Below are 115343 nucleotides of genomic sequence, written 5' to 3' on the forward strand. Positions count from 1 at the left end.
AAAAATATCCTTATATGGACCTGGATAAAGTGGGGATTTATGGCAGCTCTGCCGGGGGACAAAGTTCTATGGCGGCGCTCCTGTATCATCCTGAATTCTATAAAGTTGCGGTTTCCTCTTCCGGCTGCCACGACAACAGGATGGATAAAATGTGGTGGAATGAGCAATGGATGGGGTATCCGATTGGTCCTCAGTATGCGGAATCCTCCAATGTAGAAAATGCGGCAAAGCTTCAGGGGAAACTACTCCTGATCCTCGGTGAGCTGGACGACAACGTAGATCCTTCTTCTACCCTACAGGTGATGAACAAGCTTGTTAAAGCGAATAAAAACTTTGATTTCCTATTGGTTCCGGGAATGGGGCACTCCCTTGGCGGAGATTATGGAGAACATAGGCGCAGGGATTTCTTTGTGAAACATTTGTTGGGTGTTGAACCTCCCGAATGGAACTGGACACCTTCGATTACGGTACCCAAACCGTAATTGTCACTGTTTCCGGGCTATTGGGATTTCATGGCATTGCTGATGGCCTTTATTTTTTTCAGCTCGTCTTTATAATTGGTATGCCGCTGATAATAGATAGAATGGTAAGCTAAATCCTCTTTATTATTCTTAAAGTTCTCCGGATTTTGATCGATGTTCACTTTAATAATGCTGCTGTTGATGGCCTGAATAGGCGCAGCAATAAGGTTGACCGCTACATTCACCGCAGCCGCTCCCACATGCCCGGCAACCTGTTCACCGAAATCCGGATCCTTTTGCCCATCTTTCCTGACCCGTACCTGAGAATTGGGCAAAGTCTCATAATTGCGCTCCGCCAATGGATCGTATTTAACGACACTTTTAAGTTCGTAAGGAGCCTTTGAAGCCCGGATACGGATATTTTTAATATCCGCTGCTTTAATCAAAATTAAAGAATCTCCCTGTTGCAGGGTCAATGCATCTTCGCTTACCTGATACAAGATTCCTTTCTTTTTACCATCCTTCGTTTTTACGATCGCGATGTAAGAGCGGATAATTTGCGCCTGCAAACTAAATCCAAAACACATAACAAAAAGGAAAACAAGATGAACTTTCTTCATAAATCAGGAGGGTAATGAGCTGGAATAGTATCCACCTTATTACAAATATAACATTTCAACGTATAGAAAAAAGAATAAAAACACCTAAAGGAAATCAAATTTCCAAAACAAGCGGGTTTCTTCCGGAAGAAACCCGCTTGTTTTGGCATCGGTTTCTCCATACCGTACCCTCAAAGTGGTTTCATGTGCGTACATATTCCGGCATTGAAGGATGCTCCAAACGTACAAGCCGGTAAGCACAGGACTTTTTCAGTCCAGCTTCTTTTTCTATCAGGCCCATGTTTAGCAATAACCTTAAATTTGTATATACGGTAGCCCAGCTGATTACATGTTGCGCCCTGAGGAGCAGCCAGAAATCTTCTGCACTCTCTATCCTGTCCAGGCGACAAAGTTCCTGGATAATGATTATCCTCCTGAAACCCATATGGTATCCCTGTTGCCGTAGCTGACGTAGCATTTCATCTTCCATAAATTAATCCTTTAACAGTTCTCTGCTGATGACCAATTGCTGAATTTCCGAAGTGCCCTCCCCGATCGTACAAAGCTTGGCATCCCGGTAAAATTTCTCCGCCGGATAATCCCTGGTATAACCATAACCACCAAAGATCTGCACCGCCTCTGTTGCATTCTTTACCGCCACTTCCGAGGCATAGTATTTGGCCATAGCCGCTGCCACCGTTACTTTTTCGCCAGTGTCTTTTAAGCGGGCTGCCTCCCGCGTCAGCAATGTAGCGGCCTGCAGCTCTGTTGCCATATTGGCCAGCTTAAAAGCAATGGCCTGGAACTTCGCGATCGGCTGACCGAACTGTTCTCTCACTTTCGCATAATCTCTCGCCACTTCATAGGCACCCTGAGCAATCCCGACCGACAAGGCCGCGATAGAAATCCGGCCGCCATCCAATATTTTCATCGCCTGACGGAAGCCATCCCCTGGATTTCCCAGCAGGTTTTCCCGGGGAACCCGACAATTGTCAAAATGTAAAGCCGCTGTTTCCGAGGCACGCATACCCATTTTATCCTCCTTCTTACCCGAAGAAAAACCAGGCGTCCCCTTTTCCACCACGATGGCCGAAATATTGTCCGACTGCCCAATCGCTCCGGTTCGCACCATCACGACTGCAATCTGCCCACATGAGGCATGGGTAATCCAGTTTTTTGCACCATTCAACACATAATGATCACCTTCCAAAACTGCCGTTGTTTCCATCCTCAGCGCATCCGATCCGGTATTCGCTTCCGTCAATGCCCAGGCACCAAGCCAGGCGCCTGAAGCCAGAAAAGGCAACCAGCGCTGTTTCTGATATTCGTTCCCGAACATCAGTATATGATTGGTGCTTAAAGAATTATGGGCAGCAAAAGAGAGACCTATCGCCCCGCAAACTTTGCTGATCTCTATGATAATTTCTATATAATCGGCGTATTGTAAACCTGCCCCACCGTATTCCTGTGGGACCAATACACCCAACAGGCCCAGTTCTCCCAGTTTCTGAAAAACTTCCAGAGGAAACTGCTGGTCCTTATCCCAGTCCATCATTTCCGGCCGGATATGGCGATCGGTAAAATCCTTCACCATTTCTAATATTGATTCTCTATATTCTGTTGCAACGATCGCATCCAAAATGGGCATACTACTCATAACTATTGATTTTAAGATATTCCTTAACTGCTTTCCACTTATTAAAGCCTTCCAGACTTTTAAGTTCGCCTTCCGCAAGCCATGTCAGGGCTTCATCGGTATGGATAAAGACCTTGCAGGCACCGGCAGAAATGGCTTCAAAATTGGTTTTACATACTTTCTCGTACCTGGCTTCGGGAACAACCAGCGCGATGCCCTGTTCATACTGCTGCAGTAAAGGCAGGTATTTTTGCATCCATCCTTTCGCCATTTTGCCCAGGCCGGGTGTATTTTCAAAACTGGCATCATCCCTGATATTGAGCAAGGCATAGGGTTGTTCCCGGTCCAGCCATTTGCCATAATGGCCCAGAACCCTCAGGTAATCTTCCGGGGAAACTGTTCCATAGCTTAGTGAAATATTTAAAGGGTAAAAGAGGTCTGTACAAGTGTGACTGATCATTTTCATCATTAATTGGGTTTAACAAGAGGTTCCTTTTTTGCCGGGGCTGCCTTTTTCCTTTGCCCTGTACTGAGGTATTCCCAGCCTGCGGTGAGCAACATGGTCAGCACAATGAACAAAATCAGGTAAGGCACCACCAGTCTGCCCGGCAGGGAATGATAAGGGGTAAACGCCCATCCCCAATAGATCAGAATCCATTGAAGAATATAAATCTTAGTGACATTCCTGCTGCAGAAGCGAATTCCTTTGGTCATGCCCGTACTCAGGTAAGGGCTGATGAAGTAAAGCAAAGAAAGGAAGCTCAGCAGTTGTCCGCAATACATCACCAGTGCCCCATGTTTCCGGTGGTAATAATCCGTTCCGAACTGCCCGGCAGGATCCACCTTTATCAATAGAAAACCGATCGTCAACAGGACAAATCCAATTCCCAGAAAGATCAACATGGTACGTTTTAAGGTGCTGTAATTGCGGATAAAATATCCGGCAGTCATCCCCAGTAACGGGAAAGCCATCCATGGGCAAATGGGGAAATAGACCTGAGAATTCTGTCCGTAAAACAGTTGCAGGAAATAATTCCCTGTGGCATACTGTTCCTGATACAGATAAGGGGCCAATCCCAGCAGAGGAATGGCGAGCAACAATGCCCAGATCTGATAATTGCGCACATACTGGAACAGAAAAGCACAAAAAATATAGGCAATCCCTGCAAATTGCAGAATGTCGGCGATAAAGATGAAGCTCAGTAATCCTTCGGTATTGTTCAGTCTTCCCGTTTCTGCAAACAAAGCATCAGGAAAGACGCCAAACAAGGTAATCGTAGGAAAAAACTTCAGGAAATTGAGTACATATCCCGTTACGATTAAGATCAGCCCTCTGGACCAGATCTGACGGGGAGTTTTAGGGGAGGACAACACAATGGCCAGTCCCATAGAGAAAATAAATGCAGGTGCACCGATGCCTTCTGCACAGAAAGCAATCCAGGTGATGGCCGTAGAGCCGATTACCTTCGGTGTACCGTACATGATCACAATGTGTCCCAGGAACATAAAAAAGACCGCAAAGGCTTTCATGATGTCAAGGGCAATGAGTTGATGTTGTGGTGTAAGCGTTTTCATATCAAGTTTAAATGTTCGGATTTAGATGTTCAGGGGAATCCCAAAATCCTGGAAAGCAATTCGGTCTTCCAGTTCAAAGGCTTCTTTTTCCGGTCCGAGAATGTGGTTGAGGATGCGCGCATTGCGGTATGGGCCCATCCCCAGATCTGAAGTCAGGATGCCATGGGAAGAAAGTTCTGCATTGAGCACATAGATTTCTCCTTCATTTTTGTCGACACTAAAGTTGGCCGCTACTTTAAATCCACCGCTTTCATCCCGGTTGATCCGGTCGTTCACAAATTTTAAGAAAGCAGGCTCCTGATGCCGGTATCCTGTTGCCAGAATCACATAGTCAGACTGGATTTTGAAGTCTTTTTCCAGCTGCATATGCTGCAGCCCAAGTTCAAATCCCGTGTATTTATTCCCCGTTAAAGACTGCAGCATTACATTCGGCAGGATTTTGATCGGCAGGGGCTCCTTTTTATAGAGGTCTTTATGGTACAGTTCGTTATAGATCTCATCGATCAGCTCCTGATTGATACCCTTATAGAGGATTTCCTGCCGGGAGATGATTTGTGCCCTTTTCTGCTCCGGCAGGCCATGGAAATAACTCAGGTAATCCGGTGAGGTATGCTCAAAGGTCAGCTTGGAATTTTCCATCGGGAAGAAACGTTCCGCAGCTGTGATCCAGTTCAATTGAAACTGTTTGTCGTCCATCTCCTGGAGCAGGTCCTGGAACATTTCCGCAGCGCTTTGTCCGGAGCCAATGATGCTGATGCTGCTTCCCGGTTTGAGGTAACTCTTGCGGTACAGGTATTGCGAGGAATGGAATACCCGCTCTCTGCTGCATTCCTCCGCACATTGCGGCATTAAGGCCGTCGTCCCGGTGCCTACCACTAATCTTTTAGAGCGATAGGTTTTAGTGCTCCTGTTGATCAGGTCATGAACGCTGACCTCATAATGCCCCTCCGGATGGTATTCAATTCCGGTAACCACATGACTAAAACGAAGTTCCGGCAACTGGTCTGCTACCCAACGGCAATAGTCATTGTATTCTTTTCTCGTTACATAAAATGTTTCCTTAATGCAGAACCGGAACAGCATTTTCTTTTTCTTCAGGTAATTGGTAAAGCTGAATGGGTTTGTAGGATCTACGGAAGAAACCAGGTCAGCCAGAAAAGGAACCTGTAAAGTACTCCGTTCAATCAGCAAACCGGGATGCCAGTTAAAAGAAGGCGCCTGTTCAAAAAACAGGGTTTTCAAAGGCAGCTCATGTGATAAGGCTGCGAAGCCCAGGTTAAAAGGTCCGATGCCAATACCGATGACATCGAGTATGTTGTTATTCTTGTGATTCATGATAGAGATAGGGTTTAGATATTCACGTAGATATTGGTGCAGGAACGCTCCAAAACGTCTTTTACTGCTTCCTGGAACTGTTCCCTCACACAGAAAGTCAGGTTGGAAGTCTTATAAGGCAGGACTAAAGCCTTGTTGAATTCGCAGCCAACTTTGGTGATCAGGTTATGCGTTCCCATATGCGCTGCTGAGGCCTCCCCGATCATGCGGTGCAGCTTATCAAAGGAGAAAAAATGTTCCATACACATCGTCAGTGCATAGTAGGAGAAATTAGGAATCCGGCGTTCTGCAGGGGCAATCAGCATGTGGAAACCATAATCTCCCGGATGAAAAGGATAATACTTCCCTACTTCATCTTTAATCGCCCAATACAGCTCCAGCGTAAAGATCGGCTCTCCGTTCAGCGTCCCGATATAAGGATGCGAATAATCTACGCCCAGGTGCTTGATGTAAGCCTCTTCCAGGTCTTTGATTGGCCCGTCCATCTCCCAGAATTTCTTGGTATAGTCCATATTCACCCATTCATGGAGAATCTCTATATCCGTTTCCGGATTAAAAGCGCGGATGGCAATTTCCAGTTCTCCATTATTGAAATAGCGTTTATGAACCACTTCTCCCGGACTGGGTTTAATCAGTTCCGGAACATAATACCGCGTATTGATCACATGGTTGTGCAAATGCAGGTATCTTTCGGCATATTCCTCTTCCTCCTTCTTTTCCAGGAGCTGAGGAAGGTTGGCCCTGACTTTCAGTCTTACTGCATCCAGAAAATCTGCTTTACCAGCATGTTCTTTTTTCACATGACTCAGCTCTTCGTTCAGGTATTCCAGCAGTTTTTCTTCAGAAAGGAAGCCAATCATACCAATGGCGCGGATCAATGGATAAAGGTGATGTGCCAACAGCTGTGCCGCTAAAAAAGCACTTAACTTCTCCTTGTTAAAGTTTTCCGGCAATTGTGCCAGGTCTAAGGTCTCTTGCGCTCCCGGGAAGACCATCTGTTCCGGCAAACCATCATCATCCAGACATAAACCTGCATGGAGATAAGTTGGCGAAAGCAGGACCCCTTCTTTCAGGTAAAGGTCTAAACTGCTTTTCAGCAAATGATACATATAGCGTTGTGCCCATTGTGCAGCCGCTTTTTCCGGGCCGATTTCCTTGCCTCTGGAAAAGGAAAGAATAGCCCCCTGAAGCAGGGAACAGGCATCCTGGTCGCCAAACTCATTAAAGAACAGATCACTCGCATGAAAATCATCATTTGGTGCCTTTTCCTGCCAGCGTTTCAAGGCCTCATTTGATTCCGCAGAGATCAGGTATTCCTGAGGCACATACTGTTCCAGTTCTCTTGATAAAGCATGTTCGTAAGCTGCCCCCAGGTCTTCCAGCTTGCGCTGCAGCGCCGGTTTGGACAGGTCCGGATAAATCTCCCGGATCAGGTGGTTTAAGGCAACATCCGGAGTGATCACCGTGAGCACATCGGTTCCTTCCTTACGCCATGCCGGCGCATTGCCAAACAGGTGAAATCCGGTCAAAGAATGATAAATAAGTGGATAATAAAGTACGGAACCTGCTTGCTGAAGACTAATCTTAACGAAAGCATTTTCAGCACCGTTTTCCATATACGCCGCCAGATCCTCATCATATTTCGGTACCAGATCAAAGTAATACCAATGGTTATATTCCCGGAGAATTAAGTTCAACAACAGATTAATCTGATTGTTTTTGTCGTGTGGAGCCATAATACTATTGAATTTTATAGGGTGAGATCGATTTGATAACGGGATTGATACGGCCGTAAAATTAGGTGGGATCCTCTGGGGAGAGTTTACGAATTCGGAACTGTTATTTACTAATTTGGTTTTTTCTGTCGCCGGAGCATAAAAAAAAGCGCTTACAGAGAGATCTGCAAGCGCAACGTTAACGAGAGGGAATTACTATTTTGAAGAGTCCAGATTTCTTGAACCATCTTTTTGAAGGAAGAAACGGAAGCTGAGGTAAAATTTCTCTGAGCTTTCCGTTGGGTTTTCCGGGCTGTCTTTATAGACACTTTGGATCTGCAGTTTTGCATATTTCCCTTTATTCGTTTTAAAGATAATCGTTCTGTTTTTCAGCGGCTTGACCACTTTCAACAAAACGCCATTCTCAAAGGCAGACATCCAGCCCAATATACCTGGGTTTGTATCTCCATTCAAGGTAAAACTTGTGTTGCCATATTTGCCTTCATAATCTACCCGTTTGTTGTACATCTCATCATTGGACGGAGCCTCCATTACCTGCTCAAAGGGTTTGGCTACAATTGTGATGAGTGCCTTCCCTTCATTTCCGGGGATCACACTACCTGAAGTATAATTGCCATTGTTGACAATGATCCTGTTCAAGTCAAAGTCGAACGCAAAATCCCATTGATCAGTTCTGTGTGCTGATGCCGGCAGCACCTTCTGTTCATCAAGGCTATAATACCACAAGCCTTCCGCATCATCCTGAGCATCAGCAGATTTTCCCACAATCTGATCGGCAATTTTCAAATTGGAAACCTGTATAAAATGTTGTTCAGGTATCACTTCCGCAACAGGCTGATCCTTTTTGCAGGAAATCAGAATCAGTGTGCATAGCACCGTGCACAGTGTAAATTTTGTAGTTTTCATCTAAATTATTCTTAAAGTCTATCCAGACCCATTATTCTTATGTAACCGGCACCGCTGGCAAAACCAGAAACTGCGGTTGTGGCGATAGGTGATGTTGCTGAACCCAGCGTTCCTGTAGTCAAAGCGGAGATTTTCCTGATTCCTGCGTTATTGGCCGGAGTAGTGTTGTTGTAGATGAAGTAAACCTCATTGTTAATTAGCCTTGCATTTTGATAAGCATAATAGTTATCCAACGGAACATTGAGTCTTTTGCCCGCTTTAGTCAGGGCATTTACAGCAGTCCATTGCCAGATGTCTGAGCGGTAAGAAACACCATGTCCTGATCCAAGATAGGTTACGTCTGTTTTTGGAATTTTTGTGTAGATGATGTTATCATGAACCAGCAAGGTGTTAAATTCACCTTTTCTTCCTGAAAAATTAGCAGCCATATCAATATTCCAGGTGGTATTGATTGCATTTGCAGCGGCATCTATTTTCAGAATTTTAGAGAGAGAGGTCGAGGTCGCCATATTTCCTACTGCTGAGAAATAAATATCTCCCGTCACTTCATCTCTGGAAACCAGAGGCGCATCATTAAACAGCCCGATGTTTGTTGCTCCGGTAAAAGAACTTACCGTAATGTGGCCTGTAGATTTATTAAATGCAGCTACATACACATTGTTGTCGGCCTGCACCACTTGTTTCAACGAATTGTAACTATTGCCAAACAAGACATCAACAAAGATATAATCACCACGATCCAGGATCATTTTTGAGCCGATCAGTTTAGTCGACGCACTGGTTGTAATTGGGTTCGTTACATTGGTTGCTGAAGGATTAAACACTGCGGAGAAATCAATCGCCGTATAACCAGCTGCAGTCATTGGCGTTGCCGTAGGGTTAAACCTGAAAACCTTTAACCGTTCTGCTGCCGGTATGGCATCTGCATTGGTATAATAGGCAGTATCTGGTTTATATAAGGAAAAATTGATCTCGTTAGTTTGCATTAAGGGTGATCCCCCAAGATTAAAGAAGGTCCCACTTTCAGCAACAGTTCCCGTTGAGGAAACGCTATACCGCTGAATCCCCCGGCTTCCTACGTTACTGCTGCTCAGCTTATAAAGGTAACTGAATGCTGCCCGGCCTCCGACTGCGTAATTTACACCGAAACTCCCTGTTGCAGGGAAGGACAAGGTAGCAGGAAGCGTACCATAGCCATTGATCGCGCCAGACCAGTAAAGATCTCCTTTGCCTCCCCATACCACCCATGGGCCTGTAGGACTCGTAAAACTCGGCGCAGCAGCCATGCCGTTCAGCTTCAGCGAACCAGTCTCATTAAAGGCTTTATCTTTTTTACAAGAGGCTAAAAACAAGGTTGCCGCGGTGGCAAACAGCGCAAATTGTGATTTTAAATTCATAGTACTTGATTTTGGTTTTAATTGAACATTTATTTATTTGTCGAAAGTTCCCATCGAAGTTTTACTGATACTGCCCTTCCGGGACGTTCCATATAAAAATTGTCAAACAACTTCTGTTGGGTCAGGTTATTCACTTGCAGGGAAATGCTGCATTTCGGATTTTCCATATAATGAATGAATCCAACGGTATAGTTTTGTTGTCCCAGGCGCCGATCGCCGGGGATCCAGAAATTACGGGGTTGATAGTCTTTAGGATAAGGCTCAAATAAGCCCAGGTCTTCTGCCCCAGCGATCCAGTTGAACCGGTGCATATAGTTCCAGTAGCCGTAAAATTCTGTCCTGCTCTTCTTTTGGAGGAGCTCATCAAACATCAGACGGAGCTGAAGATTTCCCAGGATTGGAGGCTGATCTGCCAGCCTGGACGGTTTATCTCCTTTAATCTCCAGTCCGAGGTCCTGCTTCACATCCATATAAGTTCCGTTTCCGGAGAGCATCAAAAATTTAAAGGGTTTGTACATTACTTCCATTTCGATTCCTTCGCTCGTCACGACCGTCCTGTTGGTGTAATAACTATAAGGAATATCCCTCACCAGCATGATTCTTCCATTGGTCCGCCGCGTAAAATAGTTTGCCGAAATATGGAAAGCACCCGCCTGTTGCGCTGCAGCGCTGTACTGAAACTGGAAATTATAATTATGGCTTTTTTCAGGCCTGATTCCGAAATTAGATTTCACATTATAAGAGTCCCCAAAAACTTCAAAATCATCCGGCATACGCACCGCATATTCGTAAGAAGCTTTAATCACCCATCGGGATGTTGGCCGGAAGCTGATTCCCTCCATCCAGCCCCAGGCGCCGGTAGAATCGCGAACGATTTTTTCAGATCCGGATCTTCCAATCGTAGAATAACCGGATGTTTTCATTTGATATCTTTTTAGCGCGATCAGGTTTTCCAGTTTTTCATCCAGGAAACGGGAACGGAGGCCCAAAGCAGAGATGTGTTTCACATACTTTGAGGGAACGGTATACAAATCCAGTTCCCCATTCCGGGTTAATCCACCAAGGGTATCTGTCCCTAAACGGTCATTATGCGTATAAATATGGTTGAACTGAACCTGATGGTTCGGCAGTACATCATACACCACATTAAACCTCAGGGTGTAAAAATTGTATTTAAGGTGCAGTGCATTACCTCCATAGAAAAACTCGCCAGGATGCCCTTTATCGCCCTGCAACTCCCCAAACCGGTTATAAACCAGGGACGAAGTATCTAAAAAAGTGGTTTTAATGCGGCTATACCCCAGAACTGTTCCGATCTTTAACTTCCCGGAAAGCAGGGATTTATCATGTTTCAACAGCTGACTAAAAGTTCTGTCATTATTGAAAGGGTGCATCGTCATTACGTCGTTTCTCCCATTGGATGGTATTCCAGGCAATTGCGGCAATTGCTTATAAAACTGAGATCCCAGAATGGTTAAACGAAGGTCATCCGCCCAGGATTTGTGCTTAAAGCCCAGATATATTTCCGCAACCGGGGCTTTCAGGATGTTGTTTCGAAAAGCACTGCGGATTGTATTGTCAAAAACCAGGTTATTATCCCCTGGAGAGATCCAGCCTACATCCCTTTTGTAATTGTTATCAGAATAGGTGTATGCCGCATTTATCCCCGCATAACCTCCATATTTTTTGAATGGCAGATAGCCGCTGATGGTTGCCCGGTGGGTGTTAAAGGAACCCAGTTCATAAGATGCTTCCAGCGTAGTAACAGCCGGTGTTCTGCTGACAAAATTAATCGCTCCACCCAGTGCATCTGCCCCAAGAGAAACCGGTAATGCGCCTTTATAGACCTCTATCCGGTCCAGCATATTGGAGGGAATGAGGGAAGGGTCGAAACTATGCCCATAAAAACTCAGCGGAATTCCATCTTTGAAAACTGCGATTGCTTTTCCATTCAGCCCGTTCAGGTTGATATTCACCGGGTCACCAAGGGCACCATCCCCTCTCAGCTTCACGCCCGGCACCCTGTTGAGCAATTCTACCAGATTCCCGCTTTGTCCATGAACCGCTTTCAGGTCGATGATCTCAATCGGCAATGGGGAATCTTTAAATTCCCGGATCACAGATTTCCCCTTGATGTTCACTTCTTTTAATCTATTGTGCCTTTTGGAAGTTGTGCTATCCTTTATTTTTTTTACTGGTTCCTGTGCCTTTAATGCCTGATTCGAAAAAATCACCGCTCCTGTAACCATAAATAATAAGCCCATGATGCTGAGTAGCCGTTTTCCCATTTTTATCCAATGACTTTAATAAATTATCCGGGGCGAATCTAGCTGGATATTTAACCTGGCCGTTTACCAATTCCGATCTATTATTTACCAATTCGGAACTTTTTATGACTTTTAGTTTGTCATAAAAATGTCTTATTTAGGATTCTCTCACCGGAGTCGGCTGGTAATACATAATTTAGAATAAGTATAAATAACACCCAAGAATCATCCCAACGAAACTCCTTATGAAATTCAATCTCAATGCCGCTTCCTTTATGGAAGAATTGCATTACAACCAGTCAGATGCCCTCGTCATTACCTCAGGTACCGTTTTAGAAACCAAAGCCAGCTTCGAACATACTTTTGGGGACGTACGTTACAAAGAAATAAAACTCGGGATTGGAAACATCCTTGTTGGCGACTACCACATCAAAGAAGCCCTCCTTCTTTCAAGTGAGATGACAGAACCTACCATCGAAATGCATTTTAACCTTGGCAATGCCATCCGTATGGGCGAAGACGGCTTTGCCAGCACCGACATTTACGGAATGCGGCAAAACATCCTCGGCGTGCAAAAGGTCAAAGGTTTTGTAGAATTTGAAGCCGACACTTCCTATAAAACTTTCGACATTCACCTCTCTGTCGACTTTGTTAAAAAATGGTACGGACAGAATAAAGTACTTGATCGTTTTATAGATGATTTTGAAAGAAACAGAACCAGTACCCTCTATCCTGATGCCATGCACATTACCCCGGATATGCAAAGGGTCATTAGCGAAATCAGCAACTGCCCTTATTCCGGATTCATGCAAAAAATATACCTGGAGGCAAAAATCCAGGAGCTCTTTATCCTCCAGCTGGACCTTTGTGAGTGCATGATGAACATTGGAAACCAATACAAGCAGGCCCTCAGCCCGGGAGATATTGAACGGATTCATGAAGCAAAACGCTATATTGAAGAACACCTGAACCAACCAAAAACGATTATTGAACTTGCCCACCTCGTCGGCACCAATGAATCAAAATTAAAGCGGGGCTTTAAGCAGTTGTTTGGTACCACCGTGTTTGGGTACATGCAGCAAAGGCGGATGGAACAGGCCAGGAGAATGTTCATCGAGGAGAATAAGTCGGTGAGCGAGGTTGCCCTGTTTGTCGGCTATGCGAACCTTTCCAATTTCACCAATGCTTTTAAGGTCTATTTTGGCTTTCCTCCAACGATGTTGAAGAGCGGAATTCCTTATTAGTATTGGTTTGTTGTAAACTGCTGTCTGTCGACCTTTCTACCCATTCTGTCGTCGTTTTCATTTTTGATTATTTAGCGCTGCTATCTTTAGGGAAAAAGCAAAAAACAACACATGAAAACACTTCTTTTTACGGCCTTTATTGCCGTTTTATTGGGCACAAAAGTTTCGGCACAACAGATCGATCCTCAAAGCAGAAAGGAACTGGAGAAGGTGGTGGAAGATTTCAGCAGCAGCATTATAGAAAAGGATAGCGTCAAATTTTACCGGTTATTCCATGAAGCTCCTGTGGTTTGGATAGGTGTCGATAAAGAGAAAAGCCATTTGCATTTCCTTAGTAAGGATAAAAACCTGAAGAACAATTTCTTCAAAGACAGTCCTGCAGGTTTTATCCGGGGAATCCTGTCAGAACAGGGAGAGGAAGAAGAAAAGTTTTACAATGTAAAAATCGAGGGTGATGAACGCATTGCTGCCATCACCTTTGATTATAGCTATTGGAGCAATAAAAAGAAACAAAACTGGGGCAAGGAAAGCTGGGCCTTGATCAGGGCAAATGGACAATGGAAAATTACAAGCGTTCTGTTTTCCGTAGAGATGGAAAACATTGCTCCGGAACCGCAGGGGCTACAGCGATGATTTATTTTTTGTTTTTTCCAGGTTCTTTTGAACAAGGTGACGCACAATCTTTTGGATCAGCGCTAAGGGTATCGGGCGGTCCAAAGGGAACTGAACGGTTCCTTTACTTGTCTTATAGGGCTCAAAGTCGGCTTTAAATTCTTCAAGTGCTGTTGGGGCGGGATACAATCCGATGTGCTTTTTAAAAGCCGCAAAATACACCAGGTTCTTTTTATTCAGGCGGAATGCCGGAATTGCATAACTGATCGTTTCTTCTGCATCCGGGACCACTTCCTTTATCGTTTCCCTGATCTGTTCTAACAATGCCTGAACTTCCGCTGAAAAACCGGCAATATATTCCGTTATACTTGCCGCATGTTTATTGCTTTTTGTATTTTCCATAGCTTAAAGCTAAAATAAAAGTACGGGATAAAAAAGCGATCTGATCTTTACCAGTCTCTGGTACTTTCGATAATTTCCAAAGCCCGTTCTTCCTCCAATCCAGCATTTACAGCAATAGCTAACAGGCATTCATATAAGTCTTCCGCTTCCATTGTGCCTATAAAACCCAGCTTTTCATCCAGCTTATTCAGTGCAACAACAGCTTTTTTCAGCGCTTTATCAAGACCTTTCGGATTGGCATTTAGCTGAAGTGCAGTGATTACTTTTTCTGCTTTCAGGATATGATCAGGCTCTACTTCCTCTTTCCAGCTGTTAAAATATAGAGGCGTTATATTTTTACGTTTCGCATTTCTCTTCTTTTCCTCTTCCAGCAACGCCCAAAGCAGCATTTGAAGAGACAAAGGCTGATGGGAAACCGTAATCTCGTCTTCGTTTTCGGTGCTTACTGCCGGAAGTACGAAGTCATAGATCAATGGCGGATTAAATGGCTCCGAAACCTTTGTATTGGCAAAAAACTGCAGTTTATACCGATCCTTATAATCATAATGCATCAGCTCGTCTGTAAAGCCGATATTGGGTTCGCTATTCCACATGCTGACATACAGCGCTGTTTTCTTCCAAAGGTAACGGGTTACATAGACTTTGCTCAGTTCCAATGCTTCAATTTCCACCGGCAGCGTTTTATACGTTTTTTCAAAAACGACCACAAAGTAGCCGAATTTATGTGCTTGATTATAGGGAGCCGGAAGATCTGTTGTAATGTGAATGACCTGCATAAAGAAAAACCTTTCGTTCAGTTCCACATAGAACAGGTCTCCTTTTTTAATGTCGCTTGCAGCGATGTCGTTTTGCATGGGCTTAACTCCTCTATTTTTTTAGGCCGGAACCTGTTAAACAAATATGGAATTTTTTCGTAAAAAAAACAGTTGGCAAAACAATCTTCATTCTTCTATCGTTATAAACCTGATTATAAAGGGAATTGGAGGATTATGAAGAACACGATTTATATTGTTGAAGACGATATTGACATTAGCTATATACTTGATTATTATTTAAGAGAAGAAGGATTCAATGTAGCTGTATTTGGAACGGTAAGAGAATTCAGAAAAGCAATAAAATCATCCGTTCCCGATTTATTTCTTTTAGATGTCATGTTACCTGACGGAGATGGGATCACCGTTTGTAATCAGGTTAAATCCGACCCTAAGACTTCCTGGCTTCCTGTCATTATGATGTCCGCTCACCTTACCGATAAGTATAATATCGGTTGTTCGGCTGAAGAGTTTATTCCCAAACCGTTCGACCTGGAAAGGCTCCTGAAGCGCATCAATTATCACCTGCACATTTCCGGGCCACATTAATGCCCGGGTAAAAAATATGAAAAAAGGCTTGTCAGAAATGACAAGCCTTTTTGTTATGATAATTAAACAGAATTATCTTTTGCAATCGGCGGTCCAGGTGGCACCGTCTTTAATCACCAGCATTTTTAAGGTGCTGGCATCAATGGTGATTCCGGTAAGACCTGAGCCAATACTCACATAAGTGTTATCGCCTTTTTTCTCGAATTTCACACCTGTGATGTCCGGAATGTTGCTTCCGAAATAAAAATTGTAGGTCTCTCCTACTTTACTCACCGTAATTTTTCCATCTGAACTGACAATGTTTGTCTCGCCTTTCTTATAAGAGACATCACCTTTGTAGGTACCTACAAAAAAGTCTTTCGTCGCCGGATCTGTGTCTTTCTTACAGGATACCATGATCGTCATCGCGATCATCAGCATACTGAACATTTGAATTGTCTTTTTCATAGTGTAATTTTTAAATGTAACATACCTATTACAAAGACAATGCCAACGAAGCCAAATCCGGTTAAATATCTGCCTTGAATAACAGCAATGGAAACCGGCTATGATAGGCCAGTTTCTTAGTCAGGCTACGATGAAACATGCTTTCGAAAAAGCCATAAACCTTTGGAACTGTAATCACCAGATCAGCCCCCTGCTGTTCAGCAAACTCCATAATTCCGGTCGCAATGTCCTCATGGTTTATGTAATGATATTCCGGTTCTTCCTTATCCCACAACTCGTGCAAATCGATCAGTTCCCCAATCGACTCCGGACTAAAACTTTCCTCATGATGGTCTACATTTAACACCAATAACTTCGCCCCTATTGTATTTACAAAGGTTTTAATCGCCAGGGCCGGGGTAGTATTGGAGACTTGCCGGAGGTCGCAGGCAAAAACCACCTTTTTAATGGTTTCAAAATTGGCTCCTGGAGGTACGATCAGAACCGGAGCGATACTTTCTTCAACCAAACGAATGGTATTACTCCCGATCAGCACTTTTTCAAGTTGATTCTTTCCCGTCGTCCCCGTAATCACCAGACCAATATCCTCCTGCGCTACCAGTGTATTTACAGCGCTAATTAATGATCTCTCATCGCTCCTTACCTCTACCTCCGTTCGTCCGGCAACGAGCCCCGACAATTCCTTCTTTAACGCGGTCATTTCAATTGTGTTGGATGGCATCACTAAAGATTCATAAGAATGGTACAAGATCATTTTGGTGGTCTGCAGCTGATGGGTCAGTTTCGCGGCATAGTCAGCAGCATTCAAAGAAGATTCAGAAAAATCCAGAAGTACCAACATCGTTTTCACCCCATAAATCTCCACTAACCGGGCATCTATGGACTGTTCCAGCGATTCAAAATCAATGTCAGAAAGGTTTCTTGAACCCCGCTGGATAATTGTCCAGTTCCCCTCAATACTACGTTTTAACCTGATCGGTTCAGGCTCCCTCGTGATCATTTCAACTTTAAACTGTTGGTGATGGTCAAAAGCGGTAACAATTGCAGCCAGATCCAGACTACCTGCTTTAAATTTCACAGAAAATGTTTCCATAATAACTCCCCTCATCTCTATTTGTTATCATATAAACAAACCGCCCGGATAAGAGTTTCCAACCTATTGCATTTTGGTAAACCTATTCTTCTGCGAAGTGTTTTACAGGTATATGTTTTATCAATTATTCATAGCATTAACCATCATCAGCGCAGGAAGTACCTATTCAGGACTAGTGCTTGAAAAAACAAAAACCTTAACCTCCTCGCTGGGCGTAAAATCTGTCCTGTTCAACCCCCAGGGAACAAAATTATATGCACTTAACCTGGAAGGTGGCAGCATTTATGAATTCAGCCAGTCAGAGAAGAAGCTGAGCAGGGAGATCGTTTTTGAACGGACCAGTGCCCGGGGACTGGATTACGGGTCCAACCGCTCCATCGCTTCTTTCGCAGAAAAACCGGTCGAAGCCTGCTTCATCAATCAAATTTTATGGGTTTCCTTACACAATGCAGGAGGCATCATTCCCATCCTTCCGGATACACCATCCCTAAACAAGACCAGGCCAAACATTGCTGATGCAAAAGCAATCGTCATTGATCTGGAAAAACAACGCAGGGACACCATAGGTTTTCCGCTGATAAAAACCGGAAAAACCCCAAAAGTGATCGCAACCACTGCAGACTACAGCCATCTGCTGGTGAGCAACTGGAGTGATAAAACCATAGCCGTATTAAAGCTGAACGATACCCTCCCTCCTTATGGAAGAATCATAGCCAGTTTAAAAATGCCCGCCACTCCCCGCGGCATTGCTATCGACAACAGCAATGATAAATCTTACGTAGCGATCATGGGAGGCAACAAAATCATGGTCATCAATAACCACACCTGGAAAGTGGAAAAAACCTTCATCGTCCCTTCAAATCCAAGACATGTTGTCACAGCTGCTCCCAACCGTTTATTTGTTTCCTTTAATTCAGGTTCTCAAATCGCCTGCATAAATGCCAGAACCGGTAAAATTCTGTTTAAGGCCAAAACCTGTTTACAACCCAGAACAATCGCGCTTTCCGAAAATCAGCAGTTTATCTTTGTCACCTGCTATAAAGGAAATACCCTGGATATATTTAAAATCAATTCCAATAGTTTCCGCAAAATCTACAGCCTCTCCTGTACAGGAAAACCCGTAGGAATAGCGATTCATGAAGATGAAGAACGGCTGGAAGCCTGGGTAGGAAACTATATGGCCGGCAACCTAAAGGTCTTTACTTTCAAAAAAAGCTACTAATTGTTCTGATCAGAAGCCCTTAATTTCAGTGCTTTTGACTGATGTTTTTCAAGCAGAGGTAAGTACCTTTTCGCAAAATTGCTGATCATGGTATCCGGACTATTGCCCGCCCCCCTGAACAGCTCAATATTTTTCCGATCGTCTTCGACGGCCATTTTAAGGTAAAGCTTTTCAAAATAACGGGTATCCATTTTTCTCATTTCGCTGAGCCGCTCTTCCTCTTTCGCTGGTAAGGCTGTGGGCAGTTTCAGGCCTTTTGCTGCTGCAATGGCATTCAGAGGACCGCGGATTTCAGCCTGATCCTTTGCCACTTCTTGTCCGAAATTACGCAAGCTGATGTTCCTTGCCTTTTCAGCGGCCAGCTTTCCCCATTCGATTTCCAAAGTAGTCATCAGTGTAGCTTTCTCTAAAAACATGGCGGTCTGAATCCCATCACCCATTGGCTCAATGCCCAAAGCATGAGCAGAATCTGCGACTACATGATCCACTCCGGTCGTGGTGTCCCCCATGGATTCCACTTTATTTGTAGGGCGACAACATTGAACAACGATAATGGCCAAAAATACGATAGCCAATAAATTATTATTTTTCATAACCATACATTTTATGTTCAGAGTGCCATGGCGAGTTCTCAAAATAAAAACAAAGTTTTCTACGGGAACGGATGTAGGCACTTCGAAAAATAAAATGTAATAACACCTGAGTTTAAAAAATGGTTTTCCTTATTGAGATAGAATTCTGTTATCGCAATCCTGTAGAAATCACGACAAATACTGCTTCAATTGTTTCATTTACTATTTTACCATTCCTAAAGCAGATCTTTAACCGCAGGTTTGAGGAAAATTAAACATATGAAAAAACTATTGGCACTCTTATTTCTTGTAACCTCCTTCCCTGTTTTTGCACAGAAACCGGTTAATCTATCGACCAGCAAAAATGGAACACCCATTTACCATTCCGCAGGCAGTGGCGCTAACGTGGGCTTGGGGCTTTCTTTCACCGTTGACAGTGCAACGACCCGGATTGACACCCATAATTCAGTACCAAATCAACCCTTTAATACCATGGTTTATCTGGAGGGCAGCAAAAAAATAAGTCTTTTCGGTTGGGTCAATAAGGACAGTGTGGATTTTTACAGATATAACGTTACTGAGAATGACAACCATCAAATTGTGGAAGACGCAAAGCCTCTAAGCACTAACGTGCACACTTACATTAATAACAAAGCACAAATAGCACTCGGAACTTGTCTTGTCGCCAATAAAAAGCTGACTATTAATCTGTATAAGATCACTGCCCGGAGTAAAATCTCTACAACGATTATTTACAATAAGGATATTGCTCCCGCGAAGATTTTTATCATCGCTTTAAATAAACAACAAAAAGGCCGTTCTTATGTGGAAATGATTACAAAGCTGGATTCCACAAAATTCAGGGCCGACAAGATCACAAAAAGCATGGCCATCGTTCTAAACCGTACGGATCTGGATTTCGTTTATACCGCTTATTTAAAAAATAAAGAAACCGGCAAGGTCTTATACCGGTCAAACAACTGGCTTTACGAATACTTCAACCCTGGATTTCCATACCTGTTTATTGATGCAGCGTATTTTAAAAAGCCAGGCGACTATGAAATTGAAATCATTCCAACACTCTCCAATGGATTTCGCTCAAAAACCTTTCCAGACAAAACAACCAGATATTCCTTTACCATTGAAGAAGAAAAAGTCGATTTCTTTTCTCTCGAAGGCCTGAGCATTTACATGGTGCTATTTGGTGTGCTTTCCGGCGCATTATCAGTCTACCTCTTAAGGGTCTATAAAAAGAAAACTGCGGAAAAGCTGGCCATACAGAAAATTAAACTGGATTCTATCCGTTCCCAGTTAAATCCACATTTTTTATTCAACGCACTTGCCGGAATCCAAAACCTGATGAACAAACAGGAGGTGGAGAATGCCAACCGCTACCTGACCAAATTTGCCCGGCTCACCAGAAATGTTTTGGAAAGCAAGGAACTCATCAGCATTGCTGAAGAAAAAATGTTACTCAATGATTACCTGCAGATGGAGCAACTCCGCTTCCATTTCAACTATCAGCTCGAAGTTTCAGAAGCTATTGATTCCGACAATATAGAAATCCCATCCATGCTTTTACAGCCCTTCGTAGAGAATGCAGTGAAACACGGAATAGCAGGAAAAGGAAATGAAGGCCATATTGAGGTCTACATCACCTTGGCAGAAAAAGACCTTATTTTAAAAGTTAAGGACAATGGAATGGGATACGATAGCAGCAGGAATTATGCCGGATTGGGATTGCAACTCAGTAAAAACCGAATATCTTTACTGAATACAATTTATAAAGAGAACCCTTTTATCCTGGATGTTCAAAGCCGGGATAATGGAACAGAAGTAACCATCACCTTAACACAGTGGCTATAAGATGCAGGCAATTATAATTGATGATGAACAAGCTAACGTAGAGAATCTTCAGTATCTGCTTAAACAATATTGCCCGGATGTTAACGTGGTTGCCAGTTCCAATGAGCTCAAAGATGCCGTTTACCGCATCAACTTACACCGTCCGAACTTGCTTTTTCTGGACATTCAGATGGGAAAAAGCACAGGCTTTGATTTGCTGAACCTCCTTTCAGAGCGTACATTTGAGATCATTTTCGTAACGGCCTTTGATAATTATGGGATCCAGGCTGTAAAATTTGCTGCCTTAGATTATTTATTGAAACCCGTTGATCCGGATGAACTGAAAATTGCTGTAGCTAAAGCAGAAATCAGGATCAAAAATAAAATTAACGCAGAACAACTGAACTTTTTACTAGGCCAGATCAAGAGCAAGGAATTAAGTCCATCCAAAATTGCCCTGCCGCAATTACACGAAATCAGGTATGTTGCTGTAAATGATATTGTCCGCTGTGAGGCGGACAATACCTATACTTTTTTCTTCCTGAATAATGGAGATCAGGTTTTAATCTCCAAACCACTTAAGGAATATTCTGATTTACTGAAGCCACATGGTTTTATCAGGACACATCAAAGCCACCTGGTAAATCCTAAATTTATAAAAAGCTGGCTTAAGGAAGATGGAGGAATGCTTTTAATGGAGGCGGGACATAAGATTCCAGTCTCGAAACCCAACCGTGAACAGGTAAAGGCTGTTTTGGGGAAATAACCTATTTTTTTGGTGTAGGGTGATCGACTGCTCTTTCCGGATGTAAAATCTTCTCACACTCCTGTATGGTAGTCCTCAGTTTTTCATTGATTTCCGCAGATTTCTTTTTGAGTTCTGCGGCATGCTCAAACAAACTTCTGTTGATTTCTGCATTTTCGTTTTCCAGTACTTTTTTTATTGCACACATGGATCCTGAATTTAAGCGTAAAACACTGAATTTCTTACAACTAAGCTAAAAAATTCCAACCACTCTACATAGAAAAACAAAACAAATCAGGTATTTATCGGCTACAATCAGGTATATATTCCCTTTCCATCAGGCCTTTCTTCGTCCACACAATTATGGCCAGCATCTTATCTTTAAGATCTGTCTGATTCATGACTACAAGATCTTCGTGGCCACGCCGACAATTGCAATCAGTACCAATACCGAAATCAATATCCAGAAAAACACCCCCATTATTGCGCTGATCACGATATCCTCTTCCCTTTCGTCGCCCGGAGTCTGAAGATCTCCGGAGCTTGCCGGCTTTTTCGGTTTACGACTTGCCGAGTGTGGAGCGCGGGGAGTTACTGCAGCCAAAATCAGCGCAAATATAAGCGCGGCAATCAAGCCCGGCGCCCAATAATATCCCCATGCAGAAGGGCCTCTTGGTGCTGCCCATTCTCCCGCAGCAAGGGCAATGAAAAACAGCAGGATAAAGAAAACCCAAAATCCGCTCCAGGGCCCCGTATTTTTAAAGGCCAGATTGAAAAAAGCCGTTAAGATCGTGGCAAAAAGCAATGCAAATAAAATTCCTATAAATTCCATATTCCGATAGGTTAATTCCGTTTTTATGTTTTGATCAGCAAAAGAGGAATGTGCGTATGGTAAACCATTTTTTTTGTCAGACTCCGGTGAAACAGCTTTTCAAAGAATCCATATTCCTTTGGAACGGCAATGATCAGATCCACCATTTGTTCTTCCGCAAATTTGGTGATACCGGTTTCCACATCTCCCTGGTGACTATAATGATAGCTTGCCTCTTCCCCAAACTGGCTTCTCAGACTGGCTTCCTCGGCCTTCGTTTCCGGGTTAAACCGATGCTCCTCATATTTGTCTACATTTAGTATCAATAATTTTGCTTTAATGGCCTCAACAAAGTTGCAGATCGTCTGATAAGGGATCGTATCGGCTACCTCTTTCAGCTCAGCGGCAAAAACAGCTTTTGAAATCCCCGCGAAGATGGCCTCTTCAGGAACGACCAGTAAAGGAAACGAACAGACCCTGGCCACTATTATGGTATTGCTGCCTATTAAAGTTTGCTCCAGCCTGCCTTTTCCTTTGATACCCATCACCACCAGGCCAATGGATTCTGTCTCTCCAAGCTCATTTACTGCAAAGTCCAGTGGCCGTTCATCAATACGGATGCTAACTGGTGTCTGTCCATTCGTTAGCAGTTCTAATTTACTTTTTAGCTCCTTTAACCTTTCTTCATTTTTTTTCCATTCATGCTCTTGTCTGATGGCATCTTGTAATGGAATATCAATCCTTGAAGGAATATAATCAGAGTAGTATAGCAGGATTTTTGAGACACTCAACTGCCGGCTGAGTGCTGCAGCATACATTGCAGCATTTAAAGCCACATCAGAAAAATCTGTGAGTATCAGCATATTTTTATTTGAGAAGTTCATCGTACTTATTCTTATTTATTGGTTTGACAATTAAACTATTCTTTGGAGGGTGAAGTATTTGGGAGGCGCATAGGCATGAATGGCAAAGTGCAGGGAAACATAAACCAGGTAGCCTGAAATAAAACCGGAGAAAAAGATCATGCCATAGCCCGGTTCTCCGGATATTACCCATGGTCGGGTCTTGGTTAGCCGCTCCAAAAAAAGATTTTTGAAAATCTTTGCCTGGCCTTTGTTATTAATCGTCTTATAATTCATATCTCTATTTTTTAGATAAAAACCATGATTTCAAAGAGAACGGGCAGCTATGCCTCGAAAAATAAAATGTAATAACACGCGAATTTTACAAATGTTTTTTTTTCTGATGTTTTTTTAAACCTATGTTTTTCAGGATTGTTTTTTTATATAGTTAGAATGGACTAACGTCTTAACAATTAAATGGAGGATTGAAAAATGACCTTAGTAAAATTTAATGAAAGAAGAAACGGAGATGTATTGAACCCAGGGTTCAATGAGGTTTTTGAATCATTTTTTAATGATTCTTTTATTTCTGACCGCATGACTTCCAGAATTCCTGCTGTCAACATCAGCGAAACCGAGGGGTATTATCATATTGAACTTGGTGCTCCCGGATTAAAAAAAGAGGATTTTAAGATTAACCTCGACCGCAATCTGCTGACGATCTCTGTGGAGCAGAAATCAGAACAAACAGAGACGAATAAAAAGTATAACCGAAGAGAATATAGTTACAGCTCTTTTGTCAGGTCTTTTTCTCTTCCTGACTCTGCAGATGATGGTAACATCGAAGCAGAATACATAGATGGCATTCTTAAAATCAATGTCGCCAAGAAGGAAGAAGCCAGAATGGCCAGCCGTCAGATTGAAATAAAATAAGGGTGATGCTTCCCTGTTTCCACCTGCTCAGGCGGAAACAGGATTTTACCCATACCTCAGGATCTGTGTCTTATGTCTCAAAACAGGGAATATCCGGCTTAGTGAATTAAATCAAATATTTTTCTAAGATTAATTCTTAATAAATATGATTTTTTTAATTAAATTAGAATAATCAATTTAATCATCCTTAACTAAATCATCCCATGAACACAAAACACTACCTCAGCAAGGTAGGCCTGTTAGGTTGCATCTTGCTACTCTCTTCAATTATCTCTTCTTGTAAAAAAGAAATGCCCGCTGCACAGCCAAAGGCAGAAGATGAAAACGCATCGTCTATTGCCTATTTTGTTAAAAAAGGCTACAAAGCGGAAGACATCGTTTTTAAAGACGGGAATTTTATCATTCAAACAGATATCGTCATCAGCCGCGAAGACGTGGAAGCCAGAATCAAAAACGAAGGCGCTTCAGGCAGCCCTCAGACGGAACATTGGAGGGGCAATTACATCATTGCGGCTCCTTACCACAAGAATGTCAGGCTTTATATTGAGCCCACAGTGACACCGGAATGGAAAACTGCCGTTCAGGGTGCCATTGCAAACTGGAACAATATGCCTGGCCAGGGTACAACCATCGAGCTCGGCATGTCGATAACTACTTCGACTACGGCCTACGATACCCGGGTATTTATGGGCTACGAGAATGCCAACTGGATTGCACGTGCTTATTTGCCAGCATCGAGTGGCAAACCAGGCGTAAGTGTCGAGATCAACAGCAAGTATAATACCATGAGTGCCAGTCAGAAACTCTTTGCCATCACACATGAACTTGGTCATACCATTGGTTTTATGCACACCAATCAGACCTCGGGTGTATTCATTCCAGGCACTGCTACTGTAGATGCCAATTCTGTGATGAATTCTTTTGTATTGCCATGGGCCGGGTTTACTGCCGGTGATGCATTGGCGACAAAAAAATTGTATCCAAAATAAGACTGACATCAACTGCGTTCTTATTTTGAAAACAACGGGCCCATCGATAAAATATCGATGGGCCCGTTGTTGATACATGACATGGTAATTTAAAATTTTTGGCGGTTACGGGTACCCGTAACTTATGGCGCTGTCGAATTGACAATTTGCAGGCCATATATTCATCTATTTAAATAAGTTATTATGGCAAGTTATCAAGTCTTCTGCATCACTAAACCTAACGCAAACAGTTCTCATGAACACATTACTCATATTGGGTATCATGATGACAGGACAAAAGTAATTATCCCTGTTAAAGCAGCAATCAGGCGCATTGATGCAAATCCATCAGAATTTTATGTTCAGGTTGAAAAAGAAAAGGTTTTTGTGACTGTTGTAAGGATAGATGATCGTGATCCTTATATAAAGACGATTCCCGACAGCACAAAAAGGGACAATCTGTTGAGTTTAGAGCAGTGCTAAAACAAGCTAAACACTAAAGTCCGGATAACCGGACTTTAGTGTTTAGCTGCAGAGTTAGTTAATTAACAGATTTAGGAGTAGAAAGTCCTTTAAAATCTAGTCTCAACACATTTTTACCGGCCTGCTCATTCAATAAATCCGGCTTGGGAGCATTAAATTGTAATGCAGAAATCTTTCCTATTTTAGAAGATCTTTCCAGTGTATCAATCAGCTTTACCAGCTGTACAAAATTTCCATAAAATTTCAAAGACTGCGCCTTGCCTAACGTAGTACTATCCGTTTCCGTGGAGATTTTAGTTGCGGAATACTCGATGCCCACATTCTGTCTCGCAGCTATTTCTGATCCACGCATCCATAGCAAATCATTCCAATCTTCTCCAACCAGATATCCTTTTAAAATCCGATCGAGTGCTTCCAGTTTTCGCTGAACATAAACCGGATTAAACGAGATGTCGTTTTTTTGAGCAGACTCCGCATTCAGTTTCCGATGAAGCATGATGGCATCAAAAGTCTTACTGAAAGCCAGAAACCAGCTTAGCAAAAGGCCAATTCCCAACAAAGGTAACAACAGCTTATTTTTCTGGATATAATTTAGTTTAGGCAACATATTAATAGCTTAAGAATAATGTAAAAACCTGGGCTCCTTTTTGATCGTCAGCCATATATTTTTCCAGCTTCACTTCCTTCACCCATTGCTTTTCCTTTAAGGTATAAATCCAGTCATTTACGGCATAAACGCTGCTGGTCTGACCTTTGATTCTCATGCTTCCATTATCAAGCTGAGGTGCTTTCAAAAGCCCGCTGCCAGTTCCGTACAGGGAATTGATCTGCATCTCCTCCAGCTTAATTTCTTTTGGTAAGGTCTGACCCAGCTGATCACAGAGATAGGCATAGGAATATCCCTTATTCCAACCTAATTTCTGTACCATGCCTTCTTTTACCTTCACATCTTCTTCCATTTTTTGGCGATTCTCAAAAACGTAAGATTTCTGACCAGCCTTGCTCATCAGCTCCTGGTTGTCCGAATTATAATAATTAAACACCAAAAAATTAAGCATCAATAAGACAAAAAAGAACAGGAGTATCAGCATTCCATGTTTCTTAAACTTTAGCTTCGCGGCGTAATCAACCAAATTTTGTTTGATTTCAGCGGACAGGACTTCAATCAGGTTTAGCTGCTCATGGAGTGTAAACTGAAAGGCGGAGGCATAAGCTAAAAGATATTTTTCCGGTATACTTTCTATGTCAATCTTTAGTGGGAATGCAGCGTGCTCACCTGCACTAAATGAATACTCCTGCCAGTTCTTATCTCCATCAAAAGTAATATGGTGTCCATCGAATTTTAATTGCGCTCCATAGGAGTTAATTTGGGGGACTACCTGATCGACTACAAAAGGGCCGAGACTCAGCAGGACTATATCTACAGACTTTAATTTAAAGGCAGAGATCATCGCATTTACAATCTCTTTTCTTATAACAGCGATGAATGAACAAGTACCTGTAGGAAAATGCTGAACATAAAACTCCGATAGCTTCATTTGAGGAAAAAGATGCTGAAGCCCCTGTTCTGTCACTTGTTCTAACCTTGCTGTTTTTTTGACCAACAATCCTTTTCCAGTAATCGTAAGCGCTAACGGGCCCGAAAAGTCATTTTTTAAAACTTCTTCCAGGCTTCCTGAATATTCCTTCTTTGATTCAATCTGGATGAGTTTTTTTGACAAAGAAAGCTCAACCAGCCGCATGGAACAGGTCCCATCAGACTTGAAATGTATCTCCGCAGCATTACTCAAAAAGGACCCCATATTAATAAATGATCGTTGGCTTAATAAAGACAATGGTCACTACTTTGCTATCAGACTTACTTCTGCTACTAAATAACCATTTCAAAACTGGTATTCTTGATAAAAATGGAACTCCCTCTCCTCCCTCACTTTTTTCTGTCCGTTCAAGGCCTCCCAATACGATCATTTCTTCATTTTTCATCCTGATAATGGATTCAAATTTACTTGTAGAGGTCGGTGGTGGCGCATCATCAGGAGGATTACCAATAAAATCAGAGATATCGACATTAATTTTTAAAGTCACCTGATCATCACCTGAAACAGTGGGCTGGATTTTGATTTCCAGATTCGCATCCACCGCTGTAAACTGTTGTGTGATTAAAGTCTGACTGGTTAAAGATGGGATTACATTTTGTGTTTTTGTGCTGTAATACCTTTTACTTCCAATACTCAGATTTGCACTATGTCCATTTAAAGTAGATAACTTAGGAACAGAGCGGATTTCTACATTATTATTATTCTCCAGTGCACTTAGTTTGACGTAAAAATTAGGTGTAACCCTTCCCAGATTAATAGAGTTATTCCTCCCGAGCATGGATAAAAAACTATTGATGGATTTAGAACCAAAAGTATAATTCAGCCCGGGAAACACGGTTCCACCGGTTTTTACAGAATCGGAAACTCCGGCAGAAATCCCCGTTTTAATACTTTTTCCTTTCCGGACATCTATCAGCGTAACTTCAATTAATATCATTGGAACCAGCTTATCCAACTTTTTAATATAGGATTCTATTTCTGCAATCTGTGGAGAAGACCCGGATAAAAGAATCGTATTCTGTTCCCTGAATTCCTTGATTTCCACACCTCTCCTCCATTCCGTTGGAATCATATTCTGAATTGTATCGATCGAGCGGTTTTGTAGCTGAACCAGCTTATGGGACCGCAATCCTTCAATTTTCCGGTCGCCAACCAGGTAAATCCCATTTTCTACTCTGTAGGTATACTCTGTTCCCTGGAAAATGGAAGTCAGCAAGTTATCAAAGCTAATGTCGTTCACTCTCGAAGTAATATTTCCTTTGAGGTCTGAATATAGAAAATAATTAGAATTGTTCTCCTGAGCAGCATTCTTTACCAGATCCAATATCGGAACATTTACGGCGTCGATGCTGATCAGTTTCCTCCCCCCTTCAGCAGTTCTGCTTTGGATTCTGAAATTCCCGGGTGCAGAATTTCCACCAACATTAAGCGGTTTGAGATTTCTTCTGACCGAAGTATTCTTCTCACTATTGATAAATAATTCTTCGCCCTCAGCCAGGGATTCAAAAACGTAGACATTGTCATTGGTCTTCACAACCTTGAGATCATTTGCAAACGCCATTTTCTCCAATGCGGTTTCAAAAGGAGCATCAGAGAGGAAAGCGGTAACTTTTTTCGACAACAATGTACTTGGAACCACTACATTTTTCTGAGATAACATCGTGATTTTACGTGCTACGAGTGCGAGTGTATCATTATTCAATTCCAGCGTCAATGTATTGTTCTGACCATTATAACTGGCTTTAATCTCTTTTACAGGAATTACAGGTCTTGGCTGCGGAATCTTGGTCACCGACATGATTGATCCGACAAGATTGATGTCCAAAGCATGCTCTTTACTTAGAAAGATCAGCACATTCAATGCGGTTTCGTTGGTAAAATTATTATAAATCTTGAAATCCAGGTTTGGATCAATATTAATATTCAGATTGTTCGCCTGCGCCAATGCACGCAAAAACTCCTGAACAGAAACATTAGACACATTCATTTGTACCTTTTGGTTGAGGCCGGGAACAGTGATGGCCAGACTCCTCAATCGATTTTCTATCAGTCGCTCCCTTTCCGAGGCAGCGGTACCTTGCGCATTTACAATATTAACTTGTAACGACAAGGATAAGATACAAACAATTGTAAATATAAACCGGGGGATATTAATTTTGAGCGTCTTCATTAGCTTGTAAAAAGTAGCGGATAGATTTCTTCAATAGTAGTGTCACCGGAGGCAAAAAGGGCGAAAGCATTTTCACCCAACGTTTTAATTCCCCTGGCCTCCAGCAAAGGGTTAATATACATATTCCCTTGTTTAATCTCAACAGTTAACTCCTGGTCAAGCGGGATTACTTCGTAAACAGCTTTCCTTCCACTATATCCGGTGTAGTAACAATGCTCACAGCCTTTGGCAATATAATGCGTACTCACCAAAGCATAAGGTTTAAATTGTTTGGGATAGGAAGAAGAGTCAAAAGGAACCTTTTCCTTACATTTTTTACACAACAGACGCAATAGCCTTTGTGCCACAGAAGTATTCAGCGTGTTGGCGACCAAAAAAGAAGGGATTCCCATATCCATCAATCGGGATACTGTTCCCCAGGCGGAGTTCGTGTGCACAGTTGAAAGCACCAAGTGGCCTGTTAACGCAGCCCTGATGGCCATATTAGCCGTTTCAGGATCCCGAATCTCCCCTACCATGATCACATCAGGATCCTGACGAAGGAAAGTTCTTAAAGCGGAGGCAAAAGTAAGTCCGATGCTTTCCTTTAATTGTACCTGATTAATTCCCTGAAGCGTATACTCAATAGGATCTTCAATCGTTAATATATTTCTGGTTTCTTTATTCAGGTATTTCAGTGTAGCATATAAGGTCGTGGTCTTTCCTGATCCGGTAGGTCCGCTAATCAGGATAATTCCATTTGGTCTTTTTACGCCTTGCAGGTAATTTGCGAGATCAAAATCAGAAAAGCCAACATGATTCAGATCAATATTTGCGGCATTATTATTCAATAAACGCAGTACGACCTTCTCCCCATGTAATGTAGGTAAAACAGAAACCCTGATGTCGAATTGTTCTTCGCCATTTCTAAAATTTATCCTGCCATCCTGGGGGAGCCTCTTTTCTGCAATGTCCAGGTTAGACATGATTTTTATTTTGTTGATTAAGGCAGGATACTCCGTCTTTTTAAGTACGTAACGCTCCACCATCATTCCATCTATACGGATCCGGACCCTGCAACGCTCTTCATAAATTTCTATGTGAATATCACTGCTTTTCAGGTTCCGGGCCTCCCGGATTAAATCATTCAAAAAGCCATCACCTTCAATCGCGGTTACGGTCTTTTGAAATTGGTGTTGTCCGTTCTCCTTAAGGTAATGTTTATGAAGCAAAACGCTAATGATTTCGGCAGGCTGCTGTTCCAGAACAATGTTTTTACCAAGCAAAATTTCCAGTTCATCTGAAAGTGAGGTCATTTCTGCCCCCTCATCACAAAGCAGTACCATTCCATCGGGATTATTCTCTTTTGGAAGAATGCGATAATGCCAGGCCTGTTCTTTACTTACCGAATGGATAAATACAGGATCGAATTCTTGATTTTGTAAATTCATTTCTTCCATCAACTCATTAAAATATAAATCCAGCGGTCGCTATACAGGGCAAATGTGCTCAGCAAATGATCCGTCATCATTAACAAGGCCAGCAAGGCTGCCTGTAAACCAGCCAAAGGAATATGTTTATTCTCTTTCTGAAAAGAACTGGTGCATAAAGCATAAATAAGAACCAGGATCAGACTACTAATATAAAACAGCACATAATTTCCGGGGGAAAGGTAAAACGTGATTGCGATTAAAAACAGGATATCTCCCCAACCCAGATAATCATTGGTAATGTTTACCATCCCCTTGTTCTTCACAGAAAAATAAATCCATAAAAAAAACAATTGAATCAGCAGAAATAGCAAGCCATAACCAGCTTCTGTAAGCCCATCTATAAATCCTGTCAGGCTAAATTTCAAACCGAACAACAAAATTGCAAGAATAGGGAAACAAATCCAGTAAACAGCCCTGTAACGCATATCCTGATAAAAAACAAAAGCAAGACACATCAGGATTATGATTTGTAAAAAGATCATTAATCGGCCACCACTTCTTTCAGATTCTTATCCTGATCAATTTCCCAAACGTTAAACGTACCATCGCCATCAAAATCTGTAACGGCTGTTGCACGTGCAAGAAAAGCATTGTTTGTTGCAGTTACTACTTCTATTTTATAGTTTGCTCTTCCATCTTTGCCATCGGTCGTCAGTTTTTCCTGTATGAAACCAATTTCGGTAAGGTCTGCACTATATTTAGATTTTTCATAGAAATAGCTCTTCTCCAGTGTTGCCACATGTTCCAGTTGAACCTTTGCTTCTGTACTTTTAGCTTTCGTGATTAATGGAAGTAAATTTGGTAAAGCCAACAATACCAGGATCCCTATGATCACCAGTACCACTAATATTTCTGTAAGTGTATAAGCTTTTACTTTTCTTTTAAGGAGTTGTCTATTCATAAGCAACGATAATTTCGACTAAAATAACGCATTTTTTGCATAATCATAGGATATTAAAAAAATCAAATGGAATTTGGTTTCTCCTCCAGTTTACTCATTCGCTTTTCCAGTTTTTGAATTTGCTTATCTTTCTCGATCAGGTGTAAGGTTAACTCCTCTATTTTCTGTAAAAGTTTCCTGTTCATCTCTCCTAAATCTACTCCATTCTTCTCTACTTCCTTTGCAGCGGGCATATTTGGCAAATGACTGTTCAGTTTAATAAATGAATCAAGTTCAGTCAATGTCATTAAGGGATAATCCTTTTTGAATACATAATCAGGCCAGTTCCCCATTTCTACTTTTATTTCCTGTGCCCGGATTTTACCTTTAACAGAAAGCATTTCTGTAGGACTCGCCGTACCTATACCATAAAACCCTTGCTCATTACTGACCAACAAGTTGCGCCAACCTTCCCAGCTTGGAGAATTTCCGGACCTGAAAAAGATCCGTCCATCATTAGAAAATGCGAGTTCGTGTGCCTTCCCTCCGGAATTGTCAGCCAACCAACCTCTGAGACCTAAAATTGTATAATATTGATTTGAGGCAGTAGGTTCAAGACCAATTTTCCCTCCTTCTTTGAAATGGGACTCAACAGAACTGGAATATGAACTCGGACTTGTATTTTCAGATCGGGTATCCTGAACAATTAACTTAGTGGTTTGCCCACTTACACAAAATACCGAGCTTAAGATTAAAGCCAATAGAATTACCGAACCTTTCATTTTATTTTATTTTTTGTTTTTTCAATTTTGCATTCTCTTTTTCCAAAAGACTAACCTTTTTATCGAGATTAATCAGATGTAACGTTACCTCTTCCAGCTTCTCCAGAAGTTTTCTATTGGTTTCGCCTAATGAAACACCATCAGATTCCATTTTCTTTGCTGGCGCCATTGACGGCAAATGTTTGTTCAGCTTAATGTACTTTTCAAGATCAGGTAGGGACAATAGCTTATAATCGTCTTCAAATACATAATCGGGCCAGATGCCCCCTTCTACTTTAATCTCCTGTGCATGAATTTTACCTTTCACAGCCAACTCATAGTCGCCTGGAACCGATGTTTTAATCCCCACCTTACCCGGAAAATAAGCCAGATCTCCTGAAGCTCCCTGCAGACCTAGTAAGGAAGCAATTGTTGGTTCGTTTCCATTGACAAGGTCAACCCTTGGCGCATAGAAAAACTGCCTGTCATTCACATTCGGATCGTAGAACAAATAAGTCCGATGATTGGTATTCACAGCCCCCGGTATGAATTTAAAATCTGTAGCAGTTCCCACTTTGGCTCCTGTAGTACCATCATAAACTCCACCATAGTTAACCAGAGACTCATCATTACTGGCATGAATGTACCCTATTAACAAGTACCATTTATTTATCTCGGGAAGTTTTCTGGCCAGGAAATATGGATTATCATTATTTGATCCATCTAAATTTCGCACATTCTGGCAACCAAAATAAGTGGTTCCATCCAGAGAATTTGTTTTTTTAATCCAAACTGTAAAACGATACATATTGGTATGACTTATTGGAAAAAATTCAACGTTCCAGCCCCCATCAGGGTCAACATTTCCGTCAGGAATGGCTTTCCATAACACTGCGCGCTGACCATCAGGTCCCTCCCCCCATTCTCTGATGTTCTCGGTTGACAGACCATTTCCGTTGAACACACCGGAACTTCCGGATCCGGTTACCCACCCCTGAAGATCAAGCATATTTTGGGCCTGTAAATCGGGTTGATAAATCACCGATATAAGAAAAGAGAGCGTGATAATTTTAAAATAACACTTCATTTTAAACTGATTTTGATTGAGTAATATAGTTTATGAATATTCGGGATTTGCACTGCTCATTTACGTTTCTTCAATTGGTCTATTTCCTTTTGCTGACGGATTAAATGCAAGGTCAGCTCCTCGATCTTTTGCAGTAGCTTCGTATTCATATCTCCAATGTTAATCCCATTTGCTTTTACTTCAGCAGCAGCAGGAACACCAGGTAAATGACCATTTTCTCTAATGAATTTTTCTGTTTCGGATAAAACCGGGAGCTCATAAGATTTAGCAAAAACATAATCCGGCCATATGCCTCCTTCTACTTTTATTTCCTGTGCCCGGATTTTCCCTTTAACAGCCAGCTCATAATCACCCGGAACCGAGGTTTTAATTCCCACTTTACCCGGAAAATAAGCCATATCTCCTGAAACGCCCTGCAGGCCTAGCAGGGAAGCAATTGTTGGTTCGTTTCCATTGACAAGGTCAACCCTTGGTGCATAGAAAAACTGCCTGTCATTCACATTCGGATCGTAAAACAAATAAGTCCGATGATTGGTGTTCACAGCCCCCGGTTTGAATTTAAAATCTGTAGCAGTTCCCACTTTGGCTCCTGTAGTACCATCGTAAACTCCGCCGTAGTTAACCAGAGATTCATCATTACTGGCATGAATGTACCCTATTAATAAATACCATTTATTTATTTCAGGAAGTTTTCTTTCCAGGAAATATGCGTTATCATTATTTGATCCATCTAAATATCGCACATTCTGGCAACCAAAATAAGTGGTTCCATCTAGAGAATTTGTTTTTTTAATCCAAACTGCGAACCGGTACATATTGGCATTGCTGATTGCAAAAAAAAGAGAATTCCAGCCCCCATCACCATCAACATTCCCATCAGGGCTTGCCTTCCATAATATCGTACGTTCCCCTCTTGGCCCCTCTCCCCATTCTCTTGAATTTTCTGAGTCCAGACCATTTGCAGTAAATATGCCGGAACTTCCAGTTCCTATTGTCCATCCCTGAAGGTCAAGCAGGTTCTGCGCATGGACCTCCGGAAAATAAACCAAACCGGTAATAAAAGTAATAATGAGGGCTTTGAAATATGGTTTCATTTTAAATAGTTACAATTTTTTAGATGAATTTATAATTCACATTTTATCCTTTTTTGTTCAACAACTCTGTCAGCACTTTAATCTTTTCATCCTGCTGTTTTAGTCGTTCCATGTTTTGTTTTTCCTGATTTTTTAACTTTTGCTCATTTTCATTGTTTCTCTTATTCAATTCAATTAGATGCAAAGTCAGTTCTTCTATCTTTTGCAATAGCTTAATTTGAAAATCGCCAACTTCCAGACCAGAAGTCTTCATTTCATTAGCTGATGGGATACCTGGGAGATGGTTCTTTATTTTCACAAAACACTCAACACTATCCAGTTGCAACAACTTATAATCCTCATTAAACACAAAATCAGCACCTGCAGCTACAGATATTTTTAATTCTTTTGCGTGTATATTTCCAGCAACCGTAAGTTTCGCGTCTGGCGTTGAAGTACCAATCCCAACATTTCCACCCATAGCTACAAACGTTCCGTCTGTCTTCATTCCAAAGTACTTCGAAGTCCAGGTTCCATCAACACCAAACATGTTATTGAAACCGCCTTGAGAATACAATACCGAAGAATTTGAAAATGGAGAATTCGAATTGGTGATAACTGTTGTTGCCACCCTAGCCTCACCACCTACATCTAATTTGTAAATAGGATTAAGTATACCAATACCAACATTGTTTGTAAACCTTACGTTTCCAACATCCGCATTGATGACCAGATTTTCTCCGTCATGTTGCATATATCCCACTCTTGATGAATTTCCAGCATTTTTGAAAGACAAATAGGAATTGCCCAGTAGTGCCAGGCCTTCGTTTCCCGTGTTGATAGATATTCTGTTAGAAGTTGTACTTCCATTGTCCGTTACACTCTGCAGTGTTTGTGCATCCGTCTTAAAAGCCAAAACCGTTAAGACAAAAATTAAAATTGTACTTCTCATTTACGTTTCTTCAATTGGTCTATTTCCTTTTGCTGACGGATCAGATGCAAGGTCAGTTCCTCTATCTTTTGCAGTAGCTTCGCATTCATTTCTCCAACGTCAATCCCATTGGCTTTTACCTCAGAAGCAGTAGGAACACCAGGTAAATGACCATTCTCATTAATAAATTTCTCTGTTTCGGATAAAGCTGGTAGTGTGTAAGATTTAGCAAACACATAATCCGGCCAGGCGGTACTCAACTGTACTTTGATCGATTCAGCGATCATATTGCCTGCAACAGCTAGTTTATATCCTTTGGTATCTTCGGTACCGATGCCCACCTTACCATCAATTTCTAACAACACTCTGCTCCATGGCGTACTTGGGCTATTATTAGTTTTTCTGAAAAATAGTTGCTGGTTAAAAAAACTACCAGCAAACTGCATCGCATAGTTATTGGTTGTATTACTATGCCTCACATCCAACAAATGCCACCAACTCGAGGCACCAGCAGGAAAGTTTACGGGAGCAATTGCTTCAAAAAAACCCGAAACCGCTCCGGCATTTCCCTGAAGTCCTGCATCGTCTCTATGTTGCGCAACAAGACTTAATGGCAATAGTGTTGCCATTAAAATAATTTTAAACGAATTTTTCATATTTAAGAGCATAAAATAATTGGACAAGAAAACGCTTACTCTGGTTTCGATTTCGAATAATGTTCTTCCAGTTTTTTAATACGGATCTCCTGATCCTGGTTTTGTTTTTCTTTCTGAATTAAATGTAAAGTGAGTTCTTCAATCTTCTGTAAAAGCTTAGCATTCATCTCTCCCAGATCAATTCCATTTGCTTTCACCTCTGAAGCTGAAGGAATTCCCGGCAGATGGCCGTTTTCCTTAATAAACCTTTCCGTATCCGAAAGATCCGAAAGCTGATAAGATTTCGCAAAAACATAATCTGGCCAGGCTGGAAGTATTTGCACTTTGACCGATTCTGCGATAATGCCACCTTTCACTGCCAGCTTATATCCGTTCGTATCTTGCGTTCCTATGCCAACGCTAGCCCCAAAAAAATTAAATGTCCCGCCGGAAAAATATGCAGCGTTACTATGAGATATTCCCTGTGAATTCACATAACTATCGATACTTGTTTTAAAAGTATGGTTAATAGAAGTTGAATTGCTTACATTCATTTCTACATAAGTGATCGGATTTGCCACACCATCATACACCAGGGGACTAACCTCATAATTACTATTATAATAATAAGTTGCATTTCCTTTAAGCCAGATGATAATTCTCTTGTAATTATTTACGGCAGTCACATCTTTCCAACCTGCGATAAACGAGGTATATCCTTGCCTGATGTCTGCATTGATAAAACTTGCCTGATGCCCGCCGCTGCTGGTATGAAACGTAAACTTTGACATTAAGGAACCCAGCCATGCCACATCCGTATGAACATTTGATCTTCCGAGAAACAACTCCGTTGGAACATTACTATCCCAACCACCATCAGTAAAAATTACCGGATAGAATTTCGTTCCCTCCCCATTGACCTTAAAACTTCCGGTAAGGGCCCTACCGTAGGATATCAGCGAAAAGAAGCTGATAAAAATGATTGCACTAAGAGTTTTCATATGCTTATTTGTTGTTTTTTAATTCCAATTCTACCACTCTTTTCCTGAGCTGCTCGTTGTCCTTTTTCATTTCGATCATATACAGGGTCAGCTCTTCTATCTTTTCCAATAATTTCGCGTTCATAGTCCCCAGTTCAACGCCATTCGTTTTCACCTCTGAAGCGGAAGGAATCCCTGGCAAATGCCCGTTTTTATGAATAAACTGTTCCGTATCTGAAAGATCCGGAAGCCGGTAAGATTTTGCAAAAACATAGTCAGGCCAGTTGGCCGTTTCTACCTTGATCTCATGCGCCCGAATTTTTCCATTAACCGATAGTTTTTCTTTTGGCGTACTCGTGCCTAGTCCTAAATCACCTGTACTCGTTAATACAGCCAATAAATTAAGGTTTGATCCACCGGTGCCGGCTAAGGTCACACCGTTCGCAGGATTTGAATCTGAGGTACCGAAGAAATTAAAGCCACCGAAAGTAAATTCCATGTAGGAAGTCCTGTCGCTTAATGGTCTGTTAAAAATCCCGGTCGTTCCCGTAAAATCTATATTGTATCCTACTCCACCATAATTTCCGCCACTATGTCCAATTTTTGCTCCCCTAAGGTTACCCGCATTATAGCCTGACCACTGTACGTCTCCATTCACATCAAGGTCTACAGTTGGATTTACTTTATTTACACCTATTTTGCCATCGTAATTTATGGTTAAACGCGCATCAGATAAACGTGCTGAATTTGCATTCGCCTCCCCGTTATTCAGAAGGTGGATCTTACCTCTCGCAGAGTGGTCCAGTCTTTCAAATACCAAAGCAGATTTTCGATATAAAATATTATTATTCTCCAGGTAACCAAAATGTACACCACTAAACTGCCCGAGATTTAACTGGTATCCGACTGACATAAAATCGTTTGCCGGTGTTCTTACCTCCAATGCCTTTAAAGGGTTTGTGGTCCCTATACCGACGTTTCCGGTAAGATCAAGCTTATTGTCCTGCGCCATAGCGCTATTCCAACCCGGAATTGCCGATAGAATGACAAAAGAGAGTGGAAGAAGGCGTTTTTTCATGAAAGCGTTTATTTTGATGATTTGAGTTAAATACAAAGAGCTACACTCCGCGTATAAAGATATAGATTATTGCTACAATGAATCAAAAATTACTTTAAATAAAAATAAGTTAAAAACTATTGCTCATCTGGAACATTGGAAGGTACATTGCAATCAGAATTACACCTACTACCAGACCTAAAAAGATAATGATCAATGGTTCCAGCAGACTACTAATGGTATTGGTCCGATATTCCACTTCTTCCGTATACTGTGAAGCAATCTTTTCGAAGAAATAGTCCATCCTGTTTACCTCTTCCCCCACCTTAATCAACTGGATCATTTTTGCGGGATAAAAGGGAAATGAAGCCAGGCTCTTGTGCAGAGACTCTCCCTGAAGAATATCCTGTTCTACCTTTAACAATGAGCTCTCAATCGGATAATAACTGATCATCTGCCTTACCAGCGCGATAGAACGCAACAAAGGCGTATCCGTACTCACCAATAAACGCATCGTATTGGCAAACCTGGCCAGGTATATTTTTCTGACGATATCTCCCACCACCGGAATCTTTAGCAGCAGACCGGAAGATATTTTTCTAAACCACTCACTCCTTCTCTTCAGGAAATAAACAACAGTAACCGCAATAATAAATAGCAGGAATAAACTAAAATACCGGTCAAACCAATTCGAGAAACTGATAATTGCCCCGGTAATCCAGGGCAGTTTACCCCCAAAGCGGAGAAAGACATCGGCAAACATAGGCACCACAAATTTGATCATAAAAAATACCGCACCGAGCGAAGAAAGCAATACGATAGCAGGATAGGTCACTGCACTGACAATCTTCCTTCTCTGCTGAATTTTACTCTTATAATACTTCGACAAATCGGTTAAAACCTCACCTAAACGCCCCGTCTCTTCCCCGATCCTGATGCTGTAAAATTCATAATCACTAAATTGCCCCGTTTCTTTTAAGGCCTCCGAGAGTGCCAGTCCCGACAATATTCTTGCTCTGATTCCTTCAAACAATACTTTGTCTTTTGCCTGCTCCTGATCTACAAGGATCAACTCCAGCGCTGTCCGGAGATCTATTCCGGAAAGCAACAAAGTACTGAGTTCTACATATAAACTTTCTTTCTTTTTATCAGGTACCTGTTTACTTCCAAAACTAATGTCCTTGTTAAGAAATGCAAACAAATCATTGCCCTCCGGTTTAGCATCCGGACGCTTCTTTTTCTGGTATTGTGAGATATCTATTGAAGGCATAATTATTGGAATAGGTCCTTTGCACTATATGTTTTCTGATAATAAAGTGAAATTGCCTGTTTGTCAATTTCTGTTTCAAAGCTACACTGATCTACCGGACTACCCTCCACAGCGGCCTCATTCTCAAATAAAAAGTTAAGTTTATCAATTTTTAGCTTAAAGGTATCTGTTCTCAGGGAAAACTGATCACGAAGGAGGTACGCATTGTTAAAATTGTAATTAACAACACCTCCTTCCATTTCTAAAGCCAACCCATCGGGAACTTTAACAATCTTTCTTGCTTTAAGGAAGTCCTGCTTCAATAGTTTGTCGGCGGTAATAAAAGTCGCTATCCGATCTTGCTTTCTGGTAAAGTTAAGGTATGATCCACTTATAATCCTATAAGCCGTAAAAGTAATCGCAATAGCTATTGCGGCGATCAACATCGCTATGGTTACTTCCATCAAAGTAAAAGCAGGCAATTTTTTATTTAGCATCGTCCCTCCCTTTCCTTACAATCCGCCTTGACTTTCCAATTTCTTTCCCATGTTCTATAGCAGAGACGCTAATCTGTAACAGATCCGGATCAGTCCCATAAGGCAGCACTGTTTTTTGAAAAACAATACTGTCAATTTTAACGGTTTCATCAGTCCAGTTGTGTTGAGTTAAAGACTCCTGGATGATCCCCGAACTGAGCGATCTGACCTGTTGCTGTTTCACTGATGCTGAGGAACCAATCACCTTGGTGAAAATTCCTGTTGCCAGTACAAAAACGATCATAATGATCACCATCGCTACGATCACCTCCAAAAGTGTGGAAGCTTTTAAGGTACCCGGTTTCAATTTAGCCACTTTAAAATCCTCCTTTCCGGGGTTCCCCTTTTGAACATCATTGAGCTCAGGTAATATTTACTTAGCAAGTTACGGTTCAGTGTAATGTCAATGAGGTAATTTTCATAGAGTGTAGACGGCGTCTGCATGATAAAGCGTTTTGCATACACTTTTCCATAAACAGTAATGCCTCTTTCCATTTTAATGTAACCGGTTGCAAAGACTTCCCCTCTTAAATGGCTCTTTTCTCCAATGGAAATCATCGTCTGCAAGTCAGTTCTCTTCTTCTCATAGCTCAACAGGACACCCGAAAATGTGACCCCTTTTCCAATACTAATCTTAGATTGTATTTTACTTTCCGCCGACTTAAAAACGCCGGCAAAAGAAGGATAACCGAAAGCACAATCTTTGCCAATCACAATAGAATCTCTTGCAAAAAGCTGACATGTCCCCTTAAATCCTGAGGCGACAATAATGGCTGGTGCATAAACCTGAACATCCTCAAAAACCGCTGTAGCAGAGATATTGACTATCGTATCCGAAACCAGTATAATTTTCCCTTTAAGTTTAACGTCGGTTATTTCCTGTTGATCCGGTGTCAACTTATACAGCAGCACAGGATTAAAAAAAGAATTCGACACGGAATCTCTGACATTAAAGACTGCCCCCTCCTCCACATTGAATTTTTTTTCAATATCTCCTAATAAGGTCTCATTCAAAGGAGGAACACCTCTGCTGCTTTCCGTAATTTTGCCTTTAATCAGCTCTTTACCTTCATAGGGTTTGCCGTCCACATAAGATTGTTTGAGTCCTGATTTAGGCAATTCTCCATCACCAATAAGCTGGGTTTTTCCGCTTAGCGAAAGCGGGCGATCTTCATCGGCCAGATAAATCACGTTAGGATCCAGGAAAGTTGTACCGGCAAAAAAACTGCGTTTCAGTGTATCTTTCAACTCAAATGCTTTCACAAGACCCAGCTCGTAAACACCCCAGATTTCTTTTCTTAAAACCAGGCTGTCTTTCTGCTCTTCAAACAAGTCCGAAACCTGATCCTTATCGTAAGCACTGAATCCTTCAGAAAGCAATATTTCTGTGCCCGAGCTCGTGTTAACAAGTAATTTATCAAACCTGACCTTTTTCTGAACCTCCAACCGGTAATAAAAAGCAATCGTTAATAAGGATGCAGAAATCATTGCAATCAGCAGAGAAACGATAACCACGATGTACAAGGTGGAGGCTTTAAGCATGACTCTTTTTTTGCAAATTACTTACTAAAGATTCGCCTGATGAATCCGGGGATAAAGCTTTTATGACTAGCTACTTTCACTTTACCATTTTTATAAACGATGGTCCTGGTGCTGTCTCCAGTCAAAATTTCCTGTTTCCCGTTTAGCAAGCCATTCTTATATTTTCCTTTTTCAACCGTTCTGCCCAGCGCATCATATTTATGATAACGTCCGTTTTTTTTACCGAAATTCCAGGTATAATCTTCACTTAGTTTTCCATCTTCAGTCCAGCTTTTCCAAATACCGGCTTTCAATCCTTTATGGAAAAAACCTACCTCCTTTAAATTCTTGTTGCTATACCATTCCCTGTAACTACCATGTAGTAATTTCCCACTATATCCACCCTGAGTGATTTGAATTTTATGTCCGTAGAATGAAAAATATTGGTTATCAGGCTCAACTGGCAGTCCCCTGGTTGGCTTTACATAAGCAACAATGGTCCGGCCTTCCTCGTTTACCATAATCTTATGGCTCAATATATCCCCTGGATAGCTCTGTCCGAAGACCTTTCCTGCTAAAAAGATAAAAAGAGCGATCTGAAAAAATACAGTTTGAATAGACCTTATCATTGTTTTATGTGTTTTTGCTTACCCTGCCAAAAGACCAGGATAGAATCTTTTTTATTTTTAATCAACTTTACTCCTTCTAAAAACTCTCCTTCAGAAAGCATACGCTCTTTCCCGTTAACGACAACAATTGAAACAATTTTCTTTGTTACCGGATTCACTACATATCCCGAATATTTTATACTGCTCCAGTTTATTTGAGGTTTGAAAGGTGCAGGTGCAAAGTTTACCGGTTGAGCTGGTACCGCGACAACCTTTGGCTCAGGTGCAACAACACCGAGAAAAGGGTCTTTATAATTTAGTGCAAGTTTAAAAGTATCCGCTTTTAAGGCGTACTGATCATAGGGTTCCTGCTTTCTTACAACTGGCTGGCTTTTCATCTCATAGTCATCATCCATTTGATTAAAAAACACCCTATACAAGATTACTCCCCAAACCACTGCAACCGCACATATCAGCAAATAGGTAAGCTTCTTGTTCTTTCCTACCTGCATATTTATTGAATAATGAAACTCCTTAATTCACTATATGGACCAGGATTACCGGCTTCATCAACAGCCCTAACCGCCCAAAACAACTTTTCTCCAACCAATCCGTCAACAAAAGAATAAGAAGTTGCCGTCAGTGTTACCGGGAAAGTCTTGTCGTAAGGATCCTTACCATTAGTTTGGTATACATAGAGCATGTATTTTTTGGCAGTTGCCAATGCTGCCCATTTCAGGTTAACGGGCTTACTAACGACCACATTATTGGCCGGTGAGATCAGCTCGACCTTTGCCGGCGGAGATTTGTCAAATTTCACATCACGCAACTCAGACCATTTAGATTCGGCAGTATCGTTTTTACCCTGTACCCTCCATTGATAGACCTTCTGCCTGTTAAATACCACAGTAAATTCCAGATTGGATATCGTTTTGTCTAAGAAAAGCTGACTCTCATCAGCAAAATTATTGGTATCAATCTGCAACCTGTATTTATTTGCACCGTATAGACTTGACCATTTAAAAATGGCTGAGGCCTCTGTAGTCACCGCATGATTTGCCGGTGCCAGCAGCTGTACCTGTTGTTGTTTTATCGAAGACAAATGAATGGTAAAAGAAGCACTGACATAAGCCGTTTTACTACTTCCATTTTCTGCCCTCACCCTCCATTCATACTGACCGGGGTCAAGGGGGAATTTAAACTTATTGGTCCGGATAACGGTATCCAGGAGTAATCTGGTCGTTTTATCAAAACTTGGGGTCACGAGTTGTAACCGATACTTTAAAGCATCTTCCACTTCTTCCCACCAAAATGTTTGGTTATAGATGCTGCTCTCGGCACCATTTGAAGGTGCAAGTAACACTACATTTTTTCGATCAATAGACGGCTCGATAAATTCTTTACAACCGATAAAGAGAATAGCGAACAACAGGGCTATTTTCGAGAGGTTATTTATTTTTAACATAAGGCTATAAATGTAGCTAATCTATCACGACATTACCAAGGTTTATTTATTGGCGGAGGATCTTTTTTCGAGGTTAAGTAAACGTTGTTCGAGTGCTTTTACCAGGTCTGTTGTGGCGATATTCTTATTTTCCTGTTCAATCAGATACAATGTTAGCTCTTCCACCTTCTTTAAGAGCTTTTTATTCATCTCTCCAAGATCTACCCCATTCAACTCTGCCTCAGCAGCTTTTGGGATTTCCGGAAGGTGCTTATTTAAGACAATGTACTTTTGCAATTCTTTTAAAGGAGTTAAAGAATAGCGCTCATCGAATACATAATCCGGCCAGTTGCCCACTTCCACTTTAATTTCGCGTGCGCGAATATTTCCATTCACAGAAAGTTTTTCTTTAGGTACGATTGTTCCGATTCCTATATTTCCGGACGGATCTATGGCCAACGCAGAAAGGTCCGTGCCGTCAGGACTGATCACATTGAGTCTGATTTCCTGATCAAGCAACCTCATATAGGAACCTCCTTTTACGTTATTAATCAGGCCGACCTTTGTGGAGATCCCGTTACCATTAATAACGTTGTTTCCAATTCCGGCTCCGGAATACGTCCATCCAGGTTCGCTGGCCCATAAACTCAGGTTCGCCTGACGGGCGGGATTCGGATCGTAATAAAAAAGGTTCATATTGGTACCGGCATGCCCGCCAACAATGTGGAATTTATATTGTGGGATAGTTGTCCCAACGCCAACATTTCCGTCTGCCGGAAAGTGGTTTGTCTGTCCAAAAGAACAAATAGAAGATAGCAATAACATGCCGAACAGGTAAATACATTTCATAGAGAGGCTTTTTATAAAAAACATTTCAGACACCAAAGTAAATATATAATATATATTAAATACAACAATCACATAAACACAATAAAACCAATATATGGTATAAATAAATTAACAATTCATTTATTATCCTCAACTTTATCTCGAAGTACTTAATCAAAGCGTATGAAAAAATTATTACTAAGCCTCCTGTTGGGTTTAACTTTGTCACAAAGCAAAGCACAGGTAACAACAATCACAGGGAATTATAAAATTATTGACATCGGTCTTAACACCAATGGAGATTATACCCGTTCAGTCGTTTTATTACATGAGATCTATAATGGCGCAATGCTATCTCTTAATTATGCAATAGGAACGATAACTGCATTACGGGGACACACCAGTGCTTTCAACAGGATAGATGTTGTCAACGTTAATACTTCATCCTCCTATTCCACTGCGTCTGGAACCATCAGTTCTGTTGACAGAGATCCTTACGAAAATAAAACCATATGGAAATTAAAAACCTGTCTCTATGCTGGAAAAAAGTACATGGCTGTTGACGTACCTTACGGTGATGCCCATCATGACTTTGGTTTTAAATTTAGTGGCTCCACGCTCTCTTCCGGAGAAAACATGAAAATTGTCTCTTATGAAGTTAAAGGCCAGCCTATAAATCAGCAGCTGATCAGTGAAATTCAGGACTTTAGTTCCGACATGATTGAAAATCATCAGGTAGCGAGCTTAAGCATCAGCGGAAATGTAGGAATCGGCACTACAAATCCTAAAGAAAAACTTTCCGTTAATGGCAACATCCGTGCCCGTGAAATCAAAGTGGAAGTAGGCAACTGGCCGGATTATGTGTTTTCTAAAGCGCATCAGATTTCGCCATTGAAAGAAATCGAGAAACACATTACAGAAAAGGGACATCTGCCTGGAATTCCTTCTGCTTCGGAAGTCAGCAAAGAAGGAATTAGCCTTGGTGAAATGAATGCAAAACTCCTGGAGAAGATAGAAGAGCTCACTTTACATCTGATTAAGGAAAATAAGATGAATATTGAGCGCCAGATCACGCTGAGCGAACAACGTGAAGCCCTAAAAATACAAGACAATAAAATTAAAAATCTGGTAAAAAGACTAGACAAACTGGAAAACAAAAACAACAAAACACCACGATGAAAAAAATCTATTTCACACTACTATTCCTTGCGGTTATCAAACTAAGCCAGGCACAGGATCAAATCATAAACGGAGATCTTACGATCGGTCATGACGGCGGAGCAGTAACAGGTCCGGGAAAAGTGCTCTACTTTGGCGGAGTTCAATCTAACACGGATGCACTCTCTATTTTTAGGTATAACAGGGAACATAATTCCAGCGATTTACGCATTAACTTCAGCGACGATGTGGAGACGGGGGCAGACAGATTTGTTGTAGGCACACAAAGCTGGGTTTCTCAGCGCTATACCCCTTATTTCATCGTCCTTGCGGATGGAAGAATCGCAATTGGAACTGAACAACCTGGAGATGAAAAGCTATCGGTTAAGGGGAAGATCAGAGCTCAGGAAATCAAAGTCGAAGCAGATAACTGGCCGGATTATGTGTTTGCAGCCGACTACAAATTGCCCAGCCTCCAACAAATCGAAAAGGACATTAAAAACACCGGACACTTACCAGGTATTCCTTCGGCAAAAGAAGTGAAATCTACAGGCATTGATCTGGGTGAAATGAATGCCCGTCTCCTGCAAAAGATAGAAGAATTAACCTTACATCTGATCGCGCAGGATAAACGATTGCAGGAACAAGAGCTGAAAATCCAGCAGTTAATTAAGAAATAAAAGACAGGTAGGTCTGATCCCTAAGTCCAGACCTACCTATTATTATTTTTGGCCTGAACCAAGGATCAGTTTCATCTTATTTTCAAGATCTTCCACCTTACTAGTCAATTTTTTAAGTTCTGTAATCTCTTTGTCTTTTGAGATGAGGTGCAAGGTCAGTTCTTCAATTTTCTTTAACAAAAGTTTATTCATACTTCCCAAATCTACTCCTTCCCTTTCGGCTTCGGTTGCAGATGGAATTTCGGGAAGGCGTTTATTTTGTGCAATGTATTTTTCCAGTTCCCCTAAAGAAGGTAAAGAATAATTCTTTTCAAACACATAATCCGGCCAGTTTGCAGTTTCTACCCGGATCTCATGCGTCCTCATTTTACCGTTAACAGCCAATCTATATTCTCCGGTACTCAACGTACCTATTCCTAAAGAACCATTCATATAGTTTAACCCACCATTTAGAGAATAAAGCGTGCCTTCTGTTGTTTTACCCCAGGAATTTATATTCACATCAACTTCTGTTTTAAAACTATGTACAGGACCGCCTACTTCCTGAAATGGTAGCGGATTTTTTACTCCATCATAAATTTCCGGATTTTGAGTCACATTTGAATCGTAATAATAAGTCGTATTTCCACGCAGCCAAATAATGAAATCATAACTACTGCTACTACCGGAGGCATCCCGATAACCGGCAATAAACGGCACCTCCTGCGTCGTCATCTTATTGTACCTCTGCCATATATCCACATCAGTAAATCGTGCTCCATTCCCCCAAAGGGTATTATGAAAAACAAATTTAGCCATTAAAGATCCTTTCCAATTATTATCCTGATGTACAGATGATCGACCAAGTCGAATTTCGGTAGGGATATGGTTTATCCAGTTTATATCCTTAAAGACTACAGGATAAAATTTATCGAGATCTCCCCCGACAATTAAAGGTGCCGTTTGAGCTTTGACAAAGACTGTCATTAGCAACATCAATAATAAAAGCGCATTTTTTTTCATAAAAAATATTTAAAAGTTATAGGGTATCTTGTTATCAGTTTTTATGATGTTGTTTTAACATCTTCTCCAGTTTATCCATCCTGATTTCCTGAAGTTGGATTTTTTCATTTTGAAGGCTTAGCGCTTTGTCCTTTTCGATCAGGTGAAGTGTCAGTTCTTCAATCTTCTGCAACAACAGCTTATTCATTACCCCCAAAGAAATCCCTTCCTTTTCCACCTCCTTTGCAGATGGAATTTCAGGCAAATGCTGATGTTTCAGGATATAGGCTTCCAGCTCTTTCAGAGATTCCATTTTATAATCTTTAGCAAATACATAATCCGGCCAGTTACCGGCTTCCACTTTAACTTCACGAGCGCGAATATTTCCATTTACGGATAACTTTTCTCTCGGACTTGGGGTTCCGATACCAATATTTCCATTGACGTCAATCCTCATTCGTTCGAGATTTTTATCGGTGTTAAAAGCCAGGAAACCACCTTCCGTCCCCAGTCCACGAAAGAAATTGATAGAACTGTTTACCGTACCATAGAAGCTATGCTCCAGGGAAAAACTCTTACCCTCATAATTAGCCAGCTGCGTCCCAAAGCCCCTGACTCCTAAAAACGTTCCTTCTCCCGTCCCATCTCCTTCAGGTAATCTTCCGAAGACGGCACCTAGTTTCTGACTGCTGATGTCTTCTCCTACATCCAGCAAAACCCTTGGATTGGTTGTTCCTATCCCAACATTGTTGTTGGTAATACTCATCACCATTTTAGCTCCGGTCGACAATTCCAAGGGTCCAAGTGGATATCCCTGATTATAAAATCTAATTCCACCGTACATAGAATGGGCTGAAAATGTTAGTCCGTCATGGTTATTCATCACAAAGGGAAATCTATTGCTTGGATTTGGCCTGACATCAACTGCAGGATTGCTATTTAACCCCCATCCGGAGAACTCAGCAGATCCGCCTCCTTTGGTGAGCCTTTCCACGTTTAAATTGTTATAAACTGCATCTTGTGACTGCGCCTGGATACAGAGGAAAAATCCACAGACTCCTGACAGCATTAATTTCTTAACCATATTTATTTTTTTGAATTTCTAGTTTTGTCAACACTCACAGTCCTGGCGATTACTTAAATGGCACAGATCAGGTTCAAAATCAATGAGACTATTAAATATATCTCCAAAAATAAAACTATATATTACCGATGAGCTATTTTTTCTTTAAGTTTAATGAATATAAAGACAAAAATCTGTTTCGTTTCATTTTAGAATTAACGAAGAGATCGGGACATTCGCTACCGGCCAGGCGGCAGATCGCGATTAGTTACTCCAAATAAAGTAGATTTAAGTTGTTTTTCCGAAATAGCAGACACCTCCACTGCCAGCACTTTCAGTAGGGCTCAACATATAATTTAGTTATGCTTAGAGGTTCAGCATCATTGCAACGACCTCCCCATGGCATCTTAGTAGCATATTTTCATCCTTTTAATATCAATAACTAAACGTTGGATTATAAGAAGGCTTTTTTCTGATACACTTACCCAGGCATTCATAGCACCTGGTGTAAATAATAACAACGATACCAGAGTACTACTTCTCCCAATGTACACCAAATATGATTACTAAAGCTATTGGAAAAAGAAAAGCAAGTAAAATATAACATCCCTTCAACATCCTCGTTCCCCTTGTCTCGTCTTTCCAGTAATAGCGGTATTGATTATACTTGCCATTATATTTTTTATAATTATAGATCATAAAAAAAAGACCTATTGCAGCACCTATATAACCGAATTGTTTAGCGTATAATGCTCTTGTATCTGCCATTATAATCCATTTACCAATTTCTAATAATATTACTTCAATAAAAAGTGCTTGCATTAACGAAATGATAGCAATTCCGGTAAAACCAGTTCGTCCATCTCTCTTAAAGAAAAGTTGAGTTATCCTGTAATAAATGTATTCAAAAAAGAAATTCATTTTATTATTTGAAGTATTCATGCTTCTAATGTACAACATTTATTCGTTACGAATGGTGGTATCAACTCCATCTCCAATCCGATCAGGTTATCGTTTTCCCCGTTACAAGCCCTGTCCCTAAATCAGCAACCACGTAGAGAAGGCAAAAAATCGGGAACATAATACACAGTTGGCACATTCGCTGTTGGTGCGTTCGCTCCATGACTAAAATGAGCGGAAAGTGTAGCCGAGGTAGTATTGTAATTTTGATACCTGTTATATTTTATTATGTTTTTATCTCCATCCTTTACTGGAACTTTTTGAGGAGAACAAAAAGCTTTACGAACGTTTGCTGCAAAGCGAACGGGAAAAGGTTGAGCTGCTGAAAAGCAAGTAAGACGGTTTAAGAAAGACCAAGTTGCGCAGGTCTTTCAATCCCTTACCGCCCACCGGCGGTAGGGCGAGTAGGTTTTTGGGTGCCACAAAAACACAACTTGCAGCATAAAAAACAAACGCATTAACAGATATACAGATAGTTGTATATACATCTATACCGACAGCAAAAAAAAGCCTGGCACAATGGCCAAGCTCTGATATTATAACATTCTAACCAACAAATCATTGTTTCCATCCACCTGGTGGCGGGTCTAAATACAGAGAGAATAACAGATTAGCAAAAAAGAACAATGTTATACCTGCTACTATCCAGCCACCTTTATTATTTTTTTCCTCTGGCCATTTATCGAACTCTTTTACATAATCTTTCCATCTATCATCCCGCCAAAAAGCAAACCACTTGATTATGAGAAGCAATATAAAAGGCACAAGAACCTTAATCGAAATAAAATTAAGTTGACCTCGTTTATGCGATAAGACATCGTAATAACAATTCAATGAGAAGAGAATCCAAATCTCTATACTCATAACAACAATTATTGCTTTAGTATCAGTTAGCCATCTTGTAGTTTTAAAAGCTTCAAAAAGCTTATAAAACTTATAGAATAAATAATAATACATTACTTTTAAACTCATCCTTTTAACATCAATAACTAAACGTTAGATTATAAGAAGGGTTTTTCTGATATATCTACCAGGCATTCATAGCGCCTGCTGTAAATAATAACAACGATACCAGAGTACTACTTCTCCCAATGTACACCAAATATGATTACTAAAGCTATTGGAAAAAGAAAAGCAAGTAAAATATAACATCCCTTCAACAGCCTCGTTTCCTTTGTCTCTTCTTTCCAGTAATAGCGGTATTTATTATACTTGCCATTATATTTTTTATAATTATAGATCATAAAGTAAAGAGCTATCGCGGCACCTATGTAGCCAAATTGCTTAGCGTGTAATGCTCTCGTACTTGCAGCAATAACCCTGTTACCAATTCCTATTAAAATCGCTTCAACAAAAAGCGTTTGCATTAACGAAATAATAGCAATTCCGGTAAAACCAGTTCGTCCATCTCTCTTGAAGAAAAGTTGGGTTATCCTGTAATAAATATATTCAAAAAAGAAATTCATTTTGCCAGCTGAAATCATTATCCTCCCCTCATTTAGGTAATCTTTATAAGAACAATAAAATGATATTCATTTATAAACATCACTCTCTCCACCATTTCTTTATCCTCCCTTCAAGAGATGGTTTTGGCTTCTGTTGTCTCGTTGTTGGATGTTGTCTTTTTTGATCAGCGATCTTCTTTCTATTTTTATCGGCAACGATGACAAGTAAAACAGCAGTAATAAATATGTAAAGAATGATTAGCATCCCTCCTCTTAAATCCTTTTTAAAATTATATTCCAAAAAACGTTTTCTTTTTACAAAAGCGAAGTAATTTAATATCCATATAATTCCAACGGGAACTAACACATAATATTTGCCAGGAATTATGTCTCTAAAAAAGCTTCTATAAACTAAAAATGAATAAATTGTAAAAAAATTAAAACCAATTAACACAGTGCTTATTGAAGTAACATAAATTAAAGGGATATCTTTTTCTTTCATTCTATCTGTATAGAATCTGTAAATTCTAAACAATAAATAACTATATAACTTCATTAATGTGTTGGTTTATCGGATAAGGCTCCTCCGATAATCGACTCATATACAACACTTACCGCAGCTCCACTTATAACAGCATGGAATAAAAGTCGCTTTTGTCTTTAGTGTACCAATTGCCATTGATGTAGTAGTACTTATTCTTTTCTATTTTAACGACAGGAATGTCACTTTTTATGTACTTCTTGCTGCTACTGTTATCGTTTAGATTATGAAACGTGTAATAACCCATCGTTGGCTCGTAGTTGCTGTAAAAAGCTTTGTTTTTTTTATCAAAAGCTAAAAACCCAGTTTTATTATATTTATAATTCGACTTAGGACTACGTTTAGAACTCTTTTCATTGTGAATATTTAAACTCAACTTATAGGTATTCGCATCATGCCCACCCAATGTTACCTTTAGTTTAAAAAGTGAATACTCACTTGGTCTCATATCGTAAGTTGTAAGTGAGTTAACATGTAGGGCTTGGCAAAGCTTGCCATTGGAAACATACAGTATTAACTGGTTTATTGCATCCTCGTTTGACCCAGCCCTTTTCACATAATTAATCTGTAAAAACACTTTATTTAATACATTGACAGTATCAACACTCATATAGTTATTTATCAATAAGGTATCTCGTAAATAACTAATGGTTAGCATTCCACTTGAAGGCTTATAATACAAATTAATGGTTGCTTTATTGCCCTCAAAAGATTCTATCTTATAAGATTGGGCTTTTGCAGAGCCGATCGTAACATAAAAACCTATTAATAATATAACAATTGTCTTTTTTATCATAGTTCAAAATTTATTAGTTGTTATCTAAATCCAAAAAATGTTGAATTGCCCGCCACTATAGTAATGGTGAATATCCCCGCACTGACTCGCTGAAAATTACTATCATTGGCCCTTCCTTGAGGGGTTAAAGGTGTTGCACTCCAACTAATAGCTCCGTTTGAATAATCCATTGTCTCACGGTTGTCATACGCCTGCAACGAACCTACTATGTAGGGCAGGGTACTCGCTCTTATTTGATTCATGGTCATACCCATAACCATTTTATATTCATATTGATTAGGATGTCGGAGAATTTGATAATTGCCCTTGACTGTTTCCCCGCGGCTTCTACTGTGTATTGAGGTAGCCATCCAATTTGGATCATTTAAATCTGAACCTGCCACATCTAATCTATTTAACAAAACACTTCCTTTGCTCTTGCTGCGACTCTATTTCCGGCCCAATTGCACGCTGCACTAGTAGTGTATCCAATACCAGCAAAATAATTGCCAATTTCCACATATAATATATTCAAACAATTTGAAAACTAATTTATGGTAATTTCAGCTAGAATCTATAGCCACTCTCAGTAGTAGAATATCTTATCGAACTTCATACAAACAATCCACCTTCAATATTAAAGCCAAGACACTGAGAACCATCATCCACAATAGAACCCGGTACCCTCCCCCCATAGCCCAATGATGCTACTTAATAAATAGGCAAACAGTTCGATTTTGAATCATATTAGATAAGTTGCTGATCTTTAAAATAATCTTCCAAGTCAGCCTTAAAACTACTAATATCAAAGTCTTTGATTTTCGACTTCATTTTTTCAAAAATTGTTAAAGATGCTAAAATTTCTCTTCCTAAAATCTTCTTTGACATCTCTTCATCAGCATTTTTGAATTCATCAAAATCTATTCTAATAAGATATTCAAAACTATCTTCTAACGTAATAGGAATACCATCAAAGTTAACCACCTTCACTCCCTTCGTATACCTAGGTTTTTTTGGTTTAAAAAACTGCTCAAACTGGGGTGAGACACAGACAATACCAATAGTATAAGCTTTTATATCGGCTCCATATTGCCTGTTATGAAAATGACGTTTTAAGTCCTCAGACAAAGACTGAATTATTTTTGATTTCCCTTCAACTTTATGTGTTATAGTAATTGCTAACCCAAATTTCATGTTATATATCTATTCAAAAATGTTTATTTTTTGTGCCCAAGTATATAAACAGGCTACTGCTCGTAAATCATATCAAGGCTTTATCAACAGGTCTGAATAAACATTGTAAGATCTAATCGTTTGTAATGAGTTATCTTTCTTTGCAAATCCGATAATTTCATCAATCGTCCCCTTGTCATATTGAACTTTTAGTTTATACTAATCTTTATAAGAACAGTAACAATAAAATGATATTCATTTATAAACATCACTCGCTCCACCATTTCTTTATCCTCCCTTCAAGAGATGGTCTTGGTTCTAGTTCTTTTGTTGCCGGGTATTGTCTTTTTTGATCAAAAACCTTCTTCCTATTGTGATTGGCAACTATGATATATGAACCGATTGTAATGAGTATATAAAAAGCAACTAACACTCCACCCCTGATATCCTTTCTAAAATTATATTCTAAGAATCGACCACCTTTTACGAAAACAAAATAATTCAACATCCATAAAACTACCGCTATAAGAACCACATGATACTTACTGTTAACAACATCAACAACAACGTTTTTATAAACAAGGAAGCAATATATTGTATATAAATTAACATAAATAAAGATAGTACTTATGATACAGGTTGTAATTATCGGATTGTCTTTATCCTTTAGTTTTTCTAAACTATATATATATATATTCTAAACAAAAAATAACTGTAGTAGTTTATCATTTTTTTACTGGCTTTTCAAATAGTGTATCATTGGAATATGTTTCACGCAAATATTTCTCCCCAAAATACGTAATACTTATGGCTGCACCAATAGGCCCCATAAATCCTATCGCACCAAAGGTAGCATCAACTATAGCTTCAGTTCCTGAAATTTGACCGCCTCCATATTGATATACTGTTATCAATAGTCCCAGACCGCCAGTAAGTTTACCTGTTAAAGCAAGAGACTTACCAGCAGTCCTTAGTGCGCTTGTTGGAACATGAATATTTGCGACTGCAGTTCTTAAAACTGTAATTTCGTTTGCCACTCCATATAATGACCTGCTTTTAATGACATTTCCTGCCCAATTTGAGACTGCCCCTACGACGTACCCTCCCCCCGCAAGATAATTGCCGATATCACCGTTGTGCGCATCGAAATATTTTTTAATTCCTCTCAGATTGGCACTTGAAGTACTTTTCTTCTGAGCTGTAATATTCACCTCTTTAAGCATAATTCCAGTTGGTGTATAACCACCAGAATTCTGTACTAATGAGTTACCCCAGTTACCTCCAATGCCTCCAACACTAGTATATGACCAGGAACTGAACATGTCATTATACCTCACACCAGCATCAAAAACATCATTCGAAGTAGCAAAATCACGAATTCCACCACCTGGCGTCCAGGTCCCCCAAGCTTCCCATGCCCCCCAGTTCCCCCGTCTTGGTACCTTTCTAACATCTCACTTATAAGTTTGTCAAATTTAGGATCTGCACCACTTGGATCGGAAAATGAAATAGGGTTATTGAATACGAATTGATAGGCCGAAAATTCACTGTATTTTACTGCTTCCGGATCGATGCCATTAAATCTTCCTAGTACCGGATCATATTGACGAAAGAAAGTATTGTAAAGGTCCGGATCATTATCAAAGTCAGCCAGCCACTCACTTCCCCCATTAAATAGCGCCGTATTAGGATTACCTGGCTTGGATAACGGAGCATGTTGCATTCCAAATGCATAATAACTACTCTCCTGCCGAACTTCCGCCTGCCCATTAGCCCCCTCCTCAAAACTTACCCTTACATTATTCAAATGGTCACGAATAAAATACTCATACTTTACGTTGTCCGCTGAAATTCTCACCCGCCCTTCGGCATTAGTGATAGCGCTGAGGACGCTGTTTTCATATAGGAGTCCATCCAGATAATCTTGCTGTTTCAGCAGATTTCCGCTTTGATAAACCGATTTCTTAATCCCTTCACCTGATGAAACATAGTTAAACTCTATTATATTTGGAAGGATCGGAAATATAAGACATCCGGCTCACCTTCCTAATTTCATTATAGATATAACTTATTCCCTTATTTTTATCCTTAATAAGATTACCATCATCATTAAATTCATATTCCTTACTCTCTTTCATAAGCTTGAGAGATTCCGTACAGTACTTAAACCCAAGCCCCCAAACGGAGTAGGCTTAAGTAAACTCAACTGAGCCAAAGAATCCAACTATTGCACCTTTCGAATCAGAGAAATTACCATCTGAATTTACTTGGAGACCTTAAATATCCTGAAAACACCAAGTTAGCAAATAGAAGAGCCACTATCAACAAGACAATCCAGGTCCCTCTTCTATTTTTTTCTTTTGACCATAGATCAAACTCTTTAAAGTAAGCTTTCCATGTGTCGTCACGTACAAAAGCAACCCACTTAATCGTTAAAATTACTAAACAGGGTAAAAGGATTTGAAATGAGAAAAACTCACGTCTACTATCTTGCCCTTTTAACAAATCGTAATAGTTAAATAATGAAAACAAAAACCATGTTTCTAAAGCCATAACTACAACACCGGCCTTCATTTCAGTTAGGGATGTTGATTTTAGGGTTTTAGCAATCTTGTAAAACTTATAAAACAAATAATAATACATAACTTTTAAACTCATCCTTTTAATATCAATATCATAGCTAACTTTGATTTTCAATGACAGATTTTAATAAATGCCTGATCTATTTGCATTCGCAGCACTACTTCTTCCAATGTACGCCAAATATTATTACTAAAGCTATTGGGAAAAGAAGCGTAAGTACAACATACCCTCCCTTCAAAATCCTCGTTCCCTTTGTCTCGTCCTTCCAGTAATACCGATATTGATTGTACTTACCATTATATTTCTTATTGTTATAGATCATAAGGAAAAGACCTATTGCAGCACCTATATAGCCAAATTGTTTTGCGTGTAGCGCTCTCGCGTCTACCTTCATCATCCATTTGCTGGTTTCCAATAGAATTACGGCAATTAAAAAAGTCTGCATTAATGAAATAAAAGCAATCCCCGCAAACCCAGTTCGGCCATACCTTTTAAAGAAGAATTGGGTTATTCTGTAATAAATATATTCAAAAAAGAAATTCATTTTATTATCTTCCGCATTTACGCACCCGACCTACAATTATTATTCGTTGCCAATGGAATCCACTCCGTAGCAATTCGGTCGGCAATTATTTTCCTCTTTTCAGATTCGGTCCTTAAATCGGCAACAACGCAAATAATACCGAAAACCGGGAGATTCCATATCTGTATGTTGTTACTAAAATTTACACTAATTCACACCGTAAAAGACTGTTACTACTGGATTAACAAGTCAGAATTCGCATGATATGAATTTAACTTGACCTCTCCTCCGTTTGGTTTTTTAAAACCTATTATCTCATCAACAATCCCTTTATCATAAGTTACTTTTAGCTTATAATTATAGGATATTTCATTTTTAGATCCTGTAATACATTGTGTATAATGATCATCTATAGCATAGCTTTTATAATTACCTACCTTGTTATTGATGAGTTTCAGCATTTTACTTACTCCATTAGCTCCTGCCAATTGCTTTAGGCTATCACCAACTAAGCCATCCACAGCTTCATAGTTTTTATCAGCAATATTGGCGTAGAATTTATTTAAAAAGATTTTACCATTATTATTGTCTTCCTCTCTATTCACGTAAACATTACTATAAGTGCATGAACTCCCTAGGAAAGTAATTAACAACATACTACATATCAATTTTTTCATTGAATTTTATCAAAAAATAAAATATTTCCACTTTTACACTTAACTCAATTATCAAGCCCTGCCACCAGCCGGGCTGATTCATTGATATACTTAATCAATCAACGATTTCTTCGCTATTTTCTGCTATCAATATTCGTGCAATAAATTCTTCTGCATTGCTCTTTTGACTAACAAGTTCAATACCAAATGTAATTATTAAAAATGCTCCAAGAACAAGCATAATTACGCTGTACAAGCAAGTGAGTATTAATATCGTAGCAAGCGCTAAAAGAATATATTTATACGAAACAAAATATGTCAGTTTTACATTATTTTCCTCTGCCTCGAATAATTCCAAAATGCCAGTTTGCAGCTTCGAAGCAGACGCACCCCGCATTTCAAATCTAGGTGGGCCCGAATTATCAAATGTAATACGTTTATCGGTTTGTTGGGTTATTCGATACTTGTCCTCTCGTAGTTCCGAAATAGCTCTTTGATGAACGATATATAAGTCCAAACGAGTATTTTGCGATATCTCGTACTTTAACCTTAAGTTATTAATATTCATATTATTTACCTCCAAGGAATGTTTGTGCATTTATATAAGAACGGGTAAAGTCAACTGGTGGCGTGGATAAGGATTACCAATTAAAAAGGTCCATGCGTATGAGAAGGTGTCATTCCAATTACCCTTAACACCATAGCCCAATCCAAAACTAACGCCAACTGCAGAGTAGGTGGTACTTTTAGCAGCTGCTGCGCCGAAAAATAAATAGCTAACAGATTTCCCATTGCTAGCCCCCGCCAATCTGAGAAGGTAGGTTTATTATTACCAATAGGTAGTATAGCTCCCCCTGTAGAACCACCCGAAAAGCCGACTCCTGCGACGCTGTAAACAGTTTGATATCTTTGTAACCACCCTTTATCGGTTTCGATAGTTCCATATTCGTAAGCAGCCTCGCCCCCATAGCCCAATGATCATACTTAATAAATAGGCAAACAGTAAGATTTTGAATCATATTAGATAAGTTGCTGATCTTTAAAATAATCTTCCAAGTCAGCCTTAAAACTACTTATATCAAAGTCTTTGATTTTCGACTTCATTTTTTCAAAAACCTCTAAAGATGCTAAAATTTCTCTTCCTAAGATCTTCTTTGACACTTCTCCATCAGCATTTTTGAATTCATCAAAATCAATTCTAATATCGTATTCAAAATTATTTAAAGCATAAAAGGAATACTTAAACAACAACAATCTAAACATAATTACCAGCCTATCAGTAATGGAATATCCCAAAACACCCTCTTTCTTACTGAAAAACCAACTCCTACACTATCTATACCCAAGCCACGATGGCGCGCCCTCTTTGTTCAAAGATCCACACAATCAAAACTAATACTTTAGTTTTGATATTACCACTTGCTGATGTCTTTGTTTAAATATTTTGTCACGGTTATAATTTGCAATCACAATAAATGAAGCTGCCGTAAACAAAATATAAAGAATAATTAACATCCCACCATTCGCATCTTTCTTGAAATTATTATCTAAAAACTCTTTCTTTCTCACAAAAACGAAATAATTCAATATCCATATAATTCCAATAGGAATTAATACATAATATTTGCCGGGAATTATGTCTTTAAAAAAGCCATTATAAACGAAAAATGAATAAATTGTAAAAAAATTAAAATAAACCAACAATGTACTTATTGAAGTAACATAAATTAGCGGGATATCTTTTTCTTTCATTCTATCTGTATAGAATCTGTAAATTCTAAATAATAAATAACTATATAACTTCATTACTGTGTTGGTTTATCAAATAAGGGTTTTCCACTAATTGACTCATATGCAAATTTACCACCAAAATACATAATACTTATTGTAGCACCAATTGGTCCCATAAAACCGATGGCGCCGAATGCTAGATCGACAGCCGCTTCCGTTCCTGTAATTTGTCCATTAAAATATTGATATCCCGTAATACCCACACCAACAATACCTGCAGCAGTGCCTAAAGTTTTAAAGGCTGTACCGGTTGCCCTTAACGCCCTTGTTGGAACATGAACATTTGCAACAGGAGTTCTTATAATGGTAGTCGCACCGGGTGCTCCATATAAAGATCTGCTTTTAATAATATTTCCAGCCCAATTGCCCGCTGCACCAGTAGTGTATCCAATTCCAGCAAGATAATTGCCGATATCACCGTTGTGCGCATCGAAATATTTTTTAATTCCTCTCGGATTGGCACTTGAAGTACTTTTCTTCTGAGCTGTAATATTCACCTCTTTAAGCATAATTCCAGTTGGTGTATAACCACCAGAATTCTGCACTTGTGAGTTGCCCCAGAGACTTCCAATGCCTCCAACACTAGTATATGACCAGGAACTAAACATATCATTATACCGCACACCAGCATCAAAAGCTTCATTTGAGTTGGAAAAATCATGAATTCTACCATCCGACGTCCAGGTCCCCCCAAGCTTCCCAGGCCCCCCAGTTCCCCCATCTTGGTACCTTTCTAACATCTCACTTATAAGTTTGTCAAATCTAGGATCTGCACCACTTGGATCGGAAAATGAAATAGGGTTATTGAACACGAATTGATAGGCCGAAAACTCACTGTATTTTATAGCTTCTGGATCGATTCCATTAAACCTTCCTAGTACCGGATCATATTGGCGAAAGAAAGTATTGTAAAGATCAGGATCATTATCAAAGTCAGCCAGCCACTCGCTTCCACCATTAAATAGCGCCGTATTAGGATTACCTGGCTTGGATAACGGAGCATGTTGCATTCCAAATGCATAATAACTACCCTCCTGGCGAACTTCTGCCTGCCCATTAGCCCCTTCCTCAAAACTTACCCTTACATTATTCAGATGGTCACGAATAAAATATTCATACTTTACGTTGCCAGCTGAAATCCTCACCCGCCCTTCGGCATTGGTGATAGCACTGAGGACACTGTTTTCATATAGAAATCCATCCAGATAATCTTGCTGTTTCAGCAGGTTTCCACTTTGATAAACTAATTTCTTAATCCGCTCTCCTGATGATACATAATTAAACTCTATATATTTGGAAGGATCGGAAATGTAAGACATCCGGCTCACCTTCCCAATTTCATTATAGGTATAACTTATTCCCTTATTTTTATCCTTAATAAGATTACCATCATCATTAAATTCGTATTCCTTGCTCTCAGATGCCAGGTCTTTAAATCCAACACCCCCAGCTGCCCCCTCGCTATCGCTAACCTGAGCCAACTGGTCCTTATTCAATACGTCATAAGTATAACTCAGATGATCTATTTCAAGGCTGCTTTGCGTACTTATACTCCAGCTGAACCTCCTTAGTGAAGTGATATTACCATTCAGGTCATATTTTATCTCTTTTTCACTAAAGGCATCTGTCATATAGTTCCACGCAGCTCCCTGCCTGGCCTTAAAAACGGCATCATTAAGTTGCCCCAGCTTATCATAAGTATAAGTATAAGCACGCTCCAGCTCATTAAAACTATGATTCGCCATTTTTGTCTTCCACTTCATTCCCGAGATTAACCCGTCATACCTTCCCGTATTACCAATTTCGCCCTGCCCTTCGTAAAGCAACTCCATACCAAATACATCATTGCTCTCTTCATTATAATCATCAGTACTCAGCGTCGGGTTATTGATCCTGCTCAGCCAGCCCCTTATATTGTAGCGATAATCTACAGATTGAAGGAAGGAGTTATTGGCGAGTTTATGAAGATTTCTATCTGTAAGCTGCCCGAGTTCATTATAACTATAAGAGGCCAATGTAACCACAGGACCAGAATTTACCTGGTGACTGGTTTCAGCCAGGCGTCCTGCCTTATCATAAATATTAGCCTCAATTACCCTTTGTTCAGTATCAGTGTTCTTTTTAGTAACACTTTTCTTCTTCGTACCATCAAAATTATACACATGCGTTATCGCATCATTCAATTGCAGGTTAATAGAGTTATTACTTTTTTGTTGGATTAAATCCCCCTCAATATTGTAAAACAACACTTTTTCCATCCAATTGGTCGTACCAACGATTCGATTTTTTATGACACTTATTTTCCCCTGTACACTTCCCTGTACGCCTTCTTCAGTCCCCAATCCCTGCGCGGTATAACTATAATTATCCGTCCCGTTATTGTCAATATCATAATTATCATAGTATGTGACAGATAACAGAGCGTTGCTGTTTATCGAAGTCGGAAAACTAAGATTTGTATATCCCTCAATACCACTTCCCCTTTCCTCGCAAAAAGGAACAGACGGATCTGAGTAGTTAAAGGTGTCCACAAACCCTTTCATATCCTCATAAGAAAGACGCTGATTATCCTGCATTATACCTTCCATTACAGGACGATTAAGGGCGTCGTACTTGGTAAAACACCATTTATTTGCCGCCCGAAGCAGACCATTCTGAATTAAAACCGGACGATCAAGCTGATCATAAATGATATATACCCAGGTTGACGAAGGCCTTTTCTGCTTAATTAATCTACCTTCATCATCGTATATAAATCTAAAAATATTGCTTTCGCGATCAGCAACAGTTAAATTCCAGCCATTAGATTTGAGCGTTGCTACGACATTAGGAGGTAATATTGAAGTTTGAAATCCTGAAGCACTATACAGGTAATAAGTCTCTTTATATTGATGATACACTCCATTGATAGTTTTTTCAAAAAGCTGTCTTTTAAGAATATTCTTCCCCTCCTTATCGGCAAACAGATACATTTTTTGTCCTTCCTCATCTGTAATTTCTGAAACGTTTAATGCTCCTGCGGCATAAAAACCAGTACTTGAGCCATCCTCTGCAAATAAGCGAACCTGTTCAGCATCTGTATTTACCCTGGTTGCAACCTGCTTAACTTTACCTGTTGAGATCTGCCAGTTGGCTCCAACTGCCCCTTGCTGCAAAATGGTTTGTGTTGGACTATTATCATAAATAGTTTGGGAATAGGGAGCGTTATCCTTGGCATATTTACCGGAAGTATTGGATGTAGAATAAAAGGCCAGCTGGTCATTTACCGCAGTATTTTGAAATTGGCCCTGCGAATTCGCAGCATATGGCAAATAATTCGTGGATCGCCTTCCCGCCATATCATATTCATTGAACGTGACAATATCTGGTTTAGCTGCTGATCCTGCTCCTACAAATATTTCCTGCAAATCCCTCCCAAGACCATCTAAATACTTCCGGCTAACCAGCTTTTGCTCTGGCGTCAGGGTCCAAAGATCTGCATCAGACTTAACGCCGCGGACTCTCACTATTTGTGTTTCTATAAAAGCAGGCATTGTGATCTCCCTTGTAGGCCCGGGAGTCGAAGGTGGATTGCCAATCGCTGCAAAAAAAACAGACTGAGCACTTGAAATAAAATGAAACCCTGACTTCAATGTAACTGAATTACTTGCCAAATAAGATTTCCCTTCATATTGGGAAACCTCCTTAGATACAACGTATTCGATTTGTGCATTTACCTCTCTACCGAAAAGCAAAAGTGACAGTAAAATAAATAACTTAGTTTTCATTCGGCGGAGGGCAATTAGACTGACTTTTATAATAATTTATAGAGATGGCATTAGAGAAACCTTCAATTCCGCAAGCAACGGATCTCACTAAACAACGAATTTCATAAGTTCCCTCACTCAAAGTTTGCTGGTACCGGTTACTCGTCTCACCCAATGGTACCCAATTGTCATTACGAAATATCTGCCACTCATAAGTATAATTGTTGGACGATGAACAACCGTCGGCATTTGTAACGTACAAAAACACACCGCTAAACGGTGGTGGATATAATGACGTGGAACAATTCCCATATTCCGTACCATACACCCCACAAAGATCTTTGGTGATTTCTCCGGAAGCACAGATTGTAATATTCAAAGGAAGTGTATAAACACGGCTGTAAGTCTGCGTTCCAAGTTCAGGGTGACTGGCAGTAAGGGTAACCGTATAGGGCCCTCCCACCGGAAAAGTATGGTTAACCTGGAGATCATAGGTTTCCAATTGTGTCCCATCTCCAAAGTTCCAATTGTATTTAACGCCGGAAAGACAATTGTTTTCTGTAGCAAAAACAGTTGGCACATTCGCTTTTGGTGCGTAGGCTCCATGACTAAAATGAGCGGAGAGTGTAGCCGAGGTAGTATTGTAATTTTGATACCTGTTATATTTTATGATGTTTTTATCTCCATCCTTTACATAGGTTGGTCTCCCTTTAGCATCATATTCGTAGAACATCGTTTTACCTGATGAATTTATTTCTGAAGCTTTTCCGTAGGGAAAATGGTAGGTACTCAATATATAGTTCACTTGTTGCGGACAAAAGACGATATCATCAATTTTGACTGCCTGTGAAGATTGTAATTTTATGACTGAATTTACCGGCAAAGCTGACACATCAATCTGTTTTTGATAAAAAACATATTTACCTGGCACGTTACAATTAATTGTTGTGACTATAGCATTGTTTAAGAGCACATTGATCGTAGATACATTATCGCATTTTGCCCATACAGATAAGGTATAAAATCTGGCACCTGCCGGCTTTACAAAACTCTTATAAAAAGCATTGCCATTTCTCAGTAAACCAGCACGGGTATCAGTATAACCATCCAAACTATAATCCCCATGCCCAATTGAATTTTCAACAAGAAAATCTTTATCATAGGCAATATTTACGGATTCAGCACCAATAAACTCTGCTATCGGGGTGTTTAACGGAGCAAGATATTTAAGCGTTTTTTTAACACGGTTCTCCGTAATTGTTTGGGGTTGATTGTAATAATTATGATCGTCGAACTCTTGTTTTGTACGAAAACTACTGTTGTAAACCAAAGACTTACCGGTTTGTCCTGCAACAGCCGTCAAACTACTAAAATTGTCAACACCAGCAATGGAATTAAATACTTTATACACTGCTGAAACTGGAAAATTAGTTACCGGGTTTTTCTTATATAAGGTTAATTCACCCTTATAGGTTTTAAATCCAGGTTCCTGATCCTGTTTGATTTTCAGGAGTTGTTCGACAACGGCGTTTTTGATATTGTTTTTATTTAACAGATATATGCCTTCTACGAAAGGATCAGCATCTGAAGACTGAAATGCAAAATCTCCACTATAGGTATAATACACCTGATTCACCGCATTATTACTGTTCAACACCGTTTTTGTTCTTACTCCCCGTCCAGGTGCAGAATTGTCGTAGGCCGTTTCCAATACCTGCGTACCTACCCCAGATCCTGAATCGTAATTTGTTTCTTTTTCCTTTTTAAGGATTTTTGAATTGACAGAAATCGCATACCTGCTAAACATGAAATTTCCATAAACATGCTCGAAGGCCAAACCATAAATCTGCTCATTTGAATTATAATCCTCGTATTCATAATCCAATATTTTTACAGGGACATTCGATTCAGAAAATAACTTTGCCTGTAGTAATAATCCTGAGGAATAACCAAACGTCTCTTTATAGGAAAAGGGATACTTACCAAAACCTTTTTTTACAGGAAGCCCGGCCTCTTTAGGAACATTGCATTTAGAAGCGGCGTATACTGCGCTATTATTATCCTGCGTCCATAGATTAGCCGGAATCGAATAATAATATTCTGTTCTGCCAGCCATACTTCCCTTGACGGTGACGTACGCATAATGTACATCATGATTCTCATCAGACAGATCTTCCTTACTTACCAACGTGTGGTATTTCCAATAGTCAGCTGACTGAGCTGAACACAATCCCAATATCTGTTGATTTGATAAAATAACTGAAGTTGACGGATTGTGGGAGTAATTGGTGGTTAAAGCAAATTGAGGTAATGAAAGAATTGTACCGGATGTCCTGCTTTGTCCGGGTATATTGTAAGAATACTCATCTGTGATGGATTTTTCAGGGGAGATCCCATCAAAGTGAATGATCTTCTTTATTCGAACTCCTGCTCCTTTTACTTCAGCATTCCCGTCCTCATCCCAAAAACTGTTAGTCTCATATTCAAATGTAGCGCTTCCTCCTGTTGGATAAGTCATCTTAGACATCACCCCGACCTTAAGGGCATCTTCGTCTATGGGTGTAGTAGCCCCTCCTATTGCATAATTTTCGCCCTGGTAATTAGGGATCGGATATGGACGATAGATATCCTTTGAACCTGCCATTCCGGGATAAACGAATAATGGTAATCCCAATGGATTATTATGGAGATTCCCCCAAGCATCACATCTGGTCACATCGGGCCGAGCCGGTAAAACATCCTGCCCGGCCCCTGGCGCAAGGCCATTATAATTAAAAGCGTATAATTTCGTACTACAACCACCTGCAACTTCAGTGATCGACTCGAGAATAAAACGAGCAGGACCAACCTCTCTTTTATTTAGAATGATGGTACTCAGTGTCGCGTCACCATCAACAATAGCAAAATCCGATATTCCGTTAAAGCCTCTGTTTATTTTAAAAGATTGCCTGTTATTACTATTATCAATAGAGACAAGTTTATAAGGATTCCTGATTTCCACTGTTTTATTAACAGATACCCCATTCACAATATTATCTGTCGTACTGGTTTCCGGGTTAGTATAATCATATGTAAAATGTATCGAACTCGTATTGCCAGGGGCATATATATTGTCCAGATACCAGGTATTCACATAAGAAACAGGCTCTTTAAACTGAAGATACTCCCTGTTAAAAAGGTCATAGCTCTCATATTCTCTGTAAATGGATTTGGTAACCTTAGATGCCGTCATGAAGACGTATTTAACTCCTGCAGCGGTTGTAAGCACAAAATGAGGATCAGCAGCAGCTGAAGGTTGATTAAATTCTACTTTAATGTCCTGAGCAGGAATCACTTTAAAATTATTGTTGTTATCAATAATGAGTGTACAATTTAAACCAGGCGCGTTGACTACAAACCTATCCGGCTCCGTATCCCTGATATACGGATACATACTTAGAATATTATTATAATTTACACCTTCATCAGCACAGGTTGATTCATTATTATCGTCTGATATCTGAAAATTCTGGGGTACCGTATGATTATTCTGCCCCATCCAACCAGTACCAATTGCATTTCCCGTTGGTTTGAATTCATCCGGCAAACCTTTCAATATCCGCTCGATGGTTCCACCAGCATCTAAAGACCAACCCATCCCAACCTCACCGTCTCCTTGCTTCACCTTTACAGATTGCGCCTCATACCTTAGTGCAACTGGATGAACCAGCCCACTTATTCCAAAATCAATCAGGGGAATTTTAACAATGGCCGTTCCTTTAAAATTATTCACCGACACCTCCTTTTGAGCCCTTAGACCAGTTCCTGCAAATAACAGGATCAGAAATGTTAAGAATAGCACCCTTCCTGAACTGTCGAGATCCCCATTGTAATTCCCTTTATACCTGGTATAGGAAGACGTTAATTTCATCCAAATTGAACGGGAAATAATTCGGAAGACAAGCGCAATAGATATTAAGGTTTCTTTCATAAATGTGGTGTATAACGCACCACCTAAGAGAATACAAGATTCCCTTTAATGTGAGGATGCGTTAAATTAAAACAAGTGTAATTAACTGAGGCGAAGTTAATTAAACAACAATACAAAGCAAATAAAAATTACATTCTTTTAATTAGAGAACTCCATTTTCACCAATTATAAAAAAAACTTGCCGTATATAGTAAAAAACAAAGTAAACACCTGATTTCTTCAAGAATTAAATCACATTAAGAAATTTAAATCTTAGAGCGGCCAAAATAAAGAATCAAGTCCTTCTGTAGAATCTCTTTCATCCATAGATTGAATCCAACACACCGGACATCTATAACGTTGTTTTTTATAGAACATTTTCCTAGTTGGTATTCCTTCGCCGGTTCCGGGAATCTTAATGTGAAATAATTTTTATATTGATCAATGACAGATGAAAATAAGCGTTTTTCTATATTTGATTCTGCTGAAGCTTTAGCATCAAAAAAGTAAATATTAGGTAGTTTATTTCTTAATGTTTTACAAAAAAACTCTTCATCTTCAATAGTCATAAAGAATTCTAATTGTCTTGTTTTTTCATATCCAATATAGATTAATACGAATGGATTTTCCCTACTTCCGGATCATTATATCTAAATCTATTATAACCAAGCCCAGTCTCTTCATCTATATACTGACCCTGATATAGCTGATTAAATGGTCTTTTTTATCAACTCCTCTTGAAGAAATAATTTTTAAAAGTTTTCGTTTCAAGCATATTAGACAAGGCTTCAAGTTGAGTGGGTAGTTAAGCCACTCATTTCCAGCTACGAAATTAAAAGGGGTTCATCTGATTCAGAAATGAACTCTTCCATATCAATTAGTGGAAGGAATAAATTATCTGTTGTTGTTTGACTAGGTAAATAAGCTGGATCCTTTGTATCGTTTTTCAGATTCGATTTTAATCTCAACAAACAAATCTCGCCATTGACAGATGAGCATGCATACAAATCTGTATTTCCTAATCTGGAAAGTGAGACGGAGGGAGATCCATTACATTTAAATGATTCAACAATCTTTCCTGTGTTGATTTCTAAGGTGACAACATCGCCGTTAAAATAAGGCACATAAATAAAGTTCTCGTCTTTAAATTCGATATCACTATTAAACGAAATACCATTTGTATCGCCCCAAGGTTCAGGAATGTCCAATCCGTTATCATCAATAAATTCATCAATGATATTAAGGGATGGAAATTCATTAATTTGGTAGCTAAATGGCGGGTATCCACCACCAATTATCAATCTATCTCCTCCTAAGTCAAAAGTAAACACTCCAGGAGCAAAGAGGGTATTGATATATTTTTTATATAACCTAATTTCACTACCTTTTAATTCAAAAAAACGTATTTTTCCTGTATCTTCTGAATCTGTTATCAGTACAGCAATAATATGTCCACCGGGGTGGACGCAGATTTGCTTTGTATATATTTCAGTAAGAGCTATTCCATGATTAACCGGTTTTAATGTATCGAGGTTAAAAAATTCAAGCCTAAACGAACCCAAATTAGCTGCAATTAACAGATTCCGTTGTGTGATAGTCGAGATACATGAATATCCACTTAAATCTGAGTCCAAGCTGTTTATTTTTACTTCGCCACAATTTCTCAAAACCTTTCTTCCTTTGAAATCCCATTCAATAATTTCAGATTTTAAACCCGCAAACCAAATTGAGTCAGCCTCGCCAAAACATCCATCAAGAATTATGAATTCCAAATCATGGTAATATAATACTTCTAACCCCTTTTCATTACTTTCTAACAGGACAAATTCAGAAGAGTTGTCAAATAAAACTAAAAGTATATTTTCATTCGATTTTGATTTAATAACTCTTTTTTCAAGTTTAATTTTAGCTAAAATTTCCATTATCAGAATTATTGGTATAAAAACACCTATCGATCTCTAAGTCCTATTTCAATTAACTTCGATGCTACATCCAATATGTTAGGTGGTAAGTTTAGTGCCCATTCATAATCAAAGCCCTCGGTAGAATCCGTCTCATCCCATAGATTAGATCCAACACATCGAATATAAATAATGTTATTTTTAATAAAACATTCGCCTAGTTGATACTCTCTTGCCGGTTCCGGGAATCTTAATGTCAAATAGCTTCTATACTGATTGTAACCAATAACAATCAACTTGCCCTTGACTTCATTCTGAATGGAAAGACGTAAATTATTTTCTTCAAATTCTATTTCCAGAAAATCCTGTGCCTTATCAATTTGAACATTACTTTGATTTATTTCTCTTAAAAGTTCAGCAACATAAATACCACCCGGATACTTTGAAAAATCAACTATAAAATGGGTGTCTTTTTTTTTGTAAAATGAATTAAAGATAAAGTATCTCTGATCTTTAATTTCAATACCTTCAATAGGCACTAAACTCTCGTCTTGATAAGGTGTCTCGTCTACCATCATCTTACCTTTCCATAGACGAAAAACCTCCCCGAGATTTATATCCAAATAGGCATTGGTCCAGTTTGGGTTATATTTTAAAACTAATATTTCGGCCTTCTTCTTAACATTTTTTTTATCCATATTTTAAGTGGACTGCAAAATTCCCATAGTTGTATAAACATATCTATAGACTAATCTCTTTTTTATTTTTTTCAAGAAATCACCCACATACCTGTTTTTTTTCAATTTTATCGAATCAATTCTTGAAAAACTTTCGTCAAATAAAATAACAACTTTTCAAAGGAACCTCTTGAGGTCGTAACAATGCTACAAGTCTCTGCTTCAGGATCAACCTCTAAATCACCAACTAAATCTTGATCTAGCTTTTCTATTTCGTTCATTAAGAATTCCGTCCAACCATACCCATTTTCATCAAACCCTTTTGAAGAAACAATGCTATTCAATCTTTCAAACTCCTGACTACTTGGACTAAATTGAAAAGAAAATAAAAGATCACCATCTTCTGACTCTCCCTCAACTAAATCCACATTTATAAAAAAAGGCAAAAATTCTTCTGATTCCCACTCTCCCTCTTCTTCCAAAATACGATGAAGATCAGAAGGTAAATTCAACGTACAAAAGTCTATTTTGTTTATTAGCATACCTATTGCATTTAGAACAGAAAGAACTTGCATTCTTCAATTGTCGCAGGATGATTAAAACTATTTATATATTCATAGTCCAATCCTTTTTTTAGTTCGTCTAATTCCGATTTTTCTATTTTTTTTGAAATAAGGATTAAAAATGAGCCAAACGCATCATATACAATATTTGCGTAATCTGCAGGCGAAATATCCTTATCCATCTCCTTAGATGCCACCCTTATATTGGCAAATTTCAGATTGCCTTGCTGATTTAATTTCGATTCAGGTCTAAACTTATTAGCATCCGTATTAAAGGGTGAATCGGTGAAAAATTTATGAATTTCCGGATTAAATTTATTTAAATCTAATGTCACACTATAGCTGTATTTTTCATCAGTCATTACCTTCTTTTGCACTAGCAAATTATCGAAAATATATTGCCATATATACTCCCTCACTTCAGAAGAGATTTTAGGACTATTCTCTAATTCAGCTCTTTCTACCATTGTACGAACTTCTACTTTTTGCATTTTTAATATTATAGCATTCATCATCTATTCTTCCTTATAACTCTTCAATACACTCAATGCATTTAACAAATAATCAGAGTCATATTCAGATGAAGAGCTCACAATCAGCGGAACAGAAGCTTCATTATTACCTTTGAGTATTTGACCTACAATAAAAAAAATAGAGTCTGAATCTCTGTAAAATTCAAATTCTGTTTTCAAAAACTGCATATAATTACTCTGATCAGAGAATTCGATGTGTACCTCTTCTTCATACAAAACCGATGATAAAGACAGGTATTCACCATTGTTGCCTACAAACGTAATTTGAATAAATTCATCCCAATTTTCAAATTCACTATAAACTATAGAATTAAAATTAAAGTCCATTACCATTATTTTAGTTACATTATTTAATGATGCACTTGTGCTTTTTTCCAAGATTTACCACCATTTTTTACCATATTTATATCATCTCCAACAAATCGATACACTTTCCCTGAGCTAAGCTCATGTACCTCTAATTCTGTAATCCCCATAGATTTAGCATATTCCAGTACGGCCGGTCTACAATTTGGACATACGTCTAATCCATCAACCATTAACACTCCTTTTCCACCACTAAGTCCGGCCTTTTTCGCCTGGGTCATTGCATCTATTTCTGCATGCATGCTAAATTCATTTGAATTTACAAATCCAGTGTGTTTTAATTCTGGAATTTGTGCATCAATTCGTGGGTTCCGATTAGTTGGGTTAGTTCCCTGAAAAACTTGTCCTTGCATTTCAAAAAGAGCACCGACAATCTCTTCTAAACCACTTGGATCGATAAATCCATTAATGTCATGAACATAACTGTAGAGTTTAATGCCCCCCAGCAATCTTGTTGGATCCTGACTAATATAACTTCCTGCTTCCGGATCATAATACCTAAACCGATTATATGCTAATCCCGTCTCCTCATCAATATACTGCCCCTGATAAAGCTGTGGCACCAATCCTCTAATCCCTGTCTCTTTCCTTAAAGCACCATAACAATCCAACTCCCTTTCCCAAACCAAAGAACCATGTTCATCATAAGCTCTCGTAGGAGTGCCCAGATGGTCAGCTAAAATACTATATTTCTGATCTCCTTCCAAGCGTGCTGAGGGCACAAAACTGCCTTCTTCGTAAACCCAGGTAATTGGATTTGCAACCACTTCCAGCTCTTCTCTTAACTCACCAGAGTCATCTACAGAACTTCCCGGAGGGAAATCTCCTTCATACTCCCATTCATGCAACGGCACATTGCCGTCCCAAATCCAACGTCGTGTCCGACCTTTACAAGTCTTCGCTATACGCCTTCCTAAAGCATCATAGATAAAAGAAACCACATTTCCGGCAGGACTGCTGACTTTCTCTAACATCCCATTCCCAGACCATTTGTATACCCAGCCAGTCTGACTCCCCTTTAAGGTCAATCCATAAACTTTTGCCTGCTCTATCCTATTAACCGCATGAATATTTACATTCTGTTTAAATTCCTTAAATATCAAATTCCCTTCTGCATCATAGTGAAAATGATATTTATCATCTTCCAGAAGTCTTCCCCCTTTTCCATAATGACGGTCTGATTTCCTTGGTGTTTTATACAGATTGCCAATCTTATCCGGAACCCTATATATCGTTTCCTCAACCGACTGCCCTTTAGTTTTATAAGAAGCGCTGATCAGGTTATCAAAAAGATCATATTTAAATAAAGACTGTGTCCCTGAAATTTCGTTTTCTATCAGCTTCAGCTTATTCAGGTTATCCCACTCGTATCTAGTGCGACTCTGTTCTGCATTCCCTACCCCAATTCGCTGACGAACTATTCTTCCCTGTATATCGCGCTCGGTGAATTGCGAGACCCCGCCACTCATTACCTGCTGAATCTCCAGACCTTCCTTATCACGTTTCCAGCTTGCACTCCAGGCATTCTTATCCTCTGCACTACCCAATGCCTCCAGACCAGTTAAATAGCCCATTTTATCATGCTGTAAAGCAATAGAAGCACCTAAACTACTTCCAATATGTGCACAGTTGCCCTGCTCATCGTAACTACGGGTGATCTGGTGTTGCCCCTGTTGTTCTTCAACAATTCTACCTGCTTTATCCCGCTTTAAAAAGATGTGCGACTGGTCATTCAATGCTTCCTTCAACTGCCCATCCTTAGTATATCCATAAGCTGTAGCAGTTCCATCACTATGATCTTCTTTAACCACACTCCCAACACTATCATATTGATAAGTAGTCCAGCGTTCCGCAGGGCGCAAAACTTTAAGTACCCGCCCTACTCCATCACGTTCATAACGTTTCTGTAACCCATCAAATCCCCACTCTCCCACAACATCGCCTAACGGATCTAAAGCAAAGCGATAAGCCTCATCTCCTTCATTTGTAATCCCTTTCAGCTGAAGCTCCGTATCGTAGTGAAAGCTCACGCTACGGTCTTCCTGTCTGCGGGAAAGCAAAGTTCCTAACGTACCATAGGTAAAATCCACCTCCCGTTTGCCATCAAAAGCCCGGATCATATTGCCCATCCGGTCGTAACTAAAGCTATGGACATTTCCATTGGCTTCAGCCATGCTGATCAATTGACCCGCTGCGTCGTAACTATACCTTCTCCAATATCCTTTTGAATCAATCTCTTCAACTAATCTTCCCAGATCATCATACTTCCACCGCTGCACTGCGTCATTTGGCAAGCGCAACTGCGTAAGGTTATGCGAGAGATCATAGAGAAAAGAATATTCATTGCCTTCCTGATCAACAATACTGGTCAGTTCCTGATCACCATAGTTATAAGTTAAAACACTTCCATCGATATTCGTTTTGGAAACTAAACGCTCCTTTTCATCATATTCCCAGACTACTTCGGCTCCTTCCGGACTTCGTACCTGTTCCAACAACCCATCTGAGTTGTAAGTATAATTGGTACTCTCCCCATTTCCATTTGTATATTTCACTAAAAGGCCATCGTCATTATAGCTCATTTTAGTGCTGTTTCCTTCCGGGTCTACCACCACTTCCAGTTCCTCAACATCATTATAATGCTGATGTGTAATCCCTCCTTTTCCATCCACGATCTGATAGATCAAATGATCTTCATCATAGAAATAAGTCGTACTGTGCCCAAGACTATCAGTCGCTGTGGTTTTTCCTGGTTCATAGCGCGTCCAGTATTCCAAAATCCCACCGTCTCCCCAGGTATGAATACAGCGGGCATCATCACCGCTTCCTTCATACTCCCAGTAGAAACTCATTCCTGTAGGTCCGGTCAACTGTACCAATAAATGTCCGTTATAAAGGAAATGCTTGGTATTCCCCAAAGCATCACTGGTCTCATTCATGTTTCCGAGTGCGTCATAACCATAGCTCACCAGATTCAGTTCATCACCATTATGCTGCGTATATACCCGGGTTATGTATCCTTTTTGATTGCTCTCAATATGAATCGTCCGCTCTCCGCTATCTATAATTCTGCTTAAATGTCCGCGTGCATCATAGTTAAACCTGATCTCATGATCGAGGTGATCCGCTATGCGCGATACCATCCTGAAACCTTCTCTGTTCTTTGGCGAACTAAAATAATAGTAAAGACCGCTACTATCCTGCAAACAATATCCATCCCTGGTATTAGACCAGCGAAATTGTTCAGAACCGTCATAAAAAATTTCGCCAACATTCAGTACAGGTAATGCCGTTTCTCTTCCATCACTCATCCGCAAAGTAAAGAAGCCATTCTCCATATCGTAAATACCGATATGATAACTATGGTGCCAGTTATAGCCCAGAGATCCTTCAATTTCCGCATTGCTATAATAGGTGCGTTCCCAAACCAAGGGTATTGGTCCCGCTAAATCAAAATCCATATTATTGGCATACACCCTACCCGTTGCAGCATCAACAGGTTCACCAAAAAGCCTGCACTTGGTCTTTTTTAAAATCTTAGCCAGCTTTGGATTTTTCTTTGCTACTTTTTTAAGTAACTTCTTGGCCGCCTTACCTCCTCTTTTAACAAGTTTCCCCAGCCCTTTCAATCCAAGCTTAAACATCAATTGAAAAAGGTCTATCGTTGGCGGGCCTCCTACCAATACCGGTTTCCCTCCCGAAGTAAGAATAGACAATAGCGAAGTAGGCAACATCAACGAAACCTTTGCCTTAGGTTTTGTCATCCTGAAAGGCGCCGGCATTCCTACCAGGTTACAAGATAAAGCCGGATGAAACTGACTTGAAAAAGGACTTGAATCTGCCAATACCGTAGAGCTTCCCATAAACATCTCCGAAGAAGCCATAGGCGATACCGCAGGTAACGCATGTAAAATAATTCCAGGCAAATGCTGAATACTCGTCCCTGCATTTGAAATCCACCTGCCATGAACCTGTACCGATGGTTTCATCGCATTTGCCACTGCCGTTGCCACACTGGCCAGGGTTACCGGCTGTGGCGGAGCTGGTTCATCACCTTCCGGTTCCGGCGGCGGAGGAGGTTCAGGAAGCGCCGTTGCAATCGCAGCCATGATGGCCCCCATAATATCGAATACCATACCAATATGTGGTACGGGTAATAACGGACTAGGCGGAAACATGGTCGGATGGGCATCAATCCCTATCCCCAGATCAAAAAACTTAGCCGAGGGCATCCCCGGAAATGCGGGAATGATACTAGCCAGGTCTTTCTGAAAATTGTCAAGCGCACTTTTTTTCTCTGCAAATAACTCCCCAAACCCCTTCGATGCTACTGCCATGGTACTTATTTAGTTTATGTAGTTTCAAATAATGTTTTTTTCCTTCTGACCGTGGCTTTTTCCAGGTCTGCTGACTGCAATAATTCCTGCCAGTCGTCCCCAATCCATAAAGCCAGTTGCTCCTCCAGTACCGCCATCTCTTTCGTATTCTTGATCTGTTTTCCGATATACACCGCCAATGCGGCAATCTGCATGAAAGTGGATTGACGAATCATCTCTCTGTCCAGATAACTTCCGCAGACCAGACCGAGCAATAAGGTTTCAAAGGCAAGCGGCAATTTGTCCAGTTCGTAATAAAGCTGGCCGCTAAAACGGTTGCCCTCCATTGCCGTATAGGGATCTTCATGAGCTGCAGCTGTTTTGGCCAGCCCGTCATAAAGTATAATTCCTTCTTTTCTTTTCTTACGGGCCACCAATATTGCCCCTTTTAGCATGACACAGGTTTTCCATAAATGATACCCTGTAGACTTATCTTTTTCCATCAGGACCTCAGCCCGGCTTACCGCCTCATCAGCATAAGCCTCACTTGTTTTAAAGTCCACAATCATATAATAAGCCTGAGCAGCAACCATATATCCGGAAAGCACATGGGATTCCCCTCCCATCTTTTTGGATAACATAAAAAGTGTTTCCACTTCCTTGCTCAAAAGATCACTGTCCTTTTTTAAGGTAACATCCAGCACCACACGAATCTGCTTGGTGAAACGTGCATCTGTACTCGTCGTATCAGAATTACCGCTTCCTTTATCCATCTCATTGCTGATGGCCGCAAGCATCTTCAGTTTAGGCTGCAACTCTTTTACTTTACCAGTGGTCGCTTTTGCGCCCAGATCAACCTTTCTGCTGTGCACATAATCGATGGTGGCAAGTCTGATTCCTTTTGGAACACGATCTAATACGTTATTGAACCATCCGCCCATTTTTGGCCCCGTTGGCAAACTTGGTGGAAAATAAATACAGAAATTGGTATCGCCGAGGTCTTTAATACATTTTTTGAAAGCCAGCATTTCCAGCCAAAGGCGATCAATACTCTCTTCTATTCCCTCTGGCGGCGTATAATCTTCCAACAGAAGACCATCATTTTTTAAAGCTTTAATGATGTCATGTTTTTCTTGCGGAGCAGGCATAAACCAGGCCCGAAACTCCTGCCAGAGTTCTTTTACAAACTCCTTATCGTCGCCGGAATAGATGCTGTCAAAACGAAAGAATATATCGTCAAAGACACCAACCGGCGAACGCTCTGTTTCCATGAATTTATCCAGGATATCTACGTCCTGGTATTCTGCAAGCCATATCATCAACTTCCATCCAGGCTGTTGATCTATGCTGCGCCAGTATTCACGTATTTTATAAAATTCCTGGGCTATTGATGCCGATTCTGTCATCGTTTAGGAGTTTAACTTAATAATTCCACCCGTTACCCCCACTTCTCCGCTACCGTCAATTTTCATCGTAGTTGCATTAAGTGTTGCCGTTTTAGCGTCAGATTTTAATTCCTTGGTTTTAAGGTTCAGTGCATTTGTGGCATCTATTCCAACTACTTTACCTACAACTTCCACTTTATTTGCACCCCTTACTGCAATCTCATCGCCTTCTGTTATGATTTTCTTTCCCTTAATCAGGATATCACCGTTCTTACTTAATTTTATACTGCTCTCTCCGCATTCAATCAGAATGGTTTCTTTAGTATTCATTTTTGCATTACCGGCACCATCGAGGAAGAGCACGTTTTCATCTTTATCTTTGACGGTAATCCCTCCGGCATCATCCAGCTGAACGGTATGTCCACTTTTTGAAGTCAGACTTTTGCTGTTGTTACTGGCGCTGCCACCACTTCCGCTTTTACCATGGAACACACTTCCCATCACCAACGGACGGGCAATATTTCCTTCCTCAAAAGCCACCACTACCTGGTCACCAACTTCGGGAATAAACACAAAACCTCTGTTTTTACTCACTTTATCACTCGTTCCTGCATCAGGTGTCACCACCCTCAGCCACTCGGTATCGTCATTCGTCTGACATTGCCATTTGAACTTCACCTTGATACGTCCCTGGCCTTGCGGATCATTGTTATCGACCACATCTGCCAGTTGCATATCCGGGTTTGGGCGATCATAATTTCTAAAAGCAACGCGTTCTGTTGTCGATACCACTCCTTCAAAAGAGTTGTTATAATGACCACGTTCATCTATAATATGGTGCACAGAAGTGATTAGAAATTTCCCCAGACTTTGCGCGGAAAAATCTACGCCCTGTTTCAAACTCATACTTACCTCGGCAATGCTGCCAATCCCTACTTCCGGGTTGTCGCCATTGGCATTTATTTTTAGCAGTCCGCTGATGTTTGCCTTTTCTTCGTTATCTACCAGGGATTTAATATCACTGCCATTGTCTACGCGAATTAATGAGGGTTGATTAAAGGTCTTGCTGTACATCGAATTGGAAGCATTGATCGCATGAACCAGATCAGGCCTTCCGTTAGCCTTCCCGGTGCTTTCGCTCTCCAGCATCTGATCTTGTTTTGGATTATAGGCAAAGCGCTTGTTTTTGATCGGTGCCACTTCCATCGCATATTGTAAGCTCTGGACATCTCTTCCGTAAAATAAAGCCACCTCCTTCTGATCGTCCGGTTTTCCGAAGTTGAGGTTCTCCCCATCATAGTAAAACCATTCGTGATATTCTCCGCTCAACCTGTTTAGAAAATCAAAATCACTCTCTCTATACTGAATTACATAATCAATAGCGCTACTTCTGGAAGCATTTGCCACAATCCTCAGGTCATTGGCAGGCGTATCTTTGGTGGCCAGTTTGACGATAGAATTCAGGTCTTTATCCAGGTAAGAACCCAAATCCGGACCTCTGTCTATTAAAATAGTCGGACTATATCCACTAACGATCAGAATCCCATGGTAACCATTACTCTGTGCCAGCTCTACTTTCGTCACCATCCCCGAAAACTTCTGCATTTTAGCAGGATCATATCCAAATGATGCAGTAAGGGTTTGCCCGACAAAGTCGCGGCTGGAGTCCAGACTGATCAATCCGGGAGCCCCCAGCTGGTCGTGTTTAAATCTAAGTTCAAAGTAATGATGCGCATTAAAGCGCTGCTGAAGGGTAAATGAGCTGAAATGCAGTATGGGCTTATCACCAATACTGATCTCTTTGGTTAAATCGTTTTCCATAATGATCGTTAATTACTGTACTACAGCATTTTGCTCCAATACAGTTGTAGTTCCCCAGCCCAACAATCATTCCAATCGCCAATAAAAAATATAAATTATTATAATTTTAATCAAAAATATACACGTAATATACGTGAAATGCCAGATTAAGCTTATTATAGAATAAATAATTTTCTGCTTTATACGCACACAGGAATCTTTTGAACAGGGAATTCATTTATTCTAAACACTAAGAAAGGACAATGAATTCTTTATCTCACTAACGAGGCCAGGAGAAAAAGCACCTCGATATTTTTAGGGGCCGATGACAATACCATCTTAATAACAAAAGCCAGGTACGATGACCAGGCTTTTGTTATTAAGATGAAAAACTTACTATTTTATTTTTTCTCCAAAGCCTGAAGCCTTCTTTCATACGCTTCATTCATAGCTTTCATTTCATTCAATTGTTTATCCTTGGCAATCAAATGAATGGTTAACTCTTCGATCTTCTGTAATAACTTTGCATTCATATCACCCAATTCTATTCCATTCTTTTTCACTTCAACAGCGGATGGAATCCCTGGCAAATGTCCGTTCTCTTTAATATACTTATCCGTTTCTTCGAGTGTAAGCAACTGATAAGATTTTTCGAATACATAATCCGGCCAAACTGTACTTTCTACCCTAATCTCTCTTGCCTTTATATTCCCCTCTACTGCAAGCTTAGCTGATGGATTAATAGTACCAATACCTATATTTCCGCCAGGCAAAAAGGTCATCATTGGGTTAGCGACATTGTTTCCTATAAACCCATACCCAAGTGTGCTAACGCCATTCACGACATCCCCAAAGGCCCATAAACCAATAAAGTCAGCAGTCCCATCCTGATTACTTAAGGTAAATCCCCGGCCAAATTTCCCCGTATAGTTTGGGAAATTATTTTTAATCTTTACCCCGTAAACTTCTGGACTGTTAAGGGAAATGGGAATGTTTACATCTTGTGCAAATAACTGACTGGATATACCAATCAAGAATAATGCTGCTGTGATTTTTTTAAGCATCTTAATTTTTAGCGTTTTATATTTTACCTATGTAAAAGTAAATAAAAAAACAGCAGGTGCTAACCCGTTCTATCGGGTCCATTCCATCAGGATCAATAATCCGATCAGCTTTTTTGAATAAACAGGGTCAATATCACTACCATAATCGTATCAGTTCTCTCTGCCTATTTAGTCCTTTCAAAATTAATATCCTAAGTACAGGATACTACAAAAATCAAAAAAAGCGGAAAAACAGTTAAAGTTTTTTAATCATATTCGTAATGTCTTTTCCATTATTGATTTATCGCTGGTCTTATTCCATTTCTCGGCTTCGACAGTCCTGAATATTATTGTTGAATATCCCCATTCATCCTTTTTAAAGTTGAATACTCAAAACCTAAACTAAAACAGTTTTTCTTCCTCCTATCATAAGACTTTAAGTTTGGAATACCATCTTCGACAGGAAAATCCTTTTTAAATAAAAATTTATTTGTGTCCAACTTATTTTCCAAAACAACGACATTATCCATCATTATTATCCAGTGCAAATTATCCCTTTTCCAACATCCGATTATTTCGTCACCTACATTTCTATCGATCTTACTAAGATCAATTTTTACAAAATTAGATTTTGGCACTTTATTATATTCACCGTCGATGATGTATCTTATATTGTTTTCTGTTATTACACTTATACATTGATCTTTCTCAGGAGAGTAAAAATGATAAGTACTACTTGTGCAACTAAATAAACACACACAGACGATTAACAACGATATTTTCAACATATAATTCTTTATTTTTTTAACTTGTACTTACCATATTGAAACCCAAGCCACTCAGCATCAACTGAAACTGGCGCTTCTCTTTCAGATACTATTCTTGGATTGCCAAATGGTCCAAATAACCCTTTACTCTTAATCCCTTGAAAAGTATCAAATCCGACTCTTGCAGCATCCCATGACAATCCCTTTCTTCCTGCCACCATTCCAGCGCCAAAATTCCCATAGTCCCTTGCAGAGCCCCATTCCCCATTTTTATCCTTACTCCCCCTATACCGATGTTGAAGCTCATTTTGATCAGATTTTCTTTCATCAATTCCTTTATCTTTCACGTCATATTTTTCACCGTTGGTGGCGTTCACCATATACGTCAGCAACCAAGGATCATCTTTTTGTAACTTATCAACGAATGCTTGTCCTTCGTTTGATTTTGGATCTAAAACAGCCCCTACTACAGCATTTCCTTTTTCATCAAGAAACGAGTTCGGGGTTTTCGACACACCCACAATTTCCGAGGTCCTTTTACCATCTTTATCGACGGCATAAATGGCTCTACTATTGTCGGCTTGACCACCAACGACAGTATAGGTTCCATCCTTATTTTTTTTAACATCAGTAGATGTCCCCTCCATACCATCTGGATCTATAAAACGAATTGGATTATTATAGACATAATTATATGGCGAATGCCTTCTCATCTTCTCTGCAAGCGGATCCACAACATTCCACCTTCCAATCACCGGATCATAGAATCCTGCCCCGTAATCGTACTGCCAAACAACTTCGTTTAATCAGAAAGGGGTACTTGGATAAAGTATTCTGTAGATAAAGCTTTACTATTATCCACATTTTTTACAGATTCAATAATGACTCTATCAATAAGACCATTCTTATATTTATATGCTCTGGTAAGGCAATAATTCTCAAACACAAACATATCTTTAATTATCCGCTCATCTTTAACACAAGTAGTTAATGACTTAAGAACTTCATTTATAGGAATTCCGTAGTTCATCAAAATAGACGGCACAGCATTAAATGTATATATGTTGACTTTTTCAGATCCAAAATCTTTCTTGTCAATATTTTTCGGGTCAGTCTTCAATATTACAAAGTCAATATCTGATAAGTATTCTTTTAATAGAGATAGCGAATCCTTTACATAAAAAGAATTGGAGCTATCTACCTTTCTAAGGATATTTGAACCATTACCTTTTAACAATTGCCGACTTAATATTTGATCTTTATCATCATATATATACTTTATGTGATCTTTAAGGTCGAAAATACTGAGACAAGTAGTACCATCTTTAAAACCTACTGAGGTATAATGTTTCTCTTCTACTATTTGTTGTTTTGAGTTATATGAATAACTTGTTGAATCAATTAAATTACAGCCCACCCGACTATATTCAGTTGTAATGATAAGATTCGATTTTCGATCATAGAAATTACTTTTAATAATTTTATTATGTTTTGTACTCGTATAGAACCCTTTTTTGTTCAAATACTTATCTATTCGTAAGACTCCTGCATCATTTTTACATGAAGCAAAAAAAACGAAAAACACAACTAGCACTTGAATTCTCATAATTGAAATATTATTTATTTACTTTCCAAAAAATTGTTTGCATATATACAGCAGAAGAAGTAAGTCGGATATTTCCTTTATTTAGCCCTTGGGTAGCCGTCTTTACCTGAGGCGCAACAAAATTCTTACCTATAGCTCCTTTCCATTTTGAATAATGATCATCTGAAATACTCCATCCCATTGTATTCATATGCAATTCAAAACGTCCCGTAGATTTCCGATTATCAGTACCAGGAAATAGCCCCTGCTCCGCACCATCCCATTGTGAGGCGCCATTACTATAATCTTTTCCTCCAAGTTGGGCATTTATTTCAGCAGCAACTGCGAATTGCTTTTTAGTCGCATTTCTTTCTGATGGAGACGCGTCTCTAAAAAGGTCTGCCTGCTCACTTTTACTTCCATAAGCCAAATCATTCTTTTCGTGAACACTTGCAATTGCATGCATTTCATTTTTTAGTTCGCCACTAATACCTGATTTATATGCAGAACTTTCACCATATATACTTTTTGTTTCAGAAAAATAAATTCAATATCACATTTACGCAGAAAAAATTCCGTTAAACACATTAATTAACTAATTATTTAATGTGAATTACATAAAGATATTTTTTATTTAATGAAATAAAAATAATTGAATAAAAAGCGTAAAAAATTCACGCATCAAAACATTTTATTTGCTTTTCAAACGTTTTAACCAGCATACCATACGAAACTCCCGAAGCTGAGCAGAAAGACTACCTTATTGACACTTCTTTTTTTGTAAGGTTAACCATTAGCGCTATCCTATTCTTCTCATAAAACTCTCCAAACCCAACAATGTAAGCTGTTTCCCAGCCATCAAAATTCTCTTTTGCCTGCCTTTTTTTTGCAAAATTCATTAGATTAATCAGGATAATACGATCTGAATCTGCATTTTGATAACCAACATACTGACGATTATATTTATACAGTGTCTTTTTTAGATGATCAGGTTTATATTTACCGGTCAAATCTATGTAGTTTACTCCGGCTATATTATTCGACAATAGTAATTCCGCCCTGGTTATCTCTTCAATCGAAGGCGTAAACCGCTTAGTGCCTTCTCCCAAAAGAATAGGAAGCTTGTGATCCAATGGAAATATAACCCCATCTCCACAATACATTTCTTTCAGGCTGACCGGAATTGGATTTTGACTATATCCTTGCAAAGTTGTAAACACAAAGAATACGATTAATACAAATTTTGATTTTTTCATTTCGTCGCTTTTTTGATCGCTCTATAATGATAAGGAAATATACCTATGCCCAATTTCTCAGAATAATTTGGACTATGTCTCGTATATGGCAAAAGGACACGGCCCACCCCCGCGCCATTATCTATACCGTAAAATTCTCTCAAAGGCAACCCATTTTCGGCCCTTATTCTATTTTCCCAATGGCTCGCATATTTTTCAGCATTTAAAACATCCCTATTGTCACTCATTTTAAACCATGTTTTATCGTCTATTGTGCCATCTTCAGCCCAATCCCAGGCATGACTAAGTTCATGCGCCAATCCAATAAAGCTTGATGTTGATCGGTTCCCATTAACATCCAATCCTCCCTCCGTACTTGATGGATTCCAAAATACCTGAGCGCCTCTATTTTTATTTGACTCTCCCTCTTGAACTAACACATGCGCTTTACTTTCCTGTACATTACCAACAAGCTCCTTCCCGGCATCGCCCCCTGTTCTTATACTATTTAATCCATCAACAGCCTTTTTTAAAAAACCTGTTAATCTGGTTGTTCCATCTTTATTGGTTTTAACCCCTGCACCTGTGTATTTGGATCCATCCTTATTATAAACGCCTCCGTTTTCATACAAGATGAGATTTCCCTTATGTACGATCCACAGTGAGTCTCCGTTAATGTCAATATTAAGTACCGGATTATTTGCTCCATATTGGTATGGAGACAAACCATCGTATTTTTCAGTGAATCTGTCAATCACATTAAATCGCCCAATCACCGGATCATAAAATCTTGCCCCGTAATCATATTGTTCTTCTAACTCTTCCTGAACCTCTTTTCCATTATAAAGATACTTATTTGGTCCTTCATGAACAATTTTACGCTTACCGAAAGCATAGTAATCATCTTTCTGTAATTCCTGGAGCTGTTTTGTATCCGGATGCTGATTGAAGCTAAACCTCACATTCCCCAAATGGTCAGTCAGGTTATATTCATAACTGTAGTTACCTGAATTGTTTCTGGCCAGTCCTTCTTCCGTGTGAATTACCTCAATCGCCCCATTTTGATATTCTATTCCTGAGACATAATCCCGGCTTATTCCGTTGCTTATTTTCTTTAGTTTATTTCCTGAGGCATCATAAGTATAAGCAAGATTTACGCCCATCTTTACCGCAGTAGCCGGAAGACTCAGTACATTATAGGTCAGTTTCACTCCCGTCCGCCCATCTGTTGTTACATTCCCGTTCTTATCATAAACGTAAGTTCCTGTATTCGATGGAGCTCCCGTATTCAATGGAGCTCCCGTAATATTCGTCAGCTGATTCCCGGCATAGTTGTAAGTCCCTGTTCCCAACCCATCCCTGTTCAGCGTTTTAATGTTCCCCATTACGTCATAACTGAGCATTTCACTCATCACCACTCCTGTACTGCTGCTACTGGTCAACTGGTTTAATTTATCGTAACCATAAGTGAATTTATTGGGAAAGATGCTACCGGCACCCCATTCCTGGTTTGCAATATTACCATTATACTGAGGGGTACTGCCATCATTATAACTCATACTCAGGCTAAACTGGTTGGACGTACTCGTTTTCATCCAACCGCGTTCATTATAAGCATATTGTGTATTCTGCAGATAACTTCCACCCTGATCGATACTATGCAACTCTTTTTTCAGCATCTGGCCGATTTCATTATAACTTAGTTTGCTCAGCACCACCTCTGCCCCACTATTAATCCGTTCCAGAGTAGCCAGTTTACGCCCCATATGGTCATACTCATAACGGTTAGCGATGGTGGTAACCGTACTTCCCCCTGTGTGCCTCCTGATACTTGTCTTTAACTCCCCCGCAAAGTTCCAGGTATTAAAGACTTCATCTGTTCCGTTCATATGATGCTGGCTTTTCGTTCTGATTACTCTGCCATCCACGTCATAATAAGTGGTACTCAACTGCATTGTGCTCAACAACGTTGCACCGGATCCTAACAAATTTGTTTTACTCCCGGTTGGTAAACTCTTCACCAACCCGCTTTCTCCTGTCGCAGGTCCCGAAAAACTATTGCCAAAAAACTGATAGTCATCGAAATAATTAATGGTATAATACGAACTGACCAAATTATGTTTAGGCAGTGTCTGATTGGTATACCCTGTCTCTGTTACACTCGCATTGGCATTATCACGACCCTCCCATAAAACCGGTTGTACATTGATATCGGTTTGCCAGGCTAAACGCGATAAGCTACTGTTGATGATCCCTGTCATGATCATTCTGCCAAATGCATCATATTTACTAAACAACCAGTTGTTGTCTTCTCTTTGCATTACGTCCTGAGTCAGCACAAGCTGATCCAGAATATTATACACCATGTACTCCCAGCCCTTACCTGGGATTTTCCTTTCGATCAGCCGCTTTCTTCCGTCATACCTGTATTGATAACAGAAGTCATCCAGAACAGTTTGTGAAGGCACAATGGCAGCATCTGCAGTAGCCCCTGGCGGCAGCACAAAACTGAGGTTCCCAAGGTCATCATACACATAATACGTAGAAAGGACAGTGATCGTTCCTACTTCATTTTTATTGAAAGTACGCTTTAACACCATTCTTCCTTCTTTATCTTTATACGCTTCCGTTGTTCCGGCTTTTCCATCAGCCGGCAGCCAGTTCTCATCCTTGCTAATGCTTAGATACAACTGACCAGCCCCATAATACCCTGTTCCTGAAAGTGTCCGCTCGTGGGTTTGACCAGGTCCCGCCACAGCATGATACAACCTGACTGCAAATCCTGTAGCCGAAGAATTCTGTTCTGAATTATTTGCACCATAAGTTAACTTTTGAGTATGACCAGAGCTCAGCTGCCATGTTGCTCCTGGTGCTCCCTGCTCCAACACTCTGCTTAAAGGAGATGCTTCAAACTGTGTTTCAGCGAAAGCGGCGCCGGGGATTCCGGTCACACCTGGTGCAGCCTGTGCGGTTGGGTTGTTATAAAAAATTCCCTGATCAGCAATGGCTGTCGCCTTATAACTACCGTTACTGATCGTCAAAGCCGAAGCATAAGGCAGGTATTTTTTGGGCTCCTGTCCAAATGCATCATAAACGGTCGGTTGAACGATATCTCTGAACCCAGGACTCCCCTTCACCAATATCGTTTGAATTGAACGACCAAGACCATCAAAATACTGTATGCTTTGACTTTCGTCGCAGACCGTCCGCTGAGCATTCACATTGCCCTCCTTAACACCCGAAACTTTAAAAGTCCGGGCTAAGATATAGTTCTGAGTCGTGCTTGGTGCAGAAACCAAGTCCAGGCATTCCTGAAAATTTGCACCAATAAAAATATGAACAGCGCTTCCCGAAGGAATGTGAAAACCAGGCTTAAGTGTGATGCTTTTGCTTGCCTTGATTTCGGACTCATTGGAATAGATACTTAAAACCCTATCTGCTTCCTGCGCGTTGACTACACTCATAGAGACTTGTAGAAAAACACCTAGTACAATTAAATTCTTTTTCATTACCGTCTTCATATAAGTCATCAGGATATCGGACAATCAGCTGTATTCGTTTCATAATAATTTTCACTTCTGGTACCATCAGACCATTCATAGTGATATGTACAACGGTAGCTCCCCGGTCTTATAAATTCAGAACTAACATTTACCCTTATTCCTGTTTCACAAACTCCATGTACCATTTTCTTATCGTCACCAGAGCAAACAATCGTACAGTTTCCATTTGCATTCGCATATGCCTGACCTTTTGAATTCACATCTGCCAGCGCCTTATTATCTGCATCGATCTGTGTATTGGAAGTGTAAGCTCCCTTCGCCAAACTATAATAAACCGAACTTCCGGTTTCCCCAGGCTGACAATTATTTTTAACAAATAACCTGCTAATAGCAGCGCTTTGAAAAACAGGATCAGGAACAGCTACACCTGCGTCTTTAAAAAAGTAGCTAAAACTCTTAACAATGTTTTTCTTGTTGTCCAGTATGTGCGCTAAACGTTGAAACTCATCATAAACATAATATACCGTTTGCCCTTTCGGATCAGTGCTACTTGTTACACCAACCAATGGCTGATAGGTATAGGTACTCAGCATTGCATCCTTCAAATTGACCGGATTACGCAATGGGGCAAGAAAAGCATTGACTTCAGCATCGGTAGGATTGCTCTTATTTGCAAAATTTTTGACTACTTCAGCGCCTCCTAACAATGATTCTATTTGCGAATATCCTGCATTTTCAACCATTGCGATGGGATATAGTCCGTTATAGGCACGAACATAACTGATCTTTTGGCCAGATTCTTTAGAAACAGAAAGTAAGTTCCCTTTAAGGTCATAATCATGATATCGAAGCCTAACCTCTTCTTTATTGTCCGCACTGCTAATCGTTCTGATCAGCTGAGGCAAGGCAATATTGGTTCTTGAATCATTGGCATAGTCATTTTTAATTTTCATAAAAGAGCCATTTTTTGTCTGACTTTCTTCTAAGACAATTCCAATCTGGTCTTTAGCAACCAGTAAACCTGCCATCGGACCAGAAAGATCCTGAGGGTACTTATACTCTACCGAGCTGACTGCCCCTGTGCTTGTTGCGACCGTCTTTTTTGTCAATTCCTTATGAAGGGCGTTGCCATAAAAATAATCTTTCACCGCCTTTATCGTCTCATTATTATTACCGTCATACTCAGATTCAGTTTCCTTTGTCAGCACATTCCAGGTAGATAAGTTGTCATAATATTGAATAATATACGTCGGATTAGTGGCTCCTGCGGTCATTGGAGATTGATATAACTTAACTCCTTTTAAGCTGGAAGAGACCTTCATCTCATATTCAGAACCCACCTTTTTGACTAGCTTTCCATTTACATCATAATTTAATACCAATGCGGCCCTCCCGTTTAAAGGTTCTGTTAGCGTCGGGATAAATGGAAATTCCGGAGTTACGCTTGGACTATTGTGGAAAAAGTATTCTGTTCTACCACCTTCTCCATTTTCTCCAATTAGCTCAGTAACCTTGCTATATCCTACAATCGTACCATTTGAATTCAATCCCGGAGCATAGATCGTATTAGACCCACGCCCAATGTAATACGCACCCATCGTGCAACCCGCTTGCCCTGGATTCGCTTCCACATAAGTATAGAAATCATATTTGGGCTGGATCATTAAAAAACCGGTGGTCTTCCCATCACTGGTATATTGAAACTTTCTTATATTTTTCTTTTGTCCATTCTCATAGTTGGCAATAGATTTGACCCTCAATCCACCGCCTTTTCTTTGGTTTAGTTTTACCTTTTTATCCCAGTTAACCGCAGCACTTGTGGAATATCCCTGTAAATACCGCACTTCTAATCTATAGGCACCAGGATACAGCTTCATATCCTTAAACTGCCTTGTACCACTTTCCATCCCACAGGTTGGATCCGGTTGAGAGGGACAAGGCCAGTTGCCCCAGGATTGAATGCTCCCATTTGGCAAATACAAATACACGAATTGAGTTTGAACCCCCTGCAATGAATTCGCATTTTCATCGAATTTCATATAGCCGTAATCCAGGCTAACAACAGCCGTGTCCGTCAAAGTAAAAGCAATAGAATTCTCATTCCATTCATTTCCAGGACGCGCAGCCGCAGTGACACCTACTCTTTTTTTCGCAAACCGGTCTTCCCCGCTTGGATTGGAATAGTCATGCAGTTCAAATTCAAATGCTGTAGTTCCACCTGTAGGATATTTAATAGAAGATATGACACCTGCCATTGGATAATTGTAAACGGAATCAGGTGTCCTGTTGGCACCTGGAAAAAACAGGTCTCCTCCTTCTACTGATTCGGCCTGCACTAAGATTTGATTATTTTGGCCATTATAATAGCCCCAATGATCAATAGCTTTCGTATATTTTTGAGGAACGCCATTTGGATTAGCATATGTAAATTCATACGGGGCGTTGGCCTTTCCCTTGTCCCCGTACTCGGTTATCCGATCTAATTTTAAGCGCCCGGAAGCATTCGCTGAACCGAAATAACTATAAGAAAGCACATACCGTTTCAACTGCTTTCCTGCTAAATCCCGAACGATAATCTCGCTGAGCTTTCCAGGCTTAACCGTTCCCGAATATTCGAGATCTTCCCGGTCAGTAGTAATGAAATCAACAGTACCTGAACTGGAAATGATTTGTTTTAAATTAACATCATGAATCAACTGCCTTGAAGCAGTATAGGCCTCCACAAAAGAAGGAAGCTGAACCGTATTTCCGGTACATCCTCCAACATATTTCAATACATTGTACAACATTTCAGTTCTATTAATCAGACTATAGCTTCTGGATTTCCGTTCATAGATAAATTTAACCACCTCCTTGTTTGGACTGACAATAGAATCCAGGTAACTGGCATTGTTTGCAAACCTTGAAAAATCCTGGCGGAAAGAGGCATTATCGCTAAGCTCAGAAGTACCTGAATAATTAAAGTCATCTGCAGCTTCTGTAGCACCGAGATAATACTTATACCCCTGAGGGTCGATCACCACCCAACGTTCTGAGATGCGTTCAATTTTTAGATTATTCTGTTGATCCATAAAAATCTTTTTGCCGTCACTATTTTTCCCAATTACAAATCTGCCTGAGTAATTACCGAAATTATAAGAGATGACATCGGGTTCTCCGTCATTTCTGTTCTTAGACATTTCGTCGAAATAATATTTATCAGGTCCTTCCGGTACCGTTACATAAAGTGGTATTGCTCCGGCAGTGGAATAACCATAATTTATAAAATCATCGCTCCCTCTTATCGTCTGAGTCACGACTCCCCCGGCCGATAGAGACCAGCCCAATCCAACCCAGCTTGCATTTTCAGCAACACGGGTCCCGCTACTGTTGTACCGGAGCGTTACGGGAATCGAATGGTTATTGGTCTTCAACTCGTACAGCGGGATAGAGATGTCGGGAGTTCCAGAATAATAACCAATCTGAGTAGCTCCATATACGCCAAGAGAGGCTGCAGTTGGAGAAGGAAGCGTTAGTTTGGCGGGAGAATAGGTATCACTCCATTGCGCCTGGCTACTAAAACGAATCGAACATACAAGCAAGAGAAATGTTACACTAAACCATGTTTTTCCGGGAGAACAACTGAGCGTCATAAATAATTAATAAAAGGTTTTACTAAATGAGGTTTTTAATCTAAATCAATTCTATTTTTTAACTATTGTATGAATTGACGATCATCCTCAATACCTGTATATTTTACATTTTACAGATCAGAATTTAACATCAACAACAATATAGATAGACTTGACAATCAACAGGCTACAAGTTATTAGATTAAATGCAATCTATAATAATTTATAAAGAAAAACAACATTAATATTTAACCATAAAGTTTATTTCCTGCTAAAAACTTACAATCATCAACAGCATTCACTTATACGACCAATAAATTAACTTATAAAACCCACCTAAATCATAAAAATAAAGAAAGCACACAATCGTAACTCAAATGATTCATGCGCATTCCGGACACTTATCCTGCATTTAGACAATTGCCTTGGACAACAATATTCTTTTTTCTATTTTGTGTTTATGAAGAAATCCAACCGAAGAAAATTTCTAGGAACAGCTGCAGCAATTGCAGTTGGAACTGCAGCAGCTGCGATGCCATTATCAGATAAAAACAAATTACAGCCGGTGGCACATCATGTATTCTTTTGGTTGAAAAATCCAGATTCGAAAGCTGACCGTGATCAATTGATTAAAGGAATAAAGACCTTGTCAAAAATAGAAACTGTTCAGAACATTCACGTCGGCATAGTAGCCAGCACAGAGAAACGTGAGGTCATAGACAGCAGTTGGAGTGTATCTGAGTTGTTATTTTTTAAGGATCTTGAAGGACAGGCGATCTATCAGACACATCCCTTACACCTTCAATTTATAAAAGACTGTAGCCATCTTTGGAGCAAAGTCCTTGTTTACGACATTATCGAGGCTTAATTCTCATTTTACCCGGTCCAATTTTATTGGATTGAATCTGATACTAAAGTGATTATTTATGTAGCTTTCAGCTTACCTTTTTACAGAATGAAAGATGTCTAATTCCAGATCACCAATAAAAAAATCAGCTGAACCATTAAGTAAACAGATATTAGGGCAGCGTTAAGAACATAGAGTCTATTACTTTTGGTTCAACCCCATCCTCTTTTAATCCGATTTTTAATACACCCTTGCCAACTGTCAGGAAAGCTATTGAATTATATCTATCGTAATGTTTTAATAAATGCTCTTCCCCTTCCTGGATCTTTCTAATTTGAATCCCGCTTTGAACCGTTGCATTTCCATTGACCCGATAGAAGGCTAAAGCATAGGGCTTTCCATAAATCCTAACAGTTCTTATCCGTTCATTTTCTACGGTCAGTAAATCAAAAGTTAAAAAGACATACCCAATATATCCTACTACAGAAAGTACGATTGTAAACAATATAATTTTTAAAGGTCCCATCGCTCTACTAAGCATTTTTAAGAATTTCAGTTCTTCCACTCTTCTATTTTAAAAGAAGTGATTACCGAATCCTTTGAATAAAAAAAAGTCAGATCTTTTGAATAAACAGGGTCAATATCATTGCCATAATCAACGGCAATTCTATAGCTTATTAAATTCGCTTCTTCATGATCAGGATTTCCTAAATATTTAACCAGCTGAGCACAATTTAAACCCAACAATTTATGATTCGTCGTCAAATCTTTAAGCATCAGAGGACGGTATATTGAAGGATATGCAGGATCAGATTGCCCGTTCCATTTGGTCTTTTCAAAATCAATATTCTGATTACAGGAGGAGATAAAAATCAAGATAATTATAACCTGGAGTACTTTAAACAAAGTTTTAGCAAAACTGATCATATTCTCTATTCGTTAGCATCTGGAATTATTATTTAGGTACTTCTTTCAAATAATAGGAAGATGCCGGAATCGGTTTATTTTTCCCGAAAACTTCATCAATCTCAAATTGTGCCTGAGTGTAACCCAATTCTTTAGATTTCAACAGGTAATACAATGCCATATTTTTGGTCGCCTCATCATTACTATAGAGACTAAGACCATCTATAGTAACCTGATCGTTCATTATCATAAATAAATGATAGTATGCTTGCGGGCATTTGTATTTATTGGCCATAATTAGCGCGTAGTAATAAAGTTCATACATCTGACTATGCAATAAATAAGCATTAGATATCTCGCCATAGGCTTTAAAGTCTCCTTCATGAATTGCCTTTTTCCAAAGCTTAAGCGTTTCTTCCTTGTTGGATATCAATTTAGTATGATGAGGAATCTCAGCGATAAATTGCTCTTTTTTTTCATTTTTACATGACAGCAATAGCATCGATACTAAGCATATAAGGAGAGAAACGTTCGTTTTCATCAGAAATTTTATTTAGAAAGAATCACTTCCCCAGTTTTATATTTGATCAGTTTATATATCAGCGATTCTTTTTCTTTTATCAAGGAATCACCTACATTCATTTTTTCATTAAACCTCCAACTCGTCGATAGACCATAAGATTTACCATTGACCACAACGGTAGGTGTGTTTTTTTCATTGTAATCGATCTTTTCTATCAATCCATTAAGTTGATATTTTTTCTCTTTTTTGTCAGATATTGCATCAAGGACCTTAAAACCTAAAAAAAATAAAGATCCAATAATTAAATACTTTTTCAGTTTGTTGTTTTCGCTCATTTAGCACTTAAATACTTTACGACTAAAATTAGGGAAAGCCCATTAGATTGGAAAGGAATAATTTTCATAAAATGTAAAGTAAACTTGTCTTTTTGAAAAGTTTACTTATCTTTGAACATACTTAAAACTTAACATCATGGATAGAAGATCTAAGCCCTTTGCTAAACTATTTAATTTTCAAAAGTATGTCGGTATTTTCTGTATCGTTATTGGGACCCCCATATTCCTGCTGGATACAAATAAGGGTGCTGAAATGTTGTTATTAGTAGGTCTTTTCACCTTGTTTACCGCTTCCCAGAAACTGGAAGACGAGAGATCGGTAAACTTAAAAACATCGTCACTTTATATTTCGTTTATTTTAGCTTATGTTTTTAAAATCCTGAGTTCAAATCTCTATTCACATCATCTGTTTCCGATAGAAATGACAGCGATTAATCATTTTATGATATTGGTATTCTCTCTTTCTCTTGTAATTTATTACTTCAGGTTTTATTCTTTCAGGTAGCTAAACCAAAATGACCAATTCGATAAAAGTAGAACGCGCAAAAAGAAACATCACCCAGGCACAGCTGGCAGAAAACCTAAGTGTTTCGCGCCAAACCATTAATTCGATTGAAATCGGGAAATTTATCCCCTCCACTTTACTTGCCTTGAAAATTGCAAAGTTTTTCAACAGCACTGTAGATGAAATTTTCAAGCTTGAAGACAATGAATTTTGAGTAAACTTAGAACCGTAGAAGTCTTTCTCTGAAAAACGGACATACCTCTCCCCTGGAAACGAATACCGAACCCGTTTCCTCTAGCATCTTTAATCACTTTTCTACTAAATCCATATCAATCAACTGGGTTTCCCGGGAAGATTATCCAACTTGCTCTTTAGCGCCAGGTATTCTGTTTCCAGATTCCGGAAAGCCTTGGTTACGACAATTGCATTGCCACTAAGCTCAATATACGCTAAATAACTGGCTGCAACCTGATCAAACCTCGTTTTCAAAGCCTCATACTTTTTCTTTTGATGTCGCTCTTCTGCAGTTTCTGCTTCACCATTCAGATTTCCAAAATATACACTATTGGAAATCTCTTTACCATCAGCAGATTTAAAGCACATGTACACCTCTATAGGCTGATCGGAAAGCGATTCATTAAGTTTCACAAAGTGTTTTCCATCTTCTCTTTTTGCTGCATTCAGGTAGCTCGAAGCATCCTCAAGACCCGGATAACAAAGCAAGATCATTGCGATATCGTCCTCGTGATTTCCAGTCTCCAGAGGGCTGGAATCCCAGCTAAGCTCCAATCCGGCCGCTGTTTTAACCAATTTGGTATCCCTGGGTGCAGCTAAGCTCCCCTGACTAACCATTGCCTTGCTGTAATCGATTTTAAGGTTCGGGTACTCCCCCTTCAACGCAAATTTCTTGTTGTAAGAGGTTGCCAGGTTATGAGGATTTTTGACCGTTCCCCTTGCCTCGAGTTCAAAGCCTATGTTAATGAATTTCAACACACTTTCTGGTCTTGAAAAGCCCATCGTCACTGCCATAGCCTGACAATTGACCAGTTGTTTCTGACTTGATTTTGTCCTTCTGCCCACCATACGTGTAACAGGCTGTCCTTTTAACATGTAATGGACTAGTTTTCCGATTTTTCCATTCGGATGGCCATAAGGGCCGTTTTTAGATATAGCCATAACCAAAATATTAATTAATTTAATTTTAAGATACGAATAAATTTTAGGAAGATCATATCTTAGCTATAAATCCGGTTGTTTTCCGCTGAAGATCTGTGTCCAATGTGTTAACGTAGTTGACGGCCTAATCAAAGAAGCAATAGCGCTTGAATTTGCCTTTAGAAAGGCTTCAGGCCTGATAAGGCCCTACAAACCCTTTACAGGTAGCCCAATAAAACTCAAGCGGGCGTAACCACATATCGACAACATATTCCAAAGAGCACTTTCACAAAAGCAACAACAAACAATCTCAATAAAACAATAGAATTGACAATAAGGAAACAAACAGCAACTTGATTTAATTCACCTCCTAAATCCGGGTCATGATTTCCCGGAAAAGATCCAGATCTGGAACAATAATTAAATAATTCATTGCGCTAATAATTTAATTCGGAGAGCCTAACCGTACATTTCTTCCCACAGTAACTGAATGATCACCTTCATCAGTTGTCACGGCTTTCATTGAAATCATTTCATGCAGTGTGTAAATATGATATACTTCAAACTCTAAAAGACTAGTGACCCAGCCTTTAAACCAATCTGGCTTTTCTTTAACAGTCTTCCTTTTCCAGCGGGCCTTAATGCGCCACATCTTCGCAACGTTGCCATTGGTTACTTTCAGATATACCTTATTCGCATTGAGCTCAGCTCTAAAAAAGTCATCAGCTTCAGGTACACTGAAACCGTCGTTAAAATTTTGTATAATAAAAATATCGTTATAATAATAGCACTCATTGTCAAGACGATCTCCGATATACAAAGCAATACGCCATTTGCCAGGATCAGGTACAACGGAATAACGAATTGGACCATCGTCGTAACGAACGTTAAAAGATTTCTGTCCTGGTTTTATACTATCCATAGGATCAGGTTTCACAAAGCCCTTCTTCCCATAACTACGGATCAGAAAAATATCCTTTTCAAAAATGCTGTCTGTTGACTGAGAGAAGGCTTGAGTCCCGATGAAGACCAGTAAAATGGCAAACGTGGAATGGTATACTTTCATTTGGTTAATTTAATATAAAAACCCCACTAATAATAAACAAAAGTTTAGCTAAATTAAACACGTAATTTTACTCATCGATAAAGATCATTTTCCTCTTGTTTCAGAGATGTATCCCAACCACTTAGCATCAATTCGATATCACTTTTGGTAACTTCGTCAAAACCGATTATCAGTTTTACCTTTCCAGTATAATAATAAATTAAATTTTTAACCCTCCAAAACAATCAACTAAAAAGCGGACAAGACCAACTGTCAACCTATAGGCGGATGAGACCGATATTTAATACCACTGTTGCCCATTGCTCGTATAGATAAATGGCCTGCTCAAATTGCGCTCATCTAGTCCCTTTTTGATTCTGTAAAGTGAATTTGATGGCAAATTTTTAAAATCTATTATAGAATCTCTCTCAGCAATTTGAGTACCATGGTCCTTCCATTGACTATTTTCATCTAAATAACTTAATGTATATTTTTCTCCTTTTTTTATCCAGGAGTCAGATCCGGTGTTTACTTTTGATACAGTCAAATTTGTCACAGCATGATATAAAGGCCTATATTTCTTAACAACTCCTGCAGTATCCAATAAAAATGCCTGTCCATAAAGAGAATAGCTTTTACCGTTGGGAATTGCCAAACAATAGAGAATATTCCGACCCATTTCCTTAAAAACAACTTTTTTGTTTTGGTCTATTTTTCCCCAAAAAACCGGCTGCCATCTTCCATAATTGTATGCGCATATATAAGCAAATTTTTTACTGATGGCTTTGGGTAATAAGAAACCAACATCACTGGTTTTAATATGAGAACTTGTTACGTCCAACCAATGGTCATGCTTTATAGAATTTATGAGAAAAGAATCCATTCCTAAATAAGGTTTGATCTCTTTAGTCCAAATTAGATGTCTCTTAAACGTAAATCTGAAAATTTTTGCTGCCCCCCATAATCTATATTGTGGATAAATATTACCATTTGAATCCAAACCAACTGCGGCTGCATGTCCAGAATTTCTGGAGCCCCACATAGGAACATAATCAACAGTCGCAGGTATCCCTACGCTACGTAACAGATAAGCATTGGCATTTGCCTCGCTACTACAATCGCCTTTTCTTACACTTTTTATCCATTTAAACGAAGGAGCAGCATTAGTATAGGCAATATGTTCCTCACTATAATTGAACCAGCCTTCATTACGGCCGTCAACTGCACCGATAAGAAATAAAACAGCCCTATCCAACGACATAGTATCGACTAAATTATCACTAATCGACTCAGCTATTAAACTCTTGTTTCTAAGAAAAAAATAATTCCTCCAGTCCCCAGGCTCTTCCCAATAAATCTTATAAGGCAACAAATAATTGAGAAGAACATCTTTCTTCACACGCTTTGTCCATGGAACATTTTTACAAAAAACATCGAAAGCATTGATTTGGTCTTCAATGAATTCATTACTCAATTCCTTGGCATCTTTAACCTGAATCACTTTAAAGATTAAATTACTGTCTCTTATTGTTTTTTTAAGATTTTCGGAATTAACTATTGTATCAAAATCGATTTTCACTTCTTTCCCTGTTTCTTCGTTGAATGCTATTAATTTTTCTGAGACCTGGTTTTCAAGATTTTCTTTCAAAAATTCTACTGCCTGAAGCTTTATAGAATCTTTAGAATCCTTTGAATATTTCGAAATTAGCATATCTATATCAACACCTTTTTCTCTATTGCAAGCACATATTGTTGCAATTAACAATAGACAGAATAACAATTGTTTAGCTCTTAAATTTGTCATTTTATTGCCCCCCTTTTTTTATGATAATATTAGAACTATAATGTTTGTACTGGTCATTTGGAAAAGGAAACAAAAAACGATCTGAAGTGAACTTTCTATTCTTCGTGTTATTAAACGACAAAATATTGTTAAATGAGAATCTCTTGCCGTCATATGAGATATTGACACCTCTAATAGGAACGACAAGTTCTGGTATTTTTGTTTTGCCATCAAATTTAGCCCAGCGTAATAGTGACCAGTAACGATCATTCTCAAAACTTAATTCCACCCTGCGCTCATTTTTATAAGCCTGCCATAATTCTGAAAGTAAAAGCTTACCTAAAGGAGGTAATCCTCCATGGAGAATTCTAGTTTTATTAATTATTTTAACTGCTTCATCTGCGTGGTTCAAAAGAAGTAAGGTTTCTGCATAATTTAAATACACTTCGGCCAAACGAATTATGGGCTGATGATGGTTTGTGGTATCACTAGACGAGTACCGTTTTTTTTCATAAAATGACTTTCTAAAATAATAATTAGAACTTGATACCCCCCACCTATCACTTCCAACTCCTCTCGAAAGATTGTTCATATTACCTTTCTCTCTGGTAAGTATTTTCTCTTTAATAAACTCACTGGAATCTTGCACTATGGTTGCATAGAACCTTTTGTCCCTATTCTTGTAAAGAAATGACGAAACGTACCCGCCTTTTTGTTTATAGTTTTTATAATAGATGGTTGATTCCCAATACTTAGCTTTTCCATCTTCATCAATTACCTCATAGGCATCTACAAGATTTTGCGACGGAAATCTTTGTGGCCAACCATCAAAACCAATTTTTAGTTGGGGCCCAAAACCTGGAAGCATTTTTCCATTTTCTTGACTTGGATTTATATACCCCATTGAGGTGGAAAAAATATTATACTCTGATGCTTTAGTGAAATACCCAAAAAGAATTTCCTTTGATTTTATTGCTTTATCATAGTCGTTAAATAGATCTTTGTAACTGGAATCTAATTGAAGTCTTTTATTTTTCATTATACGTTCTGTATTAGAAACAACCAAATTGAGATAGTGATTCCTTTTAGCTGGCAGATAGGAAGCAGCTTGCAAAGCCACTCTGGTGATCATCCCCATTGCAGCCCATTTTGTTGCCCGTTCTGGAGTAGCTGTGATCAAAGGCAAATTTTTTGATGCGTATTGAAGATCATTAATGATACTGTTATAAGTCTGATCAATAGTACTTCTTTTGATTTTTTTATATTCATCCTCATTATTAATTACATCTTCAACCAAATAGATGCCGCCAAATCTTTGAGCCATATAATAGTTAACCAAGGCTCTGGAAAACCGGGCTTCTGCTATCCACTTCAACTTATCTTTAATGGATATATTCGTTCTTTGATTAACCCTTTGAATAAACAAATTACAAGACCTTAATCTTAAATCCTGATTTAAATTGGCAAAAGCAGAACTAAAATCCTCACTTACAATTGGATTTTCATAATTTATGTCAGTGTTATCTGTCCAATCGTCAGTCCATACCCGCATATCTCTTTTGTGATTATAGTAAAGATTGTAAAGTATCTCCTGTTGAGTTTTGCTAATATATAGATCTAATAGTAGGCTGTCATTTTGGATTTCCCTTTCAAAGGACGTATAGATTTGATCTGTATTTTTATAATTGCATGAGATGATTCCGATAAAGCAAAATATAGGTAATAAGATTATATACTTTGTCTTAAATATTCTTGTAAAGTTCATAATCTATCAATATCTGAGTAAGAGATTAATCTCAGCGATTCCTGAGATGGTACCAATAATTTTTTCATAAGAGGCGAATTAACATATATAGGTAATAACGAAACATTTTAATACAGTAAAGTACTTACACCTATACTATCTAAGTATAGTTTTACCTCAGCTTTGATTTTATACCCATTTATCGAAAAAACTTTCATTGGCGATTTAAGGATATCAATAGCAATATTTTTTGCATTTAAACTATCATTTTGTTTACGATACAGATTAAACAAATAGGATTTAGCAGTTAGCCTGGATGGTATGGTAAATTGTACAATGTTATACATCTCCTCCGCTTTAGCAAATTGTTTTTGTTTTTCGTAACATTCTCCTTTAAGCAAATAAGCATCAATATTAGACTGAGCAAGAATGCATCTATCGATTAGATTTATACTTGCATTATAATTTCCACTTTCGTGCATTGCTCTGGCATAACAAAACAAAAAAGATCCATTTTCATTTAACTGATTGTAAATTTTCGATAATTGTAGAACCAGTTTTCGGGGCTCTTTTTTAAGCACATTTGACTTACTCCAGCTTTCCACAGCTTTATTTTTCTTATTTATTTCCCATAGAATAACAAGGCTCATAAAACATAAAAAAAATGTGAGTACGCTAAAAGCAACTGGTTTAACGATTATGTGAAAATCAGCTTTGCTAAAGTTTGATAAACAGGCAAGGATAATAATAACAAAGGCTAAAATCGGCATACTATGGAAAGGGTACGAGAATAAAGAAAATATTAATACAACACCTAGGCTAACCTTCATAGCTTGAATAATACTTGACTTAATACAGGGTTTAGATGAATAGATCAAATAAACTAAATACACGAAGGATAAAAAACCAGCCAACCCTGTTTCGACGAAAATTTGTAATGGTTCATTAAAAACATTGTTTGGTAAATCAACCAAGTGTGCAAACTTCAAATCAAGTTGCCCGGAACTGATATAATTGCGCTGCCAAGTTTGATAAGACACAGGAAATTCTCCATACCCGATACCCGACATAAAATATTCTCTAAAATTTGATAATGTGATTTTCCAAATTATCAATCGGCCGGAAATAGAGTCTTGCTTTATAAGGAGTAAATATAAAAAGAACAGTATAGCCAAAACGATAGCTACAATAACGAATATTTTTTTAATAATTTTCTTCTGATTCGAATTACTCAAAAATGAGACTGAAATAAAATAGCCAACTGCATAAATAAGAGATAAGAATGCAGCTCTAGATTGGATGACGGTTAAAATGACAAAATAAAAAATTGTCAGTACAATCTGGTAACTGGTCTTATTTTTAACGCCACACATAATTAAGGGATATGCAACCACTATTAAACAAGCTGTAAGGCCTGAATTTCCAGAAAACCCATAAAAAGTCAAAGGCCGGAAGCTTGGGTAGAAATTGATCAACGAAAAGATAAATTCGAGCACAACGGCAAAACATAAAACTTTTAGCAGACCAATCAGCCGATAAAAATCATGATGAAGGCGTATAATCAAATACAAACTAGCTACCAAGAGAAAATTGATCAAAATTTCATTAAAAAAAATGAAATTAGAGTTTAATCTAGAGCAAAATAGAACACAGACAAATAATCCAAATGCTATATCCATAAAGGTTATTTGTATCGAACTTCTCTTGAATAGTACTTCACTCAAAAAAAGCAAGAACAATGTTAGGCCAATAATTAAAGCAAAATTATAGTGTCCGGCGACGTAATTAGATGAATTATAGAGATATTTATTGTTAAAAAATATGGAGAAAAAGATCAGAATTATTAACAATTCATGTACAATCAATTTAATTCTTCGTACTGCTAAGGCTGAACGAGGTCTTATGTTTATCATCCTATTAACCAGATAACTTCAAGGGTAAATATTGAGCAAAGTCTAATTCCTTGTTTAAGAAATAGCAAGTCCACTCTAGAAGTGCAATACCCTTTTTTTATTAGAATAATTAAAACAGAGGAAGTGTAAAAAACTAGCAAATCAATGAGCTTTAGCTATCTTTCCTATAAGATTTACCAACGCTTAAATATAACCTTTATCGAAACCACTGAAGCAGCAATTGTCACGAACAATGTCACAAAAAACGTCCATAATGTAGGTTCAAACCTAAACCTAAAAATCGAAACTGTAGTATGATTAATCAAACTACTAAGCTCCACGATAGAATGTCCTACACCAAGCATTACAACTAGCAATGGAGGAAATAGTTTGAGAAAAAATTTGATAGAAATATTCATTTTTTTTTGTATTATATTTACTAGAGATCATTATTATATTTTGTTCCAACCAATATTAAATCAAATTAATTATTGGTTTTCTGTTGAAGTGACTTGATACTCTTCACAAATTTTTCCCCAAATATTTGCATGAAGCTGATGCTCTGAATAGTTAGCTCAGGTACGAAGTTCGACATCCGTTTACCAGTTTCAGTTTGGTTAAACATGGTAATATTTCGCAAGTCCTCTTCTGAAAGATATTTCTTATAAATAGGGTATACTAACAGCGGATAATCTTTTTCATAGAAATCATTTAGCTGTTTTTCCAGCACTTCCCACGACTGAGGGGACAAGTGGTTTATAGGTTGTTTTTTCATCTCTACCAGCATATCATGAAATATTTTTTTATTGGTCTCCAAAGTCCTGGATCCGTTAATCACTTCTTTTAGAAGTGCTTTATAAGTGGTCGAGTCTGATTGTGCTTTAACTGTTAAATTTAGACCAACAAAAAGGGATAGAAATATTAAAATTTTCATAATAATTTAAAATAATCAAACTCATTACCCAATGCTGAGATCAGGAGAGAATTTTAGATAAAAAAACCTGCATAAGAACTTATAACCGAACGAAAAGTAGAAAAAAGCAACCTAATTTAATAGGCTGCTTTTAAGAATTACAAAGAGAACGTGATCATTGTCCTTTTCTTATACTCACCACTTACACCCCGTGATAAACCGCTCATACAAATATTATATTGTACCAAATTAGTATTTATGGCGTCAGTATTATTTGATTCAATAACTGCCAATGCTATTCCGTAAGTAGCGGTGGCAGCAGCCCAACATACTGGATAGCCAGGTCCAGCCGCTAAACATGCCGTTTCCGCAACTACATAACTAGCAGTAGCACCAGCTAAATAATTACTATATGCAGACTGGTTTGCCTGCTCGGTTGCAGTGAAACTCGCCCTACACTTATCCGCTTCCAGTTCCTGTACTTTCCTGTAAATGCTCACGCTTCCTTTTGGAGCACTGATGCGATTTAACTCAAATACTTTTAAAAAAATCATCGATAATTCATCCTTGTTCAGCTTCCTAAGCTCTGGATGACTTTTCATAAAGCTGGTTATAAGACTTGCCTGCTTATCAAATGTTGCAGATAGTTTTTCAAACTCATCTCCCCTACCCGCCTCTAAGTAAGCCTTTTTCAAGTCGCTCTTAGTTGCGTTTTTTGGTATTGTTACCTTTTTAAGTATCGTCTTTTCACGGAATGACTTGTATACGTTTGTTCTACTAAACTCCCTTGTTTCATTCATCAGTTTAGTAAACTCAACCATATCTTTATCGTTACTAAAGTCCGGTACATTTTTCAGCCTGGGATTAAGTTCAAATAATTCAGCACGGGCAGATGCTTTTAAATCTGAGCCCCTTTCAGCGTCAACGGCAGTATCTTGTTTTCTACAACCGACAGCGATAACAACTCCTAAGAGGATAATGGCAAAAGTAAAGTAATAAATTTGTTTCATAAAATTGTTTTTTTTTATAGTTAAATATTTAATTTTTTTGGAAAATTACAAAAACTCAAGGCATACGGCTACTGTTAAGCTGGATAAACTCAGCCAACTAGCCTAAAATAAATTGTTCAGTAAATGCTATGAATAACCTTGAACTTTGAAAATCGGCACACTGGCCTGACAGATTAAAAATCTATAAATAAGGAAAGTCACTCTGATGAAAAAAAAGATGAATTTCGAGCGTTAATTTTTGAAGAGCCATACTGAGAGATTAAAGATTTATATTGGTTATTGAGTCTAATGTAGAGAACACATATGCCTTGGAAAGCAAGTCAGTTAATTTTACTTCCTGTTGGCTGGTTCCTATAGAACTGAATGCCGTCAAGTTAAATAAGAAGATCGATCCAAAAATAACCGCTGCACATGCGGCACCGACTCTTTTGATAATTGTTAACTGTCTTTTCATTTCTTTATTTTTTTTCAAAATTACCTTAAAAAAAGAAACTAGAATGGAATTCTACGTATGCTTAAGTATTTGGCAGGTTTAATTAAGAATCCTTGGCATTTTTACCGGAATAAGGCATGAAACTTTTAAGTCTTTCAAGTAAATTCATATGATATGCTTGAGAAACTGGGATTCGTTCGGTACCAATGATCAATTGATGTTTTTCGATTCTATCAATTTTGGAAATTGCCACAATGAAAGATTTTTCAACTCTTATAAATTCATTAGTAGGCAATTGTTCAATAAGATCTGATAATGTCATCCTTGTTAGTGTTAGCTTATCATATTCACAAAGCCTTACATAATTATCTTGCCCCTGAATAAATAACAATTGGTCAAGATCGATTCTTACCAATTGATTGGGTATCCCGGCTGAAATTGTATATGACCAGGAGAGGCTGTTTTTGGTGTCGGAAAACCTCGGCGATATCATCATGACCAGTGGTTTTAAAGGTTATTCGAAAGAACGTGGGTTCAGAGCATGGTTCTGCAGAAAAGCAGATCCTGAAAGTAAGGGCAAGGTAGAGAATGTGGTGAAATGCGTTAAACAGAACTTCCTGTGCAATCGCCTGTTCCGTGACCTGGATTAGCACTTTTAAAAAGAATTAAAATATCAATGAGTTAATATAGTTACAACTTAAATCTCGAAGTTATCCTTTAAAACAACTTATCACGCAGAAAATGGTGCGGTTAATTTTCAAAAACACTTAATACGATCTTCTGAAAGGAATAAATGCCTAACCACTATATTTAAGAAAAAATTCATTTTAATAATCTGTGGCTACTCTTCGAAATAGTTTCTGCTATATTAGTAATGTCCTTTTTAATTATTTCTAATATAACTGATAAAAAATGTAAATTAAAGTGTAAAAAATGACGATAGCAGTTTTCAATATTGCATTAGGGGTTCTCAGTGCAGTTGTAGTTATTCTACCATTTACAGGTAAGGTCTATGATGATAGATATAAATGGTTTAAAAAGCTTACTGTAAAAGGCTGGATAGTAATCATTTCCTTTATTGCAACGATAGGTGTTTCTTATATAAAAGATATCTACACTGATGAACTTAAACAAAAAGAAGATGAAGCCAATAAGAAACTAGATAATAAAAATAAGCTGGAAATTATTAATGCTCTCGCTAGGTACAATTTGGAATACGATTCCAATCAAAAAGTCATTATAAAACTGGTAAAAGATCCACCCAAAAATAAAACAGCTATAACCTATGGAAACTATCCAGAATTGGCAGTTTGTAATATTTCATTAGAAACGAATACTGCAGATTCGCTTTTTTTTGATATTTCATTTTGTGTTGGGCATTCAACAGCATATGATTTAAATTTAAAATCTCACATGATCATAAATGAATATAATAAACCTCTTTATTTAGTACCAAAATCATCAAACAATCTCTTAATAAAAGGGGCTAAATTATCTCCAAAACTTAAATTAACAAACAATGAAGGTTTAATCGGGAGTATTTCAAATAAAAACAAGCTGACAGTCTACTTCTTGTTATCAGGAAGCTACAAATCGCTAGACGGAAAGTATTTTGAATATCAGGAGCTTTGCAGATTTTCCTTGGAAAACAATTCCTGGGGAATTGTTGTTGAGCCATACCGGGCAAATCTCATTAAATATTTAAGGCAGAACAAAATCAATATCAATTAATACGGGAGTGCAAACTGAGCTTTCGACATTATTTCTTCCTCGGTGGAGGCGCCATACCAAGGAAGAAGTTGCCGAAGGCTTTTAATCTCTCTCCAAAGAGAACATAGAACTCAGACATTATCAACCCCTGATTTCACATTGACATAGTCGATTTTTAGAAAAGAATAATTCACCAAAAGTGACGAAGAACCACTTTGTAGCGGAATCGCGGCATACTTTGCAGCGGAATATCCACCTAATAACTCGTAACACGATCGAAATGATCTTAGCATACAGAAAGCATTTATTCAGTATGAATGAAAATGATAGATAAAAACTGAAAATCTAGGAGAATATGATACATATTGCTCCGTATAGCAAGATCAGCATTGCTATTTGCAAAGTAATAAAAACATAATTCTTCATTTTTATCTCTTACGAATATTTAGTATCGCAATTATCCTCATAAGCAACAGCGGTGATTTCAATCAATTCAAAAAGAAAAAAATGAGAATATATTGAATCCGATGATCATTTCGAATTACAGCTAGTTGTCAAGAATTTAGACAAAAGACCGCATGGATCATAAAAGCCTCATATTATCATAAAATTTTAATAATTATCAGAATTTGATTAACTTTCATTATCAACGTCATACTACATTAACTATGTACAAAACTCATCCGGCTCTTTGGGCTTGTTATTTTATTGGTAACTTTGAGCTCACGTGCTAAAAGCACAATCTCAAATTTTAACATTTATATGGCTATTCCTATCATAGATATTTTTGCCGGTCCAGGAGGATTGGGAGAAGGCTTTTCAGCGTTGATAAACGAAGAGAACGAAAGTGTCTTCAAAATATCTCTCTCTATTGAAAAGGATCCCCTTGCTCATCAAACACTTAGACTACGAAGTTTCTACAGGCAATTTCGCACAGAAGAAGTTCCTGAGGACTACTATGATTTTGTAAAAGGTCTTTTAAGCATTGAGGAGCTTTACAGAAGATGGCCTATCCAAGCTGCACATGCTCACAATGAGGCTTGGTGCGGAACACTAGGAGATCCTGACGAAATGGATCAGAATGCCGTTTCTGATGATGAAGTAGATGCAAGGATCAGGGAAGTACTAAATGGAGAGCCAAACTGGCTGTTGATTGGAGGACCACCATGCCAGGCCTATTCGCTAGTCGGCCGATCAAGAAGACAAGAAAGAATATTAAACGAAACCACTGATAAAAGAGTCGGACTGTATAAGCAATACCTAAGAATTTTGGCTCAACATAGTCCTGCTGTCTTTGTTATGGAAAATGTAAAAGGTATCCTTTCTGCACAGACTAGAGAAAACCAGGTGTTTTCAAAGATATTAACGGATCTCTCTGATCCGGCAGCCTGCTATCCGCCAATTGATGATGAAGCACATGTACGTTGTCCAGGATATAGAATTTTTTCTCTTATTAGTGAGCCAGAAGGCTTCCGGGAAGACGGAAGCCCAGTGTACGATCAGAATAATTTTGTAATTAAAGCTGAAGAATACGGTATTCCCCAAACCAGGCACCGTGTAATTTTATTAGGAGTTAGACGTGACATTCAAATTGATCCTGGTATTATCCAAAAAAGTGAAGAAATCAGTATTAGCTCTGTTATAAACTCACTTCCAAGATTGAGAAGTGGCTTATCAAGAACACAAGATAGCTTTGAAGCCTGGTCGACTTTAATTCACCAGATCCTGGACGGAGATCTACTCAATAATGTTGATCCCGAAATTGTCGCTGACATTCAGGCCAAGATCCAGCGCATTGAAAATCCACGATTCGGAAAAGGTAGCGACTATTTAGAAGTTCCCGGAATCAATGTAGAGTATCAACCAGATTGGTTCCTTGATCAAAGATTAAACGGTGTACTTAACCATATGTCAAGATCTCATATGGATAGCGATATCCATCGCTACTTATTTGTATCCTGCTTTGGTAACATTAAACAACAATCACCAAAACTAAGTGATTTTCCAACTGCATTACTGCCCGCTCACCTCAATGTGAACGAAGGGATCGATGACAAAAAGTTTGCAGATCGATTTAGGGTGCAGCTATCTACAAGAGCATCAAAAACAGTAACCAGCCACATCTCAAAAGATGGACATTATTATATCCACCCCGACCCTACTCAATGTAGAAGTCTTACGGTAAGAGAAGCTGCCAGAATACAAACCTTTCCAGACAACTATTTTTTCTGTGGCCCAAGAACCTCCCAGTTCCATCAGGTTGGAAACGCAGTGCCCCCCTATCTGGCCTATCAGATTGCCAATGTGGTCAGCCAAGTCTTTCATGAATTAGAGATCTTAGCCGCTCATCATATTTAATACAAATAATTAACGCTCCCATATATGCAAGAAAAAACTGAGATTTTTGATTTTGAGGATGTAAGCCCAAATCCAGAATTCCTAATAAAATCAATTGCCGAACAAGGATATAGCCTTGAGACATCTCTAGCTGATCTCATGGATAACTCAATATCCGCAGCCGCGACTAAAATTGAGATTCTCATCAGGACTGATCAGGAACCTTTTACTTTATACCTTGCCGACAACGGCAATGGAATGAACGAAGAGAGACTTAAATCCAGCATGTTTTTTCCAAGTAACTCTCCCGAGTCATCCAGAGAAGCCCTTGACTTAGGAAGATTTGGTCTTGGAATGAAAACTGCCTCATTCGCTCAGACAAGACGCTTCACAGTACTTTCACGACTGAAAGGTGAATCAACTTACAGCGGTCGGACCTGGGACGTTGACTATCTGAAAGAAAAGCAAAAATGGCATCTCATTGTGAATTCAAGTTCTGAAATTAATCTATTGGTTCAGGAGTATATCAGATTGAGTGAAGGCCATCTTAACCGATTTGAAAACTTCGAGGCCAATACAATCGTGATATGGCAAGGACTTTATAAATTTGAGAACTACCTTGAGGATGAAAACAGGCAAGTAGCATTAAGAAAGGAAGTTACGGAGATCACATCTGATTATCTTTCACTAGTATTCCATCGCTTTATGGAAAGAAAAGAAGATCCGCTGCAAATCAGAATCAATAACAATATTATTCCTCCTTTTAACCCTTTCCCAACTGACCAGAAGGATTTCAGGCCAATGGAGTATAAACAGCGACACTTTAGTACAGACACCATTAAAATGGAAGGCTTTATTCTACCATCCAGGAGTATAGACGAAAGCAAACAACGTCACTCGATATGGACCACCAAAAACAAAGGTCTGATGGATATGGAAGGTATTTATATTTATAGAGCCAACAGAATAATACTTTTCGGAGGGTGGAATGGTTTGATTAGAAAGGCACCTCGCCTCCAATTAGCCAGATTACGTGTTGATGTAGGCAATAGTGTTGACCACTTGCTTCATCTTAATGTAGCTAAATCTCAGGTTGTAATTCCACACGATCTAAAAAATGCATTTGAAGACTACATCGAAGAACTAAGAATAGAGGCAGAAAGAGAATATTTTAACCGTGGACTCAAAAGATTTGTAGGTAAAAAAAAGGAAAACATAGCGCAGCTCTTTGAACGGGTCGCGTCAAGCAAGGGGATTCTATTAGAGCTCAATTCGGAATTCGCAATCATTAAAGCGCTTATGTCTACCATGAACCGCGATCAAATTGCTTTATTTGGTCTCATTTCGAAAATGATCAATACTCAGGTCAATGAGATCCGACAGACTCATCAAAACACCGATTTCACGGGAATTCCCGAAAAAGACGGAATTGATATTTCTGAACTCGAGAAGTGCATAAGTGAATTAAAAAAAAGAGGTCTCTCATCTGAAATTGTCAGGGAAGATATTCTACCCGGTCTGGGCTTTAATATCTCAAGTTTACCTGAACATATTCTAAATCTTATAAATTAACGCATGAATTACAGTAATTACATTGAGGTCATAAAAACCCTCATCTCAAAAAAGGCTAAGGAGTATGCAGTAGAAAAAAAACTGGATGCAATCTTTTTTAACACTCTCCTGAATGAAATCAGGCCATCAATCCTGACCATCTTCGATATATATAATTATCCAGCCATTGACGATACCACCCTTAGTCAATATTATGAGACTGCCTTAAAAGAATATCTATCAGTCAATCCCATTATCATTGAACCAAGCAATGCATTAACCAAAAAAGGCTTCAGAACCTGGCTTACTACCGAATATCTTGGACAGGACTTTAAATGGAATTATACTGAGCGATACCTGAAACGCCTGGCTAAAACCGGGCGAAGTGAAAAAGTTATCACAGAAATAGAGGAATCCAGTCTTTCTATTGTGGAGAAAATTGGTAATCCACGCTCCACAGAGTCTTTCTATACACGTGGACTTGTGGTGGGAAGTGTGCAATCAGGAAAGACTGGCAACTTTAACGCTGTTATTAATCGTTCTATAGATTTGGGATATGGGCTGATTATCATTCTTTCAGGAATCATGGAAGACCTGAGAAGTCAAACTCAACTTAGGATCGAAAGTGATGTAATTGGCGAGGGATTGGATCTGGAAACGGGAACAAACCGCACAAAGGGCGTTGGACAGATCCGAAGATTTGGAAAAATGGGCGATAGTACAATTGAACAGGTGATCTCCATCACCTCTTCGAAGTCCGATTTCAATAACGCTTTAGTGAATGCAGACTTCTCGCTCAACCATACCAATATTTTGGTCTGTAAGAAAAATGTAGGGGTACTTAAGAACTTAATTATTTGGCTACACGATTATATTGGAGAAGAAAAGGACAAACACAATATCCCTTTTCTAATAATTGATGATGAAGCAGATAATGCCTCCCTTAATAATGAAGGGAAGAAGGGGCGTGAATATGCATCTAAAATCAATGGCCATATTCGTGCTCTTTTGAGCCTCTTTAATAAAAAAACTTACTTGGGCTATACAGCCACTCCATTCGCCAATGTCCTTCAGGACCGGAATCCCGCAAGTGAGGCCAAATGGATTATTGAAACAAAGCTGCTGGATACAGACGGAAACTTCAAAAAGAAATTCCTTGATCAGGAAGATTATCTCTTCCCTGATGACTTTATTATTCTACTTAATCCACCCTCCAATTACATTGGTGCTAAACAAATCTTTGAAACTGCGATTGAAGAATTTACAACAGACAAAATTCCATTAATTGAGGTTGTACAGGATTATATCCCGAGCTTTCCTTCAAGAGTAATGACGAATGAAGACGGTGAACTTGTTGGCGTTAAAAATTATGAGAGTAAAGAAGCTTTTGATGAAAATGGAGGTTATCTTGATTTTATTGATTACAAAAACTATCGATCAAAGACAAGATCAAGCAAGTCTGGAGATTCATTTCCCAACAAACTACCAGAATCGCTAAAAGAAAGTATTGTCTGTTTTATTCTGGCAACCGCGATCCGGGAAAGTCGCAAGAAGAACATGCTTCAATCGGCCTTGTACAATCCACATAATACAATGCTGATTCATATTTCCCGCTTCACCCTTTGGCAGAATAAAACCAGAGATCTTGTTCAGCAATTCGTATCTGATCTGGAGGCTAATATCGGAACAGAATTCCCCGAGAATCCAAAATCTGTCTATGCAGATTTTGAGCGGTACTGGTACACTTACTATGCTAGTATTATCGAATCCATCCAAACTTATCTCCCTCTAAATTATGAAGATAAGTTCCTTGCGCCTATCAGCTTTGAAGCACTTAAGAAATATATACCAGACGCAATAAAAAATATCGAGATTAAGGCGATTAACAATGTAACCAAAGATAAACTCGAATATCCATCTAACTCTCCAAAAAAAATAATTGCTATTGGTGGAAATCGTCTGTCAAGAGGCTTTACACTGGAAGGTTTAACGATCAACTATTTTATCCGCTCGACCAATTATTCGGATACCTTACTGCAAATGGGTAGGTGGTTTGGATATCGTCCCGGCTATCTGGACTGCTGCAAACTATTCATTACCCAGGATTCCGTTGACAAGTTTAACTCTACGACACGCGCTATTGAGGAGCTTGAGATTGAGTTCCGAAAGATGGAAGCTAAAGGGAAGACACCAGAAAATTTTATTTTACGAGTCAAAAAACATCCTGGTACGTTGAAAATTACCAGACCAGCCATTTTAAAACGGACAAAAGAAGTTAATTGGTCCTACCAGGATCAATTAGAGCAGACCACCACATTTCATGTGAACCGTCAAAAGATAGAAGATGTATGGAAAAGTTTTAAGGTCAACGTATCCGGTAAACATAATTTTACGATTGGTAATGGTTTTATGACTGCTAAAACTGATGCCAATGGTGTTATTGATTTGCTAGCCAGTGAGAATAATTTTTCACCGGAAGATCGTGTGAGTATGATCAGATTTATCGAACTGTGTCAGGAAAAGGGTTTTCTAAACAACTGGACTATTGCCATAAAAACCACTGGCCAGGCAAGTTCAAAGCTTGGAAAGGGTACGCTTTCTTCTGTAGAATCCGGGCTTCCAGGTGATATTGTCTTAACTGTAAGACGAGGACCAAAGCATATCGGTGACAGGGCTCATTTTTTAGCAAGTAAGCAATTTCGTGCTTCTGGAAAATCAGCTAACATTATTTCTGGTGGCAGAGACTTGAGTATCTTGCTCACTCAAGGAGAGATTGACGAGGCCATTACGGAATTCAGGAGAGAGAGAACAGCAAACTATCTTCGAAAACATAAGGATTGGAGCAAACAAAAAGCGGAAGCGGAAGCAGCTAAACTCAATGTTCCTGAACGTGTCTTCCGCGAGAAGATGAAGTCTCAGGAGGGTCTAATTATCATCTATCTTTTTGATTCTTATTATACTTTTCTGCAGGAACACGATGCCGAAGTATCAGAATTTACAGAACTGGTAACCAACGAACACATCAATTTAGATATACCTATCGTAGGAATAGCAATAGGCTTCCCTCCTATAGAACCAGATCCAGGAGGCGTCTATGTTCACGGTGACTATGAGTTGGAAAATGATGAAGACTTAGAGGATGTAGACAATAGTGATCTCGCGATCCCAGAAGACTTTAACTAGTAACGCATGAAGGTAGAACAAATAGAAACGCAATGGGGAAGAATTGATGCCACTAAAGTTGAGAGGGGCTTTCATTCGATCAGGATATCAGCAGAATGCATACCTGAATTGTATCTTGGGATAGATGCATTTGGATCAAGGAACCTTATACTATCCATTCCGAAACCGCATGAATTTCGATTTAAAGGCGTCGATAAACAAAACTTATCAATAGACTTTTTTAAAGAGAGTAATCATATTGTACTTAGGCTAGTAAATTCAAGTTTCAGTGACCTGTTCAATGATCTTATTCTTTCACTTTATAATAAAATCTGTTTCATTGCTGATCCTGAAGAATATGGAAAAGAATTTATCCAGGCATTTTACAGATGGAGCGGTTTTTTCACAAATCTTGCTGGACCAGGGCTTTCGGACGATTCGCTCAAGGGATTATTTGGAGAGCTTATCCTGCTGAGGGATCTGATTTATGAGGCTGATTCTCTAACTGTCAACTCAGTACTGGAATCATGGAAGGGTCCTTATGATGCGCCAAACGACTTTGAATCCGATGAACGATGTATTGAGGTAAAGACAAAAGAAAACTCAAAAAAGCACGTAAGAATATCCAGTGAATTCCAATTAGCAAGAAAACCGGATAAAGTTTTATCGCTTTGCATCATTTCAGTCATTTCAGATCCCATCATCGGGCTAACAATCTCCAACCTTATTGATTCCATAAAAGAGCTGATATGGGAAAAACACGGAGAGATGTCTATCCTAATTAATGCGCTAACGAAAAAGGGATTGTTTGGGACAGCTCTTTATCAATATGATCATTTGAAGTTCAGGCCATTGAAGATTGCATTTTATGACTCAACAAGCGACCTTTTCCCAAAAATTACACAAGAAAATCTAACCTCTGGTATTTTTGATGTATCCTATAGCCTCAGGATTAGTCAGTTGGAGGAATTTAAAATCTCAGAAAAAGAATTATAATGGAAATAAACGAGTTTCTAAAATTTCGCAATAATCTCTTAAAGGAAGCTTCAGATAGCCAGGGATTTGTCAATCAGAACCGCTTTTTAGCACAAGTGCTTCCATTGATGTACGATGCCAAGCTGATCGATAGTGAAGAATGTAACGAATCCTACTACGTCTATCAAGAGGATAATCTCAAGATCAATGGATACGCGGTTAATGATTCTGGTGAAAGGCTTCAGCTTTTCCTAGTCGATGAAGCCAAGATTGATGTTGCAGCAAAGGAGGATACCTTGACTATTTCAACCCGTTCGCACTACGAAAACCAATTCAAGCGCGCGACAAGATTTGTCAACAAAGCGGTTAAAGGTCATCTAAATGATGAGTTACAATTATCCAGTCCTGTTAGAGCACTAGTTTCAAAAATGGCATCTTCTGAGGGCACTGACCAGTTTGATGTAGTAGAAATATTTCTTATCTCAGCGACAGCAACTATTGAGAGCAGAGGAATGACTCCCCAACCTAAAAAATTCGAATTCGAGGATGAGGAAGTATCGGTCAGCTTTTCAAGAAACCGTACAAGACTAAATAAGAACCTACTTATCATAAGAAGACTCATAGACCTGAATTTTCTCTATTCTGTAGAAATATCACGTGGGCAAAGAGAAGCCTTAGTTGTAGACTTTGAAAAAGACTTTAAATATAGCATAGAGGCAATTAAGGCAGCTGATGAGGAAAATTTTGAATCTTATCTCTGTGTCCTGCCCGCAACCATACTCGCTGATCTTTATCGTAAATACAGTACCCGATTATTAGAAAAGAACGTTCGCTCTTTTCTACAGTTCAAAGGTGCTAATGCTGGAATACGTGAAACCATTAGACTAAGTCCAGAGAAGTTTATTGCCTTCAACAATGGTATAACAATTACCTCTACCGGTAAAGAAACAACTGAAATTGATGGTAAAACCTATATTCGATCTCTAACAGACTTTCAAATTGTAAATGGTGGACAAACTACGGCAAGTATATTCTTCACCAGAAAAGATGGATTTCCAATTGATAAGGTTAGAGTTATGGCAAAGATTAACGTAGCCAAAAATGTCTCAGAGGAAGGATTAGATGACCTGATATCTAAGATTAGCCGTTATTCAAACTCTCAAACAAAAGTATCCACAGTCGATCTCGGGTCAAGAAATCCACAGCTGAACAAGATCAAGGCACTTTCAGAAAGCGTAATGATGCCAAGCGGAAAAAGATGGTTCTTTGAAAAGTCAAAAGGCGAGTTCAATACCTTGTTGCGCATGGGAGGTAAAGCAGAAAAAGATTATCCAAAAGATGTTCGGTTCTCTAAAGAACAACTTGGCAAGTACTTTACGGCTTGGGGCGACCAACCATATGTCGTAAAAAAGGGCGGTGATAAAGTATTCAAATATTTCATCGATGCTTTAAGCGGTGATGAGAATGGAAAAGGAAAACTTGATATCGATAGAAATTTCTACGAAATGCTCATCTCCAAAGTTATCCTGTTCAAACGTTTGGAAGATCTCTATGGACAGGGTAAAAATGCCATCGGACAGATCAGATCTGCCGTAGTCCCTTACTCTATATCTATACTCTATAAGTTTACAGATGGCGCTAAGGGAGGAAATCTTTTTGATCTTAGCAAGATATGGCTGAGAGAAACACTAGAAGAAGATTTAGGTATTTTTATGAATGAGTTAATGATGCTCATGAACAACTTGATCAAAAAATATGCGGAAAGTGATGACCTTGGAGAGTACTCTAAACGGAAAGAGCTTTGGGACAGTATCTCCCAGAGTATTGAGATCAATACATTTATGGCCACACCCAACGCACATAAGATCCTGGAGAGATACACCATCTCAAAAGAAGCACTCAAGGCGAAACTTACGAAAAAGTCCAAACAGAAATTTGCTGACTTTAGTATTCTAAAACAAAATGTCCAAATCTTCAGCAGAACAGCGGACTATTATAAAAAGCTTGGACTGATCATGTCAAATGATATTTCTACATCTCAACGCAACAAGATCGACCACATCATTAACTGTATAGTTAATAAAAACGATATTTCTGAAGAATATCTACATTTCGAACAAGAACTAGTACATCTCGTCAGATCGTCTAATCCAGAAATTTTTGACCAGATTAACATTCCCGTAGACGAAAGCTGGGATTCCTCTTTTAATCTGATCAATGGGATATATAATAGGAGTTTAGAACACTCAGATAATATCTTATCTGTTTTTCAACGTCAGCGAGAAATAGTAAAAGCAAAAGGAGCAAAATTCTATTCTATTTACGACGAGATAGGGAAATTACTAAATGAGGGAAAATCCCCAGGAATTAAACATCTATTTAGCGTAAATTCTACTTTAATCAAAGCCGAGGAAGTATTATAAATGTGAATGGAAAGAACGAAATGAACTGACAGAAGTATACCTTGTTATCATATTAGATTCAGCTTTGCCTGATTGGTTAAGCTGAATCTTTATCCATTCAATCATGTATTGAAAGAAAAAATCCATATATGAACCACGACGCCAGGGAAATCTGCCTAGAAATGGATTGTCTAACAGAAAATCATTTAGAACAATTAAACTTGTTTTGGCAACTCATTTCCAAAAAGAGTTGCTTTCAATTGTTCTAAAGTATTTTCTAAAAAATCTTTTTTTAGAGCGCATTCCCAGATACATACGACCTTCCATCCGCTTTCTTGCAAAAAACGAGCAGCTACATTGTCTCTAGTGATATTTCCCTCAATCTTATTCAACCACCATTCAGTTCTTGTTTTTGGAACAACATAATACTTGCAATTTTCATGACCATGCCAAAAACAACCATGAACAAATATCACCGTCTTAT

The 115343-nt window shown here is 39.1% G+C and carries 111 protein-coding genes and 1 pseudogene (2 of these 112 running past the window's edge); 22 read left to right on the top strand and 90 right to left on the bottom strand.

Annotated elements, in window-relative coordinates:
• Positions 1 to 482 carry the final stretch of a S9 family peptidase gene (locus tag BLQ87_RS19750; protein WP_074610213.1) on the top strand. 1753 nt of this gene lie to the left of the window's left edge, so the window shows 482 of its 2235 coding nt (coding positions 1754-2235); its start codon lies off the left edge, out of view; the stop codon is at positions 480 to 482.
• Between the two features lie 17 nt (positions 483 to 499).
• On the opposite strand, the gene BLQ87_RS19755 is transcribed toward BLQ87_RS19750, so the two are convergent.
• The 10 genes from BLQ87_RS19755 to BLQ87_RS19800 all read right to left on the bottom strand — a co-directional run bounded on the left by BLQ87_RS19755 (position 500) and on the right by BLQ87_RS19800 (position 11933).
• Positions 500 to 1081: a hypothetical protein gene (locus BLQ87_RS19755; RefSeq protein WP_143010491.1), complete on the bottom strand. Its 582-nt coding sequence runs from the start codon at positions 1079 to 1081 to the stop codon at positions 500 to 502.
• Between the two features lie 181 nt (positions 1082 to 1262).
• Positions 1263 to 1550 (bottom strand): transcriptional repressor, encoded by a 288-nt coding sequence (locus BLQ87_RS19760; protein WP_074610216.1) that lies wholly within the window; start codon positions 1548 to 1550, stop codon positions 1263 to 1265.
• A 3-nt stretch (positions 1551 to 1553) separates the two neighbouring features.
• Entirely contained in the window at positions 1554 to 2717 is a 1164-nt protein-coding gene (locus BLQ87_RS19765) for an acyl-CoA dehydrogenase family protein (protein ID WP_074610218.1), read from the bottom strand.
• Complete coding sequence (locus BLQ87_RS19770; protein WP_143010492.1) at positions 2710 to 3165, bottom strand: hypothetical protein; 456 nt, start codon at positions 3163 to 3165, stop codon at positions 2710 to 2712. The genes BLQ87_RS19765 and BLQ87_RS19770 overlap by 8 nt, the downstream gene beginning before the upstream one ends.
• Positions 3165 to 4271 (bottom strand): heparan-alpha-glucosaminide N-acetyltransferase domain-containing protein, encoded by a 1107-nt coding sequence (locus tag BLQ87_RS19775; RefSeq protein WP_074610221.1) that lies wholly within the window; start codon positions 4269 to 4271, stop codon positions 3165 to 3167. The genes BLQ87_RS19770 and BLQ87_RS19775 overlap by 1 nt, the downstream gene beginning before the upstream one ends.
• A gap of 21 nt (positions 4272 to 4292) precedes the next feature.
• On the bottom strand, positions 4293 to 5606 hold the full coding sequence (locus BLQ87_RS19780; protein WP_074610223.1) for a lysine N(6)-hydroxylase/L-ornithine N(5)-oxygenase family protein: 1314 nt from the start codon (positions 5604 to 5606) through the stop codon (positions 4293 to 4295).
• Between the two features lie 14 nt (positions 5607 to 5620).
• On the bottom strand, positions 5621 to 7342 hold the full coding sequence (locus BLQ87_RS19785) for a GNAT family N-acetyltransferase (protein ID WP_074610226.1): 1722 nt from the start codon (positions 7340 to 7342) through the stop codon (positions 5621 to 5623).
• A gap of 195 nt (positions 7343 to 7537) precedes the next feature.
• On the bottom strand, positions 7538 to 8248 hold the full coding sequence (locus tag BLQ87_RS19790) for an HmuY family protein (protein WP_074610228.1): 711 nt from the start codon (positions 8246 to 8248) through the stop codon (positions 7538 to 7540).
• Between the two features lie 11 nt (positions 8249 to 8259).
• Entirely contained in the window at positions 8260 to 9645 is a 1386-nt protein-coding gene (locus BLQ87_RS19795) for a hypothetical protein (protein ID WP_074610229.1), read from the bottom strand.
• Between the two features lie 29 nt (positions 9646 to 9674).
• A complete protein-coding gene (locus BLQ87_RS19800; protein WP_074610231.1) occupies positions 9675 to 11933 on the bottom strand; it encodes a TonB-dependent receptor plug domain-containing protein in 2259 nt (752 codons plus the stop codon).
• Between the two features lie 224 nt (positions 11934 to 12157).
• Here BLQ87_RS19800 and BLQ87_RS19805 point away from each other — a divergent pair, with 224 nt between their 5' ends.
• Positions 12158 to 13156, top strand: coding sequence for a helix-turn-helix domain-containing protein (locus BLQ87_RS19805; RefSeq protein WP_074610233.1), 999 nt, complete (start codon positions 12158 to 12160; stop codon positions 13154 to 13156).
• Positions 13157 to 13267: 111 nt separating this feature from the next.
• Complete coding sequence (locus BLQ87_RS19810; RefSeq protein WP_074610234.1) at positions 13268 to 13789, top strand: hypothetical protein; 522 nt, start codon at positions 13268 to 13270, stop codon at positions 13787 to 13789.
• Here BLQ87_RS19810 and BLQ87_RS19815 read toward each other — a convergent pair.
• On the bottom strand, positions 13778 to 14170 hold the full coding sequence (locus BLQ87_RS19815; protein ID WP_074610236.1) for an iron chaperone: 393 nt from the start codon (positions 14168 to 14170) through the stop codon (positions 13778 to 13780). The genes BLQ87_RS19810 and BLQ87_RS19815 overlap by 12 nt on opposite strands.
• Positions 14171 to 14217: 47 nt before the next feature.
• Positions 14218 to 15024 (bottom strand): hypothetical protein, encoded by an 807-nt coding sequence (locus tag BLQ87_RS19820; protein WP_074610238.1) that lies wholly within the window; start codon positions 15022 to 15024, stop codon positions 14218 to 14220.
• A 135-nt stretch (positions 15025 to 15159) separates the two neighbouring features.
• Between BLQ87_RS19820 and BLQ87_RS19825 the strand changes: the two genes are divergently transcribed.
• The gene (locus tag BLQ87_RS19825; RefSeq protein ID WP_074610240.1) at positions 15160 to 15531 is read left to right on the top strand and encodes a response regulator transcription factor; all 372 of its coding nucleotides are present in this window, start codon (positions 15160 to 15162) and stop codon (positions 15529 to 15531) included.
• Positions 15532 to 15603: 72 nt separating this feature from the next.
• Here the strand turns inward: BLQ87_RS19825 and BLQ87_RS19830 are convergent, their stop codons facing one another.
• On the bottom strand, positions 15604 to 15978 hold the full coding sequence (locus BLQ87_RS19830; protein ID WP_074610242.1) for a hypothetical protein: 375 nt from the start codon (positions 15976 to 15978) through the stop codon (positions 15604 to 15606).
• 61 nt (positions 15979 to 16039) lie between these two features.
• Positions 16040 to 17071 (bottom strand): universal stress protein, encoded by a 1032-nt coding sequence (locus BLQ87_RS19835; protein ID WP_074610244.1) that lies wholly within the window; start codon positions 17069 to 17071, stop codon positions 16040 to 16042.
• A gap of 112 nt (positions 17072 to 17183) precedes the next feature.
• Here BLQ87_RS19835 and BLQ87_RS19840 point away from each other — a divergent pair, with 112 nt between their 5' ends.
• Entirely contained in the window at positions 17184 to 18293 is a 1110-nt protein-coding gene (locus tag BLQ87_RS19840) for a YncE family protein (RefSeq protein ID WP_074610246.1), read from the top strand.
• On the opposite strand, the gene BLQ87_RS19845 is transcribed toward BLQ87_RS19840, so the two are convergent.
• The gene (locus BLQ87_RS19845) at positions 18290 to 18886 is read right to left on the bottom strand and encodes a DUF4142 domain-containing protein (protein ID WP_172664932.1); all 597 of its coding nucleotides are present in this window, start codon (positions 18884 to 18886) and stop codon (positions 18290 to 18292) included. The genes BLQ87_RS19840 and BLQ87_RS19845 overlap by 4 nt on opposite strands.
• A gap of 258 nt (positions 18887 to 19144) precedes the next feature.
• Between BLQ87_RS19845 and BLQ87_RS19850 the strand changes: the two genes are divergently transcribed.
• On the top strand, positions 19145 to 20731 hold the full coding sequence (locus BLQ87_RS19850) for a sensor histidine kinase (protein WP_074610250.1): 1587 nt from the start codon (positions 19145 to 19147) through the stop codon (positions 20729 to 20731).
• Position 20732: 1 nt separating this feature from the next.
• On the top strand, positions 20733 to 21476 hold the full coding sequence (locus BLQ87_RS19855) for a LytR/AlgR family response regulator transcription factor (protein WP_074610252.1): 744 nt from the start codon (positions 20733 to 20735) through the stop codon (positions 21474 to 21476).
• A gap of 1 nt (position 21477) precedes the next feature.
• Here the strand turns inward: BLQ87_RS19855 and BLQ87_RS19860 are convergent, their stop codons facing one another.
• The 4 genes from BLQ87_RS19860 to BLQ87_RS19875 form a co-directional block, all read right to left on the bottom strand.
• Complete coding sequence (locus BLQ87_RS19860; RefSeq protein WP_074610253.1) at positions 21478 to 21663, bottom strand: hypothetical protein; 186 nt, start codon at positions 21661 to 21663, stop codon at positions 21478 to 21480.
• 195 nt (positions 21664 to 21858) lie between these two features.
• Positions 21859 to 22287, bottom strand: coding sequence for a hypothetical protein (locus BLQ87_RS19865; RefSeq protein ID WP_074610254.1), 429 nt, complete (start codon positions 22285 to 22287; stop codon positions 21859 to 21861).
• A gap of 23 nt (positions 22288 to 22310) precedes the next feature.
• Positions 22311 to 23129: a universal stress protein gene (locus BLQ87_RS19870; RefSeq protein WP_172664931.1), complete on the bottom strand. Its 819-nt coding sequence runs from the start codon at positions 23127 to 23129 to the stop codon at positions 22311 to 22313.
• 51 nt (positions 23130 to 23180) lie between these two features.
• The gene (locus tag BLQ87_RS19875; RefSeq protein ID WP_074610257.1) at positions 23181 to 23405 is read right to left on the bottom strand and encodes a hypothetical protein; all 225 of its coding nucleotides are present in this window, start codon (positions 23403 to 23405) and stop codon (positions 23181 to 23183) included.
• Between the two features lie 195 nt (positions 23406 to 23600).
• On the opposite strand from BLQ87_RS19875, the gene BLQ87_RS19880 reads away from it, so the two are divergent.
• The 3 genes from BLQ87_RS19880 (at position 23601) to BLQ87_RS19890 (ending at position 25492) form a co-directional block, all read left to right on the top strand.
• The gene (locus tag BLQ87_RS19880) at positions 23601 to 24041 is read left to right on the top strand and encodes an Hsp20/alpha crystallin family protein (protein WP_074610260.1); all 441 of its coding nucleotides are present in this window, start codon (positions 23601 to 23603) and stop codon (positions 24039 to 24041) included.
• Positions 24042 to 24244: 203 nt separating this feature from the next.
• On the top strand, positions 24245 to 25030 hold the full coding sequence (locus BLQ87_RS19885; protein WP_074610263.1) for a M57 family metalloprotease: 786 nt from the start codon (positions 24245 to 24247) through the stop codon (positions 25028 to 25030).
• Positions 25031 to 25213: 183 nt separating this feature from the next.
• On the top strand, positions 25214 to 25492 hold the full coding sequence (locus BLQ87_RS19890) for a DUF3892 domain-containing protein (RefSeq protein WP_074610265.1): 279 nt from the start codon (positions 25214 to 25216) through the stop codon (positions 25490 to 25492).
• Between the two features lie 58 nt (positions 25493 to 25550).
• On the opposite strand, the gene BLQ87_RS19895 is transcribed toward BLQ87_RS19890, so the two are convergent.
• The 21 genes from BLQ87_RS19895 to BLQ87_RS19995 all read right to left on the bottom strand — a co-directional run bounded on the left by BLQ87_RS19895 (position 25551) and on the right by BLQ87_RS19995 (position 44343).
• Entirely contained in the window at positions 25551 to 26099 is a 549-nt protein-coding gene (locus tag BLQ87_RS19895) for a hypothetical protein (protein ID WP_074610268.1), read from the bottom strand.
• A gap of 1 nt (position 26100) precedes the next feature.
• On the bottom strand, positions 26101 to 27294 hold the full coding sequence (locus BLQ87_RS19900; protein ID WP_074610270.1) for a PilN domain-containing protein: 1194 nt from the start codon (positions 27292 to 27294) through the stop codon (positions 26101 to 26103).
• Position 27295: 1 nt separating this feature from the next.
• On the bottom strand, positions 27296 to 29200 hold the full coding sequence (locus BLQ87_RS19905) for a type II secretion system protein GspD (protein ID WP_245723889.1): 1905 nt from the start codon (positions 29198 to 29200) through the stop codon (positions 27296 to 27298).
• 59 nt (positions 29201 to 29259) lie between these two features.
• Positions 29260 to 30690, bottom strand: coding sequence for a GspE/PulE family protein (locus BLQ87_RS19910; protein ID WP_245723890.1), 1431 nt, complete (start codon positions 30688 to 30690; stop codon positions 29260 to 29262).
• 8 nt (positions 30691 to 30698) lie between these two features.
• Positions 30699 to 31187: a hypothetical protein gene (locus tag BLQ87_RS19915; RefSeq protein WP_074610276.1), complete on the bottom strand. Its 489-nt coding sequence runs from the start codon at positions 31185 to 31187 to the stop codon at positions 30699 to 30701.
• 26 nt (positions 31188 to 31213) lie between these two features.
• Complete coding sequence (locus tag BLQ87_RS19920; RefSeq protein ID WP_074610279.1) at positions 31214 to 31633, bottom strand: type IV pilin protein; 420 nt, start codon at positions 31631 to 31633, stop codon at positions 31214 to 31216.
• A gap of 62 nt (positions 31634 to 31695) precedes the next feature.
• Positions 31696 to 32394, bottom strand: a complete 699-nt coding sequence (locus BLQ87_RS19925; protein WP_074610281.1) for a hypothetical protein — start codon at positions 32392 to 32394, stop codon at positions 31696 to 31698.
• A 1-nt stretch (position 32395) separates the two neighbouring features.
• Positions 32396 to 33460, bottom strand: coding sequence for a tail fiber protein (locus tag BLQ87_RS19930; protein WP_083361968.1), 1065 nt, complete (start codon positions 33458 to 33460; stop codon positions 32396 to 32398).
• Positions 33461 to 33516: 56 nt separating this feature from the next.
• Positions 33517 to 34554, bottom strand: a complete 1038-nt coding sequence (locus BLQ87_RS19935; RefSeq protein ID WP_245723891.1) for a tail fiber protein — start codon at positions 34552 to 34554, stop codon at positions 33517 to 33519.
• Between the two features lie 43 nt (positions 34555 to 34597).
• Positions 34598 to 35485, bottom strand: a complete 888-nt coding sequence (locus BLQ87_RS19940) for a tail fiber protein (protein WP_074610284.1) — start codon at positions 35483 to 35485, stop codon at positions 34598 to 34600.
• On the bottom strand, positions 35482 to 36093 hold the full coding sequence (locus BLQ87_RS19945) for a hypothetical protein (protein WP_245723892.1): 612 nt from the start codon (positions 36091 to 36093) through the stop codon (positions 35482 to 35484). Before BLQ87_RS19945 ends, BLQ87_RS19940 begins: the two co-directional genes overlap by 4 nt.
• A gap of 62 nt (positions 36094 to 36155) precedes the next feature.
• The gene (locus BLQ87_RS19950; RefSeq protein WP_074610291.1) at positions 36156 to 37100 is read right to left on the bottom strand and encodes a hypothetical protein; all 945 of its coding nucleotides are present in this window, start codon (positions 37098 to 37100) and stop codon (positions 36156 to 36158) included.
• Between the two features lie 4 nt (positions 37101 to 37104).
• Positions 37105 to 38157: a hypothetical protein gene (locus BLQ87_RS19955; RefSeq protein ID WP_074610294.1), complete on the bottom strand. Its 1053-nt coding sequence runs from the start codon at positions 38155 to 38157 to the stop codon at positions 37105 to 37107.
• 109 nt (positions 38158 to 38266) lie between these two features.
• Positions 38267 to 39406: a type II secretion system F family protein gene (locus BLQ87_RS19960; protein WP_074610298.1), complete on the bottom strand. Its 1140-nt coding sequence runs from the start codon at positions 39404 to 39406 to the stop codon at positions 38267 to 38269.
• A gap of 2 nt (positions 39407 to 39408) precedes the next feature.
• Positions 39409 to 39882 carry a hypothetical protein gene (locus tag BLQ87_RS19965; RefSeq protein ID WP_074610301.1) on the bottom strand — a complete coding sequence of 158 codons (474 nt, stop codon included), beginning with the start codon at positions 39880 to 39882 and terminating at the stop codon, positions 39409 to 39411.
• Positions 39872 to 40237 carry a PulJ/GspJ family protein gene (locus tag BLQ87_RS19970; RefSeq protein WP_143010493.1) on the bottom strand — a complete coding sequence of 122 codons (366 nt, stop codon included), beginning with the start codon at positions 40235 to 40237 and terminating at the stop codon, positions 39872 to 39874. The genes BLQ87_RS19965 and BLQ87_RS19970 overlap by 11 nt, the downstream gene beginning before the upstream one ends.
• A complete protein-coding gene (locus tag BLQ87_RS19975) occupies positions 40225 to 41463 on the bottom strand; it encodes a hypothetical protein (RefSeq protein ID WP_074610306.1) in 1239 nt (412 codons plus the stop codon). Before BLQ87_RS19975 ends, BLQ87_RS19970 begins: the two co-directional genes overlap by 13 nt.
• 17 nt (positions 41464 to 41480) lie before the next feature.
• Positions 41481 to 42071 carry a toxin-antitoxin system YwqK family antitoxin gene (locus BLQ87_RS19980; protein ID WP_074610310.1) on the bottom strand — a complete coding sequence of 197 codons (591 nt, stop codon included), beginning with the start codon at positions 42069 to 42071 and terminating at the stop codon, positions 41481 to 41483.
• Positions 42068 to 42562 (bottom strand): hypothetical protein, encoded by a 495-nt coding sequence (locus BLQ87_RS19985; RefSeq protein ID WP_074610312.1) that lies wholly within the window; start codon positions 42560 to 42562, stop codon positions 42068 to 42070. The genes BLQ87_RS19980 and BLQ87_RS19985 overlap by 4 nt, the downstream gene beginning before the upstream one ends.
• 2 nt (positions 42563 to 42564) lie before the next feature.
• Positions 42565 to 43515: a fibronectin type III domain-containing protein gene (locus BLQ87_RS19990; RefSeq protein ID WP_074610314.1), complete on the bottom strand. Its 951-nt coding sequence runs from the start codon at positions 43513 to 43515 to the stop codon at positions 42565 to 42567.
• Positions 43516 to 43557: 42 nt separating this feature from the next.
• On the bottom strand, positions 43558 to 44343 hold the full coding sequence (locus tag BLQ87_RS19995) for a hypothetical protein (RefSeq protein WP_074610316.1): 786 nt from the start codon (positions 44341 to 44343) through the stop codon (positions 43558 to 43560).
• Between the two features lie 162 nt (positions 44344 to 44505).
• On the opposite strand from BLQ87_RS19995, the gene BLQ87_RS20000 reads away from it, so the two are divergent.
• Positions 44506 to 45501 (top strand): hypothetical protein, encoded by a 996-nt coding sequence (locus tag BLQ87_RS20000; RefSeq protein WP_074610317.1) that lies wholly within the window; start codon positions 44506 to 44508, stop codon positions 45499 to 45501.
• Positions 45498 to 46160, top strand: a complete 663-nt coding sequence (locus tag BLQ87_RS20005; protein WP_074610319.1) for a tail fiber protein — start codon at positions 45498 to 45500, stop codon at positions 46158 to 46160. Before BLQ87_RS20000 ends, BLQ87_RS20005 begins: the two co-directional genes overlap by 4 nt.
• A gap of 42 nt (positions 46161 to 46202) precedes the next feature.
• On the opposite strand, the gene BLQ87_RS20010 is transcribed toward BLQ87_RS20005, so the two are convergent.
• The 36 genes and pseudogenes from BLQ87_RS20010 to BLQ87_RS20200 all read right to left on the bottom strand — a co-directional run bounded on the left by BLQ87_RS20010 (position 46203) and on the right by BLQ87_RS20200 (position 89652).
• Positions 46203 to 47162, bottom strand: coding sequence for a hypothetical protein (locus tag BLQ87_RS20010; protein WP_074610320.1), 960 nt, complete (start codon positions 47160 to 47162; stop codon positions 46203 to 46205).
• 34 nt (positions 47163 to 47196) lie between these two features.
• Entirely contained in the window at positions 47197 to 48225 is a 1029-nt protein-coding gene (locus tag BLQ87_RS20015) for a hypothetical protein (protein ID WP_074610322.1), read from the bottom strand.
• Between the two features lie 513 nt (positions 48226 to 48738).
• Entirely contained in the window at positions 48739 to 49146 is a 408-nt protein-coding gene (locus BLQ87_RS20020) for a hypothetical protein (protein ID WP_074610324.1), read from the bottom strand.
• A 576-nt stretch (positions 49147 to 49722) separates the two neighbouring features.
• A complete protein-coding gene (locus tag BLQ87_RS20030) occupies positions 49723 to 50136 on the bottom strand; it encodes a hypothetical protein (RefSeq protein ID WP_074610326.1) in 414 nt (137 codons plus the stop codon).
• 107 nt (positions 50137 to 50243) lie between these two features.
• The gene (locus tag BLQ87_RS20035) at positions 50244 to 50648 is read right to left on the bottom strand and encodes a hypothetical protein (protein ID WP_074610327.1); all 405 of its coding nucleotides are present in this window, start codon (positions 50646 to 50648) and stop codon (positions 50244 to 50246) included.
• Positions 50649 to 50709: 61 nt separating this feature from the next.
• On the bottom strand, positions 50710 to 51111 hold the full coding sequence (locus BLQ87_RS20040; RefSeq protein ID WP_074610329.1) for a hypothetical protein: 402 nt from the start codon (positions 51109 to 51111) through the stop codon (positions 50710 to 50712).
• 124 nt (positions 51112 to 51235) lie between these two features.
• Positions 51236 to 51946 (bottom strand): hypothetical protein, encoded by a 711-nt coding sequence (locus BLQ87_RS20045; protein WP_074610331.1) that lies wholly within the window; start codon positions 51944 to 51946, stop codon positions 51236 to 51238.
• Between the two features lie 20 nt (positions 51947 to 51966).
• A complete protein-coding gene (locus BLQ87_RS20050; RefSeq protein WP_143010494.1) occupies positions 51967 to 52329 on the bottom strand; it encodes a hypothetical protein in 363 nt (120 codons plus the stop codon).
• Positions 52330 to 52672: 343 nt separating this feature from the next.
• Positions 52673 to 53119 (bottom strand): hypothetical protein, encoded by a 447-nt coding sequence (locus BLQ87_RS20055; RefSeq protein ID WP_074610335.1) that lies wholly within the window; start codon positions 53117 to 53119, stop codon positions 52673 to 52675.
• 704 nt (positions 53120 to 53823) lie between these two features.
• Positions 53824 to 54420: a hypothetical protein gene (locus BLQ87_RS20065; RefSeq protein WP_074610338.1), complete on the bottom strand. Its 597-nt coding sequence runs from the start codon at positions 54418 to 54420 to the stop codon at positions 53824 to 53826.
• Between the two features lie 11 nt (positions 54421 to 54431).
• Entirely contained in the window at positions 54432 to 54905 is a 474-nt protein-coding gene (locus BLQ87_RS20070; RefSeq protein WP_074610340.1) for an RHS repeat domain-containing protein, read from the bottom strand.
• Positions 54906 to 55348: 443 nt separating this feature from the next.
• Positions 55349 to 55795 carry a hypothetical protein gene (locus BLQ87_RS20075; RefSeq protein ID WP_074610342.1) on the bottom strand — a complete coding sequence of 149 codons (447 nt, stop codon included), beginning with the start codon at positions 55793 to 55795 and terminating at the stop codon, positions 55349 to 55351.
• A 43-nt stretch (positions 55796 to 55838) separates the two neighbouring features.
• Positions 55839 to 56126 (bottom strand): hypothetical protein, encoded by a 288-nt coding sequence (locus BLQ87_RS20080; protein WP_143010495.1) that lies wholly within the window; start codon positions 56124 to 56126, stop codon positions 55839 to 55841.
• 311 nt (positions 56127 to 56437) lie between these two features.
• Positions 56438 to 56809, bottom strand: coding sequence for a hypothetical protein (locus BLQ87_RS20085; RefSeq protein WP_172664929.1), 372 nt, complete (start codon positions 56807 to 56809; stop codon positions 56438 to 56440).
• 166 nt (positions 56810 to 56975) lie between these two features.
• Positions 56976 to 57428, bottom strand: a complete 453-nt coding sequence (locus tag BLQ87_RS20090) for a hypothetical protein (RefSeq protein WP_143010497.1) — start codon at positions 57426 to 57428, stop codon at positions 56976 to 56978.
• Between the two features lie 452 nt (positions 57429 to 57880).
• A complete protein-coding gene (locus BLQ87_RS20100; RefSeq protein ID WP_176833000.1) occupies positions 57881 to 58156 on the bottom strand; it encodes a hypothetical protein in 276 nt (91 codons plus the stop codon).
• 96 nt (positions 58157 to 58252) lie between these two features.
• Complete coding sequence (locus BLQ87_RS20105) at positions 58253 to 58612, bottom strand: hypothetical protein (RefSeq protein WP_143010498.1); 360 nt, start codon at positions 58610 to 58612, stop codon at positions 58253 to 58255.
• Positions 58613 to 58665: 53 nt separating this feature from the next.
• Complete coding sequence (locus BLQ87_RS20110) at positions 58666 to 62418, bottom strand: DUF6443 domain-containing protein (protein ID WP_074610353.1); 3753 nt, start codon at positions 62416 to 62418, stop codon at positions 58666 to 58668.
• Positions 62408 to 66367 carry a PKD domain-containing protein gene (locus tag BLQ87_RS20115; RefSeq protein ID WP_143010499.1) on the bottom strand — a complete coding sequence of 1320 codons (3960 nt, stop codon included), beginning with the start codon at positions 66365 to 66367 and terminating at the stop codon, positions 62408 to 62410. The genes BLQ87_RS20110 and BLQ87_RS20115 overlap by 11 nt, the downstream gene beginning before the upstream one ends.
• Before the next feature lie 245 nt (positions 66368 to 66612).
• Positions 66613 to 66915, bottom strand: a complete 303-nt coding sequence (locus BLQ87_RS20120) for a hypothetical protein (protein WP_074610356.1) — start codon at positions 66913 to 66915, stop codon at positions 66613 to 66615.
• Between the two features lie 255 nt (positions 66916 to 67170).
• A complete protein-coding gene (locus BLQ87_RS20125; RefSeq protein ID WP_074610358.1) occupies positions 67171 to 68268 on the bottom strand; it encodes a hypothetical protein in 1098 nt (365 codons plus the stop codon).
• A gap of 26 nt (positions 68269 to 68294) precedes the next feature.
• Complete coding sequence (locus BLQ87_RS20130; protein ID WP_074610359.1) at positions 68295 to 68945, bottom strand: DUF8184 family protein; 651 nt, start codon at positions 68943 to 68945, stop codon at positions 68295 to 68297.
• Between the two features lie 107 nt (positions 68946 to 69052).
• Complete coding sequence (locus BLQ87_RS20135) at positions 69053 to 69466, bottom strand: hypothetical protein (RefSeq protein ID WP_172664928.1); 414 nt, start codon at positions 69464 to 69466, stop codon at positions 69053 to 69055.
• A gap of 11 nt (positions 69467 to 69477) precedes the next feature.
• Positions 69478 to 69978, bottom strand: a complete 501-nt coding sequence (locus BLQ87_RS20140) for a hypothetical protein (RefSeq protein ID WP_143010500.1) — start codon at positions 69976 to 69978, stop codon at positions 69478 to 69480.
• A gap of 24 nt (positions 69979 to 70002) precedes the next feature.
• Positions 70003 to 70398 (bottom strand): hypothetical protein, encoded by a 396-nt coding sequence (locus BLQ87_RS20145; protein WP_143010501.1) that lies wholly within the window; start codon positions 70396 to 70398, stop codon positions 70003 to 70005.
• On the bottom strand, positions 70371 to 74723 hold the full coding sequence (locus tag BLQ87_RS20150) for a DUF6531 domain-containing protein (RefSeq protein ID WP_074610368.1): 4353 nt from the start codon (positions 74721 to 74723) through the stop codon (positions 70371 to 70373). The genes BLQ87_RS20145 and BLQ87_RS20150 overlap by 28 nt, the downstream gene beginning before the upstream one ends.
• A 14-nt stretch (positions 74724 to 74737) precedes the next feature.
• A complete protein-coding gene (locus tag BLQ87_RS20155) occupies positions 74738 to 76108 on the bottom strand; it encodes a hypothetical protein (protein ID WP_074610370.1) in 1371 nt (456 codons plus the stop codon).
• A 3-nt stretch (positions 76109 to 76111) separates the two neighbouring features.
• Positions 76112 to 77908 carry a type VI secretion system Vgr family protein gene (locus tag BLQ87_RS20160; protein ID WP_074610372.1) on the bottom strand — a complete coding sequence of 599 codons (1797 nt, stop codon included), beginning with the start codon at positions 77906 to 77908 and terminating at the stop codon, positions 76112 to 76114.
• Positions 77909 to 78288: 380 nt separating this feature from the next.
• Entirely contained in the window at positions 78289 to 78951 is a 663-nt protein-coding gene (locus BLQ87_RS20165) for a hypothetical protein (RefSeq protein ID WP_083361969.1), read from the bottom strand.
• A gap of 326 nt (positions 78952 to 79277) precedes the next feature.
• Entirely contained in the window at positions 79278 to 79718 is a 441-nt protein-coding gene (locus BLQ87_RS20170; RefSeq protein WP_074610373.1) for a hypothetical protein, read from the bottom strand.
• A gap of 623 nt (positions 79719 to 80341) precedes the next feature.
• A pseudogene (locus tag BLQ87_RS34270) lies at positions 80342 to 80485 on the bottom strand (RHS repeat-associated core domain-containing protein); the annotation flags it as partial.
• A 14-nt stretch (positions 80486 to 80499) separates the two neighbouring features.
• On the bottom strand, positions 80500 to 81303 hold the full coding sequence (locus tag BLQ87_RS20180) for a hypothetical protein (RefSeq protein WP_074610375.1): 804 nt from the start codon (positions 81301 to 81303) through the stop codon (positions 80500 to 80502).
• Between the two features lie 10 nt (positions 81304 to 81313).
• Positions 81314 to 81748: a hypothetical protein gene (locus tag BLQ87_RS20185; RefSeq protein WP_074610377.1), complete on the bottom strand. Its 435-nt coding sequence runs from the start codon at positions 81746 to 81748 to the stop codon at positions 81314 to 81316.
• A 289-nt stretch (positions 81749 to 82037) separates the two neighbouring features.
• Positions 82038 to 82538 (bottom strand): hypothetical protein, encoded by a 501-nt coding sequence (locus BLQ87_RS20190; RefSeq protein WP_074610379.1) that lies wholly within the window; start codon positions 82536 to 82538, stop codon positions 82038 to 82040.
• Positions 82535 to 86026 carry a DUF6443 domain-containing protein gene (locus BLQ87_RS20195; RefSeq protein WP_245723894.1) on the bottom strand — a complete coding sequence of 1164 codons (3492 nt, stop codon included), beginning with the start codon at positions 86024 to 86026 and terminating at the stop codon, positions 82535 to 82537. Before BLQ87_RS20195 ends, BLQ87_RS20190 begins: the two co-directional genes overlap by 4 nt.
• Before the next feature lie 20 nt (positions 86027 to 86046).
• Complete coding sequence (locus BLQ87_RS20200) at positions 86047 to 89652, bottom strand: DUF5977 domain-containing protein (protein ID WP_074610383.1); 3606 nt, start codon at positions 89650 to 89652, stop codon at positions 86047 to 86049.
• Positions 89653 to 90091: 439 nt separating this feature from the next.
• On the opposite strand from BLQ87_RS20200, the gene BLQ87_RS20205 reads away from it, so the two are divergent.
• Complete coding sequence (locus BLQ87_RS20205) at positions 90092 to 90499, top strand: Dabb family protein (protein ID WP_074610386.1); 408 nt, start codon at positions 90092 to 90094, stop codon at positions 90497 to 90499.
• Between the two features lie 151 nt (positions 90500 to 90650).
• On the opposite strand, the gene BLQ87_RS20210 is transcribed toward BLQ87_RS20205, so the two are convergent.
• From BLQ87_RS20210 to BLQ87_RS20225, 4 genes are all read right to left on the bottom strand, one after another.
• A complete protein-coding gene (locus BLQ87_RS20210; RefSeq protein ID WP_143010502.1) occupies positions 90651 to 91043 on the bottom strand; it encodes a hypothetical protein in 393 nt (130 codons plus the stop codon).
• Positions 91031 to 91354 carry a hypothetical protein gene (locus BLQ87_RS20215; protein ID WP_143010503.1) on the bottom strand — a complete coding sequence of 108 codons (324 nt, stop codon included), beginning with the start codon at positions 91352 to 91354 and terminating at the stop codon, positions 91031 to 91033. Before BLQ87_RS20215 ends, BLQ87_RS20210 begins: the two co-directional genes overlap by 13 nt.
• Positions 91355 to 91433: 79 nt before the next feature.
• The gene (locus tag BLQ87_RS20220) at positions 91434 to 91925 is read right to left on the bottom strand and encodes a hypothetical protein (protein ID WP_143010504.1); all 492 of its coding nucleotides are present in this window, start codon (positions 91923 to 91925) and stop codon (positions 91434 to 91436) included.
• 8 nt (positions 91926 to 91933) lie between these two features.
• On the bottom strand, positions 91934 to 92242 hold the full coding sequence (locus tag BLQ87_RS20225; protein WP_074610393.1) for a hypothetical protein: 309 nt from the start codon (positions 92240 to 92242) through the stop codon (positions 91934 to 91936).
• Positions 92243 to 92378: 136 nt separating this feature from the next.
• Here BLQ87_RS20225 and BLQ87_RS20230 point away from each other — a divergent pair, with 136 nt between their 5' ends.
• Positions 92379 to 92747 carry a hypothetical protein gene (locus BLQ87_RS20230; protein WP_074610395.1) on the top strand — a complete coding sequence of 123 codons (369 nt, stop codon included), beginning with the start codon at positions 92379 to 92381 and terminating at the stop codon, positions 92745 to 92747.
• 10 nt (positions 92748 to 92757) lie between these two features.
• Entirely contained in the window at positions 92758 to 92961 is a 204-nt protein-coding gene (locus tag BLQ87_RS20235) for a helix-turn-helix transcriptional regulator (protein ID WP_074610397.1), read from the top strand.
• Between the two features lie 119 nt (positions 92962 to 93080).
• Here BLQ87_RS20235 and BLQ87_RS20240 read toward each other — a convergent pair whose 3' ends face one another.
• The 8 genes from BLQ87_RS20240 to BLQ87_RS20280 form a co-directional block, all read right to left on the bottom strand.
• Entirely contained in the window at positions 93081 to 93923 is an 843-nt protein-coding gene (locus BLQ87_RS20240) for a DUF6266 family protein (RefSeq protein WP_074610398.1), read from the bottom strand.
• A gap of 424 nt (positions 93924 to 94347) precedes the next feature.
• On the bottom strand, positions 94348 to 94968 hold the full coding sequence (locus BLQ87_RS20245) for a hypothetical protein (protein WP_074610400.1): 621 nt from the start codon (positions 94966 to 94968) through the stop codon (positions 94348 to 94350).
• A gap of 280 nt (positions 94969 to 95248) precedes the next feature.
• On the bottom strand, positions 95249 to 96751 hold the full coding sequence (locus BLQ87_RS20250; RefSeq protein WP_074610402.1) for a transglutaminase-like domain-containing protein: 1503 nt from the start codon (positions 96749 to 96751) through the stop codon (positions 95249 to 95251).
• Position 96752: 1 nt separating this feature from the next.
• A complete protein-coding gene (locus BLQ87_RS20255; RefSeq protein WP_074610403.1) occupies positions 96753 to 98495 on the bottom strand; it encodes a RagB/SusD family nutrient uptake outer membrane protein in 1743 nt (580 codons plus the stop codon).
• Positions 98496 to 98602: 107 nt separating this feature from the next.
• The gene (locus tag BLQ87_RS20260) at positions 98603 to 100153 is read right to left on the bottom strand and encodes an O-antigen ligase family protein (RefSeq protein WP_172664925.1); all 1551 of its coding nucleotides are present in this window, start codon (positions 100151 to 100153) and stop codon (positions 98603 to 98605) included.
• 697 nt (positions 100154 to 100850) lie between these two features.
• Complete coding sequence (locus BLQ87_RS20265) at positions 100851 to 101300, bottom strand: DUF2059 domain-containing protein (protein ID WP_074610408.1); 450 nt, start codon at positions 101298 to 101300, stop codon at positions 100851 to 100853.
• A gap of 137 nt (positions 101301 to 101437) precedes the next feature.
• On the bottom strand, positions 101438 to 102289 hold the full coding sequence (locus tag BLQ87_RS20270) for a hypothetical protein (protein WP_074610410.1): 852 nt from the start codon (positions 102287 to 102289) through the stop codon (positions 101438 to 101440).
• 536 nt (positions 102290 to 102825) lie between these two features.
• Positions 102826 to 103218, bottom strand: a complete 393-nt coding sequence (locus tag BLQ87_RS20280) for a LytR/AlgR family response regulator transcription factor (RefSeq protein ID WP_074610413.1) — start codon at positions 103216 to 103218, stop codon at positions 102826 to 102828.
• On the opposite strand from BLQ87_RS20280, the gene BLQ87_RS33570 reads away from it, so the two are divergent.
• Both BLQ87_RS33570 and BLQ87_RS20285 read left to right on the top strand, forming a co-directional pair.
• A complete protein-coding gene (locus tag BLQ87_RS33570; RefSeq protein ID WP_143010505.1) occupies positions 103217 to 103372 on the top strand; it encodes a transposase in 156 nt (51 codons plus the stop codon). The genes BLQ87_RS20280 and BLQ87_RS33570 overlap by 2 nt on opposite strands.
• Positions 103373 to 103655: 283 nt before the next feature.
• Entirely contained in the window at positions 103656 to 104453 is a 798-nt protein-coding gene (locus tag BLQ87_RS20285; RefSeq protein ID WP_074610414.1) for a hypothetical protein, read from the top strand.
• Positions 104454 to 104563: 110 nt separating this feature from the next.
• Here the strand turns inward: BLQ87_RS20285 and BLQ87_RS33845 are convergent, their stop codons facing one another.
• A complete protein-coding gene (locus BLQ87_RS33845) occupies positions 104564 to 104725 on the bottom strand; it encodes a hypothetical protein (protein ID WP_176833001.1) in 162 nt (53 codons plus the stop codon).
• Positions 104726 to 105194: 469 nt separating this feature from the next.
• Here BLQ87_RS33845 and BLQ87_RS20290 point away from each other — a divergent pair, with 469 nt between their 5' ends.
• Genes BLQ87_RS20290 through BLQ87_RS20310 form a run of 5 tightly spaced genes read left to right on the top strand, consistent with a single transcriptional unit; the run spans position 105195 to position 114880 of the window.
• On the top strand, positions 105195 to 106790 hold the full coding sequence (locus BLQ87_RS20290) for a DNA cytosine methyltransferase (RefSeq protein ID WP_074610416.1): 1596 nt from the start codon (positions 105195 to 105197) through the stop codon (positions 106788 to 106790).
• Between the two features lie 24 nt (positions 106791 to 106814).
• Positions 106815 to 108341 carry an ATP-binding protein gene (locus BLQ87_RS20295; protein ID WP_074610419.1) on the top strand — a complete coding sequence of 509 codons (1527 nt, stop codon included), beginning with the start codon at positions 106815 to 106817 and terminating at the stop codon, positions 108339 to 108341.
• Positions 108342 to 108344: 3 nt separating this feature from the next.
• Positions 108345 to 111503 carry a Z1 domain-containing protein gene (locus tag BLQ87_RS20300; RefSeq protein ID WP_074610421.1) on the top strand — a complete coding sequence of 1053 codons (3159 nt, stop codon included), beginning with the start codon at positions 108345 to 108347 and terminating at the stop codon, positions 111501 to 111503.
• Positions 111504 to 111509: 6 nt separating this feature from the next.
• Positions 111510 to 112478 carry a PD-(D/E)XK motif protein gene (locus tag BLQ87_RS20305; RefSeq protein WP_074610424.1) on the top strand — a complete coding sequence of 323 codons (969 nt, stop codon included), beginning with the start codon at positions 111510 to 111512 and terminating at the stop codon, positions 112476 to 112478.
• Positions 112478 to 114880 carry an AIPR family protein gene (locus tag BLQ87_RS20310; RefSeq protein ID WP_074610426.1) on the top strand — a complete coding sequence of 801 codons (2403 nt, stop codon included), beginning with the start codon at positions 112478 to 112480 and terminating at the stop codon, positions 114878 to 114880. The genes BLQ87_RS20305 and BLQ87_RS20310 overlap by 1 nt, the downstream gene beginning before the upstream one ends.
• A gap of 194 nt (positions 114881 to 115074) precedes the next feature.
• Here BLQ87_RS20310 and BLQ87_RS20315 read toward each other — a convergent pair whose 3' ends face one another.
• Positions 115075 to 115343 carry the 3' portion of a very short patch repair endonuclease gene (locus tag BLQ87_RS20315; protein WP_074610428.1) on the bottom strand. Its footprint extends 169 nt past the window's final position, so 269 of the gene's 438 nt are visible here — the last part of the coding sequence; its start codon lies beyond the right edge, outside the window; its stop codon occupies positions 115075 to 115077.

It is taken from the genome of Pedobacter steynii (genome assembly GCF_900103665.1).
Classification (GTDB): Bacteria; Bacteroidota; Bacteroidia; order Sphingobacteriales; family Sphingobacteriaceae; genus Pedobacter; species Pedobacter steynii.

What these genes read in the sequence shown, in the direction of transcription:
- BLQ87_RS19755 (WP_143010491.1), bottom strand. Translation starts at nt 1,081, where the DNA reads ATGAAGAAAGTTCATCTTGTTTTCCTTTTTGTTATGTGTTTTGGATTT.
- BLQ87_RS19760 (WP_074610216.1), bottom strand. Translation starts at nt 1,550, where the DNA reads ATGGAAGATGAAATGCTACGTCAGCTACGGCAACAGGGATACCATATG.
- BLQ87_RS19765 (WP_074610218.1), bottom strand. Translation starts at nt 2,717, where the DNA reads ATGAGTAGTATGCCCATTTTGGATGCGATCGTTGCAACAGAATATAGA.
- BLQ87_RS19770 (WP_143010492.1), bottom strand. Translation starts at nt 3,165, where the DNA reads ATGATGAAAATGATCAGTCACACTTGTACAGACCTCTTTTACCCTTTA.
- BLQ87_RS19775 (WP_074610221.1), bottom strand. Translation starts at nt 4,271, where the DNA reads ATGAAAACGCTTACACCACAACATCAACTCATTGCCCTTGACATCATG.
- BLQ87_RS19780 (WP_074610223.1), bottom strand. Translation starts at nt 5,606, where the DNA reads ATGAATCACAAGAATAACAACATACTCGATGTCATCGGTATTGGCATC.
- BLQ87_RS19785 (WP_074610226.1), bottom strand. Translation starts at nt 7,342, where the DNA reads ATGGCTCCACACGACAAAAACAATCAGATTAATCTGTTGTTGAACTTA.
- BLQ87_RS19790 (WP_074610228.1), bottom strand. Translation starts at nt 8,248, where the DNA reads ATGAAAACTACAAAATTTACACTGTGCACGGTGCTATGCACACTGATT.
- BLQ87_RS19795 (WP_074610229.1), bottom strand. Translation starts at nt 9,645, where the DNA reads ATGAATTTAAAATCACAATTTGCGCTGTTTGCCACCGCGGCAACCTTG.
- BLQ87_RS19800 (WP_074610231.1), bottom strand. Translation starts at nt 11,933, where the DNA reads ATGGGAAAACGGCTACTCAGCATCATGGGCTTATTATTTATGGTTACA.
- BLQ87_RS19805 (WP_074610233.1), top strand. Translation starts at nt 12,158, where the DNA reads ATGAAATTCAATCTCAATGCCGCTTCCTTTATGGAAGAATTGCATTAC.
- BLQ87_RS19810 (WP_074610234.1), top strand. Translation starts at nt 13,268, where the DNA reads ATGAAAACACTTCTTTTTACGGCCTTTATTGCCGTTTTATTGGGCACA.
- BLQ87_RS19815 (WP_074610236.1), bottom strand. Translation starts at nt 14,170, where the DNA reads ATGGAAAATACAAAAAGCAATAAACATGCGGCAAGTATAACGGAATAT.
- BLQ87_RS19820 (WP_074610238.1), bottom strand. Translation starts at nt 15,024, where the DNA reads ATGCAAAACGACATCGCTGCAAGCGACATTAAAAAAGGAGACCTGTTC.
- BLQ87_RS19825 (WP_074610240.1), top strand. Translation starts at nt 15,160, where the DNA reads ATGAAGAACACGATTTATATTGTTGAAGACGATATTGACATTAGCTAT.
- BLQ87_RS19830 (WP_074610242.1), bottom strand. Translation starts at nt 15,978, where the DNA reads ATGAAAAAGACAATTCAAATGTTCAGTATGCTGATGATCGCGATGACG.
- BLQ87_RS19835 (WP_074610244.1), bottom strand. Translation starts at nt 17,071, where the DNA reads ATGGAAACATTTTCTGTGAAATTTAAAGCAGGTAGTCTGGATCTGGCT.
- BLQ87_RS19840 (WP_074610246.1), top strand. Translation starts at nt 17,184, where the DNA reads ATGTTTTATCAATTATTCATAGCATTAACCATCATCAGCGCAGGAAGT.
- BLQ87_RS19845 (WP_172664932.1), bottom strand. Translation starts at nt 18,886, where the DNA reads ATGAAAAATAATAATTTATTGGCTATCGTATTTTTGGCCATTATCGTT.
- BLQ87_RS19850 (WP_074610250.1), top strand. Translation starts at nt 19,145, where the DNA reads ATGAAAAAACTATTGGCACTCTTATTTCTTGTAACCTCCTTCCCTGTT.
- BLQ87_RS19855 (WP_074610252.1), top strand. Translation starts at nt 20,733, where the DNA reads ATGCAGGCAATTATAATTGATGATGAACAAGCTAACGTAGAGAATCTT.
- BLQ87_RS19860 (WP_074610253.1), bottom strand. Translation starts at nt 21,663, where the DNA reads ATGTGTGCAATAAAAAAAGTACTGGAAAACGAAAATGCAGAAATCAAC.
- BLQ87_RS19865 (WP_074610254.1), bottom strand. Translation starts at nt 22,287, where the DNA reads ATGGAATTTATAGGAATTTTATTTGCATTGCTTTTTGCCACGATCTTA.
- BLQ87_RS19870 (WP_172664931.1), bottom strand. Translation starts at nt 23,129, where the DNA reads ATGCTGATACTCACAGATTTTTCTGATGTGGCTTTAAATGCTGCAATG.
- BLQ87_RS19875 (WP_074610257.1), bottom strand. Translation starts at nt 23,405, where the DNA reads ATGAATTATAAGACGATTAATAACAAAGGCCAGGCAAAGATTTTCAAA.
- BLQ87_RS19880 (WP_074610260.1), top strand. Translation starts at nt 23,601, where the DNA reads ATGACCTTAGTAAAATTTAATGAAAGAAGAAACGGAGATGTATTGAAC.
- BLQ87_RS19885 (WP_074610263.1), top strand. Translation starts at nt 24,245, where the DNA reads ATGAACACAAAACACTACCTCAGCAAGGTAGGCCTGTTAGGTTGCATC.
- BLQ87_RS19890 (WP_074610265.1), top strand. Translation starts at nt 25,214, where the DNA reads ATGGCAAGTTATCAAGTCTTCTGCATCACTAAACCTAACGCAAACAGT.
- BLQ87_RS19895 (WP_074610268.1), bottom strand. Translation starts at nt 26,099, where the DNA reads ATGTTGCCTAAACTAAATTATATCCAGAAAAATAAGCTGTTGTTACCT.
- BLQ87_RS19900 (WP_074610270.1), bottom strand. Translation starts at nt 27,294, where the DNA reads ATGGGGTCCTTTTTGAGTAATGCTGCGGAGATACATTTCAAGTCTGAT.
- BLQ87_RS19910 (WP_245723890.1), bottom strand. Translation starts at nt 30,690, where the DNA reads ATGAATTTACAAAATCAAGAATTCGATCCTGTATTTATCCATTCGGTA.
- BLQ87_RS19915 (WP_074610276.1), bottom strand. Translation starts at nt 31,187, where the DNA reads ATGTGTCTTGCTTTTGTTTTTTATCAGGATATGCGTTACAGGGCTGTT.
- BLQ87_RS19920 (WP_074610279.1), bottom strand. Translation starts at nt 31,633, where the DNA reads ATGAATAGACAACTCCTTAAAAGAAAAGTAAAAGCTTATACACTTACA.
- BLQ87_RS19925 (WP_074610281.1), bottom strand. Translation starts at nt 32,394, where the DNA reads ATGAAAGGTTCGGTAATTCTATTGGCTTTAATCTTAAGCTCGGTATTT.
- BLQ87_RS19930 (WP_083361968.1), bottom strand. Translation starts at nt 33,460, where the DNA reads ATGAAGTGTTATTTTAAAATTATCACGCTCTCTTTTCTTATATCGGTG.
- BLQ87_RS19935 (WP_245723891.1), bottom strand. Translation starts at nt 34,554, where the DNA reads ATGAAACCATATTTCAAAGCCCTCATTATTACTTTTATTACCGGTTTG.
- BLQ87_RS19940 (WP_074610284.1), bottom strand. Translation starts at nt 35,485, where the DNA reads ATGAGAAGTACAATTTTAATTTTTGTCTTAACGGTTTTGGCTTTTAAG.
- BLQ87_RS19945 (WP_245723892.1), bottom strand. Translation starts at nt 36,093, where the DNA reads ATGGCAACACTATTGCCATTAAGTCTTGTTGCGCAACATAGAGACGAT.
- BLQ87_RS19950 (WP_074610291.1), bottom strand. Translation starts at nt 37,100, where the DNA reads ATGAAAACTCTTAGTGCAATCATTTTTATCAGCTTCTTTTCGCTGATA.
- BLQ87_RS19955 (WP_074610294.1), bottom strand. Translation starts at nt 38,157, where the DNA reads ATGAAAAAACGCCTTCTTCCACTCTCTTTTGTCATTCTATCGGCAATT.
- BLQ87_RS19960 (WP_074610298.1), bottom strand. Translation starts at nt 39,406, where the DNA reads ATGCCTTCAATAGATATCTCACAATACCAGAAAAAGAAGCGTCCGGAT.
- BLQ87_RS19965 (WP_074610301.1), bottom strand. Translation starts at nt 39,882, where the DNA reads ATGCTAAATAAAAAATTGCCTGCTTTTACTTTGATGGAAGTAACCATA.
- BLQ87_RS19975 (WP_074610306.1), bottom strand. Translation starts at nt 41,463, where the DNA reads ATGCTTAAAGCCTCCACCTTGTACATCGTGGTTATCGTTTCTCTGCTG.
- BLQ87_RS19980 (WP_074610310.1), bottom strand. Translation starts at nt 42,071, where the DNA reads ATGATAAGGTCTATTCAAACTGTATTTTTTCAGATCGCTCTTTTTATC.
- BLQ87_RS19985 (WP_074610312.1), bottom strand. Translation starts at nt 42,562, where the DNA reads ATGCAGGTAGGAAAGAACAAGAAGCTTACCTATTTGCTGATATGTGCG.
- BLQ87_RS19990 (WP_074610314.1), bottom strand. Translation starts at nt 43,515, where the DNA reads ATGTTAAAAATAAATAACCTCTCGAAAATAGCCCTGTTGTTCGCTATT.
- BLQ87_RS19995 (WP_074610316.1), bottom strand. Translation starts at nt 44,343, where the DNA reads ATGAAATGTATTTACCTGTTCGGCATGTTATTGCTATCTTCTATTTGT.
- BLQ87_RS20000 (WP_074610317.1), top strand. Translation starts at nt 44,506, where the DNA reads ATGAAAAAATTATTACTAAGCCTCCTGTTGGGTTTAACTTTGTCACAA.
- BLQ87_RS20005 (WP_074610319.1), top strand. Translation starts at nt 45,498, where the DNA reads ATGAAAAAAATCTATTTCACACTACTATTCCTTGCGGTTATCAAACTA.
- BLQ87_RS20010 (WP_074610320.1), bottom strand. Translation starts at nt 47,162, where the DNA reads ATGAAAAAAAATGCGCTTTTATTATTGATGTTGCTAATGACAGTCTTT.
- BLQ87_RS20015 (WP_074610322.1), bottom strand. Translation starts at nt 48,225, where the DNA reads ATGGTTAAGAAATTAATGCTGTCAGGAGTCTGTGGATTTTTCCTCTGT.
- BLQ87_RS20020 (WP_074610324.1), bottom strand. Translation starts at nt 49,146, where the DNA reads ATGAATACTTCAAATAATAAAATGAATTTCTTTTTTGAATACATTTAT.
- BLQ87_RS20030 (WP_074610326.1), bottom strand. Translation starts at nt 50,136, where the DNA reads ATGAGTTTAAAAGTAATGTATTATTATTTATTCTATAAGTTTTATAAG.
- BLQ87_RS20035 (WP_074610327.1), bottom strand. Translation starts at nt 50,648, where the DNA reads ATGATTTCAGCTGGCAAAATGAATTTCTTTTTTGAATATATTTATTAC.
- BLQ87_RS20040 (WP_074610329.1), bottom strand. Translation starts at nt 51,111, where the DNA reads ATGAAAGAAAAAGATATCCCTTTAATTTATGTTACTTCAATAAGCACT.
- BLQ87_RS20045 (WP_074610331.1), bottom strand. Translation starts at nt 51,946, where the DNA reads ATGATAAAAAAGACAATTGTTATATTATTAATAGGTTTTTATGTTACG.
- BLQ87_RS20055 (WP_074610335.1), bottom strand. Translation starts at nt 53,119, where the DNA reads ATGAAATTTGGGTTAGCAATTACTATAACACATAAAGTTGAAGGGAAA.
- BLQ87_RS20065 (WP_074610338.1), bottom strand. Translation starts at nt 54,420, where the DNA reads ATGTTCAGTTCCTGGTCATATACTAGTGTTGGAGGCATTGGAGGTAAC.
- BLQ87_RS20080 (WP_143010495.1), bottom strand. Translation starts at nt 56,126, where the DNA reads ATGCAGACTTTTTTAATTGCCGTAATTCTATTGGAAACCAGCAAATGG.
- BLQ87_RS20090 (WP_143010497.1), bottom strand. Translation starts at nt 57,428, where the DNA reads ATGAATATTAATAACTTAAGGTTAAAGTACGAGATATCGCAAAATACT.
- BLQ87_RS20105 (WP_143010498.1), bottom strand. Translation starts at nt 58,612, where the DNA reads ATGAAAGAAAAAGATATCCCGCTAATTTATGTTACTTCAATAAGTACA.
- BLQ87_RS20110 (WP_074610353.1), bottom strand. Translation starts at nt 62,418, where the DNA reads ATGAAAACTAAGTTATTTATTTTACTGTCACTTTTGCTTTTCGGTAGA.
- BLQ87_RS20115 (WP_143010499.1), bottom strand. Translation starts at nt 66,367, where the DNA reads ATGAAAGAAACCTTAATATCTATTGCGCTTGTCTTCCGAATTATTTCC.
- BLQ87_RS20120 (WP_074610356.1), bottom strand. Translation starts at nt 66,915, where the DNA reads ATGACTATTGAAGATGAAGAGTTTTTTTGTAAAACATTAAGAAATAAA.
- BLQ87_RS20125 (WP_074610358.1), bottom strand. Translation starts at nt 68,268, where the DNA reads ATGGAAATTTTAGCTAAAATTAAACTTGAAAAAAGAGTTATTAAATCA.
- BLQ87_RS20130 (WP_074610359.1), bottom strand. Translation starts at nt 68,945, where the DNA reads ATGGATAAAAAAAATGTTAAGAAGAAGGCCGAAATATTAGTTTTAAAA.
- BLQ87_RS20135 (WP_172664928.1), bottom strand. Translation starts at nt 69,466, where the DNA reads ATGCTAATAAACAAAATAGACTTTTGTACGTTGAATTTACCTTCTGAT.
- BLQ87_RS20140 (WP_143010500.1), bottom strand. Translation starts at nt 69,978, where the DNA reads ATGCAAAAAGTAGAAGTTCGTACAATGGTAGAAAGAGCTGAATTAGAG.
- BLQ87_RS20150 (WP_074610368.1), bottom strand. Translation starts at nt 74,723, where the DNA reads ATGGCAGTAGCATCGAAGGGGTTTGGGGAGTTATTTGCAGAGAAAAAA.
- BLQ87_RS20155 (WP_074610370.1), bottom strand. Translation starts at nt 76,108, where the DNA reads ATGACAGAATCGGCATCAATAGCCCAGGAATTTTATAAAATACGTGAA.
- BLQ87_RS20160 (WP_074610372.1), bottom strand. Translation starts at nt 77,908, where the DNA reads ATGGAAAACGATTTAACCAAAGAGATCAGTATTGGTGATAAGCCCATA.
- BLQ87_RS20165 (WP_083361969.1), bottom strand. Translation starts at nt 78,951, where the DNA reads ATGCTTAAAAAAATCACAGCAGCATTATTCTTGATTGGTATATCCAGT.
- BLQ87_RS20170 (WP_074610373.1), bottom strand. Translation starts at nt 79,718, where the DNA reads ATGTTGAAAATATCGTTGTTAATCGTCTGTGTGTGTTTATTTAGTTGC.
- BLQ87_RS20180 (WP_074610375.1), bottom strand. Translation starts at nt 81,303, where the DNA reads ATGAGAATTCAAGTGCTAGTTGTGTTTTTCGTTTTTTTTGCTTCATGT.
- BLQ87_RS20185 (WP_074610377.1), bottom strand. Translation starts at nt 81,748, where the DNA reads ATGCATGCAATTGCAAGTGTTCACGAAAAGAATGATTTGGCTTATGGA.
- BLQ87_RS20190 (WP_074610379.1), bottom strand. Translation starts at nt 82,538, where the DNA reads ATGAAAAAATCAAAATTTGTATTAATCGTATTCTTTGTGTTTACAACT.
- BLQ87_RS20195 (WP_245723894.1), bottom strand. Translation starts at nt 86,026, where the DNA reads ATGAAAAAGAATTTAATTGTACTAGGTGTTTTTCTACAAGTCTCTATG.
- BLQ87_RS20200 (WP_074610383.1), bottom strand. Translation starts at nt 89,652, where the DNA reads ATGACGCTCAGTTGTTCTCCCGGAAAAACATGGTTTAGTGTAACATTT.
- BLQ87_RS20205 (WP_074610386.1), top strand. Translation starts at nt 90,092, where the DNA reads ATGAAGAAATCCAACCGAAGAAAATTTCTAGGAACAGCTGCAGCAATT.
- BLQ87_RS20220 (WP_143010504.1), bottom strand. Translation starts at nt 91,925, where the DNA reads ATGAAAACGAACGTTTCTCTCCTTATATGCTTAGTATCGATGCTATTG.
- BLQ87_RS20225 (WP_074610393.1), bottom strand. Translation starts at nt 92,242, where the DNA reads ATGAGCGAAAACAACAAACTGAAAAAGTATTTAATTATTGGATCTTTA.
- BLQ87_RS20230 (WP_074610395.1), top strand. Translation starts at nt 92,379, where the DNA reads ATGGATAGAAGATCTAAGCCCTTTGCTAAACTATTTAATTTTCAAAAG.
- BLQ87_RS20235 (WP_074610397.1), top strand. Translation starts at nt 92,758, where the DNA reads ATGACCAATTCGATAAAAGTAGAACGCGCAAAAAGAAACATCACCCAG.
- BLQ87_RS20240 (WP_074610398.1), bottom strand. Translation starts at nt 93,923, where the DNA reads ATGGCTATATCTAAAAACGGCCCTTATGGCCATCCGAATGGAAAAATC.
- BLQ87_RS20245 (WP_074610400.1), bottom strand. Translation starts at nt 94,968, where the DNA reads ATGAAAGTATACCATTCCACGTTTGCCATTTTACTGGTCTTCATCGGG.
- BLQ87_RS20250 (WP_074610402.1), bottom strand. Translation starts at nt 96,751, where the DNA reads ATGACAAATTTAAGAGCTAAACAATTGTTATTCTGTCTATTGTTAATT.
- BLQ87_RS20255 (WP_074610403.1), bottom strand. Translation starts at nt 98,495, where the DNA reads ATGAACTTTACAAGAATATTTAAGACAAAGTATATAATCTTATTACCT.
- BLQ87_RS20260 (WP_172664925.1), bottom strand. Translation starts at nt 100,153, where the DNA reads ATGGATATAGCATTTGGATTATTTGTCTGTGTTCTATTTTGCTCTAGA.
- BLQ87_RS20265 (WP_074610408.1), bottom strand. Translation starts at nt 101,300, where the DNA reads ATGAAAATTTTAATATTTCTATCCCTTTTTGTTGGTCTAAATTTAACA.
- BLQ87_RS20270 (WP_074610410.1), bottom strand. Translation starts at nt 102,289, where the DNA reads ATGAAACAAATTTATTACTTTACTTTTGCCATTATCCTCTTAGGAGTT.
- BLQ87_RS33570 (WP_143010505.1), top strand. Translation starts at nt 103,217, where the DNA reads ATGACCAGTGGTTTTAAAGGTTATTCGAAAGAACGTGGGTTCAGAGCA.
- BLQ87_RS20280 (WP_074610413.1), bottom strand. Translation starts at nt 103,218, where the DNA reads ATGATGATATCGCCGAGGTTTTCCGACACCAAAAACAGCCTCTCCTGG.
- BLQ87_RS20285 (WP_074610414.1), top strand. Translation starts at nt 103,656, where the DNA reads ATGACGATAGCAGTTTTCAATATTGCATTAGGGGTTCTCAGTGCAGTT.
- BLQ87_RS33845 (WP_176833001.1), bottom strand. Translation starts at nt 104,725, where the DNA reads ATGCTAAGATCATTTCGATCGTGTTACGAGTTATTAGGTGGATATTCC.
- BLQ87_RS20290 (WP_074610416.1), top strand. Translation starts at nt 105,195, where the DNA reads ATGGCTATTCCTATCATAGATATTTTTGCCGGTCCAGGAGGATTGGGA.
- BLQ87_RS20295 (WP_074610419.1), top strand. Translation starts at nt 106,815, where the DNA reads ATGCAAGAAAAAACTGAGATTTTTGATTTTGAGGATGTAAGCCCAAAT.
- BLQ87_RS20300 (WP_074610421.1), top strand. Translation starts at nt 108,345, where the DNA reads ATGAATTACAGTAATTACATTGAGGTCATAAAAACCCTCATCTCAAAA.
- BLQ87_RS20305 (WP_074610424.1), top strand. Translation starts at nt 111,510, where the DNA reads ATGAAGGTAGAACAAATAGAAACGCAATGGGGAAGAATTGATGCCACT.
- BLQ87_RS20310 (WP_074610426.1), top strand. Translation starts at nt 112,478, where the DNA reads ATGGAAATAAACGAGTTTCTAAAATTTCGCAATAATCTCTTAAAGGAA.